The organism is Neobacillus cucumis (assembly GCF_002860255.1).
GTDB classification, from domain to species: Bacteria; Bacillota; Bacilli; order Bacillales; family Cytobacillaceae; genus Neobacillus; species Neobacillus cucumis_A.
The window spans coordinates 1-115,343 of record NZ_PGVE01000035.1 but is presented as its reverse complement, the minus strand read 5'-3'; the positions used below and the strand labels follow the sequence as shown (position 1 = coordinate 115,343).

At 37.4% G+C, this 115,343-nt stretch carries 124 protein-coding genes and 1 pseudogene (1 of these 125 running past the window's edge); 28 read left to right on the top strand and 97 right to left on the bottom strand.

Translation table 11 applies throughout. From position 1 onward, the window contains the following. The 27 genes from sigG to CVD27_RS07840 form a co-directional block, all read right to left on the bottom strand. Positions 1-600, bottom strand: the 5' portion of a protein-coding gene (gene sigG, locus CVD27_RS07970) for an RNA polymerase sporulation sigma factor SigG (RefSeq protein ID WP_040204876.1). The gene continues 180 nt to the left of window position 1, outside the view; the window shows 600 of its 780 coding nt (coding positions 1-600); the start codon lies at positions 598-600; its stop codon lies off the left edge, out of view. Positions 601-824: 224 nt separating this feature from the next. After that, positions 825-1,544, bottom strand: coding sequence for an RNA polymerase sporulation sigma factor SigE (gene sigE, locus CVD27_RS07965; protein ID WP_101647365.1), 720 nt, complete (start codon positions 1,542-1,544; stop codon positions 825-827). 45 nt (positions 1,545-1,589) lie between these two features. Continuing rightward, positions 1,590-2,531: a sigma-E processing peptidase SpoIIGA gene (gene spoIIGA, locus CVD27_RS07960; protein ID WP_101647364.1), complete on the bottom strand. Its 942-nt coding sequence runs from the start codon at positions 2,529-2,531 to the stop codon at positions 1,590-1,592. A 216-nt stretch (positions 2,532-2,747) separates the two neighbouring features. Then, complete coding sequence (gene ftsZ, locus CVD27_RS07955; RefSeq protein WP_101647363.1) at positions 2,748-3,890, bottom strand: cell division protein FtsZ; 1,143 nt, start codon at positions 3,888-3,890, stop codon at positions 2,748-2,750. A gap of 36 nt (positions 3,891-3,926) precedes the next feature. Continuing rightward, positions 3,927-5,231 (bottom strand): cell division protein FtsA, encoded by a 1,305-nt coding sequence (ftsA, locus tag CVD27_RS07950; RefSeq protein ID WP_101647362.1) that lies wholly within the window; start codon positions 5,229-5,231, stop codon positions 3,927-3,929. A gap of 196 nt (positions 5,232-5,427) precedes the next feature. Beyond that, positions 5,428-5,790 carry a small basic family protein gene (locus CVD27_RS07945; RefSeq protein ID WP_101647361.1) on the bottom strand — a complete coding sequence of 121 codons (363 nt, stop codon included), beginning with the start codon at positions 5,788-5,790 and terminating at the stop codon, positions 5,428-5,430. Continuing rightward, positions 5,790-6,521 (bottom strand): DUF881 domain-containing protein, encoded by a 732-nt coding sequence (locus tag CVD27_RS07940; protein ID WP_101647472.1) that lies wholly within the window; start codon positions 6,519-6,521, stop codon positions 5,790-5,792. The genes CVD27_RS07945 and CVD27_RS07940 overlap by 1 nt, the downstream gene beginning before the upstream one ends. Before the next feature lie 42 nt (positions 6,522-6,563). Next, a complete protein-coding gene (locus CVD27_RS07935) occupies positions 6,564-7,292 on the bottom strand; it encodes a DUF881 domain-containing protein (RefSeq protein WP_101647360.1) in 729 nt (242 codons plus the stop codon). Continuing rightward, on the bottom strand, positions 7,267-8,040 hold the full coding sequence (locus CVD27_RS07930) for a cell division protein FtsQ/DivIB (RefSeq protein ID WP_101647359.1): 774 nt from the start codon (positions 8,038-8,040) through the stop codon (positions 7,267-7,269). Before CVD27_RS07930 ends, CVD27_RS07935 begins: the two co-directional genes overlap by 26 nt. A 261-nt stretch (positions 8,041-8,301) precedes the next feature. Then, positions 8,302-9,207: a UDP-N-acetylmuramate dehydrogenase gene (murB, locus tag CVD27_RS07925; RefSeq protein ID WP_101647358.1), complete on the bottom strand. Its 906-nt coding sequence runs from the start codon at positions 9,205-9,207 to the stop codon at positions 8,302-8,304. Positions 9,208-9,267: 60 nt separating this feature from the next. Continuing rightward, positions 9,268-10,371, bottom strand: a complete 1,104-nt coding sequence (gene murG, locus CVD27_RS07920; RefSeq protein WP_101647357.1) for an undecaprenyldiphospho-muramoylpentapeptide beta-N-acetylglucosaminyltransferase — start codon at positions 10,369-10,371, stop codon at positions 9,268-9,270. Positions 10,372-10,537: 166 nt separating this feature from the next. After that, the gene (gene spoVE, locus CVD27_RS07915; RefSeq protein ID WP_374703055.1) at positions 10,538-11,602 is read right to left on the bottom strand and encodes a stage V sporulation protein E; all 1,065 of its coding nucleotides are present in this window, start codon (positions 11,600-11,602) and stop codon (positions 10,538-10,540) included. Between the two features lie 147 nt (positions 11,603-11,749). Beyond that, a complete protein-coding gene (gene murD / locus CVD27_RS07910; RefSeq protein WP_101647355.1) occupies positions 11,750-13,102 on the bottom strand; it encodes a UDP-N-acetylmuramoyl-L-alanine--D-glutamate ligase in 1,353 nt (450 codons plus the stop codon). Beyond that, entirely contained in the window at positions 13,103-14,080 is a 978-nt protein-coding gene (gene mraY, locus CVD27_RS07905; RefSeq protein WP_101647354.1) for a phospho-N-acetylmuramoyl-pentapeptide-transferase, read from the bottom strand. Position 14,081: 1 nt separating this feature from the next. Continuing rightward, positions 14,082-14,525: a hypothetical protein gene (locus tag CVD27_RS07900; protein ID WP_101647353.1), complete on the bottom strand. Its 444-nt coding sequence runs from the start codon at positions 14,523-14,525 to the stop codon at positions 14,082-14,084. Between the two features lie 2 nt (positions 14,526-14,527). Continuing rightward, positions 14,528-15,988: a UDP-N-acetylmuramoyl-L-alanyl-D-glutamate--2,6-diaminopimelate ligase gene (locus CVD27_RS07895; RefSeq protein WP_101647352.1), complete on the bottom strand. Its 1,461-nt coding sequence runs from the start codon at positions 15,986-15,988 to the stop codon at positions 14,528-14,530. Between the two features lie 188 nt (positions 15,989-16,176). Further along, entirely contained in the window at positions 16,177-18,096 is a 1,920-nt protein-coding gene (locus CVD27_RS07890) for a stage V sporulation protein D (protein WP_101647351.1), read from the bottom strand. A gap of 253 nt (positions 18,097-18,349) precedes the next feature. Further along, the gene (locus CVD27_RS07885) at positions 18,350-20,581 is read right to left on the bottom strand and encodes a penicillin-binding protein (protein WP_101647350.1); all 2,232 of its coding nucleotides are present in this window, start codon (positions 20,579-20,581) and stop codon (positions 18,350-18,352) included. Continuing rightward, the gene (ftsL, locus tag CVD27_RS07880; RefSeq protein ID WP_101647349.1) at positions 20,578-20,937 is read right to left on the bottom strand and encodes a cell division protein FtsL; all 360 of its coding nucleotides are present in this window, start codon (positions 20,935-20,937) and stop codon (positions 20,578-20,580) included. The genes CVD27_RS07885 and ftsL overlap by 4 nt, the downstream gene beginning before the upstream one ends. Positions 20,938-21,031: 94 nt before the next feature. Next, positions 21,032-21,964: a 16S rRNA (cytosine(1402)-N(4))-methyltransferase RsmH gene (rsmH, locus tag CVD27_RS07875; RefSeq protein WP_101647348.1), complete on the bottom strand. Its 933-nt coding sequence runs from the start codon at positions 21,962-21,964 to the stop codon at positions 21,032-21,034. A gap of 64 nt (positions 21,965-22,028) precedes the next feature. Next, a complete protein-coding gene (gene mraZ, locus CVD27_RS07870; protein WP_101647347.1) occupies positions 22,029-22,460 on the bottom strand; it encodes a division/cell wall cluster transcriptional repressor MraZ in 432 nt (143 codons plus the stop codon). 157 nt (positions 22,461-22,617) lie between these two features. After that, positions 22,618-24,252, bottom strand: a complete 1,635-nt coding sequence (gene bshC / locus CVD27_RS07865) for a bacillithiol biosynthesis cysteine-adding enzyme BshC (RefSeq protein WP_101647346.1) — start codon at positions 24,250-24,252, stop codon at positions 22,618-22,620. Between the two features lie 86 nt (positions 24,253-24,338). Next, entirely contained in the window at positions 24,339-24,734 is a 396-nt protein-coding gene (locus CVD27_RS07860) for a DUF3397 domain-containing protein (protein WP_101647345.1), read from the bottom strand. Further along, positions 24,731-25,633, bottom strand: coding sequence for a 2-dehydropantoate 2-reductase (locus CVD27_RS07855; protein WP_101647344.1), 903 nt, complete (start codon positions 25,631-25,633; stop codon positions 24,731-24,733). The genes CVD27_RS07860 and CVD27_RS07855 overlap by 4 nt, the downstream gene beginning before the upstream one ends. Before the next feature lie 136 nt (positions 25,634-25,769). Beyond that, positions 25,770-27,311 (bottom strand): acyl-CoA carboxylase subunit beta, encoded by a 1,542-nt coding sequence (locus CVD27_RS07850; protein ID WP_101647343.1) that lies wholly within the window; start codon positions 27,309-27,311, stop codon positions 25,770-25,772. A gap of 19 nt (positions 27,312-27,330) precedes the next feature. After that, the gene (locus CVD27_RS07845) at positions 27,331-27,543 is read right to left on the bottom strand and encodes an acetyl-CoA carboxylase biotin carboxyl carrier protein subunit (protein ID WP_101647342.1); all 213 of its coding nucleotides are present in this window, start codon (positions 27,541-27,543) and stop codon (positions 27,331-27,333) included. A gap of 16 nt (positions 27,544-27,559) precedes the next feature. Further along, the gene (locus CVD27_RS07840; RefSeq protein ID WP_101647341.1) at positions 27,560-28,897 is read right to left on the bottom strand and encodes an acetyl-CoA carboxylase biotin carboxylase subunit; all 1,338 of its coding nucleotides are present in this window, start codon (positions 28,895-28,897) and stop codon (positions 27,560-27,562) included. Positions 28,898-29,131: 234 nt separating this feature from the next. Here CVD27_RS07840 and CVD27_RS07835 point away from each other — a divergent pair, with 234 nt between their 5' ends. Further along, positions 29,132-29,611 carry an N-acetyltransferase gene (locus tag CVD27_RS07835; RefSeq protein WP_101647340.1) on the top strand — a complete coding sequence of 160 codons (480 nt, stop codon included), beginning with the start codon at positions 29,132-29,134 and terminating at the stop codon, positions 29,609-29,611. A 48-nt stretch (positions 29,612-29,659) separates the two neighbouring features. Here the strand turns inward: CVD27_RS07835 and CVD27_RS07830 are convergent, their stop codons facing one another. The 4 genes from CVD27_RS07830 to CVD27_RS07815 form a co-directional block, all read right to left on the bottom strand. Next, positions 29,660-30,289 (bottom strand): RsfA family transcriptional regulator, encoded by a 630-nt coding sequence (locus CVD27_RS07830; RefSeq protein ID WP_101647339.1) that lies wholly within the window; start codon positions 30,287-30,289, stop codon positions 29,660-29,662. Between the two features lie 81 nt (positions 30,290-30,370). Then, positions 30,371-31,132, bottom strand: coding sequence for an enoyl-CoA hydratase/isomerase family protein (locus tag CVD27_RS07825; RefSeq protein WP_101647338.1), 762 nt, complete (start codon positions 31,130-31,132; stop codon positions 30,371-30,373). A 124-nt stretch (positions 31,133-31,256) separates the two neighbouring features. Further along, complete coding sequence (gene rpmF, locus CVD27_RS07820) at positions 31,257-31,430, bottom strand: 50S ribosomal protein L32 (RefSeq protein WP_024029176.1); 174 nt, start codon at positions 31,428-31,430, stop codon at positions 31,257-31,259. An 84-nt stretch (positions 31,431-31,514) separates the two neighbouring features. Continuing rightward, on the bottom strand, positions 31,515-32,042 hold the full coding sequence (locus CVD27_RS07815) for a YceD family protein (protein WP_101647337.1): 528 nt from the start codon (positions 32,040-32,042) through the stop codon (positions 31,515-31,517). Positions 32,043-32,307: 265 nt separating this feature from the next. Here CVD27_RS07815 and CVD27_RS07810 point away from each other — a divergent pair, with 265 nt between their 5' ends. After that, positions 32,308-33,528, top strand: a complete 1,221-nt coding sequence (locus tag CVD27_RS07810) for a nucleotidyltransferase (protein WP_101647336.1) — start codon at positions 32,308-32,310, stop codon at positions 33,526-33,528. Between the two features lie 18 nt (positions 33,529-33,546). On the opposite strand, the gene CVD27_RS07805 is transcribed toward CVD27_RS07810, so the two are convergent. Continuing rightward, positions 33,547-34,566 carry a SepM family pheromone-processing serine protease gene (locus tag CVD27_RS07805; RefSeq protein ID WP_101647335.1) on the bottom strand — a complete coding sequence of 340 codons (1,020 nt, stop codon included), beginning with the start codon at positions 34,564-34,566 and terminating at the stop codon, positions 33,547-33,549. Between the two features lie 8 nt (positions 34,567-34,574). Beyond that, entirely contained in the window at positions 34,575-35,354 is a 780-nt protein-coding gene (locus CVD27_RS07800) for a patatin-like phospholipase family protein (protein ID WP_101647334.1), read from the bottom strand. Between the two features lie 208 nt (positions 35,355-35,562). Here CVD27_RS07800 and ylbJ point away from each other — a divergent pair, with 208 nt between their 5' ends. After that, positions 35,563-36,771 (top strand): sporulation integral membrane protein YlbJ, encoded by a 1,209-nt coding sequence (gene ylbJ / locus CVD27_RS07795; protein WP_101647333.1) that lies wholly within the window; start codon positions 35,563-35,565, stop codon positions 36,769-36,771. Between the two features lie 72 nt (positions 36,772-36,843). Here ylbJ and coaD read toward each other — a convergent pair whose 3' ends face one another. Together coaD and rsmD are read right to left on the bottom strand one after the other, a co-directional pair. Further along, complete coding sequence (gene coaD, locus CVD27_RS07790) at positions 36,844-37,326, bottom strand: pantetheine-phosphate adenylyltransferase (protein WP_101647332.1); 483 nt, start codon at positions 37,324-37,326, stop codon at positions 36,844-36,846. 12 nt (positions 37,327-37,338) lie between these two features. Further along, entirely contained in the window at positions 37,339-37,899 is a 561-nt protein-coding gene (gene rsmD, locus CVD27_RS07785) for a 16S rRNA (guanine(966)-N(2))-methyltransferase RsmD (protein WP_101647331.1), read from the bottom strand. Positions 37,900-38,288: 389 nt separating this feature from the next. On the opposite strand from rsmD, the gene CVD27_RS07780 reads away from it, so the two are divergent. Next, positions 38,289-38,678 (top strand): DUF7147 family protein, encoded by a 390-nt coding sequence (locus CVD27_RS07780; protein WP_101647330.1) that lies wholly within the window; start codon positions 38,289-38,291, stop codon positions 38,676-38,678. Between the two features lie 30 nt (positions 38,679-38,708). Here the strand turns inward: CVD27_RS07780 and CVD27_RS07775 are convergent, their stop codons facing one another. The 5 genes from CVD27_RS07775 to CVD27_RS07755 form a co-directional block, all read right to left on the bottom strand. Then, the gene (locus CVD27_RS07775) at positions 38,709-38,984 is read right to left on the bottom strand and encodes a YlbG family protein (RefSeq protein ID WP_101647329.1); all 276 of its coding nucleotides are present in this window, start codon (positions 38,982-38,984) and stop codon (positions 38,709-38,711) included. Between the two features lie 143 nt (positions 38,985-39,127). Next, on the bottom strand, positions 39,128-39,559 hold the full coding sequence (locus tag CVD27_RS07770) for a YlbF family regulator (RefSeq protein WP_101647328.1): 432 nt from the start codon (positions 39,557-39,559) through the stop codon (positions 39,128-39,130). Positions 39,560-39,618: 59 nt separating this feature from the next. Beyond that, a complete protein-coding gene (locus CVD27_RS07765) occupies positions 39,619-40,047 on the bottom strand; it encodes a hypothetical protein (protein WP_101647327.1) in 429 nt (142 codons plus the stop codon). 103 nt (positions 40,048-40,150) lie between these two features. Then, a complete protein-coding gene (locus tag CVD27_RS07760; RefSeq protein ID WP_101647326.1) occupies positions 40,151-40,390 on the bottom strand; it encodes a YlbE-like family protein in 240 nt (79 codons plus the stop codon). A gap of 23 nt (positions 40,391-40,413) precedes the next feature. Next, positions 40,414-40,827, bottom strand: a complete 414-nt coding sequence (locus CVD27_RS07755; RefSeq protein ID WP_101647325.1) for a YlbD family protein — start codon at positions 40,825-40,827, stop codon at positions 40,414-40,416. Between the two features lie 147 nt (positions 40,828-40,974). Here CVD27_RS07755 and CVD27_RS07750 point away from each other — a divergent pair, with 147 nt between their 5' ends. Further along, entirely contained in the window at positions 40,975-41,460 is a 486-nt protein-coding gene (locus tag CVD27_RS07750; RefSeq protein WP_101647324.1) for a PaaI family thioesterase, read from the top strand. Positions 41,461-41,476: 16 nt separating this feature from the next. Next, positions 41,477-41,836, top strand: a complete 360-nt coding sequence (locus CVD27_RS07745; RefSeq protein ID WP_101647323.1) for a hypothetical protein — start codon at positions 41,477-41,479, stop codon at positions 41,834-41,836. Between the two features lie 369 nt (positions 41,837-42,205). Here CVD27_RS07745 and CVD27_RS07740 read toward each other — a convergent pair whose 3' ends face one another. Continuing rightward, positions 42,206-43,288 (bottom strand): CAP domain-containing protein, encoded by a 1,083-nt coding sequence (locus CVD27_RS07740; RefSeq protein ID WP_101647322.1) that lies wholly within the window; start codon positions 43,286-43,288, stop codon positions 42,206-42,208. 177 nt (positions 43,289-43,465) lie between these two features. Then, on the bottom strand, positions 43,466-43,900 hold the full coding sequence (locus CVD27_RS07735) for a CBS domain-containing protein (protein WP_101647321.1): 435 nt from the start codon (positions 43,898-43,900) through the stop codon (positions 43,466-43,468). Positions 43,901-44,094: 194 nt separating this feature from the next. On the opposite strand from CVD27_RS07735, the gene CVD27_RS07730 reads away from it, so the two are divergent. Beyond that, positions 44,095-44,454 (top strand): YugN family protein, encoded by a 360-nt coding sequence (locus CVD27_RS07730; RefSeq protein WP_101647320.1) that lies wholly within the window; start codon positions 44,095-44,097, stop codon positions 44,452-44,454. 50 nt (positions 44,455-44,504) lie between these two features. Here CVD27_RS07730 and CVD27_RS07725 read toward each other — a convergent pair whose 3' ends face one another. The 8 genes from CVD27_RS07725 to cyoE form a co-directional block, all read right to left on the bottom strand. Beyond that, complete coding sequence (locus CVD27_RS07725) at positions 44,505-45,680, bottom strand: GNAT family N-acetyltransferase (protein ID WP_101647319.1); 1,176 nt, start codon at positions 45,678-45,680, stop codon at positions 44,505-44,507. A 149-nt stretch (positions 45,681-45,829) separates the two neighbouring features. After that, entirely contained in the window at positions 45,830-46,291 is a 462-nt protein-coding gene (locus CVD27_RS07720; protein WP_101647318.1) for a DUF420 domain-containing protein, read from the bottom strand. Positions 46,292-46,395: 104 nt separating this feature from the next. Further along, positions 46,396-47,298 (bottom strand): cytochrome c oxidase assembly factor CtaG, encoded by a 903-nt coding sequence (ctaG, locus tag CVD27_RS07715; protein ID WP_101647317.1) that lies wholly within the window; start codon positions 47,296-47,298, stop codon positions 46,396-46,398. 133 nt (positions 47,299-47,431) lie between these two features. Beyond that, positions 47,432-47,767 (bottom strand): cytochrome c oxidase subunit IVB, encoded by a 336-nt coding sequence (gene ctaF / locus CVD27_RS07710; RefSeq protein ID WP_101647316.1) that lies wholly within the window; start codon positions 47,765-47,767, stop codon positions 47,432-47,434. Position 47,768: 1 nt separating this feature from the next. Continuing rightward, entirely contained in the window at positions 47,769-48,395 is a 627-nt protein-coding gene (locus CVD27_RS07705) for a cytochrome (ubi)quinol oxidase subunit III (RefSeq protein ID WP_101647315.1), read from the bottom strand. Further along, positions 48,395-50,260: a cytochrome c oxidase subunit I gene (gene ctaD / locus CVD27_RS07700; protein WP_101647314.1), complete on the bottom strand. Its 1,866-nt coding sequence runs from the start codon at positions 50,258-50,260 to the stop codon at positions 48,395-48,397. Before ctaD ends, CVD27_RS07705 begins: the two co-directional genes overlap by 1 nt. 34 nt (positions 50,261-50,294) lie before the next feature. Continuing rightward, positions 50,295-51,356, bottom strand: coding sequence for a cytochrome c oxidase subunit II (coxB, locus tag CVD27_RS07695; RefSeq protein ID WP_101647313.1), 1,062 nt, complete (start codon positions 51,354-51,356; stop codon positions 50,295-50,297). Between the two features lie 193 nt (positions 51,357-51,549). Further along, positions 51,550-52,488: a heme o synthase gene (gene cyoE / locus CVD27_RS07690; protein ID WP_101647312.1), complete on the bottom strand. Its 939-nt coding sequence runs from the start codon at positions 52,486-52,488 to the stop codon at positions 51,550-51,552. Positions 52,489-53,120: 632 nt separating this feature from the next. Here cyoE and CVD27_RS07685 point away from each other — a divergent pair. Continuing rightward, entirely contained in the window at positions 53,121-54,029 is a 909-nt protein-coding gene (locus tag CVD27_RS07685; RefSeq protein WP_101647311.1) for a COX15/CtaA family protein, read from the top strand. Positions 54,030-54,072: 43 nt separating this feature from the next. Here the strand turns inward: CVD27_RS07685 and pyc are convergent, their stop codons facing one another. The 3 genes from pyc to CVD27_RS07670 form a co-directional block, all read right to left on the bottom strand. After that, on the bottom strand, positions 54,073-57,516 hold the full coding sequence (pyc, locus tag CVD27_RS07680; RefSeq protein ID WP_101647310.1) for a pyruvate carboxylase: 3,444 nt from the start codon (positions 57,514-57,516) through the stop codon (positions 54,073-54,075). A gap of 65 nt (positions 57,517-57,581) precedes the next feature. Beyond that, positions 57,582-58,790 (bottom strand): FtsW/RodA/SpoVE family cell cycle protein, encoded by a 1,209-nt coding sequence (locus CVD27_RS07675; protein WP_101647309.1) that lies wholly within the window; start codon positions 58,788-58,790, stop codon positions 57,582-57,584. Between the two features lie 189 nt (positions 58,791-58,979). After that, a complete protein-coding gene (locus CVD27_RS07670) occupies positions 58,980-59,261 on the bottom strand; it encodes a YlaN family protein (RefSeq protein ID WP_101647471.1) in 282 nt (93 codons plus the stop codon). Between the two features lie 242 nt (positions 59,262-59,503). Here CVD27_RS07670 and CVD27_RS07665 point away from each other — a divergent pair, with 242 nt between their 5' ends. Further along, positions 59,504-60,001 carry a hypothetical protein gene (locus CVD27_RS07665; protein ID WP_101647308.1) on the top strand — a complete coding sequence of 166 codons (498 nt, stop codon included), beginning with the start codon at positions 59,504-59,506 and terminating at the stop codon, positions 59,999-60,001. Positions 60,002-60,116: 115 nt separating this feature from the next. Here the strand turns inward: CVD27_RS07665 and CVD27_RS07660 are convergent, their stop codons facing one another. Next, the gene (locus CVD27_RS07660) at positions 60,117-61,445 is read right to left on the bottom strand and encodes a PhoH family protein (RefSeq protein WP_098526982.1); all 1,329 of its coding nucleotides are present in this window, start codon (positions 61,443-61,445) and stop codon (positions 60,117-60,119) included. 208 nt (positions 61,446-61,653) lie between these two features. Here CVD27_RS07660 and CVD27_RS07655 point away from each other — a divergent pair, with 208 nt between their 5' ends. Continuing rightward, positions 61,654-62,247: a YhcN/YlaJ family sporulation lipoprotein gene (locus CVD27_RS07655; protein ID WP_101647307.1), complete on the top strand. Its 594-nt coding sequence runs from the start codon at positions 61,654-61,656 to the stop codon at positions 62,245-62,247. Positions 62,248-62,275: 28 nt separating this feature from the next. Here the strand turns inward: CVD27_RS07655 and CVD27_RS07650 are convergent, their stop codons facing one another. Then, positions 62,276-62,731: a pyridoxamine 5'-phosphate oxidase family protein gene (locus CVD27_RS07650; RefSeq protein WP_101647306.1), complete on the bottom strand. Its 456-nt coding sequence runs from the start codon at positions 62,729-62,731 to the stop codon at positions 62,276-62,278. 168 nt (positions 62,732-62,899) lie between these two features. Here CVD27_RS07650 and CVD27_RS07645 point away from each other — a divergent pair, with 168 nt between their 5' ends. After that, the gene (locus CVD27_RS07645; protein ID WP_101647305.1) at positions 62,900-63,100 is read left to right on the top strand and encodes a YlaI family protein; all 201 of its coding nucleotides are present in this window, start codon (positions 62,900-62,902) and stop codon (positions 63,098-63,100) included. Between the two features lie 38 nt (positions 63,101-63,138). Here the strand turns inward: CVD27_RS07645 and CVD27_RS07640 are convergent, their stop codons facing one another. Genes CVD27_RS07640 through typA form a run of 3 tightly spaced genes read right to left on the bottom strand, consistent with a single transcriptional unit; the run spans position 63,139 to position 65,617 of the window. Beyond that, positions 63,139-63,429 carry a hypothetical protein gene (locus CVD27_RS07640; protein ID WP_101647304.1) on the bottom strand — a complete coding sequence of 97 codons (291 nt, stop codon included), beginning with the start codon at positions 63,427-63,429 and terminating at the stop codon, positions 63,139-63,141. Next, entirely contained in the window at positions 63,430-63,759 is a 330-nt protein-coding gene (locus CVD27_RS07635) for a YlaH-like family protein (protein WP_180960197.1), read from the bottom strand. It lies immediately after the preceding gene. Positions 63,760-63,778: 19 nt separating this feature from the next. Further along, on the bottom strand, positions 63,779-65,617 hold the full coding sequence (typA, locus tag CVD27_RS07630; RefSeq protein ID WP_101647303.1) for a translational GTPase TypA: 1,839 nt from the start codon (positions 65,615-65,617) through the stop codon (positions 63,779-63,781). A 171-nt stretch (positions 65,618-65,788) separates the two neighbouring features. On the opposite strand from typA, the gene CVD27_RS07625 reads away from it, so the two are divergent. Next, positions 65,789-65,974 (top strand): YlaF family protein, encoded by a 186-nt coding sequence (locus tag CVD27_RS07625; RefSeq protein ID WP_101647302.1) that lies wholly within the window; start codon positions 65,789-65,791, stop codon positions 65,972-65,974. A 53-nt stretch (positions 65,975-66,027) separates the two neighbouring features. Here the strand turns inward: CVD27_RS07625 and CVD27_RS07620 are convergent, their stop codons facing one another. After that, positions 66,028-66,828: an inositol monophosphatase family protein gene (locus tag CVD27_RS07620; RefSeq protein WP_101647469.1), complete on the bottom strand. Its 801-nt coding sequence runs from the start codon at positions 66,826-66,828 to the stop codon at positions 66,028-66,030. A 251-nt stretch (positions 66,829-67,079) separates the two neighbouring features. Then, positions 67,080-67,274 carry a hypothetical protein gene (locus tag CVD27_RS07615; RefSeq protein WP_101647301.1) on the bottom strand — a complete coding sequence of 65 codons (195 nt, stop codon included), beginning with the start codon at positions 67,272-67,274 and terminating at the stop codon, positions 67,080-67,082. 177 nt (positions 67,275-67,451) lie between these two features. Between CVD27_RS07615 and CVD27_RS07610 the strand changes: the two genes are divergently transcribed. Then, positions 67,452-68,084, top strand: a complete 633-nt coding sequence (locus CVD27_RS07610) for a YktB family protein (RefSeq protein ID WP_101647300.1) — start codon at positions 67,452-67,454, stop codon at positions 68,082-68,084. Between the two features lie 46 nt (positions 68,085-68,130). Here CVD27_RS07610 and CVD27_RS07605 read toward each other — a convergent pair whose 3' ends face one another. Together CVD27_RS07605 and CVD27_RS07600 are read right to left on the bottom strand one after the other, a co-directional pair. Next, positions 68,131-68,403: a UPF0223 family protein gene (locus CVD27_RS07605; RefSeq protein WP_101647299.1), complete on the bottom strand. Its 273-nt coding sequence runs from the start codon at positions 68,401-68,403 to the stop codon at positions 68,131-68,133. Between the two features lie 39 nt (positions 68,404-68,442). Continuing rightward, the gene (locus tag CVD27_RS07600) at positions 68,443-69,402 is read right to left on the bottom strand and encodes an NAD(P)H-dependent flavin oxidoreductase (RefSeq protein WP_101647298.1); all 960 of its coding nucleotides are present in this window, start codon (positions 69,400-69,402) and stop codon (positions 68,443-68,445) included. A 211-nt stretch (positions 69,403-69,613) separates the two neighbouring features. On the opposite strand from CVD27_RS07600, the gene CVD27_RS07595 reads away from it, so the two are divergent. After that, on the top strand, positions 69,614-71,086 hold the full coding sequence (locus tag CVD27_RS07595) for an aminotransferase class I/II-fold pyridoxal phosphate-dependent enzyme (RefSeq protein WP_101647297.1): 1,473 nt from the start codon (positions 69,614-69,616) through the stop codon (positions 71,084-71,086). A gap of 50 nt (positions 71,087-71,136) precedes the next feature. On the opposite strand, the gene CVD27_RS07590 is transcribed toward CVD27_RS07595, so the two are convergent. After that, positions 71,137-71,259, bottom strand: a complete 123-nt coding sequence (locus tag CVD27_RS07590) for a GapA-binding peptide SR1P (protein WP_101647296.1) — start codon at positions 71,257-71,259, stop codon at positions 71,137-71,139. 280 nt (positions 71,260-71,539) lie between these two features. Here CVD27_RS07590 and CVD27_RS07585 point away from each other — a divergent pair, with 280 nt between their 5' ends. Continuing rightward, positions 71,540-71,974: a DUF1885 family protein gene (locus tag CVD27_RS07585; protein ID WP_180960196.1), complete on the top strand. Its 435-nt coding sequence runs from the start codon at positions 71,540-71,542 to the stop codon at positions 71,972-71,974. Positions 71,975-72,009: 35 nt separating this feature from the next. Here the strand turns inward: CVD27_RS07585 and CVD27_RS07580 are convergent, their stop codons facing one another. From CVD27_RS07580 to CVD27_RS07555, 6 genes are all read right to left on the bottom strand, one after another. Then, positions 72,010-72,252, bottom strand: coding sequence for a hypothetical protein (locus CVD27_RS07580; protein WP_101647294.1), 243 nt, complete (start codon positions 72,250-72,252; stop codon positions 72,010-72,012). A gap of 214 nt (positions 72,253-72,466) precedes the next feature. Beyond that, positions 72,467-73,882 (bottom strand): dihydrolipoyl dehydrogenase, encoded by a 1,416-nt coding sequence (gene lpdA / locus CVD27_RS07575; RefSeq protein WP_101647293.1) that lies wholly within the window; start codon positions 73,880-73,882, stop codon positions 72,467-72,469. 4 nt (positions 73,883-73,886) lie between these two features. Beyond that, positions 73,887-75,188, bottom strand: coding sequence for a dihydrolipoamide acetyltransferase family protein (locus CVD27_RS07570; RefSeq protein WP_101647292.1), 1,302 nt, complete (start codon positions 75,186-75,188; stop codon positions 73,887-73,889). A gap of 118 nt (positions 75,189-75,306) precedes the next feature. Beyond that, a complete protein-coding gene (locus CVD27_RS07565; protein ID WP_101647291.1) occupies positions 75,307-76,284 on the bottom strand; it encodes an alpha-ketoacid dehydrogenase subunit beta in 978 nt (325 codons plus the stop codon). Positions 76,285-76,287: 3 nt separating this feature from the next. Continuing rightward, a complete protein-coding gene (pdhA, locus tag CVD27_RS07560) occupies positions 76,288-77,403 on the bottom strand; it encodes a pyruvate dehydrogenase (acetyl-transferring) E1 component subunit alpha (RefSeq protein WP_101647290.1) in 1,116 nt (371 codons plus the stop codon). 484 nt (positions 77,404-77,887) lie between these two features. Further along, positions 77,888-78,547, bottom strand: a complete 660-nt coding sequence (locus CVD27_RS07555; protein WP_101647289.1) for a YkyA family protein — start codon at positions 78,545-78,547, stop codon at positions 77,888-77,890. A gap of 174 nt (positions 78,548-78,721) precedes the next feature. Here CVD27_RS07555 and def point away from each other — a divergent pair, with 174 nt between their 5' ends. From def to rnjA, 3 genes are all read left to right on the top strand, one after another. Further along, on the top strand, positions 78,722-79,276 hold the full coding sequence (gene def / locus CVD27_RS07550; RefSeq protein WP_101647288.1) for a peptide deformylase: 555 nt from the start codon (positions 78,722-78,724) through the stop codon (positions 79,274-79,276). A 448-nt stretch (positions 79,277-79,724) separates the two neighbouring features. Continuing rightward, positions 79,725-79,937 carry a DNA-dependent RNA polymerase subunit epsilon gene (locus CVD27_RS07545; RefSeq protein WP_101647287.1) on the top strand — a complete coding sequence of 71 codons (213 nt, stop codon included), beginning with the start codon at positions 79,725-79,727 and terminating at the stop codon, positions 79,935-79,937. A 3-nt stretch (positions 79,938-79,940) separates the two neighbouring features. Then, positions 79,941-81,608: a ribonuclease J1 gene (rnjA, locus tag CVD27_RS07540; RefSeq protein WP_101647286.1), complete on the top strand. Its 1,668-nt coding sequence runs from the start codon at positions 79,941-79,943 to the stop codon at positions 81,606-81,608. A 74-nt stretch (positions 81,609-81,682) separates the two neighbouring features. On the opposite strand, the gene CVD27_RS07535 is transcribed toward rnjA, so the two are convergent. The 12 genes and pseudogenes from CVD27_RS07535 to CVD27_RS07480 form a co-directional block, all read right to left on the bottom strand. Further along, complete coding sequence (locus CVD27_RS07535) at positions 81,683-82,342, bottom strand: potassium channel family protein (protein WP_101647285.1); 660 nt, start codon at positions 82,340-82,342, stop codon at positions 81,683-81,685. A 48-nt stretch (positions 82,343-82,390) separates the two neighbouring features. Then, positions 82,391-83,302, bottom strand: a complete 912-nt coding sequence (locus tag CVD27_RS07530) for a DUF4349 domain-containing protein (protein ID WP_101647284.1) — start codon at positions 83,300-83,302, stop codon at positions 82,391-82,393. A 114-nt stretch (positions 83,303-83,416) separates the two neighbouring features. Beyond that, positions 83,417-83,872, bottom strand: a complete 456-nt coding sequence (locus tag CVD27_RS07525; protein ID WP_101647283.1) for a TlpA family protein disulfide reductase — start codon at positions 83,870-83,872, stop codon at positions 83,417-83,419. A gap of 58 nt (positions 83,873-83,930) precedes the next feature. Further along, entirely contained in the window at positions 83,931-84,479 is a 549-nt protein-coding gene (locus CVD27_RS07520; protein ID WP_101647282.1) for a peroxiredoxin, read from the bottom strand. Positions 84,480-84,729: 250 nt separating this feature from the next. Further along, positions 84,730-85,848, bottom strand: a complete 1,119-nt coding sequence (locus tag CVD27_RS07515) for an N-acetyldiaminopimelate deacetylase (protein ID WP_101647281.1) — start codon at positions 85,846-85,848, stop codon at positions 84,730-84,732. Between the two features lie 103 nt (positions 85,849-85,951). After that, a complete protein-coding gene (dapD, locus tag CVD27_RS07510) occupies positions 85,952-86,653 on the bottom strand; it encodes a 2,3,4,5-tetrahydropyridine-2,6-dicarboxylate N-acetyltransferase (protein WP_101647280.1) in 702 nt (233 codons plus the stop codon). Positions 86,654-86,731: 78 nt separating this feature from the next. Beyond that, positions 86,732-87,619 carry a LysR family transcriptional regulator gene (locus CVD27_RS07505; protein WP_101647279.1) on the bottom strand — a complete coding sequence of 296 codons (888 nt, stop codon included), beginning with the start codon at positions 87,617-87,619 and terminating at the stop codon, positions 86,732-86,734. A 59-nt stretch (positions 87,620-87,678) separates the two neighbouring features. Continuing rightward, a pseudogene (locus CVD27_RS07500) lies at positions 87,679-89,180 on the bottom strand (MDR family MFS transporter). Between the two features lie 58 nt (positions 89,181-89,238). After that, positions 89,239-89,682: a cyclic-di-AMP-binding protein CbpB gene (gene cbpB / locus CVD27_RS07495; protein ID WP_101647278.1), complete on the bottom strand. Its 444-nt coding sequence runs from the start codon at positions 89,680-89,682 to the stop codon at positions 89,239-89,241. A 117-nt stretch (positions 89,683-89,799) separates the two neighbouring features. Continuing rightward, positions 89,800-90,036: a YkuJ family protein gene (locus tag CVD27_RS07490; RefSeq protein ID WP_098526949.1), complete on the bottom strand. Its 237-nt coding sequence runs from the start codon at positions 90,034-90,036 to the stop codon at positions 89,800-89,802. Between the two features lie 218 nt (positions 90,037-90,254). After that, entirely contained in the window at positions 90,255-90,491 is a 237-nt protein-coding gene (locus tag CVD27_RS07485) for a hypothetical protein (RefSeq protein WP_101647277.1), read from the bottom strand. A gap of 71 nt (positions 90,492-90,562) precedes the next feature. Next, complete coding sequence (locus CVD27_RS07480) at positions 90,563-91,774, bottom strand: EAL-associated domain-containing protein (RefSeq protein WP_101647276.1); 1,212 nt, start codon at positions 91,772-91,774, stop codon at positions 90,563-90,565. A 139-nt stretch (positions 91,775-91,913) separates the two neighbouring features. Here CVD27_RS07480 and CVD27_RS07475 point away from each other — a divergent pair, with 139 nt between their 5' ends. The 5 genes from CVD27_RS07475 (at position 91,914) to CVD27_RS07455 (ending at position 96,273) form a co-directional block, all read left to right on the top strand. Further along, a complete protein-coding gene (locus CVD27_RS07475) occupies positions 91,914-92,768 on the top strand; it encodes a C39 family peptidase (RefSeq protein ID WP_101647275.1) in 855 nt (284 codons plus the stop codon). Between the two features lie 101 nt (positions 92,769-92,869). Further along, complete coding sequence (locus CVD27_RS07470) at positions 92,870-93,736, top strand: metallophosphoesterase (RefSeq protein WP_101647274.1); 867 nt, start codon at positions 92,870-92,872, stop codon at positions 93,734-93,736. A 137-nt stretch (positions 93,737-93,873) separates the two neighbouring features. Then, positions 93,874-94,353: a YkyB family protein gene (locus CVD27_RS07465; RefSeq protein ID WP_101647273.1), complete on the top strand. Its 480-nt coding sequence runs from the start codon at positions 93,874-93,876 to the stop codon at positions 94,351-94,353. A gap of 161 nt (positions 94,354-94,514) precedes the next feature. Further along, the gene (locus tag CVD27_RS07460; RefSeq protein WP_257984299.1) at positions 94,515-94,784 is read left to right on the top strand and encodes a hypothetical protein; all 270 of its coding nucleotides are present in this window, start codon (positions 94,515-94,517) and stop codon (positions 94,782-94,784) included. Between the two features lie 334 nt (positions 94,785-95,118). Next, a complete protein-coding gene (locus CVD27_RS07455; protein ID WP_101647271.1) occupies positions 95,119-96,273 on the top strand; it encodes an aminotransferase A in 1,155 nt (384 codons plus the stop codon). Positions 96,274-96,316: 43 nt separating this feature from the next. Here the strand turns inward: CVD27_RS07455 and CVD27_RS07450 are convergent, their stop codons facing one another. The 8 genes from CVD27_RS07450 to CVD27_RS07415 form a co-directional block, all read right to left on the bottom strand. After that, on the bottom strand, positions 96,317-96,496 hold the full coding sequence (locus CVD27_RS07450) for a hypothetical protein (protein ID WP_101647270.1): 180 nt from the start codon (positions 96,494-96,496) through the stop codon (positions 96,317-96,319). 82 nt (positions 96,497-96,578) lie between these two features. After that, positions 96,579-97,460: an NAD(P)-dependent oxidoreductase gene (locus tag CVD27_RS07445; RefSeq protein WP_374703054.1), complete on the bottom strand. Its 882-nt coding sequence runs from the start codon at positions 97,458-97,460 to the stop codon at positions 96,579-96,581. A 162-nt stretch (positions 97,461-97,622) separates the two neighbouring features. After that, positions 97,623-98,096 carry a hypothetical protein gene (locus CVD27_RS07440; protein ID WP_101647269.1) on the bottom strand — a complete coding sequence of 158 codons (474 nt, stop codon included), beginning with the start codon at positions 98,094-98,096 and terminating at the stop codon, positions 97,623-97,625. Between the two features lie 84 nt (positions 98,097-98,180). Then, the gene (locus CVD27_RS07435) at positions 98,181-98,966 is read right to left on the bottom strand and encodes an SDR family oxidoreductase (RefSeq protein WP_101647268.1); all 786 of its coding nucleotides are present in this window, start codon (positions 98,964-98,966) and stop codon (positions 98,181-98,183) included. Between the two features lie 115 nt (positions 98,967-99,081). Continuing rightward, entirely contained in the window at positions 99,082-99,717 is a 636-nt protein-coding gene (locus tag CVD27_RS07430) for an FMN-dependent NADH-azoreductase (RefSeq protein ID WP_101647267.1), read from the bottom strand. 159 nt (positions 99,718-99,876) lie between these two features. Then, positions 99,877-101,589 (bottom strand): phosphoenolpyruvate--protein phosphotransferase, encoded by a 1,713-nt coding sequence (gene ptsP, locus CVD27_RS07425; RefSeq protein ID WP_101647266.1) that lies wholly within the window; start codon positions 101,587-101,589, stop codon positions 99,877-99,879. Then, a complete protein-coding gene (locus tag CVD27_RS07420; protein ID WP_101647265.1) occupies positions 101,589-101,855 on the bottom strand; it encodes a phosphocarrier protein HPr in 267 nt (88 codons plus the stop codon). The genes ptsP and CVD27_RS07420 overlap by 1 nt, the downstream gene beginning before the upstream one ends. Positions 101,856-102,182: 327 nt before the next feature. Continuing rightward, positions 102,183-102,377 (bottom strand): hypothetical protein, encoded by a 195-nt coding sequence (locus CVD27_RS07415; protein ID WP_101647264.1) that lies wholly within the window; start codon positions 102,375-102,377, stop codon positions 102,183-102,185. Positions 102,378-102,607: 230 nt separating this feature from the next. On the opposite strand from CVD27_RS07415, the gene CVD27_RS07410 reads away from it, so the two are divergent. Beyond that, a complete protein-coding gene (locus CVD27_RS07410; RefSeq protein ID WP_101647263.1) occupies positions 102,608-102,796 on the top strand; it encodes a YkvS family protein in 189 nt (62 codons plus the stop codon). A 91-nt stretch (positions 102,797-102,887) separates the two neighbouring features. Here the strand turns inward: CVD27_RS07410 and CVD27_RS28480 are convergent, their stop codons facing one another. After that, positions 102,888-103,007 carry a DUF6254 family protein gene (locus tag CVD27_RS28480; RefSeq protein ID WP_219621288.1) on the bottom strand — a complete coding sequence of 40 codons (120 nt, stop codon included), beginning with the start codon at positions 103,005-103,007 and terminating at the stop codon, positions 102,888-102,890. 148 nt (positions 103,008-103,155) lie between these two features. Here CVD27_RS28480 and CVD27_RS07405 point away from each other — a divergent pair, with 148 nt between their 5' ends. After that, entirely contained in the window at positions 103,156-103,767 is a 612-nt protein-coding gene (locus tag CVD27_RS07405) for a CPBP family intramembrane glutamic endopeptidase (RefSeq protein ID WP_101647262.1), read from the top strand. 24 nt (positions 103,768-103,791) lie between these two features. Here CVD27_RS07405 and CVD27_RS07400 read toward each other — a convergent pair whose 3' ends face one another. Beyond that, on the bottom strand, positions 103,792-104,841 hold the full coding sequence (locus CVD27_RS07400; protein WP_101647261.1) for a YkvI family membrane protein: 1,050 nt from the start codon (positions 104,839-104,841) through the stop codon (positions 103,792-103,794). 184 nt (positions 104,842-105,025) lie between these two features. Between CVD27_RS07400 and CVD27_RS07395 the strand changes: the two genes are divergently transcribed. Continuing rightward, entirely contained in the window at positions 105,026-107,182 is a 2,157-nt protein-coding gene (locus tag CVD27_RS07395) for an ATP-dependent Clp protease ATP-binding subunit (protein ID WP_101647260.1), read from the top strand. A gap of 31 nt (positions 107,183-107,213) precedes the next feature. Here the strand turns inward: CVD27_RS07395 and CVD27_RS07390 are convergent, their stop codons facing one another. The 3 genes from CVD27_RS07390 to CVD27_RS07380 all read right to left on the bottom strand — a co-directional run bounded on the left by CVD27_RS07390 (position 107,214) and on the right by CVD27_RS07380 (position 110,548). Beyond that, a complete protein-coding gene (locus CVD27_RS07390; RefSeq protein ID WP_101647259.1) occupies positions 107,214-108,908 on the bottom strand; it encodes a M3 family oligoendopeptidase in 1,695 nt (564 codons plus the stop codon). A 93-nt stretch (positions 108,909-109,001) separates the two neighbouring features. Next, on the bottom strand, positions 109,002-109,442 hold the full coding sequence (locus tag CVD27_RS07385; protein WP_101647258.1) for a MarR family winged helix-turn-helix transcriptional regulator: 441 nt from the start codon (positions 109,440-109,442) through the stop codon (positions 109,002-109,004). Positions 109,443-109,555: 113 nt separating this feature from the next. Beyond that, positions 109,556-110,548: a phosphotransferase enzyme family protein gene (locus tag CVD27_RS07380; RefSeq protein ID WP_101647257.1), complete on the bottom strand. Its 993-nt coding sequence runs from the start codon at positions 110,546-110,548 to the stop codon at positions 109,556-109,558. 122 nt (positions 110,549-110,670) lie between these two features. Between CVD27_RS07380 and CVD27_RS07375 the strand changes: the two genes are divergently transcribed. Beyond that, positions 110,671-111,906, top strand: coding sequence for an MFS transporter (locus CVD27_RS07375; RefSeq protein WP_101647256.1), 1,236 nt, complete (start codon positions 110,671-110,673; stop codon positions 111,904-111,906). Between the two features lie 114 nt (positions 111,907-112,020). Here CVD27_RS07375 and CVD27_RS07370 read toward each other — a convergent pair whose 3' ends face one another. After that, entirely contained in the window at positions 112,021-112,545 is a 525-nt protein-coding gene (locus CVD27_RS07370; protein ID WP_257984298.1) for a hemerythrin domain-containing protein, read from the bottom strand. Between the two features lie 226 nt (positions 112,546-112,771). Between CVD27_RS07370 and CVD27_RS07365 the strand changes: the two genes are divergently transcribed. Continuing rightward, positions 112,772-113,119, top strand: a complete 348-nt coding sequence (locus CVD27_RS07365) for a hypothetical protein (RefSeq protein ID WP_101647255.1) — start codon at positions 112,772-112,774, stop codon at positions 113,117-113,119. Positions 113,120-113,345: 226 nt separating this feature from the next. On the opposite strand, the gene CVD27_RS07360 is transcribed toward CVD27_RS07365, so the two are convergent. Continuing rightward, positions 113,346-113,663 (bottom strand): hypothetical protein, encoded by a 318-nt coding sequence (locus tag CVD27_RS07360; protein WP_101647254.1) that lies wholly within the window; start codon positions 113,661-113,663, stop codon positions 113,346-113,348. A gap of 69 nt (positions 113,664-113,732) precedes the next feature. Next, a complete protein-coding gene (locus tag CVD27_RS07355; RefSeq protein WP_101647253.1) occupies positions 113,733-114,983 on the bottom strand; it encodes an ATP-binding protein in 1,251 nt (416 codons plus the stop codon). Between the last annotated feature and the right edge of the window lie 360 nt (positions 114,984-115,343).

Below are 115,343 nucleotides of genomic sequence, written 5' to 3'. Positions count from 1 at the left end.
CTCTTCAATCCAATGAATATCTTTATTTTTTTCATCACTTAACTGGTCCATTACATAAATTGGGTCACCGCCATCATTATAGATGGGCTCAAATAAGGATACCGGATCTTGAATTGCGTCAAGAGCGAAGACGATTTCCTCATGTGGTACCTCTAAGACCTTGGCGATTTCCTCTGCAGTCGGTTCACGTGAAGTCTCGCTCATCAATCGTTCTCTCACTTGAAGGGCCTTATAGGCAATATCTCTTAAGGAACGCGACACACGAATTGGATTATTATCACGTAAATACCTTCGAATTTCTCCTATGATCATTGGTACGGCATAAGTGGAAAACTTTACGTTTTGACCTAGATCAAAGTTATCAATTGATTTCATGAGTCCAATACAGCCAACCTGAAATAAGTCATCAACAAACTCGCCACGATTATTAAAGCGCTGAATAACGCTAAGGACTAGGCGTAAATTACCGTTGACAAGCTTTTCGCGAGCACTTATATCGCCCTCTTGCATTTGCTTGAAGAGTATTCTCATTTCTTCGTTCTTTAAAACAGGAAGTTTTGATGTGTCTACACCGCAAATTTCAACTTTATTTCGAGTCAATCCTTTTCCCTCCTCACAGGAGCTGCTGTACAAAAAACAGTATCTCCCCGAGAAGGAAAAATATGCACCTGTCCTTGGTCAAGGAGAGGTGCATAAATGTCGAAAGATGCAATAACCTCATGAATTGATTAGGTTTTTTGAGGTGGAAAAATTTTTCTTTTCACCAAAAACCTTGTTTGATTAAATCTTGATTTCAGACTAAGTTATTCGATCATGATCCTATTTTAAACCATTTTATTGAATTCCTTGCGCAGCCTTTTAATAATGCGTTTTTCCAATCTAGATATATAGGATTGGGATATCCCAAGCATATCGGCAACATCCTTTTGCGTTTTTTCTTCTCCATTGGTCAGACCAAATCTTAACTCCATGATTTGCTTTTCACGGTCTGTCAGCTGGTGTAAGGCCTTTGTCAGCAGCTTTCGATCTACACTTGCCTCTAAATCCTTTGTAATTATATCATCGTCTGTTCCCAAAACATCTGATAATAATAACTCATTTCCATCCCAATCAATGTTTAGGGGTTCATCAAACGATACCTCTGATCTTATTTTATTATTACGTCTTAAGTACATAAGAATTTCATTTTCAATACACCTTGAAGCATATGTAGCAAGTTTTATTTTCTTCTCCGGATTAAACGTATTAACGGCTTTAATTAGTCCAATGGTTCCAATACTAATAAGGTCTTCAATGTTTATGCCAGTATTCTCAAATTTTCTGGCAATGTACACTACTAGACGAAGATTTCGTTCAATCAGGATGGATCTTGCTGCTTTATCCCCTCCTGGAAGCTTTTTTAATAAAATCTCTTCTTCGTCCTTACTTAAAGGAGGTGGTAATGCTTCGCTTCCACCAATATAATAAACTTCATCCGTTTTTAATCCTAGTTTTATTAATAATTTATACCAGTAGTAAGATAAGCGAAATCTCCAATTTTTCATGTATGTTCCTCCTTCTAAAAAATGTTTTTTCTGAGTATAGTGATATTAACTTACCTTCACAGCCCCTCCTTGCTGCTTTGGTCCCGTCAGCATTTTAGGATGAACGATACATTGAAAGGCATCATCCGCTGAGAGTTGTTGCATCGTAAAAGATACAAGACCCTTTTCACACAAATATTGAACCCCATTATGCTCGATTAGAATCAAATCAGGTTTAATCGCGACTATCAGTTGATGCTCTTGTCCAACAACCTTGCACGGAATGATTCTTAGTCTATGCTGCCATTCATCCGGAACCTTTTGATTTCCCATGATGAATTGTTCTGGATCCGCTGCTGCGATTTTGCCAATAGACTCAGGAACAGATTCGCTTTGGTTTTTAACTGAGACAAACATAACAGGCAATTTAGACAAAGGGTCATACAGTTGATTCCCGCTGTCGACCAGTCCCTTGAAATGTAATGTCTCATTCTCGATTTGTAGTTGGACATTGACAATTTGATCAAATTGAATCTTCGTCATTTCCATACCTTCCACATTTTTCCTTGCAAAGTGCCAGGCTAATGGAAAACCGATAAGAACAAAAAGCCAGCTTATGGGGTCACCAAACCCCTTTACACTTGACGCTAGTACCTTTACTGAAAGTTCTAAATCAGATTGAATAAAATAATGGGCCCCCATTAAGCCTCCGCCAATTAAAAAAGTAGATACATATAGCGTCATTAAGGCTTTAAAGAAAAAAGAAAGCCGCTTAAATCCAAAAGCTATTAGTATCATGAACATCGAACAAATAAGTTTTGCAATGGGATGACTGGTATAGGCATGAAGAGGTGTAAACGATAATAAAATGATCAATGACCCTATAAAACCACCGGCAAGTAATCTCCAGATTTGTATTCTTCTTTTAAGAAAAATAGCTGTTAAGTATAGGAGAAGGCTATCAAATAACAAATTAAGAGCCCAAATTACATCAAGATATACCGTCAAGCGAGCTTCCTCCTTAATTCAGCTATTGGCTACTCCAAATTTCTATTCTTCTGTTTACGAAAAAGTATAACGTACTTTCCTAGCGGAAGTGTGTCACTTTCTGTAATCAAAATATCAGAAATTTTCACAAAACCCACCGGAATTTGTCATATTAATATGGTTGAAAATATTAAAAAAAGCGCAGTGCCTAGCACTGCGCTTTTTTTAATATAAAAATTATCTTCTTCTATTTCTGTTTCGTAAGAAAGTAGGGATATCAAGTGCATCCTCTTGTGAAACATTAGTATGACGGACTGGTTCTGATTGAGGAGTTTCTTCTCGTTTATGCTCTCTCTTGACAGGGTTGACGGAAGATTTGTTTACTTGTTGTCCAAAAGAAGGACGCGTTACTTTTGGCTGTGTTACTTCTTCACTAAAACCAGTTGCAATAACTGTAACTATAATTTCATCTTTTAAGTTTTCGTTAATTACAGAACCGAAGATCATATTAACTTCTTGGTCTGTAGCCGTTGCCACGATATCAGCAGCTTCTTGAACCTCGTATAGACTCAAATTAGAGCCACCAGTAATATTCATTAACACACCTTGAGCACCATCAATGGATGTCTCAAGCAATGGTGAATTAATTGCCTTTTTAGCTGCTTCTGTTGCACGATTTTCACCTGCTGCAACCCCAATACCCATTAAAGCTGATCCCTTATTGGACATAATGGTTTTTACGTCGGCAAAATCCAAGTTAATTAATCCTGGTGTAGCAATTAAATCGGAAATACCCTGAACACCTTGACGCAATACATTATCTGCCTCGCGGAAAGCTTCAAGCATTGGTGTACTTTTATCAACAATTTCAAGAAGACGGTCGTTTGGAATAACGATAAGAGTATCAACAGCTTCTTTCATTGCTCCAATTCCGCCTGATGCTTGGTTTGAACGTTTTTTACCTTCAAAGGTAAAAGGACGAGTGACCACACCAACAGTTAAGGCACCTAAATCACGAGCAATTTGCGCAATAACAGGTGCTGCACCAGTACCGGTACCTCCACCCATTCCAGCCGTAACAAATACCATATCAGCACCTCTCAGTGCCTCTTCAATTTGTTCTTTACTTTCTTCTGCAGCTTTTTTACCTACTTCTGGATTCGCACCTGCTCCAAGTCCACGGGTAAGCTTAGCACCAATCTGCATTTTCACTTCAGCTTTTGATAGATTTAAAGCTTGCGCATCTGTATTTACGGCGATAAATTCTACACCTTGTACACCATGTTCAATCATACGGTTTACTGCGTTATTGCCTCCGCCGCCAACTCCGATTACCTTTATTGTTGCAAGAGAATCTAAATTTGTATCAAATTCTAACATGACAAATCCTCCTAATTCGTCGATTTACTTCTTTAACTATTCGAAGAAGTAACCAAGGAATTTTTTTACTTTCGATGACATTTTTTCTTCCGGATGTTTTTCTACCTTAGCTTTAGGTTGATGTTGTTTAGGTACTCTTTTTTCGATTGGCTCAGGAACCGACACCGCTGATGTAGACGACCCTATTGTTCCACCAGGTAATCTAGCATTCTTGTAAGCATACTTAATCAAGCCAACCGCTGTTGTATATTGAGGTTCTCTTACACCTATATAGTCAGGTGAGGCAATACGGACTGGATTTTGGAACATATCCTGAGCAAGTTCCAATACACCTTGCATTTTAGCTGTTCCGCCTGTCAAGACAAAACCACCTGGCAAATCCATAACACCAAGACGTTTCAATTCATGTGCAATCAGTTCAAAAACTTCTTCCATTCTAGCTTCGATAATTTCAGATACATAGAGCTGGTTAAATTGCTGATGCTGGTCACTTCCGATGATTGGTACGCTGAAGAACTCATCTTCTGAGGCATTATCATAGAAGGCATGTCCATATCTCACCTTAATATTTTCAGCATCCTCTGTTGAGGTGTGCAAAACTTTAGAAAGGTCATTAGTAAGTAGGTCTCCGCCAACCGGAATGACACTGGTTGCTTTTAAGAAACCTTCCTCAAAGACAGCAATCGTCGTTGACCCTCCGCCAATATCAATAAGAGCCACACCAAGATTCTTCTCATCTTTTGATAAAGCAAAATCTCCTGCTGCTAATGGCTGCAGGATAATATCTAAAATTTGGAGACCTGCACGTTCCACACAGCGCAATGTGTTAATGATGATTGATTTTGAACCAGTGATTAGGGTTCCATCCATTTCTAACCGGACGCCAATCATCCCGCGAGGGTCATTGATTTCATCCTTGCCATCAAGAATAAATTGTTTTCGAATTACACCAATGTTTTCCCTTTCGGGTGGTATGGAACCAACATGAGATGCCTCAATTACACGTATGACATCTTCATTTGTTATTTCCCGGTTTTGGCTTGAAACGGCTACAATACCGTGGCAATTGTGAAGCATAATGTCTCTTCCTGAAATGCCGACCACTACTTCTCTGATCTCCATTCCAATCATTCTTTCTGCCTGCTCAATTGCTCTTTTAATAGAATGAACGGTATCATCCATGTCGACAATTGACCCTTTACGCAAACCTTCTGATTTTACATTACCAACACCAATTATATTTAACGTATCTTTTCCAGAGTCATTGACCATTTCACCAATGATAACTTTTACACTGGATGTACCGATGTCAAGACTAACATATATTTCATTGCTGTTCATTCTATGGCACCTCCTTTTAATCTCCTTGGATAGAACAACAATTTCATCTTTTGTTCCCAAATAGGTAAGTATAACTTTCCTTTGAAAGCATAAGTGCAACTACGCCTCTTCAACGGCGGGGTTTCTTTAAATACTAGTTTCATAGTCATATCTTATAAAATTATTCGTCACAACTACATATTTCCCTTTAAAAATTTCAACTTTTTTCTATTTTTTCTTTGTTTGTTGACCATTTCGTCAATAATATTCTCCGTATAACGGCTATATTTTGAAACAATCTGACACCAAACGCAAATACTGCTGCTAAATACAAGTCTACACCAAGATGAACACCGAGAAAAGCTAAACTTGCTGCAAGTACAATATTAAAAAAGAAACCTGAAACAAACACCTTTTCGTCATAAATATTTTGCATGTATGCCCTAATTCCTCCGAAAAGTGTGTCAAAAGCTGCAAGCACAGCAATCGACAAATAATTGGAGTATTCCTCGGGAATTCGAATTTCAGTCAAAAGGCCAAGGATGATGCCAATTACCAGTCCCATAAATGGAAGCCACATCAGGAACCTCCTCCTTCTTTGATCGGCTCCATGTATTGAACTCGAATGGAATTATCATAGGCAGGTATCGTTATATTGGGATTTGATGCCGAGACAGTAAGTCTTAAGCTCTCTGTAAAAAATTCATCCCTGGCTTTTGATACTTTCATCTGGTTTGATAATTTTTCCGCAGTACCCATATCATCGACGCCTACTTTTATCTCAATCGGCAGCCCTTTTATGGAATGCCCATCAATTTTTGTTTCTCCATTTATATCTCTGATGACCGTGGTGTTAATGATCCTTTGACCATCTATCGCTATGTATTTAGCATCGTACATATTCAGTTCGTTTAATAATCTTTTTAGAAGCTCCGGTGAAATAGAATCGTTAACCGGAGTTCCTAGCTGAACATCCTCAATCACCGGTTCAATTAAGAGCTTGATCCCAGGGCCTGTTATATTGGTTAAACCCGCCTCAACTTTTAATTCTTGCAGTGTATCCTTTAACGCTTGTTCTTTACTTTGTTTTCGTTTAGATTCATAGGCTGATAGTTTTTCTTCGTTCGAACGAATCTCACTTAATAAATTAGATTGAAGTTCTTTTTCTTTTAACAGTGCTTCTCGAAGCTGCCAAATATCTCGTGTATCCCGTTCCACTGGTTTCTTTACTGTTTGGAATTGAATGGCAATCATAAATCCAACCAATGTTGCTATTAAAGTAAAGCTTAAATTTAATTTCGGCTTGTCCACTTCATTCACCTAACCTTCTCCATCTTTTAAACCGTGGACTAATTAGCTGCCTAAGATTGGATTTAGGACGATTTCATCTTCCTTTTCCAGTGTAAAAACTACATTATCGTTTACTAACTGATCCTTTACTCCTCCTGTAAGGTTTAATGAAGAAGAAAGGACGTCTGGGTCACCTATTGCAGTAATGACAAATGGTGCAGGATATGGCACCCCATCCACTGTAATAACTGGCCCGTTACAAACAATATAGGAGTGGCTTGTCAGCCTCTGCCCATTTATTGCTACAACTGCTGCACCTGAGATATACAGTTCGTTCACTACTTTAAATACATGCTGTTCATGCACAAGATAATTATTTACATTATCCTCTTTTGGGTCATAGGCACCGTCTGAAAGGGTAACCTTTACCCCTTTTCCTTTAACCTTTACTTTTCCAAGGAACATCCGGTATTTTTCGGCATCCTCAGCCAGATTAAGGAAAACTTGAGTTTCCTTCGAAAGATTTTTTTCAATTTGAAGGACTTTATCCTGTGTTTGATTTAATTCTTTTTCCAGCTTTCGATTGGTTTCCTCTTGAGCAATTAATTCATTTCGAAGTCCCAAGTTTTTTTCGTATTGACTGCTAGAAAGATCCTGTTTTTCGTTTTGATGTTTCAATTGTGTTAGGTGATACGAGAATGCAACTATAAACCCCAGAACTAAACAGACAATGGACAAGATAAGATGCCTACCCTTCACCTTTATCTTATTCAACGTCTTTTTCCTCCACATCCGGTCCAAAAGCCTTAAAATACGAACCTACTTCCAAATCAATTAAACCTTTTTTATTAGGGTCTAATTGGCTAATAATAGAAGGATAATGAACCATCTTTTCTGAAAAACTTCTAAGCGTCGCGCTAACCTCAAAGCCATCATTCATAAATAAGGAAATGTGATACTGATCAGTTTTTTTTGGAGAATAATGTATTTCAGAAATGGAGTTTGTAATTTCACTAGGAAGTTTCCCTAACTCTTTGACCATTAAGTTAAGAACAGCACCTTCCTTGAATTTGAAAAGAATCGGAGAACTAACTGGGATTATTTCCGTTTTTCTATCCTTTAAAATCTTACCGTTTTCCATAATAGGAAGGTAGTTTTTACCGCTTTTAAGGTATGCTACTCTACTATGTTCTTTTACTTGAATATCAATCGTATTAGGCCATTTAATCTGAACATTTGTCTTATTTATTTCTGATAAATGGCTTAGTTTTGAGGCAATCGTACCTTCTTTGACTTTCCAAATATTTGTTTGCTTTGTAATACCACTCGCCTTAATTATTTCATTATCAGAATAAGCTTCATTCCCATTCACATTAATATGTTTTACATGGCTTAATGGAGATTGGGAATAGGCCACAACGACTATCATTGCAAAAAACAAAATAAGCAGGAGTACAAGACGTCTGTTTGCCTTCCGTCTTCTTTGCTCCTTTAGTTTTGGAATACGATCCTCAAGAGCAACGATTTTACCATTTTCCATCCATAACTCTCCTCCAAAAGAAAAGCGTGAGCGCACTTATGCGCTTAAGTTATAGTTTTCAAAGTATGTATGAAACTTTAAAACTATAAGCAGTTGCTCCAAAGCTAGTCCATATTACATAACTATCACAATAAAGAGAAACAACGGCACGAAAATTCATGCCGTCACTGATTTTCTTGCTCAAATCCACGTATTATTATTATCTGTAATTATAACACAATATTTGTCATTCGTAAGGAATTTCTTACAGGAAAAGTAAGGTTATCGACCGATAATCTCCACTTCTGTCTCTATATTAACCTGATAACGATTAAAAATAGTATCCTTAACATACTGTATTAAAGATAGGACATCTTCAGCTGTTGCATTTCCGGCGTTAACTATAAAATTCCCGTGCATTTCCGATATTTTTGCACCGCCAATGCTGTAGCCTTTTAAACCCGCATCTTCAATTAATTTTCCAGCATAATTTGGAAGAGGATTACGGAATATACTTCCTGCACATGGAAAATTCCATGGCTGTGTTTCTTTACGATAATCCTTGTTTTTTTGCATTTGAGCTACAATTGCTGTGCGGTCCCCAAGAGCAAGCCTGAAAACAGCTTCTATTACGATCCCAGGGCGTTTTTTCTGAAGAATGGAAGTTCGATAAGAAAACTCCATTTCTTCATTTGTGAGCCATTCCATCGATCCGTCATCGAATAGGATATGAGCTTTCGTTAAGATTTTGCTAATATCCGATCCATGTGCACCGGCATTCATATATACTGCCCCGCCAACTGAACCAGGGATACCGCTGGCAAATTCAAGTCCAGACAGCCCTTTCTTGCTTATAGAGGTAGCTAAACTAACAAGAGAATAACCCCCGCCGACAGTGATTTCGGTTTCGTTTATTTCGAGGTGATCCAAACCCGAACCAAGCTTAATCACTGCCCCTTCAATACCTTTATCTGAGACTAACAAATTAGAGCCTCTTCCAATTGCCCGCCATTTAATCCCGTACTTTTCTATCACTGACATAACCTTTTTTAAGTTATCGACAGATGAAGGTTCAATAAAAATATCAGCAGGGCCGCCAATCTTAATGGTCGTATGATTTAACAAAGGTTCATTTGATTTTACTTTTCCAATATTCAGGTTTTGCAATTCTTTTACAATTGCGTCCATCCATTCCACCTAACTTTCCTAGATGCGTTTTTTTCAGTTTATGCATAAAAATAATTTGGGCTACTTTTGATTTGTTTTAACTAGCTGTTTCATTACAGCATAAAGTCTCTCGGCTGAATCAGGAACGCCCATTTTTTTAGCCTTAGCTTTCATATCCTTTAAATGCTCGTTATCTAATAGAATGCGGTCAATATGGCTGACAAGACTTTTATTATTTAAATCCTTTTCTAACAGCAACTCTGCCGCACCATGATCACTTAAAGACCTGGCATTCTTTTCTTGATGATTATTCGTTACATACGGACTTGGAACTAAGATGCTTGGAATGCCTAATGAAGTTAATTCAGCAAGTGTGGTTGCTCCTGCTCTTGACACAACCAAATCAATTCCAGCAAGAACTTCAGGCATGTTATGAATAAATGGTTTTATCACCACATTTTTCGGATTGCCCACTAGCTCTACTTCCTTTTGAACATTCTCGTAATGAACGTCACCAGTGATATAGAGAATTTGGTATGGTTTTTCAGCTAATTTTGCCAAAGCCTTTACAACTGCTTCATTAATCGGCCTTGCCCCCCTGCTGCCGCCAAAGATTAGCACGGCCGGCTTAGTGGCACTGAGTCCAGCTGACAGACGACCTTTAATTCCATCCTTTCCAAGTACCTCTGAAGCTCTTGGATTCCCTGTAAAGACCACTTTTTCACTTGGAAAATATTCCTTTGCTTCTTCAAAACAAATAGCGATCTTATTAACATATCGACTTAAAAATTTATTAGTTAAGCCTGGGACACTATTTTGTTCGTGGATAATAGTTGGTATCCCAAGCCTCTTTGCAGCATAAACGACAGGCCCGCACACATAGCCGCCTGTACCAATCACAACATCAGGTTGAAACTCTTTTAGTATTCTCTTACTATCCTGAACACCTTTTAAAAATCTCATAATTGTCTTTACATTTTCAAAAGATAGCTTTCTTTTAAAGCCAGTAATATGAATAGATTTAAAAGCAATATTTTCCCTTGGGACAAGTTTGCTTTCTAAACCATTTGTCGTTCCCATATATAAAAATTCTGCTTCTTTGTTTTCCTTTTGAATTTCTCTAATGAGCGCAAGAGCTGGATAGATATGTCCGCCAGTCCCGCCGCCGCTTACTACTACTTTCATTTTCTCACCTCTAAAAAGTTGCTAAACACATTCTACTATAAAAACAAAAGAAAATATGCTTGAAAAAAGAATGTTAATTAATTGTAATAAAGAAAAACCAACGTGCCAACATCCATTTTATCCATTAAACATAAAAAGAACCCTGCCTCGTGAACAGGGTATCATTTTAAAATCTTGAGTATCGGCTGATATTAAGGAGAACACCAATTGCCATTAACATCAATGTTAACGAAGAGCCTCCGTAACTTAAGAATGGCAGCGTAATACCCGTAACCGGCATTAGTCCTGTGACCACACCAATATTAATCATTACTTGAATGGCCACCATGGCAATAATACCCACCGCAAGAAAACTTCCATATAAATCAGGCGCACCTAGGGCGATACGAATGCCCCGCCATAACAATAGGGCAAATAAAAGCAAAATGAATGAACCGCCAATAAAGCCTAATTCCTCGGAGAGAATCGCAAAGATAAAGTCTGTTTGTGGTTCGGGCAAGTAAAAAAACTTCTGACGGCTCTCGCCAAGCCCTAAACCAAATAACCCGCCTGGACCGATTGCATAAAGGGATTGAATAATTTGAAATCCACTCCCCAGCGGGTCCGACCATGGATCAAGGAAAGAGGTAATCCGCTTAATTCTATATGGTGCGGAAGCAATCAAACCTACAAATCCGGCTACACCCATCAGTCCTAAAAAAGCAAAATGACTGATCCGGGCCCCTGCAATAAAGATCATTACAACACAAGTCCCCATCATAACGGTACCGGTCCCTAAGTCCGGCTGCAGCATGATCATTGCAAAGGCAATAAAGGCTAGACCTAGAGATGGAATCAGACCTTTTTTAAAGGAGGTAATGACTTTCTGCCGCTCAGATAAATATTTTGCTAAAAAGGCAATCATTGCAAGTTTCATAAATTCTGATGGCTGAATGGAGAATGCGCCTACCCCAATCCAGCTTCTTGAACCATTTCGAACATTCCCGATTCCTGGAATCAAAACGAGCACTAATAAAACAAAACAAACGATAAGAATCGTTTTGGCATAAGTTCGCCAGGTCCAGTAATTTACGTTCATAATAAAAAACATAGCAACGATTCCCACCCCGGCAAATAGGGTTTGCCTTTTTGCAAAGAAAAAGGAATCTTGAAATTTATATTCGGCCCAGATCGCACTGGCACTGTACACCATTATGAGCCCTATTGCCAGGAGTGTGAAGGTTACAATCATTAAAATAAAGTCGGGAGTTGCTCTCTTTGTCGGCACCGCTATCCACCTCGAAACACGTGTTTTAGGGCCGCTAGTAGTTAATAAGCTGAACTTAGATGAGTGTCTAGCTCCAGCGCCCAAAGCGCTTTTAGCTTTTCGGACAAGCCCTTACTTAAGCTTATGCACCGCTTCGATAAAAATGTCTCCCCTGACTTCAAAACTTTTATATTGATCCCAGCTTGCACAAGCGGGTGATAAAAGAATGACGTCACCAGGTTCTGAATATCGATAAGCTTCCGGCACTGCCTTTTCAACATTATCGACACGGCTGATCGTTTTTATTCCAGCAAGCTTCCCAACACGTTCCAGCTTAGGAGCTGTTTGACCAAAGGTGATTAACGACTTAACATTTTTAAGGTACGGAATTAAATCATCAAACTCATTTCCTCGATCAAGTCCGCCCGCAAGCAAAATCGTTGGACCATTGAAGGCAGACAAAGCCTTAACAGTTGCTAAGATATTCGTCGCTTTCGAATCATTATAAATCTTTCTACCATTGACATCAGCAACATACTGCAAACGGTGCCTGACACCCGTAAAGGTTTTGAGAACCACTTGGATAGCACTGTTTTCTACACCTGATAGTTTGGCGGCGGCCATGGCTGATAAGATGTTTTCGAGGTTATGGACCCCTGGTAAAGCTATTTCACTGATTTCCATTACTGGCTCACCGTTAAAGAGCAGCCAGCCTTCTTTGATATACGCACCTTCTGCAAGTTCCTTCTTTGTGGAGAAAGGGATAATCTTCGCTTTTGAATGCTTCGCAATTTCCATTGTTTCCTCTTGATCGGCATTAATGACTAAATATTCAAGCTCGGTCTGGTTTTCCGTAATCTTAGCTTTTGCCTGAATATACTCTTTTCTGGTCCCATGGTAATCCAAGTGGGCATCATAAAGGTTAGTGATAATAGCAATCTTAGGGTTAAATGTTTTAATCCCCATTAATTGAAATGATGAAAGCTCAATGACAATCGTATCATCCTTTTCAGCCTTCTGGGCCACACCTGAAGCCACGGTGCCGATATTCCCAGCGATTAACGGCTGCTTGTTACCTTCTTTTAACATTTCGTAGACAAGCGTAGTCGTTGTTGTTTTTCCATTTGTTCCTGTAATGCCAATAAAAGGGGCTTCCGAAATTTCATAGGCAAGCTCCACCTCTGTAATAACCGGAATTCCTTTTTCAATAGCCCCTTCAATCATGGGGTTGAAGTACGGAATCCCAGGGTTTTTCACAATCAGTTCAAAACCCTCATCTAATAGTTCAATTGGATGCTCCCCACAAATGACTTTAATCCCTTGCTCTAGTAACCCTTGAGCCTCAGGATTTTCAGATAATGGCTTTTTATCATTCACTGTAACAAATGCACCAAGCTTATGTAACAAAGAGGCTGCCGTTACACCACTTTTAGCTAAACCAAGTACGAGAATTTTTTTATGACAATAAGATTCAATCTGTTTCAATTACAACCACACCTCAATATAGATACCTAGTATCGCAAATATTAAACCAACACTCCAAAACGTAACAACAACCCGCCATTCAGACCAGCCAACAAGTTCATAATGATGGTGGAGCGGGCTCATTCTGAAAATCCGCTTGCCGGTAGTTTTAAAAGAAGCTACCTGAAGAATAACTGACAATGTTTCGATAACAAAGACACCGCCAATGATAATAAGCAGGATTTCAAGCTTTGTTAAAATAGCAATTGCTGCAATCGCCCCTCCAAGAGCCAGCGATCCCGTATCCCCCATAAATACTTTTGCTGGATGAGCGTTAAACACCAAAAATCCTAGAACAGCTCCTACCACAGCTACAGAGAAGACAGCAATCTCAAATTGATTTTGATTCCAAGCCAGGACAGCAAACGCTCCAAATGCAATGGCTGCGGTTCCAGATACTAAACCGTCAAGACCATCGGTAAGATTGACAGCATTTGAAAAGCCAACTAACCAAAAAATAATTAATAACACATACCCCCAGCCTAAATCAATGCTAAAATCCCCAAAAGGAAACTTAATTTCAGTTGACTGTCCAGTATGCTTATAAATTAGATAAAAAATAACAGAAATGATAATTTGCCCTAATAATTTCTGCCTTGATGTTAACCCTAAGTTCCGTTTTAAAACCACCTTGATAAAATCATCCAAAAACCCCAGCAGTCCAAATCCAAAGGTCACAAACAAGAGTAAAAAAGCATTTACCGGTGTATGATCCGAATATTTTCCAATCATGACCAGTGTGGTTATGATAATGGAAAATAAAATCATGACACCGCCCATTGTTGGCGTGCCTGATTTTTTCTGGTGTGATTTAGGTCCTTCCTCGCGGATGCTTTGTCCAAATTTCAATCTTCGCAAGAAGGGAATAAAAATGGGAGAAAGTAAAACTGAAATTAAAAAGCCCATTATTATTGTGAAAAAAATAACTTGCTCCGTCATTTTATCCCCTCCTTTCCTGATTATTTTGTGTCAATAGCTTCGCTAATTGCCCAGCTATATCATATGTCTGATTATTTTTATTAAGAAGTGTATTGTTTGAAATTTTAAAGTTTGTTCTATCCATATTCTTATTCGTTTCTCCATCTAATTTTTCAATATAAAGATTTATAATTTCTCTCATCGCTTCCACAAGATCATTTGTAAAAAAGATTGGAAACTGGGTCGGCGTGTAGCGTGGAAGTGTTTTTTCTTTGTCCCAAACAGCCGCAATTGCCCCATGGGATATGGCCTCTAATAGTTCCCCTGCCTCAGAATTCACCGGAACAAATAATCCCATAGGCTGTTCCTCAGCAGCTTTATCTGATATTGTGCGGAACAGCACATCATCTTGGATTCCTTGTTTATCGTTAAACAAATTTACCAAGTCCTTCAAAGCTAAAAACATAGCTATCTCCCCTTAATTGCTTCCCTTGCTACAAGCCGGTCATCAAAATCATGGACTTCTTTACCAATTATTTGATAGGTTTCATGACCTTTTCCAGCGATTAAAATGACATCTCCAGGTGATGCTTGATTCACTGCAGTAAAGATGGCTGTTCTTCGATCAGGGATTACTTGATAGTTTTCCCCTTTCACCCCTGCTTCCATGTCCTTCAAAATGGCTAATGGATCTTCACTTCTTGGATTATCTGATGTCAAGATAGGATCAGTCGCAAAACGGCAGGCAATTTGCGCCATCAAAGGCCGTTTTGTACGATCTCGGTCTCCCCCGCAGCCTACAATAACAAAAACTTTCTTCTCAGCAAAATGCTGTATGGTTTTTAATACATTTTCTAAGCTGTCAGGTGTGTGGGCATAATCAACAATGACCGTAAAATCTTGGCCTGCATTTACTAGTTCAAACCTTCCTGAAACCCCTTCGACGCTTTCAATGGATTGAATAATCTGCTCAATCCCTAGTCCGGAAACTAATGAAGCAGTAATACTTGCTAGTACATTGTACACACTGAACTTACCAATTAACTGCATTTTAATTGGATAAGACACATTCTTAATTTCAAGGTCAAAGGTCGTACCCTTTGGTGTCATTTGAATATTTTTTGCCTGAATATCTGCTTTTTGATCGATACCATATGTAACAACATGTGCAGCAGTTGAACGGCTGTACATTTCAGTTGCAGCGTCATCTGCGTTTAAACACGCGAATTTCGGTTTGTTTAGGTCAAACGTATTTCCGAGCTGCGCAAATAATAAACTTTTTGCCCGCTTATATTCATCCATTGTCTGATGATAATCAAGGTGATCTTGTGTCAGGTTAGTAAAAACCGCCACATCATAATCACAACCATGAACCCTTCCTAAGTCAAGGGCATGGGATGAAACCTCCATTACCGCTGTACTAACACCGGAATCAACCATTTGTTTAAACGTTTTTTGGAGTGTTAGACTTTCAGGAGTGGTATTTTTGGTTTCAATTGTTTGGTCAGCAATTTTTGTATACATCGTGCCAATCAGGCCTGTCTTCGTCCCAGCGTCAGCGAAAATTTTTTCTATTAAATGACTGGTGGTTGTCTTCCCGTTAGTTCCTGTGATTCCAATTAAGTGAAGGCTTTTCGTTGGCTGTCCGTAAAAAGCGTCTGCCAGTACAGCCATTGCTCTCATAGTATCATTCACAACAACAACCGGAACATCTAAATCTAACAGCTTTTCAGCAAGTATAGCTGCTGCACCATTTTTAACTGCAGATGTCGCGAAATCATGTCCATCAACGGTGTAACCTTTAATGCAAATAAATAAGCTCCCTTTTTGCACCTTTCTGTTATCATTCTCAATTGATGTAATTTCTGGATCTTCCCCACTATAGGGAACAATAGGATGCAAATTCTTTAGCAGCTTTTGTAACTTCATTATCTCAAATCCTCTCATTACTGCACATAGCTAATTACCAGTTTATGCCTAAAAGTGAATCCTTACGAAAGTTCCATCTTATTTTACATTAAAATATTTTATTTTACCATTTAGTAATGAATCCGTAATAAAATTTTTAGGCGGCGGAAAATATTCCGGCCGCCTGCTCATGAATGCTGTTAACTTTTTTAGTCCCCTTTACCGAAGTAAAGTCTTACTTTTGAGCCTTCCTTCACTTTGGTACCCGGTTCCGGAGATTGTCTCACAACAACATCCCCTTCACCGCTAGCATCAATTGATAGATTGATGAGCTGCTCTTGAAGTTCACTTTTTGACATACCTACAAAATCCGGTAATTTGACTAACGGTACATCAGGCCATTTAATCTCTTTCTCGATTTGACCGTTCCGTGGTTTTACTCCCATAGCACTTAAACTGTCTTTCATAATCGCACCGACGATTGGGGCACTAACCGTACCACCAAAGGCAGTAACTCCTTTAGGGTTATCAACAGCGACATAAATAACGATTTGCGGATCATCCGCGGGTGCAAAGCCCATAAAAGAAACAATAAAGTTATTTTCGAGGTATCTTCCATTCTGTGCTTTTTGCGCTGTTCCTGTCTTACCGCCGACTCGATAACCTTCAATAAATGCCCTTCCACCAGATCCTTTTGCAACAACACTTTCTAAGGCGTTGCGAATTTCTTTCGACGTTTCCTCTGTTATTACCCGTCTCTTTTCCACAGGGGTATTCCTCATAACCACTTCTTTGGTTACAGGATCAATTAGCTCTTTGGCGATATATGGTTTGTAAAGGATCCCGCCATTAATAGCCGCAGATACGGCAGTAATCTGTTGGATAGGTGTAACAGATACCCCCTGTCCGAAAGCCGTTGTGGCTTGTTCCACAGGACCTACCCGGTTCAAATTAAATAAAATCCCTGTTCCTTCACCTTGCAAATCAATTCCTGTCTTTTGACCGAACCCAAAATCCTTAATATACTTAAACAATTTATCCTTACCTAAGCGCTCACCTAACTCTACAAAACCTGGATTACAAGAGTTTTCAACCACCTCAAGGAACGTTTGGTCACCGTGACCGCCTCTTTTCCAGCATTTTAACCTAGCACCTGCTACTTGGACGGATCCCGAATCATGAAAATGTTCTTTTTCTAAATTAACCTTTCCTTCATTCAGGGCAGCCGCAAGAGTGATAATCTTAAAAGTGGAACCAGGCTCATACGTCGACCAGACTGGGAGATTTCGATTATATACTTCTTGAGAAACATTTCTAAAATTAGCTGGATCAAATGTGGGTCTGCTCGACATCGCCAGAATTTCTCCGTTATTCGGATTCATTGCGATAGCTATGATCCCATCCGGATTATATTTTGCCTCCGCAATGTCCAGTTCTCTTTCAACGATGGTTTGTATTTTTGAATCAATCGTTAGTTTTAGATCAAGACCTTTAGTGGGGCTTTCATAATCATCTGCCATGTCATTCATTCTTTCTCCTTTGGCATTGGCATAGAATTTAACCGCTCCTCTCTGTCCACTTAACTCTTTATCATAATACTGTTCCAGGCCCATTAACCCTTGGTTATCCACCCCGGTAAAACCAAGGACATGGGATAGGTAGCTGCCATTTGGATAATGCCGTTTGGAGTCTTCACCAATATATACCCCTTCAAGCCCGAGCGCTCTAATTTCCTTTGCTTTTTCATGGGAAATTTTGCGGCCCTCTTTTAACCGGACGGATGATGCTTTTTTAGTAATTTCTCGATAGGCTGTTTCTTTTGACATATTTAAGACTGATGCTAATTTCTCTGCTGTAGTCGCCGGGTCTTTAATTTGTCGTGGAATGACATAGACTGTTGGAGCACTAATATTTGTCGCTAATGCCACACCATTGCGGTCAACAATTTTCCCACGCTCCGGTTCAAACGGGATATTCCTGCTCCAAGAACCTTTTGCCTTATCAGTCAGCATATCACCGAGAACAAACTGGACATATCCAAGACGAACATCAATAATCAAGAAGGTTAGGAATCCAACGAATAGTGCAATCATTAGACGTTTTCGAACAGTTACATTAGAAACACGCATATAATGAATGATCCTCCTTTATTCCACTTTCATTATCGTTCATTTATATGCTTGTACTTATTTGATTAGAACGGACAAAATTTAAAGCGGAAGCGACTTGAACAGGGGCGACAGGCATAAGAGAGTCGTCGAGAAGGCTGCACTTTAGCCTTCTTGGCGGCTCGGCTTATGACCCCGAGCCCCTAGGCGCTGGAGCTGGACTTGGCAAATCGGTACCTACCACATGAAAAATCCCGCTTATGGCGGGATTTTATTAGTCTTGGACGGTTTTCCCATCCGAATTATCACTTTGATTAGTGTTCTCAGTTCCAGTAAATTGTTCTTCTGGGGTCTTTAAATCAACAATAAGGAAATCTCCGCTTTTTAACGGTTCCTTTGGTTTAATACTTTGGTCGGTGACAAATCCTTTTCCCTTTGAATTTAATTTTAAATTAGCTAGGTTGGCAACTTTCATGACATCACGGAGTGACCAGCCCGTCATATCGGGAGCAGTTAATTCTCCGTCCGTTTGGATAATTACCTTTTCACCTTCCATGATGGTGGTCCCTGCCTTAGGCAGTTGTCCAATAACTTTTTCCCCTTTTCCAAGTACGACTGGTTCAAATCCATCTCCTTTTAAACTTTTAACGGTATCCAAGGCAGAATCTCCTAAGAATTTTGGCAGTTTATTAATTGTTGCAGATTCTAGTTTGGAAGGTTCAACATTTAAATATTGAAGACTATTTTTCATAACAGGGTTAAAAATAGCCGATACCGGTATTGCCCCTTGTCCTGCTTCCATCCCTTCCAATTGAGGCTGTTGAACGGCTACATAAACAATTAATTTCGGATTGTCTTTTGGTGCCATTCCTAAAAAGGAAAACATGTAATTGTTTACTCCAGCCAAATATTTCCCATTAGGTCCTGGAATATTAGCCGTACCTGTTTTACCAGCCACACTATAACCATCAATTTTGTAACGTCCCCCTGTACCTTTTGGAGAGGTTACAACTGTCTCTAAAATATCACGTACCTCCTTCGCAGTTTCAGCCGATATCGGTGTTGAAACTACTTCTGGTTTTGTTTCTTCAATCACCTTACCTGTATCATGATTCACAATTTTTTCTACTACATGCGGCTTTAACATTTTCCCATCATTTGCAATAGCGGTGGCTGCTTGGATTTGCTGGATCGCTGTAATCGCCGTACCTTGTCCATAGGCAGTCGTAATTTTTTCAATCGGGTAATGAAATTGAATTTTACCGGATGTCTCATCAGGAAGTTCAATTCCAGTAGGTTTATCAAAACCAAATTTACTTAAGTACTCCCTAAACTTTTCGAATCCTAATTTCTCTTTGGCAATTTTAGCAAACGCCACATTGGATGAACGCTGCACACCTTCTAAATAGGTAATCGGTCCCCAGCCTGAGTAATTGTGGTCATGAATGGTTTGACTTTTGTCCGTTACTTTGTAAGAACCTGATTGATAGATTTCATTCGGATTAAATACCCCTTCCTGCACCGCCGCTGCAAGGGTAAAGATTTTCATAGTTGAACCTGGTTCGTATGATGTTTCAATCGCCTCATTATGCCAGCTTTTATCAATACCATCTCGTGTTTTCGGTTCAAAAGACGGGCGCTGACCCATGGCCAAAATTTCACCGGTTTTCGGGTCAGCCACAATCGCAATGATTTTTTTTGGTTTGTACTCCTTAACGACTGTATCCATTGCATCCTCTAAGAAAGTTTGGATCTTTTGGTCGATCGTTAAGTAAACATCATCACCATTTTTTGCTGGAGTGATACTTTCTTTCCCATCGGGAAGGATGTACCCCCATAGATCACTTTCATAGGTGAGTTTTCCATTTTTACCAGTTAGTTCTGTATTTAAAGTCTTTTCGATACCCATTTTCCCGACAGACTTATAGGTTCCATCTTTTTGCTCAATCCGGTCTGCGTACCCTACAACATGGGAAGCGAAAATTCCATTTGGATAGAAACGTTTAGAATCACGAGTAAAAGTGATTCCAGGAAGTTTTAAATTTTCGATTTTTTTCTTTGTATTGTAATCAATATCCCTTCCTGCCTTCCCGAATTCTACTTGAAACCGTTTATTTTTTTTACCATTTGATAAAATACTATAAATCTCAGATTCATCTAATTTAATATATTTTGACAACTCATTAGCCGTTTTATTCAGATTCGTTACATGCTGGGGCTTTTTAGGATTCGTTGTCATCTTTTTATCCAATATCGCAATGAGTGTGTAGGCGGCTGTATCCTCAGCAACAACTACTCCGGTCCGGTCATAAATAATACCCCTTGAAGCCTGCAAGGTTCCCACGCGATTGTATTTTTGCTGGGCTTTGGCCGCAAGAGGTTGTCCATTTACTTCCCCTGAAATTTCAATCGAAAAATACCTGAAAATCAATACAAAAAAGAGCAGGCCGAATATCCCAAATAATATCGCTGCTCCCACATTCATATATGGCTGTTTCTTATTCATTTCTTCTGCACAACCTTGACGTTATTTTCATCTTTGATTAAACCCATTTCCTTAGCCTTTGCAAATATCCGGTCATAAGAACTTAATTCACTCACCTGAACCTTAAGATCCCCATTAACCTTTTCCTGTTCATTAATTTTCTCCTGAACAGTTTGAAGTTCTTTGTTTGCTTCGTATATCTTGGACTGATTTGAAATCAGATGGATCGCTCCAAAACATACCATTCCGGCAAACGCCACTCCAATGATTTTTTCACCCGGAGTCAGCCAGGATTTTTTAATTTTTACTTGACGCTTAATTTGTACTGATTGCTCGGCTTGTTGTTGTTCTAAAACTTTCCTGGCAAGATTACTCAAATACTTCCCCTCCAGATTCTATAATCTAATAGTTTTTCCTCTTCCTTAAAAAAAGAAAGTAGTGGCCAGCACACGAAACGTGTGCTGGAAGACTTTATAACTTTTCGGCTATCCGAAGCTTGGCCGAACGTGCCCGATTATTTTGCTCCAATTCTTCTTCAGATGGAAGAATGGGCTTTCGCGAAACGAGCTTTAAAATAGGTTTATACTCATCTGGAATAATGGGTAAACCCGGTGGTAATGGCGGTGTCTCACTTGCCTTTTTAAAGGCAGCTTTACAGATTCGATCCTCAAGAGAATGGAAGGTAATCACACTTATTCTTCCCTCGGGATTTAGCAAATCAATAGCTTGATTTAGAGACTGTTCAAACACAGATAATTCATCATTAACAGCGATTCTGACTGCTTGAAAAATTCGCTTGGCAGGGTGTCCACCCTTTCGTCTTGCAGGTGCTGGGATGGCGTCCTTTATTAACTCAACAAGTTCCCCGGTCGTATCGATCGACTTAACCGCTCTTGCACTTTCAATTTTTCGGGCGATTTGCTTTGAAAATTTCTCTTCTCCATACCGAAAAAAAATACGGACTAAGTCTTCATATGCCCAGTGGTTAATGACGTCGAATGCGGAAATATCCGCATCGTTATCCATCCTCATATCTAATGGGGCATCATGGTGATAACTAAACCCCCGCTCAGGTGTATCCAGCTGAGGTGAGGATACCCCCAAGTCATATAAAATCCCATCTACTTTATAGATCCCACGTTTTTCAAGCTCTTCTTTCAAATATAAAAAATTACTTTTAATAATGACTAATTGTTCACCGTAATCGGCTAACTTCTCTTTCGCATTAGCAATGGCTGTTTCGTCCTGATCAAACGCAAAGAGTCTCCCGCCTGCACCAAGTCTTGAAAGAATGAGAGAGCTATGCCCTGCCCCTCCCATCGTACAATCCACATAGATGCCATCTGACTTAATGTTTAATCCGTCCACAGCTTCATTTAATAACACAGTTGTATGTTCAAACATTTACGTACCTTCCTTTTCCAATCGAACGATATATACGAGAAATATATTAATATAACTTTTCCCATTATATATCAAAGCCAATCATATTTTCTGCTATTTCAGCAAAAGATTCTTCAGATTCTGCAAAATAATCCTCCCAAATCTGTTTGCTCCAGATTTCAATTCGATTGGAAACACCCAAAATAACACATTCTTTCTCTAATTTTGCATATTGCAATAGTGGCGTCGGGATATTAATTCTTCCTTGTTTATCCAGTTCACTTTCTGTTGCTCCGGAAAAGAAGAATCTAGTAAAAGCACGGGCATCTTTCTTTGTCAGCGGCAGACCTTTTAATTTTTCTTCAATGAGGCTCCACTCAGACATTGGGTAACCAAACAAACATTGATCCAATCCGCGAGTAATGATGAACATGTCGCCAAGTTCTTCACGGAATTTGGAGGGCACGATTAGCCGGCCTTTGCTATCAATGCTGTGATGGTACTCACCCATGAACATACCCATTACCCCCACTTTCTATTAAAAATGTACCACATTCCCCCACTTTCCACCACCTATTTTTTAACTATTCGCCCCACTTTCATAAAAATCCTTTTTTAGCAGTAAGTTTTTAGAAAAAAAAAGAAAAACTCCACGGCTAAAGGTGGAGTTTTTCCTAAATTTTTATTACTTTATGTCGGCCATCGAACTCATAACTGCCCGTCATAATACTCTCTAAAAAGTTTAGACCATATTGATTTAGATAATAAAAGATATTCCAAACCCGTTCTTGAGGGAAACCATCTGGACGTAAGGCAAGGTCAACGCGTGCATATTTTTTTAAAAAGATATCATGTCTAAGCTTTACCGATTCTTCCAATTTTGATTGCATGAATCCAATTTCTTTTAATAAATAACCTTCATTTTTCTTCAGCATTGGTAAAAGGCCGCGATCTAACTGCTCTGTTTTCATTTCAACTAATTTGTATTGTTCCAATAATTGATTAATTGTACTCGTAAATAACTGTTCAAGTTCCTGGTCTTTTATGGCTTCTAAAAATCTTTCCTTTTCCCGCTTTGTACCGTTACTTAATACTTCAGCTAGATTTAGTTTCAATTCAGAAAGATCTGTTTCAACCGAACGGTCTAAGAAAGTTATATTTAGTCGAGGAACTATTGGCGGCATTTTTATTTGAAAATGCTCAAACACCATTTTAAGTTCTGCCCAATAAGCAATTTCACCCGGCCCTGCTATAAAGGCTATAGTCGGGAAAAGCCATTCTTGCATAAGGGGACGTGTTACCACATTATTACTTAAAACGCCTGGATTTTCATTAGCAAGTGATAGTAACTCCTCTTTAGAAAAAGAAATTGCTCCACTTTTCCCCACAAAGCAATCGTTTTCATGATCGAATTCAAGCAATAATCTCTCATTTAATCTTTGATCATAATAAAACAGATTAGCTGCATTCTCTGAGGTATCAATCGTATTAGGAAAACCTTTCTTTTCGATTTGTTTTTGCTGTTCTAATAAAGAGAAAGTAATTACGTCATGATTCTCAATTTGCTGTTTAAAAAATTCTTTCTGCAACTGACGGAATTCTTTATTGCCAGAGTCAACAATGAGGAGCCCATAATCCTTAAACAGTTCCATTACAATGTTCGCAAAGAAATCAACAAAAGTGTTTGATTTTTCTATTTGCGCTTCTGCAAATGCTAATAGTGTATTGGAATAATCCGTTTCACCGAAATTTTTAATTATATTTTGTACCCATGAGAGACAAATATCTTTATCCAACTCAATATCAGATACCATTTTCTTCTGAAGAATCTTCTCGGGATATATCCATTTATCCACATTCAGCTTATTTTGAACAAACACATGATTGACCTCTTGGAAATCATGGTCTTCCCCAGCTATCCAGAAAACAGGAATTACCGGAACACCCAGATGTCTTTCTTTTTGTTCTGCCAGCTTTATAATTGAAATAACTTTATGTATGGAATAAAGCGGTCCTGTAAGAATCCCTGCCTGTTGACCTCCAATTACTACCAGACTATCAGCTTGTTTTAATTTTTCAATTGATTTCTTTACAGCTTCTGAAGTGGGAAACCCCTTCATAAAGCTCTCAATATGCCGAGCAACCTCCATTCGAGGAAACGGTCTATCGTTTAATTCAGCGATTCTTTTCATATCTTCTTGCAAGTCATTATATCGATAATGAAAAAAAGGCTGTATCTCAACAGATTGTTCCAAATAATTTGATGCAAAACGATTGGTTGCTGGCAAAGAGAGATTTAAAATCTCCATTCATGTACTTCCTTTCTGTAACCGTGATTCATTCTTTAACGAGTATATCATTATCCACCCCATTTAAAGAAAACTTTTGCTCTAATTTAGGATGAAAAACTAAAGGTTATGGCTCGAGAAACTAAACCATAAAGGGTAAGGGCGAAATAGACGAAAAAAAATAAAATAAAATTAACACGCCAAAAGCCTTTCCACACACGTTTTACGATGATTTCCTCCTTAACCTTCCAGTGGACGAAAACAAACACCATCGCGATACCAAGCATTACTAGTATTATTAACCAAAATAGCGATTTTCCCCATAAAGTAATAATTAAAAAATGAACAGAGATGATATATAAAATTGTAGTATAATCAAGAGCTCGATGAAGTGCTTTTTTTGTAGTTTTTAAGCTTACCTTAATAACAGTATAGACAAGAATGGTTCCTAAAATGGGGATTCCAAAGAAAACTGTTAAAACGGAAGAAAAAATAGTGCTCATTTAAGGACCTCCACTTGCTTCTCTTTTCCTTTAATTAGATAATAAAGCATTTCTAATTGAGGAGATTTCTTGTCTTGCCTCTGTGCTTCTTGTAGTATATAGCCTAAAATAGCATCTACCTCTGTTAATCTTTTAGCTTCAAGATCTTTTAACATGGAAGAATGATTATCAGCTGTTTTTTTACAAATATTAATTACTTGTGCCCAATATTCTTCTGGTTTTCTGAGATTGAGAATTGTCGTAATTTCACTAAATAGGTTTTGAAATAGCTTAAAATAAAACGGGTTTTCAACAAGAACTCCATTCTTCACTTGAAGAATGGCCGTAAGTGGATTAATCATGGCGTTAGCTATTAACTTTTTTTCCAGCATGGTAAAATATTCTTCTTGGTAGTTCATTGGGAACACGCGAGAAACAGCAGCTGTAAAACTGAAAAGGAATCTAGAATCTCCTCTAAATACAGCTACGTTTGTCGTACCTAAACCATTTAGTCTTACTGTAAATAAATTCTCTTTTAGAGCTCCATGCTCAACCGAACCAACAAACAAATTGTTTACCTTTAGTTGTTCTAGCAGCTTCAAATGCCCCATCCCATTTTGTAAAAATAATAGGTTACAAGGCTTATCTGTGAATTGATTTATTCTTTCAATAATCGGGACAAGCTGATATTGTTTCACAGCTATAATGGTTAGATCCTCTAACCCCTCCCAGTCTGTAATTGGCAGTGCTTCAACCTTCGACACCGTTTCTTCAGACCCGCTAAGAAGCACAATTCCATTTTTATTAATAGCAGCTGCTTGTTCAGATGTTCTTGTATAAACAGTTACATTAAAAACACGGCTTAGGCAGGCAGCAAATAATAATCCTATTGATCCCGCACCAATAATTCCAACCCTCATGCTGTTAACCCCTCTTTATAATAAAAAAATAACATACAGATACTTCTTGCTAATATTCTACCAAATGAAGGCTGTTTGTTGATAGATACTAAAAATAAAAACCCTTTTCGGATTTTTCTCGAAAAGGGCTAAAGCATTAAACTGGATAAACTGGGTGTTTTCTTACGCTAAAGGTTACTTCCTTAGACTCATAATAGGCAAAACGTTGAATCAGCACATCTCTAAGTTCAGAAGGGGCAACAATTTCGTCTACAATTAGCTCAGAAGCTAATTTATAAATATCAATATGTTCTTTATACTCTTTATGCTTTTCTTGAACAAAAGCAATCCTTTCTTGTGGATCGGCAATTTCGTTTATTTTGTTGGAATAAACCGCATTTACGGCTGCTTCAGGACCCATAACCGCAATTTGAGCTGTTGGGAGAGCTATACAGCAGTCAGGTTCAAAGGCAGGACCTGCCATTGCATAAAGTCCGGCACCATAAGCTTTTCTCACAATAACAGAAATCTTCGGTACTGTAGCAGAACTCATGGCAGCGATTAATTTGGCACCATGTCGGATAATTCCAGCCCGTTCTACTTTTGTACCAATCATAAATCCTGGTACATCAGCTAAAAACAACAATGGAATATGGAAGGCATCGCAAAGCTGGATGAATCTAGCTGCTTTATCAGCAGAATCTACAAATAACACCCCGCCTTTTACCTTTGGCTGATTGGCAATAATCCCAACCGCTCTACCATCTATTCGAGCTAAACCGGTTATAATCTCAGGTGCAAATAACTTCTTCATTTCATAAAAACTATGATTGTCAACTAATCGGTCAATACATTCAAACATATCAAAAGGGGCATTTTGATTTTCGGGGATAATTACTTCTAATTCCCGACCTTCCTTTGCCCCGACACCTGCGGTTTTTTTTGGCTTTTCTTCAAAACTGGAAGGAAAAAAGCCAATATATTTTTTCGCTGATTCAATCGCCTCTTTCTCACTATAAGCGAGGACATCTCCACAACCGCTGACTGAACAATGCATCCGTGCACCGCCCATTTCCTCGAGCGTTACCTTTTCACCAATTACCTTTTCAGCCATTCTAGGAGAGCCTAAATACATAGATGCATTTTGGTCGACCATTATGACAATATCACAAAATGCTGGAATATAGGCTCCGCCAGCAGCAGAAGGTCCAAACAGGATACAAACTTGAGGAATCATTCCGGAAAGCTTCACTTGGTTAAAAAATATTCGTCCTGCTCCACGCCGATTTGGAAACATTTCTATTTGGTCGGTGATTCTTGCTCCCGCTGAGTCCACCAGATAAAATAACGGAACCTTCAGCTTTTCTGCTGTTTCTTGGATCCGAATGATCTTTTCAACGGTGCGTGCTCCCCAAGAGCCAGCTTTGATAGTCGAGTCATTTGCCATTACACATACGGTCTGACCATTAATTTTACCTATTGCGGTTATAACGCCATCTGCAGGAAGGTCACCTGCTTTAAAATTAGCAAATTTTCCATCTTCCTCATACTTACCATCATCAAATAATAACGATAATCGCTCACGCACAAAAAGTTTATTCTGCTCCTTAGCCTTCTCATGGTATTTAAGCTGGCCTCCTGCTTCAATTTTTCTGCGATTATCGTTTAATTGATCCACTGACGTATTAATTGTTGCCATCATGCTCCCCCTTTACTTGCTATTCTACTACCAGCAATACATCGCCCTCATTTACAAAATCACCAATACCCACTTTTACTTCACGGACAACTCCCTCCGTTCCGCTTTCGATTGGAATTTCCATTTTCATTGATTCTAACATGACTACTTCCTGACCCGGATTTACTTGATTCCCTGCAGATACGAAAACATTTAAGACAGTTCCTGCCATCGATGCTGTAATTTCCTTCATAAGAATTCTCCTCCTTCTATTTCACATAGTTTGTATTTAAAAAATTAGTAGTGTATTCTCCCTTTTGGAAAGATTCACTTTTTAAAATGTTTAAGAAAAGCGGTACATTTGTTTTTATACCTTCAATTTTTATGTCCTTAAAGAATTTCGCTGCCTCTGCTAATGCCTTCTCTCGTGAATCACCATAAAATATACATTTTGCGATCATAGGATCATAGAATGGAGTTACTGTTCCCCCTTCTACATAGCCAGAATCAATCCTGGTCCCTTCTTTCTCGCTCCATTTAAGAGCGGTAATTTTTCCTGGTGAAGGTAAAAAGCGGATAGGGTCCTCCGCATAGAGGCGGAATTCAACAGCATTTCCATTAGAAACTATTTCATCCTGCATAAGCGGCAGCTTTTCTCCGCGGGCAACAAGTATTTGCCATTTTACCAAATCGAGCCCCGTAATCATTTCTGTTACTGGATGCTCGACTTGAAGACGTGTGTTCATTTCAAGGAAATAAAAGTTCTCCTCTTCGTCTACAATAAATTCAATCGTACCTGCATTTGTATATTGGACGGCATGAGCCGCTTTAATAGCTATTTCAAACATTTTTTGCCGTACCTTATCAGATAAAAAGGGTGATGGTGATTCTTCAACAACCTTTTGATGTCTTCTTTGGATGGAACAATCCCTTTCAAAAAGGTGAACCATATTTCCGTATTGGTCCCCAAAGACTTGTATTTCAATGTGCCTGCTATCCGCTATATATTTTTCGATAAATACTTCATCAGATCCGAAATAAGTCATAGCCCTTTTCTTTGTGGAATCATAAAACTTAACGAGCGCTTGCTCATTCTCACAAAGCACCATACCAATTCCTCCCCCGCCGCCACTTGCCTTTAGCATAATTGGGTACCCTATGGTTTCGGCTAAATAACATGCCTCTTCAATCGTTTTTAAACCATGTCTGCTTCCAGGGACAACTGGGACACCAGCCTTTTCCATTGTTAGACGTGAAGCAATCTTATCGCCCATCAACTCAATTGTTTTAGGCTCTGGACCAATAAAAATAATTCCTGCATTTTTCGCTTGTTGAGCAAATGCAGCATTCTCAGAAAGAAAGCCGTATCCTGGATGAATGGCATCAACCTGTTCCTTCTGTGCGATTTGCAGGATCTTATCAATTTGTAAATAGGATTTGCTGACATGGGGTTCTCCAACACAAATAGCCTTAGTTGCAGCTTTTACAAACGGCATTTCTTTATCAGCTTCGGAATAAATGGCAATCGTTTCAATCCCCATCCTTTGACAGGTTTTAATAATCCTAAGGGCAATTTCTCCCCGATTGGCAATTAGAATTTTTTGCACTTTTCTACCCCTTTCATACCCTTTTACCCCTACCCTAATTGTTTCTACACAGTCCAAGAATTTTCCTGCAAACTTTGAAAACGCTTTCTAAACTTATTTAAAGAATTTTTTATCTATTTGTTATATAATGAAAGTAATCGATTTCAAAATATGCAAAAATTATTTCTCTTCATGTTATTCAAAAGCATATAAATATATACAACAACATGAAATTATGATTTTAGGAGGCAGACTATGGTGTATAAGGTGGAGAAACTAAAAATAAATTTTAAAACTCTTGAAGAGTTTAAAAAGTTTAAAGAATACGGCCTTCAAGAATTATCTATGCTTGAAGATTTAGAAGCAAATATGGTAGATAATAATAGTGAATCACCTTTTTATGGAGTCTACTTCGGGGACAAACTAGTAGCAAGAATGAGTTTATACCAAATTGACGCTAAATTTGACCGCTATTTCTTACCACCACAAAATTATTTAGAAATATGGAAGCTTGAAGTTTTACCTGGTTATCAAGGTAAAGGCTTTGGTAAGGCACTGGTTGATTTCGCTAAAAGCTTTGGTCTGCCAATTAAAACAAATCCAAGGGTACAATCTAGCGGCTTTTTTGAAAAGTTAGGTTTTACCAATGTAGAGTACAAAATGGAACGTGATCGCGGCGAAAATCCACTTGTCTGGTATCCAGAAGGAGTAGAAGCCCAGCATCTTGAAAAATAACAAATAAGCTAAATAAATAATGAAAAGCGGACGTGAAGTCCGCTTTTTCTATTTTTCTACTCTCTCGAGATTTCCATTTTTATCCATTTGGAATTTTACTTTTTGCTGCCGATCCTCATCCTGGAGGACAACCATTTTTCGTGCTCTTTCCATAATCTCAATTAAAGAGCGGTAATCTTCTTCAATCGCTTTGAGATTTTTTGACAATCTTTCATTTTCCGCGGCTAAATAGTAAGTTTTCTTTTCTAATTCTTTAATTTTTTCACTTGATTTAATCCTTTCCTCTTCAAATCCAGAAGAGGCTTCTGCTTTTTTATGAAGACCCTCTAAAAAATGGATAACAGCCGGAAATGTTACCTTACCACTTTGTTCCACGTTAGTAGAAGACTGAACGCTTTCTACATTGACCGGCTCATTTTGAATTACATCATCAGCAGGGGCATCTTGTTTTTTTAATTCTTTACGCTGTTTCTTAGCAAGTTCTATCCCTGTTTTATATTGCTTTCTTACATATGAATTCCAACGGAACCCACATGCTGCCGAGGTACGCGATAATTGTTTTCCAACCTCCTCAAATGCCTGAAGCTGTGTTCCGCCTTCACGGATATGCCTTAAAACCACTTCAGCAAGCAACAAATCCTCATCTTGGGACCATGCATCTTGTCGAGTTGGTGACATTTGTTCATCCCTCCTAGTGTTTTTATAATACATATGCATCTACTAGAAAAGATAGACTTAATCAGAAGTTGTCTTTTATCTTTATTGACTCTTTTTTCTCATAAAGTTTTTAACATATTGAATGTGGGCATCACTTTCCCAGAGGATGGAACAATTTCGGACTTCCTCCTCTATTCTTTCTCGGAGTTTCGTTTCTTCCCATTTTCGAATCCACACTCTTTTATAGGACCCAAGGACGCTCAAATCAATCCCTAGCATTTTTTCAATAAACTCTTCGCCTGCTTGAAGAGGGCTGTCATCATATAACGAGTTTATAAAGCCAGTCTCTTTCAATTGTTCTGCTGTTTGCAGTTCCGCTTCCATTAAAAGCTTCATGGCACTAGGACCAGAAAGTTTTTCAGCTAGGATGGAACCACCGCCCCAGCCAGTTGTGATCGCTTGCTTTCCTTGTATAAACCCCGCTTTTATCCCTTTTTGTGCCAAACGGAAATCACAGGCTGCAGCCAGTTCACAACCACCGCCGATAGCGGTTCCATTTAAAAGAGCAAGGGTAGGAATCGGTAAAGTGAGGAGTTCATAAAGTATGTTCGCCATTTTTGAGAGCATAGGATATGCTTCTTCCTTTGTGTGAAGCGCATGAAAAACTGACAAATCTCCCCCAGAACAGAATGCTCTATCCCCCGTTCCTGTAATCATAAGCGCCTTTATATCCGGTTCAGCCGCTCTTTTTACAGCCTCGGTCAAACCTTCCATCACTGCATAATTAATGGCATTTCTCTTCTCACTTCTTGAAATAGTGAAGATAAGATAACCCTTTTCTGATTTTTCTATTATGTATGCCAACGCCTACCCAAACCCTTTCCATGTGCCATATTCTTTTTTTTGATCTATGTATACTAAATTATTTTTCAAAACGACAAAAGCACAAGGGCCATGAAGCTCCTTGTGCTTTTTATCCTAATGGAAATTAGTCGTTAACAACGTCTTTTCCTTTGTATGTTCCGCAAGCTTTACATACGCGGTGTGCAAGTTTCATTTCACCACAGTTTGGGCAACTTACCATACCAGGTACGTTTAATTTGAAATGAGTACGACGCTTTCTTTTTGCAGTTTTAGAAGTTCTTCTAAAAGGTACAGCCATTCTTCCCACCTCCTTAAAGAGTATTAAGAAAGTAATGAAGGCCAGGAATGCTGGTTCTTCACTTTGCTTCTTAGATTTTGCCGATTATGATTCGGAAGAAGATTTGTTTTCGTCAAAAAACTTTGCAAGTCCTGCTAGTCGCGGATCAATCTTTTTTGATTGTTCTTCTTCAGAAACAACTTCCCAATCTTTTCCAGATTGAGGGGCTCCTTCATCAGACACGACATCATCACAAAATACTTGCATTGGAACCTCAAGTAAAAGAATTTCACGTATGATTGGCATTAGATCAATCACGTCACCTTTTACCTGATGTGTCTCCTCTTCAGTTTCATAGACTGATCCTTGTAAGAGGAAAGTTTCAGTTGTGTCGACATTAATTGGAAGTTTTACATCCACTAAAGTACGAGAACAAGGAAGAATTAAGTGACCTTCAATTTTAATATGAAACGTCACTTTTGTTGAATCGATATCCCCCCGACCAGTAATATGCATCGGAGAAACTTCTCGAATGGAAGTATCAACTTGTTTGATCTCATCCACACGAATCATCTCATCAATAATAAAATCCTTGTTTCGATATTTTTGTAATTGATTTAATGTCCATTTCAATTGAATCACCCCAAGGCAACAAAGGTAATTATAGCCTTCGATAATATTTTTGTCAATGTTTTTTCTTTACACCTAGTTAGTCGATTTCCTTTTAAAAATTGATTGACGGTAAACAGGTTTCCACTAAATAGTGTATCCAGTTGTATTCTTTACAAACATCTACAACATCTTATCATAATATCTGATTGGTTTCCTTAAAATTTTGCTATAATGTTAAAAAATAATCATTCCTATATTAGGAACTGGAAATTTAAAGGAGAATGAGATGAACGCAGTTGGATTAATTGTTGAGTATAATCCTTTTCATAACGGACATGCCTTCCATTTAAATGCTTCAAAGGAAGCAGCAAACGCTGATGTTGTTATTGCAGTAATGAGCGGGAATTTTCTCCAGAGAGGTGAACCCGCACTTGTGTCAAAATGGTATCGCACAAGGATGGCTTTATTGAATGGAGTAGATATTGTCTTTGAACTTCCTTACAGGTTTGCTGTACAAAAAGCTGAAATCTTTGCTAATGGGGCTGTATCTATTCTAGATGCAGCGGGATGCAACGCTGTTTGTTTCGGAAGTGAGAGCGGAGATCTAGCTTCTTTTTTAAAAACCATTGATTTTTTAACAGAGCAGCAGGAGCAATTAGAAGAAAATATCCATCGTTTTATAGAAACAGGAGTAAGTTATCCAAAAGCTGTATCATTAGCTTATCATCAATTGTCCGATTCCAATTCTTATTTAGATTTAGCCAAACCAAACAATATCTTAGGAATCGAATACATAAAGGCAATAAAAAATCAAAGGAGCTCTCTCCATCCTTTGACTGTAGCGCGGAAAAATGCAGACTATCACGATGAACATTTTGCCTCTGAAACCATTGCGAGTGCAACTAGTATCCGAAAAGCAATCTTTTCTAAAGAATGCGATACTTTTTCTATTGAGCAGTATGTGCCTGGTCCTACAAAACAATTGTTATTAGACTATTACAACGAATACCAAGTATTTCATCAGTGGGAAAATTACTGGAATTACCTGCACTTCCGACTTATTCAGTCCAGTACAGAAGAATTAAAGGAAATCTATGAAGTAGAAGAAGGTCTTGAAAATAGATTATTACAAGCTGCTTTCATCTCGGACAGCTTCCAAGAATTTATGGAAAAGATTAAAACAAAACGGTATACATGGACAAGGCTTCGACGATTGTGTGTTCATATACTAACAAATACTAAAAAAGAACAAATGGCAGGTCCTGAAGATAAAGCATCCTATTTAAGACTTTTAGGCATGACAGATACCGGGAAAGAATACTTAAACAAACGAAAAAAGGACTTCGCCCTGCCTCTTGTTTCCAAGCTTTCCTCTTATAAAGAAAAAGATATTCTACTTGATTTAAAAGCTGCCCGAATCTATTCCCTAGGTGTGGCTCATCATAAAACAAAAGAGTTAATGAACCAGGAATTTAAGCAGCAGCCGATTTGGATAGAAAAAAGATGATGGAGACCATCATCTTTTTTACTTTTCATGTAATTTTTTTAGATATTGTACAGCTTCATCAAAGGAATCAACGGGTACGATTTTCATTTTTGTTTTTATATCTCGAGCGGTTTTTAATGCATCCTGATAATTGGATGTTTTTGAACCATTTTCGTTTGGAGCAAAAAAGATTTCTGCCCCTGCCTTATCAGCCGCCACAATCTTTTGTTCAATCCCGCCAATCGGACCAACATTTCCTTTTTCATCGATGGTCCCTGTTCCGGCTATTTGGTAACCTTTAGTTAAATCTTCACTGGTTAACTGGTTATAGATTTCTAAAGAAAACATCAGACCCGCAGAAGGCCCCCCTATTTCATCTGTCTTTACTTTAACTTTAGGGTCGACAATGATGGACTTATCGTCTACAAGCGAAATTCCCACTCCAATCTTTTCAGGAGCCTCCTTAAAACGCTTAAGACTAACCGTAACCGTATTAGTTTTCTTATTTCTTAAAAACGTTAAGGTAATTTGATCTCCAACTTGTTTTTTGCTGACATATTCAATAAATTTTTCTGAGGAAGGAAACGTGTGTCCATCCACTTTAAAAATTCGGTCACCAGCCTGAAGTTTCCCCTCTGCAGGCATCCCAGGTACAACTTGAACCACATAGATTCCCTTATATTTGTATTGAACAGGAAGCCCTGCTTTTCGGTAGGCAACCTCGACAGCATTTAGTTTGGAGCCTGCCATCATTTGGAGCTGTCTTGCATTATACTCATCTTCCGTTTCTTTATCGGACAAAATCATATCTATTGGATAAATCTCTTCATATTTCCGCATTTTAGCTTCAAGGTATGAATAAATATTTGCCCTTCCCATTCTAACCGTTGTCAGCATAAAGCTACCTTCTTCTTTGTAGCCGTCATCAACTGTAATGATTGGTTCCAGTTCTTTGGCCATTCCCGGTTTTGAAACATAATAAGGCATTGGATAATACATTCCGCCTATTAAAATGAAAGCCGCTAAAAATAGCGACCCTATATAAAATTTTCTATGCATTGCTCGTGTTACCCCTTCCACTTCTCGATAACAGTTTCTATTTGTTTAATATGTTTTCTGGTTTCATCTTTGCCAATATTAATGATGTCTTCTGTATTAGTGAAGGCACGTGAGCTATACATTTCAACAGGTGGGCGGATCATGATATCTGCGGATAATTCCCGAGTATTGATAATTTCCGCTTGCATGATATCAATGCTTTGCATAATAACATCATAAATCGTCGTTATTTCTGCGTTTCTTTTTACCCTTGACACATCTACAGCTATAACAATATCTGCTCCCATTTCTTTTGCTACTGAAATGGGTACCCGATCGGCCACACCGCCATCAACTAGAATTCTACCGTTATATTTCTCAGGTACAAAAATACCTGGGATGGAAATGCTTGCCCTAACAGCCTCAGCAACTGGCCCTTTTTGAAAGACTACCTTTTCACCTGTTAATAAATCCGTTGTAACAATTCCAATTGGGAGTGAAAGGTCCTCAATGTTTTTCCCATGGGTGAAAACTTTGATAAATTCTTTAATTTTCTTCCCTGATATGAACCCCATTTTAGGAACTGTAAAATCCAAAAAATACTTTCTTTTAAAAGCAGTCGATAACTTATACAATCGATCCAAATCTAATCCAGCACCATAGAAACTGGCAACAAGTGCCCCCATACTGCTCCCTGCAATTAAATGGATCGGTATTCCGGCTTCTGTCAATGCCATGATCACACCTAAATGAGCAAACCCGCGGGCACCGCCCGAACCAAGTGCCAAACCAATTTTTGGGTGCTCCATACCAACTGACCTCCCATTAATAATGCTTTCAAAATAAAAGCTAAAGAGAAACTCGTTCAATCTTATGGTCTAAATTACGTTTCTATGAGTATATTTGATGTATATGGGGACAAGGGTCAATTAACATATCATAAGTTTAATCTATATTTTAGCATTGATATTATTGATTTGCACGATTTGAGCAATTGTTTGGGAGGAGGTACCATAATTGGTTCTGTCAAAACTAAAAACCGTTTTTCTATCCATAGCGGTCACCATTTTAGCTGCATCTTTAATCTCCTTTCCAAGGGAGTCATTTGAAGCATCCATTCGAGGTCTAAATATGTGGTGGGAAATTGTCTTTCCTTCCCTTTTGCCCTTTTTTATTATTTCTGAGATGTTAATAGGTTTTGGAGTGGTTAAGTTTATAGGTGTATTGCTAGAACCCCTAATGAGACCACTATTTAAGGTTCCAGGTGTAGGAGGGTTTGTATGGGCAATGGGAATGGCTTCTGGACAACCGGCAGGAGCAAAATTCACTTCCCGATTACGTCAGGAAGGGCACATTACAAAAATTGAAGCAGAAAGACTTGTATCCTTCACCAATTCCTCTAATCCATTATTTATTTTTAGTGCAGTGGCGGTTGGCTTCTTTAATAATCCTAAAATCGGATTACTCTTGGCTGCTTCACATTACTTAGGGAATATATGTGTAGGAGTAATCATGCGTTTTTACGGAAATGAAACACCTGATGTATCTAGGGATGTTAGAAAAAAATTCAAAATAAGAGCAGCCCTGTCTGTACTCCATCAAACAAGAATAAAAGATAATCGGCCCATCGGTAAACTTTTGGGTGATGCTGTAAATTCATCTATTCAAACCCTGCTAATGATTGGCGGCTTTATTATTTTATTCTCCGTGATTAACAAATTACTTTATTTACTACATATAACAGCAATACTGGCGAAAACAGTTGAATTGCTGATGTCGTCTCTATCCTTCCCAGATATGTTAAGTATTCCATTTATTTCTGGATTATTTGAAATCACCATGGGGAGCCAATTAATCAGCCAAGTTCAAGATGCTACCCTTTTACAAAAAGCAATCATTACGAGTTTTATCCTAGCTTTTAGTGGTTTTAGTATACAAGCACAGGTTGCAAGCATCCTTGCCCAAACTGATATACGATTTAAACCCTTTTTTATTGCAAGAATTCTCCAAGGTATTTTTGCAGCCCTTTTTGCCCTAATTCTCTGGAAACCACTATATGTACACTTTAATAAGCACGAACAACCTTCCAATGCTTGGCCAGTCTTTGGAGATGGTTCATTGGCTAATCATTTTTATCATAAGATGGTTGAGATCGGACCGCTTATTACAATTCTTTCACTTTGCGTCTACATCTTGATTTTATTTACTCGATTAAAAAAGAGCTAGGCTTGGGCCAGCTCTTTTTATGTATTCTTAGAAGATTGAGTTCATCATTAGCAGAAGGCGCTTACGCTATTTTTAACGCCCGAACTTTTTGTGCAGTTCTTTCTCTACAATGGGTGGAACTAATGAAGAAATATCGCCATTATACTTTGCTACTTCTTTTACAATACTCGAACTTAAAAAAGAGTATTGGCTGTTAGTCATAATAAAAAAGGTTTCAATATCCTCATCTAATACTCGGTTCATCGAAGTAATTTGCATTTCGTACTCAAAATCTGAAACAGCGCGCAAACCCCGAATGATGGCATGAGCTTTCACGGTCTTCGCATAATCAACAAGTAAACCTGAGTGAACATCAACCCTTACATTTGGAAGATCCTTCGTTACCGTTTTAATCAAATTCATCCGCTCCTCAAGGCTGAATAACGGATTTTTTGCTGAGTTATTCAATACACTTACATAAACAATATCGAATACCTTAGCACCTCTTTTTATGATATCTAAATGACCATATGTAATGGGGTCAAAACTTCCTGGACAAACCGCAATTCTCACCAACTGGACTCCTCCTTACTTATTGCTGCTATTGGAATAAATCGTTACAGCAATAATCCCATACTTTTCATGTTTTATCTGATTAAAACGGCCTACTGTTTGAGGTAATTCCACATCAAAGCTATGTTCACAAACAATAATGCCATTCTCTTTTACTAATTCCTGTTGGTCCATTTTTTCCATCAGGCTGACTAGCTGCTGTTTTTTATAAGGCGGATCTAAAAATATGTAATCAAACGTAATACCTCTTTTTATAAGGGCCTTTACCGCTCTATCTGCATCATTACGATAGACTTCTGTTTTCTCTTCAAATTTACATGCCTTTAAATTTTCTTGGATGACATGAATTGCCTTGGACTCTCGGTCTACAAAAATAACCTTTTCTAAACCTCGGCTAAGTCCCTCAATACCTAATCCTCCGCTGCCTGCAAATAGATCTAGACCGGTCCCGCCATCGAAATAAGGCCCAATCATATTAAACAAGGCTTCCTTCACTTTATCCGTTGTCGGACGTGTAGTATTTCCTGGGACAGCTTTAAGCGGTCTTCCCTTACATACACCTGAAACCACTCTCATCGACAGATCACCACATTTTTCGAAAATCATTTTTCTTAATACATCCTATCATAATTTGTAAAAAAGACAATCTGTTATGAGTATCTTTTCACTTTTAATCCACATTGTTCATCTAATAGGAAAATTTATAAAAAAGACGTATAAGCTTTTTCATTGTGGGGATAATATTATTAACAACATCAATTCGAGGATGTTGTTGCCAACCGCGGAGAAGACTTACGTTTCCCCATAAGTTCTTCCTCCGGTTTCTCCTCTCCCTTTGCCTTCTATCCTAAGCTTTAGGATATAGAAGGACCCTGCAGATTATGTCTGCAGGGTTTTTTTTATTTATCAAAATTTAAATAAATGATAAAGTAGGATTGAATTAAGTTTTTAAAGGAGAATGTTAATTGATACAGCGTTTTATAGAATTAGGTGAAGGCTATTCCGATATTTATGAACTAATTGAACTTGCCAATGCAAATCAACACCGGCTTCAGCATATGATAGCACTGCACACCAAAATCGGTAATAAGGATATGACTTCTTTAGTTGTCGTTTTAAAACCAACTGACCCAGGTAAATTCCAAGCACTTTATATTTGCCGTGAAGGTATTCCTAATCCAAATATGATGTCAAATAAAAGGTTCGATCTGTTTACCCAAACCGCTGAATCCCTTGGAAAACAAATAATTGAACTCTCGGTAAAACCATCAGTTATTTTTAATGAAAAGGAACTGTATTACCAGTACCTCATTGGTATTTTAAGGTTAAACCATTATATTTTACCGTTGCAATAAAAAGAAGGTGAGGGACTGTTCCCCCACCTTTTATATTCCCATCTTATAATCATATTCCTTGGCTTTATCTGGGGCAGAATTCTCATATTCCATTCTCAAAAATGGTTTATACGATGGTTCTACTTTCTTCACAAATGAAAATGAATTTAACTTTTCCGTAATGCCTTCTACTTCATCTTGATTACAATATAACACAACATATTTTAGTTTTTTCGAAACATAATGAACATTTCCGAAACGTCTTAGCATTTTTGCCTGTTTTAAAGAGTAAAGCCAAACAACAAGTCCCTGTCTTTGAACAAACATTCTTATTCCCCTTCAGCAAAACCATCATTTTAAATAAGTCTAGCACATCAAAACGTTGTTTTTCAATTCAAACTTTTTATCATAATATGCTATTAATAAGAAAAAATAAAAAATCAGCTTTTTAAAAAGCTGATTTTTTATGCTTAACTGCATCCGCAGCTTCCGCCACTGCCACATCCATGACCAGTTTCAAAGAAGGGATTTCCAGTAGGTACCTTGACATGTTCGGAAACTGCTCCCCCAATTAATTTACTAATCTCATCCAAAAGAGTCTGCAAATCATTTTCAGCCAGCTTGAACTCTGCTACAAGCAGATCTAAATCCATATCCCGTTTTGCTTCACGAATTTGCATCATTACTCTTTTATAGTCTGGATGGTATTTGCCAAAGCGCTGTACCTCCTCATAAAGATCCTTCAGGCTCGCAAATCGTTTTATTTTACGCTGTGTTTCTTTGTTGCTTTGCATTTTATATAAACAAATTTGATATTGTTCGACTATTTCAGACTTTAAGACCATGTTCGCTAGATCTTCAGCGTATTCCAACAGCTCAATTCTTTCTAAAGTAGCAAGCATCTATCGCCCACCTCCAAGGATATTTTAACATATATGTTAAGAGAAAGCGAAAAATCCTGTTACCTAGGGATATTTACCATAATTTCTTTTGATAATCCATATGGCTCATTATTTAGCTTCACAATTTCAAGCTTAAGCTTGTGCTTACCTGGTGAGAGACCTTTAATAATAAAAGCAGCGGAGGTAATCTCTCTACTTTTTTTCCCATCCACCCAGACCTGCATTTTACCAATCTTTTGCTTCGAACGCTCTCGATTTCGAAAGCTGATTCCGGTAACTAGGCACTCAATGTAGATTTGATTTCCTTTAATTTCATGTTTTACAAATAGTGAAGGAATTTCGTTATCGTCTTGATGAAACACCGACACCGAGGATTGATATATATTAATAAATTTTGGTTTTATCTCAGGTTTCGTGATTTCCCTCTGACAGCCCGAAGCTAAAAGGATGAAAAATATCAGAACATACAGTTGTTTGATTCCTTTCAATACTATCACTCCTTTTGGTGTATTGTTTGCCTCCTTTTCCTTTTTTAGTCGATTCATAAAAAAGCATAAAAAAGGCCACAAATTAAAAAATGTGGTCTTTTCGCTAACCTTGTGTTTTCATAGCCTGAAACATATGATACATCATTGAAGCCATTTGTACGCTATTAGAAAATTTCTCGACTTGGTGTGGAATAGTCTTTTTATAATGGTGTAACGAAGCAATTTCTAGCGATTGTAAATCATAAGGGTTTCTTGTAAGCTTTCTATACCATAAAGGCTGTTCTCGAATAAATTGTTTTAAATCCTTTTGACGTTCTAAATAATCTAGTACATCTCTTCGCATGGTTTAATGGTCCCTTTCCCTTTTTAATCTTTTCGAAAAACAAATGGATGCTTTGGCCCTTCTTGCGGCTTTAATGGTCCAGAAACAGAGTTAACATTTCCACCTTGAAATTGGGAGATAACGCCTTGGATCGCCCCTAATGCTTGACTTAAGTTATTGATATGACCTTGCATTTGATTAGGATCCATTTTTTTTACCATCCCCATGATATTGGATAGCCAATCGCCTTTGGAATCTTGTTCAGTTTTCGATGAATCTGATTCCTTATCAGACCCCATCGCTTCCCAGCGTTTATCCTCTTCCCCTAACAAATACCAATCCTCATATAATTCCTGCCAGGTCGCCTTTCCACTTCGAACTTCTTTAATGATTTTAGGATTATTTTTTACAAATTCTTTAAATTGGAGCACGGAAGGATGCAATTTTTTTTGCGTCATTTTCTTCTCACCTCTGCCCATAGTAATCGCCAATAATACAATATGTATAAGAGGATGAAATGTGAAACGAAATCGCACTTAAATAATTTATTAATCTCCCACTTAGTGGTAAGATGGCTACAGATAAGTAATGAAAGAGGTAAAAATATGAATGAAGAATTACGTCATTTATTAGAAAACTGTCTTGCAAATGGATCTGAAGAAGACCTCCTTGTCATTAAACAGCTGCTTGAAGGTGTTCAAAATAAGATTCATCTAAACAGGCGCACTTATATTGATGGAATCCTCCATATGGAACCAAGGTTTGAACAAGATTCCTGCGAAATTACAATCCCTATAAGCCCAATGATTCATAATAATTTAGATATTGTTCACGGTGGGATTACCGCAACTGTGTTAGATACTAGTATGGGTGTATTGGCAAATCGTTTACTGCCAGAAGGTTATGGTGCAGTAACCAATCAATTAAATATTCATTATATTGCTCCTGGAATCGGGGATACACTCCGGTGTAGAGCTGAGGTGATTCATCAAGGTACTAAGACAATGGTTATTTCTGGTGAGGCTTACCGCAGTGATGGAAAAAAGATCGCCCATGCCACAGGGACCTTCTTTATGATAAAGAAACCATAGGGGGCGTTTAATCTGTATGGTTACCGCCATAGTCGTTCCAATCATTTGCCTTTATTTTTTTTGGTTGACGAGAAAAGAAAGGAAAGAGCAAGAAAGAAAATGGCTGGAAGTTGGGGAGGTGCGTCAAGAAGCGGTTGTATCCGGGGAAATTAAAGGTATTGTAGAAGAAACACAGAAATTCTATTACCATCGCTACATATATGTTCAAACCATTAAGCTTCAAACCAGCACCAAAGTAATCAATGCCATAAAAAGAACTCCTCTTACCCAAGACAGAAAAAAAGACACTTTTACCATTGGTGAAACCATTCACTTATACGGCAGCTGGGAAGGGAACAATTTTTTATTTAATCAATGGGTAAATGAGAAAAGGTGACCAAATATCACCTCAGGCTGTCGAAGTACTTTCGGTAGCCTTTTTAATGTTTAGGGCTTTGCAACAAGTCTGTTGATTTGCGCTCCAAGCGCTTCGCTTTCCGCGGGCGTGACGGGGAGCCTCCTCGTCGCTTACGCTCCTGCGGGGTCTCCCCTGCCCCGTACTCCCGCTGGAGTCTTCGCGCCTTCCGCTCCAATCAACAGAGAGTATTAATAAAGACTGTCAACTCAATAAATAGTTAAAATAAGGTAAAAGTGCCAGTTAGCAGAAACAACAAATAATCGTAATTTAAAAGACAAAATAAAAAATTGCCGAGAAAATTCCCTTTCTCAGCAATCTGAGGTGACCAAATGTCACCTTTTCTTTGTTTTAATGATCTGCTTTACGGATAAAGTTTTGTGTATAGTACTTATCGTAAACCCCTACCCCAAGATGAGAGTACTCTTTACTTAATAGAGAATCTCGATGTCCTTTACTATTTAGCCAGCCTTCTACTACGGCAGGTCCATCTGTATAGTTTGCTGCAATATTTTCTCCGGCTGTTTGGTATGCAACTTTTGCTGTTTTTAAGCGATTAGCCAAATCACCGAATTTTTTTGAGGTATGAGAAAAATCATTGTTTTCAGCCATATCTCTGCTATGTTCAAAAGCGGCCTCGGCCGTTTTATCATCCCATATTAATGGTTTTACTTTATGCCTAATCCTTAGGGCATTGGTGATATCAAAAATTTGCTGTCCCGTACTTCGTTCAACCAAATTCAGCGTATCCTCACTTAGTACAGGTGGTTTGATCAGCTGCCCTCGATAAACTAGTTCATATGGACGTTGTTTAACCAAGGTCTCAGCATCTAGAAAACGCACACTTGAAAGATTACCAGTAAATTTATCAATATATAGCTGGACGTAAATATCCCCCATACGAACCATTGGCCGAAGATTTAGATCCGTATCATTTAGCTCAAAACGATAGGTGCTCCCATTTAATTCGAGGTTTATGTTGGTATCAAAAAATTGCGTATTAAATATTTCTTCAACTGGCTGGCCAATTTCAAATGGAGCAACATCTAAGCTTTCTCCTAGTGCAAATATTGTGACCACTCGCTTATTTTCGACGCCTACTTGAAAGTAGCGGTTATAGTTCTGATTGTAAATATACCATTGATAGCCAAACATAGATTCATCAATTCTTATCGGTGTTCCAAACTCTTTTTCAAGACTAGAAGCATCTTGTCCAATGAACAATGCCAGGCCTTCCTTTGGCTTTTCCAATGGTGTTTGACTTCCAGTTGGTTTGCCGGATTCCTGCGGCATGGATGGTTGCATTTCTGACGTATGATCTTCCTTTATCAGTACCTTACTATCATCATTTTTATCATTTATACTAACGTAAAAACCAATTGTTAGAAAAACAACTGAGAGTATTAAGATTCTGCTTAGAGTACGCAGCGGCACTCACCCTCTCTATAACAATTTCTATCATTATATGTATTGATAAAATAATTATATCATTTAAATCCTGATAAGTAAGAGACATTATCAAAAATGTCTGATTTATTAACACTTTAAAAATAAAACAGGCACATGATGTACCTGTTTTAACTGAGAAATCTTAATATTTATATAATAATTTTAATGCTGAACATTATTTTGGTTTTGTTCAGAAATCTCAGTAAGTGCGACTTTAGCCTGATCATCTGTTAGTTCACGAATAGCAAAATCCCCAAGGGAAACAATTCCTACTAATTTTCCATCTTCTACTACTGGTAATCGGCGAATCTGGTGATCTGCCATTAATTTTACTGCTTCCCTGGATGAAGTGTCTGGACTTACCGTTACCATTTCTTTACTCATAATATCTTCTACCTTTGTGGAACCGGGATGCTTCTCAGCAACCCCTCTAATCACAATATCACGATCCGTAATCATGCCCACTAATTTTTCCTGATCAACAATGGGTATAGCTCCAACATTAAGTTCTTTCATCTTAACAGCCACTTCAAAGATATTATCTAATAAAGTACAACACTCAATTTCGTCTGTCATAATATCACGGATTTTTTCCATAATTTTTTTCCTCCAAAGTATTTTTATTCCCCTTTTCAATAGTATAGGCTTTACCATTGCAAACGGTTTTATTCCAACAAATCTATTCATTGCAAGTTGCTGTAATTTCAACTATTATTAAAATGAATTCTTTTTTGCTTTAACCAATTTAAGGAACAAAGGCGCAGGGCAACTGTTTTTAGGAGGGATTTAGAATGAAATTCGAGAATACTGGAATTGAGAAGCTAAAAGCGGACTTAAACCGTTTAGATGACGTAATGGATGAATATGGTTTAGTTCGGGCTGGTCAATGGGATTATGACCGGGTTACATATGACCGTAAATTTGAACTAAAAGAAGGTGTCTTTTATCTTCGCGTTCAAGGTTTTGCAGTTGAGGGTGATGTGGATACATTTAAAGCAACGATTCAATTGCTCACTCCGCTTTTAGGAAAACATTATTACCCACATGGTGTGGAATATGGCGAAGGTGAAAATTTCCCTGCCTCTCTTGTAAATCAATGCAAAAGCATCATTGAAAAAATAAAGGAAGAAGTTAGTCAGTTCGCACTTTAATGTTTGATAGGCGCATGAAATTTTTCATGCGCCCTCCTTATATATCTTAATTAGAAGAAATCATAGAAAGCTGATTTCATTTGTGGAATCATTGTTTCGAATTGGTCAACATCTTGTTTTGACCCCTTTATTAACCCCATATTATAAAGCTCACATGGCCTTTTATAGCCAAATAGAATCGTTGATAACTCATTAATGGACAATCGTATCCCTCTTTTTGGCGGATTAACGCACTGACTTCCCTGTTTTGCTTTATATTCCTTGACTTCATCATTACCTACTAAGTAAGTTCCATTATTCCAAAGAGCAAAATGGTCTTCAATATGAAGAAAAATAGGCTCTGACCCCCTATTAAATGAGAATCTCTCTAGACACTCTTTGACATTAACAATTCTACACATAAAGTAGGGCATTATTTCTGTTTTTAATTTCGGCTGATTTAAGTAATATGGAAAAGGATCATGAACGGATGTTGTGACAGTAACATTTTCCACCATCGAATCATGCTGACATATAAAATTCCACAGCCCTTCTCGTGCTTCCTGATTTAAAGCTGCCATTTCCTGAATATCCATTTTTCTATCTTTGATATTATATAAAATATATCCAATTGCTTCTTTTAAAGTATTATAATAGACAGCCATTTGCGAATTATCATCATACACGTGTTCCTTCCACCACTTGGTATCACGGAATAGCAAACCTGTATAATTTTCACAATATTTTTGATAAATATCTTCTATTTCGCTTTGATGGGCAGCTTTAGAATAACGTCTAATTATACCGGGCTGTGGACTAAGGAATTTAAGATTCATTTTTTCTATGATGACTTTCTTTCTATCACTTAAAATTTCCCAGCCAAATTTCCGATAAAAAACAAAGTCAAAAGGAGCTAATAAAGAAACGATTTGTCCATCCTCCTGCATTTGAGATAAGGCTGCAATAATTAATGATTTAACATATCCACTGCGTCTATACTCAGGATAGGCAGCTACACCTGCAATTCCACCCATTCTCCAAACTGCTCCATTCATCGATACGGCTAGAGGTATGATATGTAATTTTGCTGCAAGCGAGCTTCCGTTTCGTATACCTAATAATTTATGAGATTTTAAATTTTCTAATCTAGCAGGAATCTTGTCCTCTGGCACATTGTATTGGAACGCATACTCAGAAAGTCTCAATGAATCCAAGTAATCATCCTCTTTAAGTAATTTAATATCCATAATTCCTCCTCCAAAAGTACAGTTTTAGGCTGCATTGTTTTATAAGTATTCAGAAAACTAAAAATGATGTAATAAAAGGTGCTAAAAACAGCACCTTTCTATTGCATAAAATTCAAATGTCCAATTAGCCCTGTTAACTAAGATTTATTTTAAAATCCAAGAATTGCCTTAATCATAGATGTTGTCTCTCCACCCTTATAAAAAACATATAACAAAAGGTAAACAGCAACTCCTGTAATGGCTGTGAAAAACCAGATAAAACTAGTAATAGGTCCGAGTTTGCGATGAATTGGCAGGTTATTCTTATATCCTGTTACTAAAGAAACAATCCCAAAGATCGCTCCAATCGTTGCTAAAGTAATGTGGAAAACTAAAAAGATCGTGTAATAAATTTTTATATCTGCTGGTCCGCCAAAAGAAGTGTTTCCAATAAATATGGTCCTAGTGGCGTATATGATAAAAAAGATAAGCGCAAAAATAGCAGCAACAAACATTGTTCTTTTATGAGCTTCAATTTTTCTTTGTTTTATTTGCCCCCAGCCTATCGCCACAGTGATGGCACTTAAAACTATAAAGGAAGTACTAATGGTAGGTAAGATCGGTAAATTCATATATATCCTCACTCTCAAATATTCTAACCCCATTGTAGTTTAGTTCTCTTTTCTTTTCAAATAATACTAGTAATTTCATAAAAAAAACTCCCTTTGTTGGGAGTTTATTCTAGAGTGGGATTTAATACATGTTTTTTCATTTCACGTTCAGATTCTTCCTGATCATTACGGTACCATTCAAAGAAAACTTGGCCTAAAACTACTGCAAAAATTACCTCTTGGATGATTTTCATTACCACACCGCCAAGTCTTTGATCTTCTACTGCTGACATGGAGCTAAATAGTTCTGGCCCTGTTAAATTTAAATTATCAAACATGGGACCTACACATAAACTCATTACCTGTGACCAAACCTTTGGATCATGGTAAGTTGCATATAATGAGTTATCCGAAAAAATAATCAGCGCACAAGCAGGAGTAATTAAGATACTGTTCACAAAAATATAAGCAACCTTTTTAATCCCTGTTAAATTTTTAAATTCGGGCAGCGGGCAAATCAGTGACCACCACATACCGATTGCAAATACAAACAAAATGATCGAATAACCCGCATGGAGGTATCTATTTTGCATGACGTGATCAAATACTATTGGGATATGATAGAAAGAAAAAAAAGCATTAAATAAAAGCAGTGCAACGATCGGTTTTGAAAACAATATAAATAAAGGTTTAATACCCTTTAGATTGAGAATTGTCCTCCATAGCCAATTTGGAATGGATAAAATAAACAATGGCGGAACTAAGAAAACTAACAAAACCATCGTAATTCCATGTATATAGAACATTAGATGTCCCATTAAATCCAGTGGTGATCCTTTTATGGCATATAACAAGACCATCGCTGTTAAAAATAAGCTAGCTTGTTTAGTTGTTAATGGTTCGCTATTCTGAAATTTTGTTCTAAATTTAGTAGTAATAAGAAAGAAAGCTAAAGTAAATACAAGCAATATAATTAAAAAGTACGGGCTCCAAAGGGCGTTAAAACCAAAAATATCTAAAGAAAGCACCCTGATCTCACCTCATTTAAGTTAAAGAATCTTGTCTTTATTATACATTTCATTAAGAGAGCACGCAAAAGATTAAATTTTCAAATCCTTAAAAAGAAAAATCGGCTTAAAGCCGATTTTTCTTTTTATATGATTACCACCAGATAATAGTTGTAAATGCCAATATGGCTGTTAAGGCTACAAATATGCCTGAAAAAAGAAATAGTTTTGGCGCTTCATGTCCTTTATGGCTCATATGCATGAAATAAAACAACTGAAATACAACTTGAACCACTGCTAACAAAAGAATAAATGGAACGGTAAACCAAGCAGTAAATCCTTTTACAGCTACCGCAGCAAATGCTACTAATGTTAAGAAAATCATTAATGTAAATGAAATGACTTGATAACGCATCTCTTCAGCGCTTTTTTTTCGACGGTATTCGAGATCAACTCTTGGGTTGCCTGAGCTTAATGGCTGATTTGTCATTTTATCCCACCATCCCCATTAAATATACTACAGTAAAGATAAATACCCAAACTACGTCAATAAAGTGCCAATATAGACTAGCAACATAGAATTTGGGTGCGTTGTAAAGACTCAAGCCTCGTTTTGAGTTTCGAATCATCAATGTTAAAATCCAGCACAAACCAAATGCTACGTGTCCTCCGTGGAAGCCTACAAGTGTATAGAAAGCTGAACCAAAGGCACTGCTAGTAAATTTATGACCCTCATGAACATAATTTGTAAACTCATATACCTCACTGCCAAGGAACCCTAAACCTAATAGAACAGTCACGCCAAGCCAAAGCATCATCTTCTTAAAAGCAAAATTTTTCATATGATACATAGCATATACACTTGTGATAGAGCTAACTAATAACAGCATCGTAGCCACAAATGTAAGCGGGAGCTCAAATAATTCTTTTGCTAAAGGCTGGCTTGTATTAGGCACCTTATCTTTTAACGCAAGATAAGTCGCAAACAGAGAGGCAAATAAAACAGTCTCTCCGCCTAAGAATAACCAAAAACCAACAAATTTATTTTTTGCTTCAAGGGTAGATCTTTCCGGCTCTGCAGGCCATGTTTCAAATGTCATTTTTTCTTCAGCGTGCATTATGCCTTAGCCCCCTTTTCTTCTTGTAATTCCTCTTTATGGATATGGAATCCATGATCGTCTTTGACAGAACGAGTAAACAATGAAGCAAATGTTATTAATAATCCGATTATCATAACAGGTAATGACCATGCCACTTTATCAGGATGATGCATTGCGCCAAAGGCAGCAATAAACAATCCTAAAGCAATAACAAACGGGATAAATGAAGAGTTAGGCATATGAATATCACCAAGCGGCTCAGCCGGTGTCATTCCCTTTTTACCTTCCATTTTTTCAATCCAATAAGCATCCAATCCACGAACTAATGGCAGCTGCTTAAAGTTATAGAATGGAGGCGGTGAAGAAATCGCCCATTCAAGTGTTCTTCCGTCACCCCATGGATCATTACCAACTTTAACATTTTTCACAGAAGTTAAAATAACATTATAAAGCAAGACAAGAACGCCAATCGACATAAATGCTGCTCCAACAGAGCTGATCATATTGGCTGTTTCAAAACCTTGACCTGGAAGGTAGGTGAATACACGTCGAGGCATTCCCCATAGACCTAAGAAATGTTGAATAAAGAAAGTTAAATGGAAACCGATAAAGAAGAACCAGAAAGTAATTTTTCCTAACGCTTCATTTAACATTGTTCCAAACATCTTTGGCCACCATAGATGTATGCCGGCGAAAATACCGAACACTACCCCACCAACAATAACATAGTGGAAGTGCGCAACAACAAAGTAAGTATCATGGTACTGATAGTCAGCGGAAGCAGCAGCAAGCATTACGCCTGTAACCCCTCCCATAAGAAAGGTAGGGATAAAAGCAAAAGCCCAGTACATTGGAGTAGTGAATTTGACACTTCCCCCCCACATCGTAAACAACCAGTTAAAAATCTTGATACCAGTTGGTACACCAATTGCCATTGTTGCAACAGCAAAAATAGCATTGGCAACAGGACCTAAACCAGTTGTGAACATGTGGTGTGCCCATACCATAAAGCCTAAGAAACCGATTAACACAGTTGCAAATACCATGGATGAATAACCGAATAGACGCTTCCTTGAGAAAATCGGAATGACCTCTGAAAAAATACCAAATGCAGGAAGAATTAAAATATACACTTCTGGGTGCCCAAAAATCCAGAAAAGATGTTCCCAAATGACCGTATTACCACCCATTGTAACATCAAAGAAATTACCTCCAAAAAGGCGGTCAAACATCATTAATGTTAAACCAACTGTTAACGGAGGGAATGCGAATAAAATTAACGCAGACGCAACAAATGTTGTCCAAGTAAACAGAGGCATTCTCATATATGTCATACCTGGAGCCCGCATATTGATAATTGTAACTAGGAAGTTTATCCCCCCAATTAATGTACCTATACCAGAAATCTGTAGACCCAAAACATAAAAATCAATCCCATGTCCTTTTGAGTGTAAAGCAAGTGATGCATAAGAAGTCCAGCCGGCATCAGGTGCACCGCCAAGGAACCATGAAAGATTTAGGAAGATTCCCCCGAAGAAAAACAACCAAAATCCTAAAGCATTTACAAAAGGAAAGGCAACGTCACGAGCCCCTATTTGCAAAGGCATAACTGCGTTCATAAATCCAATCAAAAGCGGCATCGCTGCTAAGAAAATCATCGTAGTTCCGTGCATGGTTAGAATTTCATTATATGCACCAGCACTTACAAAATCATTATTTGGTACTGCAAGCTGGATACGGATAAATACTGCTTCTAGTCCACCGACTAGGAAGAAAAATCCACCAGCGATAAAGTATAGGATGGCAATTTTTTTATGGTCGACTGTTGTTAGATAGTCCCACAATGTTGCGCCAAATCCCTTTTTTTGAGCAATGGTACTCACAATTTTACCTCCCTTTCAACCAATTCCCCTTTTATTACTGAACCTTTAAGCTCATTAAATAATCTGCTAAGTTATTGAGATCTTCATCGGTTAGTTTTTCTACGTTATACTTACCTGTCATCATATTACCTGGCTTATAGGTCTCAGGATTTTTAATCCAATTTTTTAGTTCTTCTTTATTATGATCTAAAATACCAGCAACACGTGATCTGTCACCAAAGTTTGTTAAGTTAGGTGCAACACGAGCAGTCTCAGGCATTTTGTTAGCAGGTGTTACAGCATGACAGCCGATACAGCTTTGATTAAATATTTCTTGCCCTTTTTGTGCTGAAGCAGTAGTGGCTTTTTGTGGTGCCTTTACATTCTGCATTGCAGTAACCCAGGCATCAAATTTATCCCGGCTCATAGCTTTTACTTTAAAATCCATCAAAGCATGTGATGGTCCGCAAAGCTCAGCACACTTTCCATAGAAAAGATTACCTGCTTCGTTTGAACGCTTATCATCAAACTCTAACCAGAACTTATTGGCGTTATCTGTATTGGTATCAATCTTACCACCTACAGCCGGAATCCAGAATGAGTGCTTAACATCCATAGACTTTAAGTTAAAATAAACCTTTTCATTTGTAGGAACAACTAATTCCTGACTAGTTACAATTTTTTGACCAGGATATTCAAAATCCCACCAATATAAATGCGATCTTACATTTACAATAAGTGCTTTTGTATTCTTTTTATCCATCTGATCTACATCAGCAAGCTTAAATGTTGACGCGACAGTCGGAACAGCCAAAATGAGTAGTAATAAAATTGGAATCGTTGTCCAAATAATTTCTAAGCGATGGCTTCCTTCAACTTGCTTTGGTATTTTGTCGTCTTTTCTTCTAAAACGAAGAAATACCAAAACAAAGATTACCACTACCACTAGGATGACTCCTACCATGACATAGGTACTTAACTTCATTAAATCAAATTGTGTGTCTGCAACTTCTCCAGCTGGTTTTAACGCTGATAAATATGGTTTACCACACCCGGAAAGTACGAGCGCTAACATCGCAAACAACGAAATCAGACGCCACCTTGCAAGCCTTTTCATGCTTAATCAAACCCCTCTTTCGCTAATGAATTCTAAAAAAATATTGCTTGGTCAAAGAAGTATGTAGAATGGTTCTCCCCTTCATTTGTGATGGAAGGCTGCTGTTTTACCCCTAAATATATAACAGACAACCATCATCTAATTAGGAAAAAGAAAAAAGTGTCTCTTTTTCCTGGTTTGAACCTAGGCAAAACTAAATTAATGTAACTATAACCATCGCCACAAAGATAATCGTTAAATATTGCAAAGAATAGACAAACATTAGTTTCGCCCACTTAATGTCATCTTTGACCCTATATCCATAAATCCCTAATACCAGCCAGCCTATATTTAATACGGTAGCCAGAATTAAGAATAGGATTCCTAACTTAGCAAGGAAAAATGGGATTGGCAGAAGCGCCGCCACCCAAACTAAAATATGGATCTTGGTTGTTTTAAATCCCTTAACTACTGGCAGCATAGGAACGCCTGCCGCTCTATACTCATTAACTCTCCTCATAGCAAGAGCGTAAAAATGAGGAGGCTGCCATACAAACATTAGTACAAACAATGCCCATGCCATAATATCAAGATTAGCATCAACAGCTGCCCACCCAATTAGAGGGGGTACCGCCCCTGAAATACTTCCAATTATAGTATTGGATACCAATTGGCGCTTGGACCAGAGTGTATAAAGGAAAACATAACTAAAAACTCCAAGCAGTCCAATTACTGTTGCAGTTATCGTAGTAAAGAATAAACACAGTGTTCCCAGTCCAATAAGCAAAATACCAAGAGCTAAAACTTTTACAGGCACTACTTTCCCTGTAACCGTTGGTCTTGATTTCGTTCTCTCCATTAAGTGATCAATATCTCTGTCAACATAGTTATTAATCGCACATGATCCAGCTATAATCAGAGAGGAACCAGCGACTGTAAAAAATACAATATCTAAATTATCTAAAAAACTTTGTCCGGAAAAATGAAGGGCCAGCCATAGACCAGTAAAGGTGGTAATTAAATTAGAATTAACAATTCCAATTTTTATAAGCGCCATAAAGTCTTTCCATGCTGTCGTTTTTCCGATTGTTCCATGCAGACTTGCAGCACCATTTTCAATGGCCGAATCTCCATATGCCTTAGAGTTGGACATATCATTTCCTCCTAATCCTACTAACAAATATTCACCAAATAAAGAACATAAATACTTGCTGATTTTTTTAATATATAGTGCTGACGGTTATCAAAAGGGGAGACCCTTTTATTTCTATAAAATCTACTACCAAAAAGTCGTTTAGCTTCTTAAAAAGCGTGATTTCTAAAACACTTTCTCTGTATATTAAATCACACTTTTGGCTATTTTTGTGAACTTTTTTTGAATAATTTTTGATCAAATTATGACAAAACGTTTAACAAACTAGAAAATCCTTACATTTTTTATACTTCATAAGATTCTTTAAACCTTTTTAGAAAATCAATGAAAATATCCGTATGTTTTATATTACTTTATATTCTTTTAAACGTACTTTTAGCATGCCTCTATATCTAATTTTACAGACTTAAAATGAAGATTCAACCCTTTTAACTGTTTTCACTATAATAATAGTGAAATATAGTTATTATACAGACTCCACTTTTTATTTAATAATTGTCATCTAAAATTCTGTTCTTTTTTGGATAATTTGGTTATGATTAATAAGGATTTTAAATCTAGTTACTTTTGCATTTATTATACTGTCAGGTTTATCCAATGACAAATCATTGAACTTTTAAGAGGTGAATTTTTTGCGGCGTTCGTTGAAATGGTTAGCGGTTGCAACTACAATCGCAATGATATTTATTTTAATAGGCGGTGCCTTGGTAACGAAGACTGGTTCTGGAATGGGTTGTGGCCGATCTTGGCCTTTATGTAATGGCAAATTTGTTCCCTCGGAAATAACCCCTGAATTGATGATCGAGCTTGCTCATCGGCTAGTATCAGGAGTCGGAGGATTTATGGTGCTTGCGCTCTCGGTTTGGTCATGGAAAGCCATTGGACATATTCGGGAAACAAAATTTTTATCATTACTCTCCTTTTTCTTTTTGCTTTTACAAGGATTAATTGGTGCAGCCGCAGTATTATGGGGGCAATCAAGCTTTGTCCTTGCTTTGCATTTTGGTATCTCTCTTGTTTCTTTTGCAGCTGTGTTCTTACTTACACTGCTTATATTTGAAATTGATAAGAAATTTAATGCAGAAAAACTTTATATTGATAAGCGGATGGGGTTTCATATTGTAGGTGTTTCTATTTATAGTTATATAGTCATCTATACTGGTGCCCTGGTACGACATATGAAGGCAAGCCTTGTATGTCTGGATTGGCCATTCTGCTCCAATAACACACTTTCGTTACCATCGGACATTTACCAATGGGTGCAAATGGGTCATCGAACGGCAGCGGGTCTTATTTTTATCTGGATTGCTTATATTTTTTACCTTGCGGCTCGTTTCTATAAGGAACAGAAGGTGATTTATTGGGGATGGATGATTGCTTTCATTCTGGTTACCTTACAGGTCATTGCAGGTGCACTTATTATATTCAGTCTATTAAACCTCTACATTGCACTCCTTCATGCCTTTTTTATCACCTGTTTGTTTGGAGTATTAAGTTATTTTCTTCTCTTATATTCGCGGTCACGGAGGAATCATCATTAAAAAAAGTTGCTGAATTACCAGCAACTTTTTTATTTCCTATTATTTATGCTTTTGACAGTTCAAGCAATAAATCTCCTGTAAGAATAGCATCTCCGCTTTTAACGTATATATCTTTTACAACACCTGAAAATGGAGCTTGAACCGTTGTTTCCATTTTCATGGCTTCAGTAATTAGTAAATGATCTCCTCGTTCTACTTTTTCTCCTTTTTCTACTAAGACCTTGATAACTGTCCCCGGCATGGAAGCAGATAGATGTTCTTCGTTCTTGACATCTGCCTTTAATCTGGAAACAACCGTTGCTTTAATGCTCTCATCCTTTATAGATACCTCGCGCGGCTGTCCATTCAGCTCAAAATAAACCACCCTTGTTCCGTCTGCCTGCGGCTGACCAATAGAGACAAGCTTAACAATCAGGGTTTTACCTTTTTCAATCTCCACCTCAATTTCTTCACCCAATCTCATACCGTAAAGAAAAGTTGGTGTATCCATCATTGAAATATTTCCATATCGTTCAACTGCTTTGGTATATTCTAAAAACACCTTAGGATAGAGTGCATAAGATAAAATTTCAAAATCTGTTACTTGCCGGCCAAGTTCTTCAAACAATTCTTTCCTCAACTTGCCGAAATTAACTTCCTCAAGGAGTTCACCTGGTCTGACTTCTAATGGCTTCTTCCCTTTCAAGATGACCTTTTGAAGTTCTTCAGGGAAGCCTCCATATGGCTGTCCCAAATACCCTTCAAATAATTCAACCACCGAGTCAGGAAAATCCAGACTGTTCCCTTTCAATAAAACATCTTCCTCGGTTAATTCATTTTGAACCATAAATAAGGCCATATCCCCTACAACCTTTGAGGAAGGAGTTACCTTGACAATGTCCCCAAACATCCTGTTTACACGAGAATACATTTCTTTTACTTCATCCCATTGCTCGCCAAGCCCTACTGCTTTAGCTTGCTGTTGAAGATTGCTATACTGTCCTCCAGGCATTTCATGCTGATACACTTCCGAATGCGGCGAGATCATTCCGCTTTCAAAATCCTGATAATACTTTCGTATATCTTCCCAATAATAGGATAGCTTTTCTAATGATTCAATATTTACGTTTGGCTTTCTCTTATTTCCCTCGAGTGCATAGTATAAAGAATTAGCACTCGGCTGTGATGTTAATCCTGCCATTGTACTTAGAGCAGTATCAACAATATCAACCCCGCCTTCAATTGCACGAGCATAAGTAAAAATTCCATTTCCGCTTGTATCGTGTGTATGAAGGTGAATAGGGATATCAACTGCTTCTTTTAATTCAGATACTAACCGATAGGCTGCTTCAGGCTTTAAAAGACCGGCCATATCCTTTATGGCTAGAATATGTGCCCCTTGGTTCTCTAACTCTTTTGCCAAAGTCCGGTAATAATCGAGATTATACTTTACTCTTGAAGGATCTAAAATATCTCCTGTATAACAAATAGCTGCTTCAGCAATTTTTCCAGATTGACGGACTGCATCAATAGCTACTTCCATCCCCTTCACCCAGTTCAAACTGTCAAATATACGGAAAACATCAATACCGGCCGCAGCAGAATGATTGATAAACTCTCGAATTAAGTTGTCCGGATAATTCTTATATCCAACAGCATTGGCACCCCGTAATAACATTTGAAACAGAACATTGGGAATCTTTTCGCGTAATGTTAGTAAACGATCCCAAGGATCTTCCTTTAAGAACCTGTACGCAACATCAAAAGTTGCCCCGCCCCACATCTCAAAAGAAAATAAATTCGGCAATAATTTAGCAGTTTCTTCTGCAATATGAAGAATATCCGTAGTCCGCATCCTTGTCGCTAATAATGACTGATGGGCATCCCGGTAAGTTGTATCTGTTAGTAAAACTTGCTTTTGGTTTTTTACCCATTGAACAAGCCCGTCAGGACCATACTTATCTAAAATTTGTTTCGTTCCATCCTGATAAGGGACATCATATTTTAAAGTTGGAATTCTAGGCTTTGAGAATACAGGTCTCTTTTTCTTCTCAATTCCAGGAAAACCATTTACAGTTACTGTCCCAATATAGCTTAATAATTTGGTTCCCCTGTCTTTACTTACAGGAAAGATAAATAATTCCGGTGTTGTATCAATAAACGATGTGTCATATTCACCATTTCTAAATTTCTCATGTTTAACAACATTTTCAAGGAAAGGAATGTTCGTCTTAATCCCTCTAATTCTAAATTCCTGTAAATTCCTTACCATTTTTGCCGCAGCCTGTTCAAAGGTCAATGCCCATGTAGAAAGTTTCACAAGCAACGAATCGTAATATGGTGTGATAACAGCCCCCTGAAAACCATTCCCGGCATCAAGACGTACCCCAAATCCTCCGCCTGAACGATACGCCATTATTTTTCCTGTATCAGGCATAAAATTATTTAACGGGTCTTCCGTTGTGACCCTAGATTGGATAGCAAAACCATTCAATTGAATTTCCTCTTGGTCAGGAATTCCAATAATCGGGCCATGCAGTTCATGACCTTCAGATACTAAAATTTGCGTCTGAACGATATCAATACCAGTAACTAATTCAGTTATTGTATGTTCCACCTGCACTCGCGGATTGACTTCAATGAAATAAAAATCATTGCCGGCTACAAGAAACTCAACTGTACCTGCATTTAAATATCGAACATTTTCCATTAATTTTACAGCTGCTAGACAAATGGAGTTCCGCAGTTCATTTGAAATGGACACACTCGGAGCCACCTCAACCACTTTTTGATGACGCCTTTGAACAGAACAATCCCGGTCAAAGAGATGAACAATTGTACCATGCTGGTCACCAATAATTTGGACCTCAATATGTTTTGGATTTTGAATTAGTTTTTCCACATACACTTCATCATTTCCAAAAGCAGCTTTTGCTTCTGATTTTGCCCGCTCAAAGGCTCCGCGTACTTCATCAGCATCTTTCACAATTCTCATCCCACGTCCGCCCCCGCCTAATGAGGCCTTGATGATAATTGGGTATCCGTGGGAAGCGGCAAATTCTTCCACCTCTTTAATATCATTTACTGGTCCATTACTGCCAGGAATTACCGGGATATTGGCTAATTCGGCTTGACTTCTCGCTTTGACTTTATCACCAAACATATCTAAGTGTTTGGAAGTTGGCCCAATAAAGATAATTCCCTCTTCTTCACAGCGTTTTGCAAAATGGATGTTTTCCGACAGAAATCCATAACCAGGATGTATCGCATCTACACCGCTTTTTTTAGCAATATCGATAATCCCATCAATATCTAAATAGGCATCTATCGGTTTTTTCCCTTCTCCTACTAAATAAGCCTCATCTGCTTTATATCGATGATAAGATCCTGAATCTTCTTTCGAATAAATCGCAACAGTCCGAATATTCAGTTCAGTACAAGCTCGGAAAACCCTGATTGCAATCTCACCACGATTAGCAACCAATACTTTATTTATCTGTCTTGCCACGTAGAGCACCTCTTATTCCTAAGTATTTTTAAAAACGCAAGGGAACTTAATCCCCCGCGTTTTTATTAAAGATAATACACCTTACCATCTTCAGTTTTTAGCTTTTTGTCAACTTGTCCTTGTTGATTTTTATATTTACTATCATATTTCACAAACATTGAAACATTTACAAGAATACCTGAGGCAGCAGCCAGCATTAAAAGTGATGAACCCCCATAACTTATGAATGGCAGTGGTACACCAGTAAGAGGAATAACACCAGATACCCCGGCCAAGTTTATAAAAGACTGAATGCCAATCATACTTGATATACCAAACGCTAATAAACTCCCGAACGGATCTTTACATTTAATACCTGTATAAATCCCCCGCAGCACAATATAGGCTAGGAGAAGTATGACAAAACCAACTCCCCAGATCCCTAACTCTTCTGCAATAACTGCCATAATAAAGTCCGTATGGGATTCTGGAAGATATCCTAGTTTTTGAATACTTTTCCCTAAACCGAGCCCGTTTACCCCGCCAGAACCGATTGCAATATAAGAATTTGCTAAATGGAAACCTGCATCATTCACATATTTTTCATCAAACGGATTACCCATAACTTCAAAACGGCTCATTTGTTCATGAGAAAATATTTTCCCCCAAGAAACGAGAACAAGCGGAAGGAGTACGATTAGCACCATTACAACTAATTTTGAAATGGTTTTAAAGTTCATCCCGGAAGCGATTATAATGGTTCCAGCAATGGCTGCAATAATCACTGCCGTTCCAAAGTCAGGCTGGACAGCAATAAGTACACAGACGATAAATAGATAGACTAAAGGAGGAAGGACCCCCTTATTAAATTGGTTAATATACGGTTGTTTTTTTGCATATACAGACGCCAAATAAATAATGATTGCCAATTTTACAAATTCCGAAGGCTGCAAGAGAAACGATCCAATTTGGTACCAGCTTTGAGCATTATTCTTTACCTGACCAAAAACAAAAAGTCCTAGTAAAGAGGCAATGGTACCTATAACCATCGGAGCCTGAAACCATTTAGTAATAGTCATTATCTTATAAGGAAAAATGGCTGTAAATAAAAATATTACAGCAAATACTAACAAAAATATTTTTTGCCTTTGGTAGAAAAAATCAGGTTGCACTTGATACCTTTGAACTGCATAGGCCATGCTGGCACTGTAAATCATGACAAGACCAAACGCACACAAAAGAGTAATGGCAATAATCAAGGTATAATCATATGATTTTAATATTTTTTTCAGCATTAAAGACGTCCTCATTTTTTAAAAATTGATAGTTTACCATTCTATTATAATAGAAAAACGGTTATCTTACTTGAGGAAATCCTCATTTGTTACAAGATTTTAATAAAGAACTTTCGTACAAAATACCCCACTTATGTATAATAAAAAACTCAAACATTACGCCGTATTGTTTGAGTTCTTATTTATGCATTATTTTTTTAAGGATGCATCATGAAGAGCAGATAGTTCTCTCTCTAATTGGTCTAAAATTGCTTTTCCATCCTTAGCATCTATTAAGCCTAATCGCACAGCAAAGTCTATTTCTCTTGAAAGGCCAAACATTTGTGTATCCAATACCTCTTCATAAAGAGGGCATTGAGGCATCGTGAGATTGTCCATTTGCACTTTGATAAGCTTTAATATCTTTTCAGCGTCAGCCTGGAGTAAGGCATAGGCTTTTTCATGGTGATTCACGATCATTTCAGACGCCAACATTGATCCCCCCATTTCAGAGCGATAATTCAACTTATCTATAAATTTTACCGTTTACACCTCAAAATTGCAAGAACAATGAAGGATATTAACGAACATGAGTTACTTTTATGACAACGTTGAAAAAAAGAGATATACTAAGAAAGCGATATCCATTAATAATGGTACGGATAATTTAGTGATGTTATGCGGAATTCTAGTGAACTCGAGTGATTTCATCTAGATTTGAGGGGGATGGGACAATGGAAAATATTATGACGATAGCAGGGAAAGTAAAATATACAATTACTCTTGATCCAAGTGTTTGGATCTTTGATGACCGCCGGGTTGATTTAACAACTTACTTCTCTCAAACAGCAGAGTCCTCTGATTCTTTGGAGAACTATACAAAAGCTGTCTCTAAACATTGGGACCGAGAAATAATGGAGGGGGCAATTTATCCTCCAACCTTAAAAACTGAAAAAAAATTTGAAAAAGAAAAAGTTTTAACAGGTACCTTCGGTATTCCATTTAAACCATTTTTATTAAATTCGGAGCCGGCCGTTGATGCAAAAAGTTTGGTTGTTCATACCTTAACCGATGAAATCGAAATTCCACTCGAAACGGCCTATAATTTTATTTTAGGTTATTCAAAAGATGGAAAACCATTAACCTCTGACGGCCCAATCCATATTTATTACGGTGATGGTTCTAATAAGGATAACCCTATTAAAAATATTACAGGCTTTATAATTAAGTGAGAATAAACGGGCGCCATATGTTGGCACCCGTTTTTTTGCTGCGTCCAGCTCCAACGCCTAGGAGCTTAGGGTCATATGCCTGTCGCCCCTGATCAATGCGATTCCGCTTTTGGTTTTAAAGAAGATCGGCTGCCAGTCTTGCCAGACCTGAGCGTTCCCCTTTTAAAAGCTTAACATGTCCGGAAATCTCTTGGTCTTTAAATTTCTCTACTACATAGGTAAGGCCATTGTTATAGGCATCAAGATATGGATGGTCTATCTGTTCAGGATCACCCATTAGCACAATCTTACTGCCCTCTCCAACACGTGTTAAGATGGTTTTTACTTCATGCTTGGTTAAATTTTGCGCCTCATCAATAATAATAAATTGCTTTGGCAGGCTTCTTCCGCGAATATACGTTAAAGCCTCTACCTCAATCGACCCCATGCCAGCAAGAATTGCATCTAATTCACCTGGTTTTTTTGTATTAAATAAATATTCTAAATTATCATATATCGGCTGCATCCAAGGTCTTAGTTTTTCTTGTTTTTCACCTGGTAAAAATCCAAGATCCTTTCCTACCGGAACAATCGGTCTTGCTACCAAAAGCTTTTTATACTCTCTAAAATCCTCCGTTTGCATTAATCCAGAAGCAAGTGCCAGCAGTGTCTTCCCTGTTCCAGCCTTACCGGTTAATGTAACAAGCGGAATATCTTTACGTAACAATAATTCAATTGCCATGGTTTGCTGCACATTTCGAGAATGAATTCCCCATACATGCTCTTGATTTAATGTTAATTTTTTTACTTTCTTACTGGTTTTATCGACCATCCCGATTGCGGAAGCTGAACTGCCTAATACATCCTTCATGATAAGGAATTGATTTGGATAAAACGGATGGTTTGCTACCTCAGAAAGTGATAATTCACCCTTTTCATAAAAACGGCCTAACAGTTCAATCGGAAGGAGTAATTCAAAAAAACCGGTATATATATGTTCTACTTCAACAACTCGATCGTTTAAAAAATCCTCTGCCGTAAGTCCAATCGCATCTGCCTTTACTCGTACCAATGCATCTTTACTAACAATTATTACTGGCTTACCATTTTCTTTCGCTTGTTCCTCTAGGTATAAATTTTTTGCCACAGCCAAGATGCGATTATCATTGGTTTTTTCTACAAAGATGTCTTGAAGCTCATGAAATGATCGATGGTTTAATTCAATCCTAATGGTTCCTCCATTTTCAAGAGGAATTTTTTCATGAAGTTTCCCGGCTGCCCTTAGCCCATCAATTAATCGAGATACCTGCCTTGCATTTCTTCCTACTTCATCCATATATCTTTTTTTCGAGTCCACTTCTTCAAGAACTACTGCTGGAATCACAACTTCATTGTCTTCAAACGAATAAATGGAATACGGGTCTTGGAGCAAGACATTTGTATCTAACACGTATATTTTACTCAAAGCAACGCCTCCTGCTTCACTGGTGTGTGGCTTGTTAAATCAATTTCAACAACCCTTTGCTAGATTGGACTTTGGTAAAATATATGTTTATTGGAATAAAGATAGAAGGCGTTCCGCACAATAAATGTTATTAAGACTATTTAAATTTATTTGAGAGACTAAGGTTCAAGCCCATTTAACCATTATTTATTATTTGGAGGTGGTTTTAATGAAAAAAATCCTGTTAACAACAGCCATAAGTTTATTTTTAACAGGGTGCAGCATTACTGATCATAAGGAAAATGCCAAAAGTGGCAGCCAATCACTAGTAAACGTTAAAAACAGTTATATTGAAAACGTAGACCGTAAATCTGGCCAAGAGATTTCAAAGCGTTTAGTGGAGCTCGCAACTAGCATTCCAAATGTGTCAGATGCCACAGCGGTAGTTTTAGGAAGGTATGCCATTGTGGGGATTGACGTTAATGCAAAGATTGATCGTTCGCAGGTTGGCTCCATTAAGTATTCTGTTGCAGAAAGTTTAAGAAAAGATCCCTATGGTGCTAAAGCTATCGTGGTAGCAGATGCGGACACAAATCAGCGTCTAAAGGAAATACAAGCAGATATAAAAAAGGGCAGACCGATTCAAGGAGTTATGGAGGAACTGGCAGATATAGCGGGCCGGTTAATGCCAGAAATCCCTGGAGATCTAATCACTCCAACCCCTAAAAATGCAACGGAAAAACCTGATCAAAGTCTGAAGGGTAAGGAAGAAAAGAAACTAAACAAAGAACAAAATGACCAATCTAATCACCATAAAGAGTAAGATAAAAATAAAAAAGCTTAGTTTTTCACTAAGCTTTTTTCATTGCTTCCATAACTTGATTGTCCAGCCGCTCAGCTGCTTTCTTATCATAGGTTTTATCGTACTGAACTTCTGTTACAATTTTTGAACCATAGAACATGACATCTCTGACTTCAGTGATCGCTACTTCTACCAATGCCAGTTTTAATGGTACTTCCGGTAAACGCTCTTCTTTTAAAGATGCTTCCCCTTGAATGGAGTATGTAGATTCATTCGCAATTAAATTGATAACAACTTTATTATTTTTATTGATATTTTCTAAAATACGAGAACGATTATCTACAGCAAAATAGATTGTACTTTCATCTTTAGCAAGCACCCAAGATATGGCACTGACATTTGGCCCGCCCGTTTCATAATCAACTGTTGCCAAAGTTACAAAACGTTCTTTTTGCAGTTCATCAAACAATGGCTGGATTAGTTTTGGTTCTACTTGATTTGCCATTTTATTCAACCCCTTTATTCATTCCTTAAAAAACAGATATTTTCATATTACTACTATCCCTATTTTTCATCAACTCTAACCAATTGATTTACCAGTCGATGTAAGGAGTGTGATATACTATATTACAAACATTCTGTTTTTCGAATGAAGAATTAAAGAGGTGCTTGAATGAGAGTAAAATGTGTGATTTGCGATAAAATAGAAAACATAGACGATGAATCATTAATTGCTAAACGACTTCGAAACCGTCCTATCCATACATATATGTGCAATAACTGCAGTACTAGAATTACTGAAAAAACCAATGCACGGTTTGAATCTGGTAATTTCCGTTTATACCGTCCAAAATCGGATAACGATGAATGGTAAAAAAGCTTCAGCGCCTTAACAGCGCTGAAGCTTTTCTTTTAATCCATCGGATAGTCCCTATACTTCTCAGGCTCTTGATTTATTTGGTTAATCATAATTTCAATTAACTCACGAGGATAACGTACTTTTTTTGTTCCATCTCCCTGTTGGTATGAAACATAATACATCACATCATCTTGGGTTATTTCAATATTTGAGACATGATGCTGGGTGCTGAGTATCTCTTCGAAGAACTCCCGTGTTTCAATCGCCGCTGCGTCATCAGGGCGGGCATCACATACGACTTTAATGGTTAACCAATTATAAAGTGCATCCTGCAATGATTGCATTTATTTCCCCCCTGAGACTTCGCTATTTACCTGTCTTTTTGATTGGTGAAGACGGATCTTATAAATAATTAATAATAACGCCGCGACACCTAACCCTTCTGCAATTGGTAATGCGTAGGAGAAAAACAGCATCAAAATGCATCCAATACAAAGGCTGAAATAAATAACAATATTTTTACCAAGGGGCAGCTTTTTGGCAAAACCTAACCGATATACAATAACTGATAAAATTACAATAAAAATATATTGCAGGATTACACCTGTTTGTATATCATTCGTAAGTTGAATAAAGAATCTTAAACTTGGGGAGAAGGATCTTAATTCTTCCACGGTTTGCACCTCTCAATAATTAACTCAATTCAGCATATTTTTTCTTTTTAGCCATTCTTTCACGTTCATTTTTATCAAGTATTTTCTTTCTTAAACGAATTGACTGTGGTGTAACTTCACAATATTCGTCTTCATTTAGGTATTCTAATGATTCTTCGAGTGTCATAATTCTTGGTTTTTTAATTACTGACGTTTGATCTTTGTTAGCAGAACGGATATTTGTTGCGTGTTTCACCTTCGTGATATTTACGGTAATGTCGTTTTCACGAGTGTGCTCTCCAACAATCATCCCCTCATAAATTTCAGTACCAGGTTCAACGAAAATAGTACCACGGTCTTCAACTTGCATAATTCCATAAGTAGACGCCTTACCGGATTCCATAGAAACAAGAACACCTTGGCGTCTTCCGCCTACTTGACCTGGAAGCATTGGCTGATAGCTGTCAAACGTGTGATTAATAATTCCATATCCACGGGTCATCGTTAAAAATTCTGTTGTATAACCAATTAACCCACGTGCTGGAACGTTAAAAATTAAGCGGACTTGACCAGATCCATTATTAATCATATCAAGCATTTCACCTTTACGTGCTCCAATTGATTCCATTACTGCCCCTGTATGTTCTTCAGGAACATCGATTTGTACGCGCTCAACCGGCTCACAACGGACTCCATCAATTTCTCTTACAATTACTTCTGGTTTAGATACTTGAAGCTCATAACCTTCACGACGCATATTCTCAATTAAGATAGATAAATGGAGCTCACCACGACCCGAAACAATCCATGCATCAGGAGAATCAGTGTTATCAACCCGCAAGCTTACATCTGTCTGCAATTGCGCACGAAGTCTTTCTTCAATCTTTCTAGAAGTCAGGTATTTTCCTTCTCTACCGGCAAATGGACTGTTATTCACAACAAAGGTCATTTGTAAGGTAGGTTCATCGATTCTCAAAATTGGTAAAGCTTCTTGATGTTCAAACGGACATACAGTTTCACCAACATTAATATCCTCCATACCAGAAACAGCAATAAGGTCTCCTGCTTTTGCCTCTTCAACTTCTAGACGTTTTAGTCCAAAGAAACCAAAAATCTTAGTAACCCGGAACTGCTTGACAGTACCGTCGATTTTCATTAGGGCTACTTGCTGCCCCACCTTCATCGTACCGCGGAAAACACGGCCAATTCCGATACGGCCAACATAATCATTGTAATCAAGCAGAGCTACTTGGAATTGCAGGGGCTCCTCGCTATTATCTACTGGTGCTGGGATGTTTTCCACAATGGCATCGTATAATGACTGCATGTTTTCATCTTGTTTCTCTGGATCAATACTAGCTGTACCATTAATCGCAGAAGCATAAATAACTGGGAATTCAAGCTGATCCTCATTTGCTCCAAGCTCAATGAACAGGTCAAGAACTTCATCTATTACTTCTAAAGGGCGGGCAAAATCTCTGTCAATTTTATTTACCACAACAATTGGAGTTAAGTTTTGTTCCAAAGCCTTTTTTAGTACAAAACGTGTTTGAGGCATACAGCCTTCATAAGCATCAACAACAAGAAGCACGCCATCAACCATCTTCATAATCCGCTCTACTTCACCGCCAAAATCGGCGTGTCCTGGAGTATCCAAGATGTTGATTCGAGTATCTTTGTATTGGATTGCCGTATTTTTTGCAAGAATTGTGATTCCACGCTCTCTCTCTAAATCATTGGAATCCATAGCACGTTCTTCCACATGCTCATTTGTACGAAATGTTCCTGATTGTTTAAGCAGTTGGTCCACCAACGTCGTTTTACCATGGTCAACGTGGGCAATAATCGCTATATTACGTATATCATTTCTTAGATTCAAAAAATTCCACTCCTACCTTTATCATAAAAATTGTTTTTTATTATAGTTTTTCATATACAACTAAAACATTATACCACAATTAAAGTGGAAACCTAAAATGAATTTGTGTAATATTAAAATAAGCATGTTAAAGGAACAAACATTTAATAAAACACAAAGGGGGATGTACGGATGAACAATGTGAAGTGGCCTTTACTTTTTTATGCCATTCTTGCAGCTGCTAGTATTGTAGGAATCGGAATTGCTATTAGTGAACAGTCCCTGCTTGCTGCAACTGGTTGTATTATGGCTGTTATAATCATTATGGGAATGGGTTTTAAAACAAAAAGAAAAATGATAGAAAACGGAGAATTATAAAAGAAGCCTTAGGAATGACCCTAGGCTTCTTTTTATATATTTAAACTTTACTTCTACCATTGCCCGCCCTTTAAATAGTCCTTTAAAATTGATTGATGAAGCCCTGGCTTTGCCGCTAATAATGAATTTCTTGAAAGAAAATCAAGTTTTTCCCCTCTTAAGTTGGTTACCACTCCACCAAGTTCTTCTAAAATAACCGCGCCTGCTGCAACATCCCACGGGGCAAGCCGCATGGAGAAATAAGCGTCTACCCTGCCAGTCGCTAAAAATACAAGTTCAAGCGCGGCAGTGCCATATGATCTTGTTCCCCTGGCATCTTTCACTAAAGGAATCAACAAATTATGGTCAATCCTTCTATTTTCTACAACCCATGTAGCATTAAGAGCAAGAATCGCTTCATTAATTGGAGTTTCTTTAAGAACAGGTATCGGTTTTCCGTTTATGTATGCACCCTCTCCACGTATGGCGTGGTATAGCTCATCATGGACCACATCATAAATAAGGCCAATTTTCCCTACTCCATTCTCATAGATCCCGATTGAAATAGCAAAATTTCTTTGCTGATGAATAAAATTCATTGTTCCATCGATAGGATCAATTATCCATACGACTCCATCAAGGGTTTGAAGCTCGTCACCAAAACCCTCTTCTCCCATGATTTTATGCTCCGGGTAGACCTCTTTGATGTGTTGAATAAAAAACTGCTCAATTTCCTTATCAATATTTGTGACTAAATCATTAGGATTTGATTTCGTTTCAATATTTAACTTGGACTTAAAAGACGAACGGATTCTCTCTCCTGCTTCTTTTACCCACTGCTTTGCATGGGTATCGATGATTTCCCAATTCATAATCTTCCTCCCTTTTTTTCCAATATTCCAATGTATGTAGTATGGGGCACCTTTTATTATTTGATGTACTTTAAGCTTAATCAAATTAACTTAACACAGCAACTTTTTACTTATGTTAAGTTCACCTTATCACACACCTATGCACAATAATAAACGAACTCCCCACATTCTCATTTTGGAGTTCGTTCAAATCAAGCGATAAATTGTTTCTCCATGGTTCATTCCATCTTTATACTCCTTAGATTATAAGTCGATCAAAAAGCCTTTAACCGTAATAATTCCAGGCGGATTTTTTCTAATTTTTGCTTGCACTCTTTTATCTTCTTTTCATTCTTATCCTCAATTGCCTCAAATAATGTAGCTAATTCATAATCCATTTCTAATCTTAACACGGCTGCTCTTTCCTTTTCAGTTGCTTTTTTTAGAGATGTATTCATTAATTGCTTCATTAATATTTCCCCCTTTCGGTTTTTGACTAATTTTTCTGATTATTAGTTTTACTGTATAATATGAACCGCCTAGAATTGTTGCAACAAATATGTGCTCTAACCCATACGAGCAACACACTTCTTGGTTTTTCTATCTTATGCTACAATAATTGACAAACAGTTGTTGGAGGTAAAAAGATGGAGTTCTCGGGATTTACAAATGAGGATTTTGATGTTTTTTTAATAGATGGATTAGAAGCAAGGATGGAAGCTTTAAAAAATACCATCCGGCCAAAATTAGAGCAACTCGGAGAGTACTTTGCACCAACTTTATCAGCTCTATCGGGAGATGAAATGTTTGTTCATGTGGCCAAACATGCTAGACGGACCATTAACCCGCCTAAGGATACATGGGTAGCATTTGCCTCAAATCCTCGTGGTTATAAAATGCTCCCTCATTTCCAAATAGGTCTATGGAATACCCATTTATTTGTTTGGTTTGCTGTCATTTATGAAGCACCACAAAAAGAGTTGATGGCTGAGCGCTTTATAAAAAAAGCGGCAAAAATTCATAAGGAAATACCAAAAGAGTTTTCTTGGTCTTTAGACCATACCAAACCGGAAACCATTAAACATGAGCAGTTATCAAAAACAGATTTACTTGCTCAATTCGAACGATTGAAAACCATTAAAAAGGCTGAATTATTATGTGGTTTTACGATGGATCGAAATAAAGTCATTGAATTAGGTTCACAAGGACTACTAACAGAAATTGAGAGTGTATTCAATACAGTTACTCCGTTGTATAAAATAGCTCAAAATATTAAATAAAGCAGAAAACCTCCCAAATTGTAAGAGAATCGGGAGGTTTCTGCTTTTATTTCATGATAATCCTATCCCCAGAAGAGGACTCTTTTGCTTTTTTAATTGTCCGATATGATGAATAACCGCTAATTTCTTCAAATTCCCCGCAAATGGTCTTTTCTTCTGCTTTGCTAGGAACAATTTCTTTGAACCGTCGATAGGCATTCATAACTTCATCACGTTCAATTCCTTTTTCATATGCCCTCTCAATGGCTTCAAAAAATTTAATCACATCAACAATTTCTTCTGTTGTCCAATTATAATCAATGGGATATTGATATTCCATACAATCACCTGCTTCTCTATGCTAATGTGTATGATACCTCTATTTTCCCCATTTTGCACGAATTTCTTCCGCTTCATTAATCATTCTGCTAAAGAGACCTTGTACTGTAGGAACATCCTTAATAATCCCCATTACCTGTCCTGCCCAAGCAAACCCTTCTGAAGTTTGGCCATCATATATGTATCTTTTATTGGCTGTTCCGCTAATAAAATCTCTTAGTTGTTCGTAATCTCCATTTTTTCTTTCGATCTCAAGAATCTTTTCTGTCCAGTTGTTAGCAATGGCTCTGCCTGGAGCTCCCAATGTTCTTTTAATGACAACCGTTTCACTTTCCGTTCCCTCAACTAACCTTTGTTTATATACGTCATGAGCATGTACACATTCTTTGGTTGCAATAAATCTGGTGCCCATTTCAATCCCTTCAGCTCCTAAACTTAGAGCCGCCATTAATCCTCTGCCATCACCTATTCCACCAGAGGCAATCACAGGGATGGACACAGCATCAACAACTTGCGGAATTAAGACCATGGTTCCAATATCATCTCTGCCTAAATGTCCCCCTCCTTCCTGTCCAACCACCATGACTGCATCTGCACCTAACTCCTCTGCTTTAACCGCTTGTCTCCTAGCTGCAACAAGAACTAATGTTTTAATGTTTGTCCCCTTTAGTTGTTCAAATATAGGGGCTGGGTTTCCACCTGTCATGGAAACAACAGGTACTCGTTCTTCGATTGCAACCTGAAGATACTCAGCAAAGGGTCTTCCTTGCTGCCCGATAGCAAAGTTTACTCCAAAAGGTTTTTCCGTTAACTGTCTTACTTTACAGATTTCATCTCTTAGTAATTCAGGATGTGAAAGAGACATAGCTGTAATTTGACCGAGGCCTCCTGCGTTTGATACAGCAGCAGCTAATTCTGAATAGGCTAAATAGGCTAAGCCGCCTTGAATGATTGGAAATTGAATATTTAAAAGCTCTGTCACACGGGTATTCCACTTCAATTTGAAACCCTCCTTTTTTATTTTTAATTGTTAATTCGTCTTAAAAGGTTAAATTTCCTTTAATTAAGGGAAACTAACTTTAATCAAAATATATATGTAAAAGTTTAATTTAAATCCTTTTAAATACAGTGGAATAATGCTATAATTCCTTTGTTTTGATGTCGAATATAGACGAATAATATGAGTTTTTTATAAAGAGGTGTATTTACCATTGTCACAAGAACAAACACCGTTATTTAGCGGTTTAGTAGAACATGCGAAAAAAAACCCCGTTCAGTTTCATATACCCGGTCATAAAAAGGGCGCTGGAATGGATACAGAATTCCGCCAATTTATTGGTGATAATGCCTTGTCAATTGATTTAATTAATATTGGTCCTCTTGATGATTTACATTCACCTAAGGGGATGATTAAAAAAGCGCAAGATTTAGCAGCGGAAGCTTTTGGAGCTGACCGAACCTTTTTTTCCGTACAGGGAACTAGTGGCGCTATTATTGCTATGATTATGGCGGTTTGCGGACCCGGCGATAAGATCATTGTTCCACGAAATGTCCATAAGTCCATCATGTCAGCGATCGTGTTTTCAGGAGCCATTCCTGTTTTTATCCACCCTGAAATTGATAAAGATTTAGGAATCTCACATGGCATTACAACTGATTCTGTTGAAAAAGCCTTAAAGCAGCACCCTGATGCAAAAGCAATTTTAGTGATTAACCCAACTTATTTCGGAATTTCTGCAGACCTTAAGAAAATCGTTGAAATAGCCCACTCCTACCATATTCCTGTTCTTGTCGATGAAGCCCATGGTGTTCATATTCATTTCCATGATCAGCTGCCACTCTCAGCTATGCAGGCAGGAGCTGATATGGCAGCAACAAGTGTTCATAAACTTGGCGGTTCCATGACCCAGAGCTCGATTCTGAATGTAAGAGAAGGACTAGTATCGGCAAAGCACGTTCAAAGTATCTTAAGCATGCTTACAACTACGTCTACATCGTATTTGCTGCTCGCTTCTTTAGATGTGGCGCGTAAACAGCTTGCAACAAAAGGAAAAGAATTAATTGATAAAACCATTAAGTTAGCTCAATCCCTTCGAAAGAGAATTAATGAAATGGATCATATTCATTGCGTTGGTGAAGAAATACTCGGTTCCAAAGCAACTTTTGATTATGACCCGACAAAACTTATTATTTCTGTAAAAGATCTAGGTTTAACTGGATATGAAGTTGAGAAGTGGCTGCGGGAAAAACATAATATCGAGGTTGAATTATCTGACCTATATAATATCCTCTGCATAATCTCACTAGGAGATACAGAAGCAGAAGCAGACATCTTAGTAAATGCTTTAAAAGAGCTTGAAAACGAATGTGAGCATCGTGTTGGGAAGATTGAACCACTTGAAGTTCTACTTCCTGAAATTCCAGTCCTCGCCCTCACACCAAGAGATGCATTTTACTCAGAAACAGAGGTTGTTCCACTTGAAGAATCGGAAGGCCGAATTATTGCAGAGTTTGTAATGGTATACCCTCCTGGAATTCCAATTTTTATACCAGGGGAAATTATCACGAAAGAAAATTTACATTATATACGTAAAAATCTTGAAGTGGGACTCCCTGTTCAAGGACCTGAAGATGATGAAATTAAAACTCTTCGAGTGATAAAGGAATACAAAGCTATTCAATAATAAGCAAAAAAATAGGATTCCGGCAACGGAATCCTTTTTATTATATTTTATTATACTTCTTCGGCATGCTTGTTCTCATCACAGCAGCTGCATTTAGCATAAAGCACTGTTACTTTTTCATCTTCAAAATGATCAATAGTAGAATTACATGTTTGGCATACAAGAGTACCCATTTTTTCAATCCCCTTTTCTTAATGAATGATCATATTTTTGAAACGCTTTCTAACATCCCTGATTTAATAATAATATATCACATTTAACTTTTCAAGCCTAATTTGTATGTCACATTAATAAATTTTTAAATAAAAAATGACCCTTTTTAGGTCTATTTTCTAACATGATAAAATATAAAGAATAGTTGATAATTTATTTTATTGTTTATTGTTGTCAGTACTTTTTAATCAGTGCTAGAATAGAATTGCACAAATCATGGATGAAAAAGGGGGAATGGTGATGGCTGTTAATGCATTTATTAAGCTCGTGCCCTCATCTGTTAAACAAACAATCACGATTGAAGAAGTAAAAGAATTATTTCATTACTATAAAAATATAACTGCAAAAACAGGCGACCAATTAAATTGGCAGTATGGAGAAACTGCATTTCCTTATGAAATAAAAGAAACAGAAGGAAGTAAGGGAAAGGCGTTTTATTTACATTCTGAACATGAGCGATACAATGCCATATTAATTGGTGTTGATAAGGAAACAATTAAAGAGGAAGACGGAACAGAAAGAGAGCAACAATACATACAAGTTACATTGCCAGAACAGTCAACCCATGGGGATAAAGGGAAAGCAAATGAATTTTGCAAATTCCTTGCCAAGAAACTCCAAGGAGAGCTGCACCTTTTTAACGATAGAATCATGTATTATTATCCAAGAAAATAACACAGTAAAAGGCTCCTATTAAATCGGGGCTTTTTTTAATGTACAAAAAGAGCGAGAGTATAATGAATGGAAGTATACATCACCAAGCTTAGGGCTGTAATAAATAATGTTTTTTTACGAGATTTGGTTACATGGTTTCCAAGCATAAATGCCAAGTAGAAAAAGACGAAAAACATAATCACCTTATAAATGAGTTGATCATGCTTTGAAAGCCATTCAATCAACGTATACCCGCTCCAAATTATAAATTGTAATATGACGACAAGATAGACCTTCATCCTTTATCACCACGCAAAATACATTGATCTTCTATATAAGAACAGAACAAAGACATTAGCTAGTGTTTTAAATATATGTTCCTTCATGAGCAGTTAGATATAATTTTAGGAATCTTTTAGCGTCCAATTTCTTTATAAAGCTTTTTCTACTAGATAAATTCGCGCTTAATAAATAAAGTCCTTTCCCGTTTCGGGAAAGGACTTTAAAGTTCCATTATTTAATAATATGAATTGGAGTTCCAAGAACTACTTCAGCAGCTTCCATGGTAATTTCTCCAAGAGTTGGGTGAGCATGGATAGTAAGTGCTAAATCCTCTGCTGTCATACCCGTTTCAATGGCTAAGCCTAACTCAGCAATCATATCTGAAGCACTAGCCCCAGCAATTTGAGCGCCAATTACTACGCCATCTTCTGCGCGAGTGATTAATTTCATGAATCCGTCACTGCTGTCTAATGATAAGGCACGGCCATTTGCAGCAAATGGGAATTTCGCTGCTTTCACCTTAATGCCCTCTTCTTTCGCTTGTGCCTCTGTGTAACCCACAGAAGCCAACTCTGGGTCAGAGAATACAACCGCAGGAATTCCTAAGTAATCAATTTCAGATGGATGTCCAGCGATTGCTTCCGCAGCGATTTTAGCTTCATAGGAAGCTTTATGCGCTAATTGAGGACCTGCAACAACATCACCAATTGCATAAATATTGCTGATATTTGTACGGCATTGCTTGTCAATTTCAATTAATCCGCGTTCGCTTAATTTGATTCCAACCTGCTCTAAGCCCATTTCGTCAGTGTTTGGACGACGGCCAACCATGACGAATACATAGTCCGCTTCAACTTTCTTTTCTTCACCTTTTACTTCAAAAGATACTACTACACCATTTTCAGTTTCTTCTACACCCTTAGCAAATGCATTTGTATAGAATTCTGCGCCTCTTTTTTGCATGGTGCGCTTTACTAGCGAAGCCATTTGCTTATCAAATACTCCAAGACCTAAAATCTCGTCAGCACCTTCTAAGATGGTTACTTGGCTGCCAAAGTTTGCATAAGCACCACCAAGTTCAATCCCAATAACACCGCCGCCGATTACGACGATTTTTTCAGGAACTTCATTTAAATTCAAGGCACCTGTAGAATTTAAAACACGTTTTGTATATTTAAAAGTTGGCAATTCAATTGGACGAGAACCAGTTGCAATAATTGCATTTTTAAATGTATAAGTTTGTGCAGAATTTTCATCCATTACACGAAGTGTATTGGCATCAACAAAGTATGCTTCACCACGAACAATGTTTACTTTATTTCCTTTTAAAAGGCCTTCTACACCGCCAGTTAATTTTTTAACGATACCGCCTTTGAATTCTTGAACTTTAGAAAAATCTACTTTTACGTTTTCAGCTGTGATACCAAATGATTCAGAGTGAACAGCTGTTTCATAACGATGTCCTGCAGCAATTAACGCTTTAGAAGGAATACAGCCCACATTTAAACATACGCCGCCAACATATTCCTTTTCTACAATCGTTACTTTTTGACCTAACTGAGCGGCACGGATAGCTGCAACATATCCTCCAGGACCCGCACCGATAACTATAGTATCTGTTTCAATTGGGAAATCTCCGACTACCATTTTCTTACGCCTCCATTAACAATAGTTCTGGATCGTTTAATAAACGTTTAATATGATTCATAGCATTTTGAGCAGTCGCACCATCGATCATGCGGTGGTCAAAGCTTAAAGATAAAGCCAATACTGGAGCAGCGACAATTTCACCGTTTAGAACGATTGGCTTTTCAGCAATACGGCCAACACCTAAAATCGCAACTTCTGGATGGTTAATAACTGGCGTAAACCATTGTCCGCCTGCAGAACCAATGTTTGAAATTGTGCAAGATGCACCTTTCATTTCATTTGGAGCAAGTTTACCATCACGAGCTTTACCAGCTAATTCGTTAATTTCATTAGAAATCGTAAATACAGATTTACGGTCAGCATCTTTTACAACTGGAACTAAAAGACCTTTTTCAGTATCAGCAGCGATACCAATGTTGTAATAATGCTTATGGATAATTTCACTTGTTGCATCGTCAAGAGAAGTATTTAATACAGGGAATTCTCTTAATGCGCTAGTTAATGCTTTTACGATATATGGTAAGAATGTAAGCTTAATGCCTTTAGCAGCAGCCACTTCTTTAAATTTCTTACGGTGTGCAACTAGCTTAGTTACATCAATTTCATCCATTAATGTAACGTGTGGAGCAGTGTGCTTAGAGTTAACCATTGCTTTAGCAATTGCCTTACGGATACCGCTCATCTTCTCACGTGTTTCTGGGTATTCACCTTGTGGGATTGGAGCTGCAGCTTTTGGAGCTTCTGCTTTAGCTTCTTCAGCAGCTGGTGCAGATACTTCTGGAGCTGGTGCAGCTCCGCCGCCGTTTAAGAACGCATCAATATCTGTTTTAAGTACACGGCCGTTATCTCCAGAACCAGCTACTTGAAGAATATTAACACCTTTTTCACGAGCATATTTACGGACAGAAGGCATAGCAATCACACGACGATTTGGATCTGCTTCAGCTTGCGGCTGAGCCTGAGCAGCAGGTGCAGCAGCTTCTTGCGCTGGAGCTGCTGGTGCTTCAGCTTGTTTCGGAGCTTCCTCAGCATGATCATCGCCTTTAAATTGTAGGTTTTCGTATCCTGGTGCATCAAAAGTGACCAAAACTTGACCAACTGTTGCAACAGTTCCTTCTCCAACTAGTACTTCTTGAACAGTACCTTCTACTGGCGATGGAATTTCAACTACAGCTTTATCATTTTGAATTTCACAAAGGACATCATCTTCTTGGACTTTATCCCCTGGCTTTACAAACCATTTGACGATTTCACCTTCGTGAATACCTTCACCGATATCAGGCATTTTAAATTGAAATGACACAGAGATTCATCTCCTATTTTTCATGTATTTTTTAATCAAACTTTAAGTATGGATGGGGAAAGAAAATCTTTTCCCCTCCAATATGTTAAAATCTTAAACACTGCCTAGCAGCAGTTAATTAGAAAGTTAATACTTTTTTTGCAGTTTCAAGAACATCTTTGTAGTTAGGAAGCCATACTGATTCCGCTTGTGGGAAAGGGAATACAGTATCAGGAGCAGCCACACGTAATACAGGAGCTTCTAGGCTTAAAATAGCGCGATCGTTAATTTCAGCTACCACGTTTGCTGCAATACCTGCTTGTTTCTGTGCTTCTTGAACAACAATTGCACGGCCAGTTTTTTCAACAGAAGCAATAATAGTCTCAATATCAATTGGGCTTACAGTACGTAAGTCAATAACTTCTGCAGAATAACCCTCTTTTTCAAGTTCTTCCGCAGCCTTTAATGACTCATGAACCATAGCACCGTAAGTAATGATTGATACATCAGTTCCTTCACGTTTTACATCAGCTTTACCTAGTGGAATGGTATATTCCTCTTCAGGGACTTCTTGACGGAATGAACGATATAATTTCATATGCTCTAAGAAAATAACAGGATCATTGTCACGAATGGCAGAAATTAGCAACCCTTTTGCATCATAAGGAGTTGCTGGGATAACTACCTTTACACCAGGAGTTTGCGCCATAAGTCCTTCTAAGCTGTCCGCGTGCATATCTGGAGTATGTACGCCTCCTCCAAATGGTGAGCGAATTGTTACAGGAGCACTGTATCTTCCACCTGAACGATAACGTTGACGGGCTAATTGGCCAGCAATGGAGTCAAATACTTCAAACACAAAACCGAAAAATTGAATTTCTGGAACTGGACGGAAGCCTTGTAAACTTAGACCTACTGCTAAACCGCCAATTCCTGATTCAGCAAGAGGCGTGTCAAATACGCGATCTTCGCCAAATTCTTGGTGCAATCCTTCTGTTGCACGGAATACACCACCATTTACGCCTACGTCTTCACCGAAAACTAACACATTCGGATCGTTACGTAGTTCCGTACGTAATGCATCTGTTATCGCTTGAATCATTGTCATTTGAGCCATGGCTTACTTCGACTCCTTTTCTTTATATAATTCATATTGTTCTTTTAGAGTTTGCGGCATTTCTTCATACATAATAGACATTAAATCAGTTACCTTTTGTTTAGGTGCCGCATCCGCTTGTTTAAGCGCTTCTTTAATATCTTCTTTTGCTTGTTCAATTACTTCTGTTTCTTTTTCTTCACTCCATAGTCCTTTGTTCTCTAAGAACTTACGGAAACGTACAAGCGGATCTTTCTTTTCCCACTCATTATCAAGGTCTGCTGTACGGTAACGAGTTGGGTCATCCCCAGCCATTGTATGTGGACCATAACGGTAAGTTAATGTTTCGATCAGTGTAGGACCTTCGCCATTAATTGCACGCTCACGAGCTTCACGAGTTGCAGCATAAACTGCTAACGGATCCATACCGTCAACTACGATACCAGGAATACCAGCAGCAACGGCTTTTTGTGCTAAGGTTTTTGCAGCAGTTTGCTTCTCACGTGGTGTTGAAATCGCAAACTGGTTATTTTGAATAACAAAGATCGCTGGAGCTTTGTAAGCACCTGCAAAGTTGATTCCTTCATAGAAATCCCCTTGTGATGTTCCACCGTCACCTGTATAGGTAATTGCTACAGCTTTAGTTCCGCGTTTCTTCATTCCAAGTGCCACACCAGCAGTTTGAACATACTGAGCACCGATGATAATTTGCGGGTGAAGAACATTAACACCTTCAGGAATATTCATTCCTTCAAAATGTCCACGAGACCATAAAAACGCTTGTGATAATGGTAATCCGTGCCAAACGATTTGAGGTACATCACGATATCCAGGTAAGATAAAGTCTTCAGTTTCAAGCGCAAATTGAGATGCAAGCTGGGACGCTTCTTGTCCTGCTGTTGGTGCATAGAAACCTAATCGTCCTTGACGGTTTAAAGAAATGGAGCGCTGATCAAGAATTCGAGTGTAAACCATACGGCGCATTAATTCTTGTAGCTGTTCATCAGTCAAGTTAGGCATTGCTGCTTCGTTAACAACCTCACCTTGTTCATTAAGGATTTGAAGTGTTTGGAATTGTTCTTCTACAGCTTCGAGTGCTTTCTTGGCATCAAGCTGGGCATTCTTAAGTTTAGAAGCCATTGTGTCATCTCTTCCTTTCTATTTAGGGCCTATTTTTAAAAATAAAATCCACTATTTTAGATTACCCAAAAATTGCGAATAAACTTTAGTTGTAAGCAACTTGTCATTGGTTCATCTATTTTGATATTACATAACTTTTGAGGCCTGAATATGGATGGATACATACTATGAACTAGTGTCTCACAGAAAAGATAAGATAAAACGAAAAGTTCTGTTTCTAATATATTTTATTCTGTATCACTATTTTATGTAACATCATTAGTACAACATTTATCACACTAATGAGTTTACAACTTTTATTAAATGCCGTCAAATACTAAGTTTTATTATTTGTTACCAAATGTCATGTAAGAAATAACATTTATAATCTCCAACTGTATTACTCAATTCATCAAACTGTTATATATAATGTCACATTTTAGACACTTGTTATAATATAGAAAAAATCGGCTGAGAATCAGCCGACTTAGAAATGAATGATATTTTACTTAGTTTTTATTCCTGCTTTTTTATAAAATGAAAGTTTTTTTTCATTATATTGTACTGTGTATTGATTAAATTGTTCATTTGATGCATATACCTTTTTATATACTTCATTGAGCTTATTAATTTGATTCTCCAGCTCTTCTAAGGGAAGATTTTTATTTTTAAACATTTGATATAGTTCTTTATCATATTGAAGTGCCTTAGAATATTGCTTGTATAGCTCTCTATGTGCTTCGTATCTTTTCATCATTATCCCATAAAGATCGTTTGCCTTTTTCTTGAGTGCAGGATCTTCTAATTTTCCCTTTAGATCTGCAACTTTTGCAAATTCTTGCTCTGATTCTTTAATACTTGCTGTTTCTTTATCCAAGTGTTCTTTTCTTTGATCGGCTAAACCAAGGGCTTCATCAGAAAGTTTTAGTATCTGGTCATATTCCTTCATTCCTTGTTTTATAATTTGATCATATACCTCTTTTTCTTGTTTTTCCAAATTAACAAGAGGTTCTTGTTGTTCCTCAAATACTTTTTCCTTGGCAGCTACCTTTTCTAATACAGTATACATTTTATCAACGGGGGTCTTTTTTTCTGTACATCCTGATAATATAAAGATAATGGCGATGAATATGATTAGGATGTTGTTTCTCCTTTTGAATAACAATTTCTAACCTCCTAACTATTGCACTACCTACTATATCTATATAAAGTTTGTTTGACAATATGTAACTGTAATAGACAGACGAATTTCAAAAAGTAAAGAATTATTAACATTTTGCTTTTTGTTTGATAGACTAATGCTTGTGACTAACTTTATGGAACACAGGAGTGAATGTTCATGTTAACGATGGAAAATATCATTCGAGACGGGCATCCCACCCTTCGAAAGGTAGCAGAAGAAGTAGTCTTGCCGCCTTCCGAAGAAGATAAACAAATTTTAGCCAGTCTTTTAGAATACGTAAAAAACAGCCAAAACAGTGAAATCGCTGCTAAATACAGCCTGCGTCCAGGGATTGGTTTGGCTGCTCCGCAAATAAATGTTTCAAAAAGAATGATTGCTGTTCACCTAACAGACGATAAAGGTACTTTATATAGCTACGCTTTGTATAATCCCAAAATCATCAGTCATTCAGTCGAGAAGGCTTACCTTCAATCTGGTGAAGGTTGTCTGTCTGTTGATGAAGCGATCCCAGGTTATGTTCCGAGATATGCCAGAATCACAATAAAAGGTGTTACTCTTGAGGGAGAAGAAGTCAAACTTCGTCTAAAAGGTCTTCCTGCGATCTGCTTCCAGCATGAGATTGATCATTTAAATGGAGTTATGTTTTATGATTATATCGATAAAAACGATCCTTTTAAACCGATTGAAGGAGCAATTGCTATCGAGAGATAAGACACTGGCCTTAGGAGAGGCCAGTGTTTTTTTATTGTTCACTTTTATTCCAACTTTATCCATGAAAGAATAAGTCATTTCTCCATATAATAATAGTAAAAAAATATTAATAAAAAAAAAATTTCAATTATCTGCCATAGCTTGCTTTACTTTGGACAAGGTTCGTATAAAATAAAGGTAAGGAGATGATCCACTATGTTAAAGAAGCTAAGGAAAAAGCTCTTAAAACAGTGGAACGATTTACTTAGAAAAAAAACTATTGCCTAACTTTTAGAGGGCCCTTCTAAACTTGCGAAGGGCTCCTTCATTATTGTAAATTGTAGTAATATGATTCAAATTTACATACTTTTCATTATGGTCAATGGGGAAACCTAAGAAAATAAATGAAAAAGATGAAAATATTTTATATAATATAAAAAGCTATGATTTATTAAGGAGCGAATTTGTCATGATTTTTAAAGTGTATTATCAAGAAAGAGCTACAGAAGTTCCCGTTAGAGAAAACACTAAAACCATTTTTGTTGAAGGTGAATCAGTAGTAGATGTACGAAAAAAAATTGCTGACCGCGGTTTTAATGTAGAGCATGTACAAGAAGTTAAAGGAGCTTATTTAGAATACGAACAACAAAATGAAGACTTTAAAGTATTGGAGATTGGATAATTTATGAAATTTGTAAAAAATGATCAAACTGCAGTTTTTGCCTTGGGTGGTTTAGGGGAAATTGGCAAAAACACATATGCAGTTCAGTTCCAAGATGAAATAATATTAATCGATGCCGGTATAAAATTTCCAGAAGATGAATTACTAGGAATCGATTATGTTATCCCGGATTACACCTATTTGGTGAAAAATGAAGATAAAATTAAAGGATTATTTGTAACCCACGGACATGAAGATCACATTGGCGGAATCCCCTATTTACTTCGTGAAATAAATATTCCGATATATGGCGGCAAGCTTGCCCTTGGGTTAATTAAAAATAAACTAGAAGAGCACGGTTTATTACGAAATGCAAAGCTTATTGAAATTAAAGAAGATGATGTCATTAAGTTCCGCAAAACATCCGTTACTTTTTTCCGGACCACCCACAGTATTCCTGATTCCTATGGTATTGTCGTAAAAACCCCTCCAGGACAAATCGTCCATACAGGTGATTTTAAATTTGATTTTACCCCCGTAGGTGAACCTGCTAATTTAACGAAAATGGCTGAGATCGGTAAGGAAGGGGTTTTATGTTTACTTTCGGATAGTACAAATAGTGAAATCCCTGATTTTACAATGTCTGAGCGCCGCGTTGGCGAAAGTATCCATGATATTTTTAGAAAAGTAGACGGAAGAATTATTTTTGCAACCTTTGCATCGAACATCCACAGACTTCAACAAGTCGTAGAAGCTGCGGTTGTGAACGGAAGAAAGGTAGCTGTGTTTGGACGGAGCATGGAAGCAGCGATCAATATTGGGCTCGATTTAGGCTATATTACAGCCCCAAAAGAAACGTTTATAGAAGCAAATCAAATTAACAGATTGCCTGCGGATAAAGTAACCATTCTTTGTACTGGTAGTCAAGGCGAACCAATGGCTGCTTTATCAAGGATTGCAAATGGTACCCATAGACAAATTCAAATTATACCTGGAGACACAGTGGTCTTCTCTTCCTCACCTATTCCTGGAAATACGATTAGCGTTAGTAGAACCATTAATATGTTGTATCGTGCCGGGGCTGAGGTTATCCATGGTAAGCTAAGTAATATCCACACTTCAGGACATGGTGGACAAGAAGAACAAAAATTAATGTTGCGCTTAATCAAGCCAAAATTCTTTATGCCTATTCACGGTGAATATCGAATGCAAAAAATGCACGCCAAACTCGCTGTTGACTGCGGCGTTGAAGAAGAAAATTGCTTTATTATGGACAACGGCGAAGTCCTTGCACTTTCTGACAGTACAGCACAGGTGGCCGGCAAAATACCATCAGGTTCAGTATACATTGATGGAAGCGGTGTAGGAGACATCGGAAATATCGTCTTAAGAGACCGTCGTATCCTTTCTGAAGAAGGATTAGTGGTAGTTGTCGTGAGTATTAATATGAAAGAATTTAAAATAGCATCAGGTCCGGACCTTATTTCCAGGGGATTTGTATACATGAGGGAATCTGGCGATTTAATCAATGATGCCCAGAACCTTATTACAAAACATCTAAATAAAGTAATGGAAAGAAAAACGAGCCAATGGTCTGAAATTAAAAATGAAATTACAGACACACTTGCACCTTTCCTATACGAAAAAACCAAACGGAGACCAATGATATTACCAATAATCATGGAAGTATAAAAAAACGGAAGTGCCCTGAGGCGCTTCCGTTTTATTTATTATCTAGCTTCAACACCTAGACGCTTCCACTTTTCCTATTCCAGGACTTTCTTCTCAAACCGGTCAATATCCTGATCATTACCGATGACGATTAAAACATCATTGCTTTGAATCGTTTCTTTTGCTTGTGGAGAAACGATAATCTCTTCTCCTCTTTTTATAGCAACAATATTTAAACCATATTTCTTACGAATATCCAAATCCATAATGGTGTTGCCGCTAAGTTTTTTATTTGCTGCAATTTCCACTATACTATGTTCAGCAGAAAGTTCCAGATAATCAAGTACGCTATTAGAAGCCATATTGTTTGCAATCCGCCTGCCCATGTCTCTTTCAGGATGAACAACCTGATCTGCCCCGATTTTCTTTAGTACCTTTCCATGATAATCATTTTGCGCTTTGGCAGTAATCCGTGCGACCCCCAGCTCTTTTAATATAAGGGTAGTTAATATACTCGCCTGTATGTCATCACCAATTGCAACAATTACATGGTCAAAGTTTCGAATCCCCAAGCTTTTCAAGACATTCTCATCGGTAGTATCGCCAACTACTGCATGGGAAGCAATCATACTATACTCATTTACTCGTTCTTCATTGACATCAATTCCAAGTACTTCCATTCCTTCTTCAGTTAATGTACGGCAAATACTTCCGCCAAACCGTCCGAGTCCAATTACTGCAAAACTCTTCTTCATGTATAAAACTCCCTCGTTAATAAGTATCTGTAGAAATTATAATATACCCTACTCCCGTTTGCTCCGTTTTTTTTTCTTATTATAATTTAGAACAACAAGAAAGCCCAATAGGACAAAAATAATAAGAATTGGCAGATTTCCGATAATGAATACTACTACACCAGATATGGCAGCTAATAATAAGTTAGTACTCTTCATAAATTGCTTTTTTGTTTTTTCCCATGTGTTAAGTTGATCGTTATCGAGATTAGGAACAACCACTTTTGTTTCATATAGGGTGATATTCACTGTGGAGTAAGATGTTTGATTTTTTAAGTATTTCATCTTTCCTTCAATGACTTCAATTTCCTCTTGTACAGAAGCTAGATCTGAAGAAATCTTTAGTAAATCCTCTGTTTTGCTTGCATTTTTCATAAAGCTCAAGAGACGCTCTTCAACGGCCTTTTTAGATTTCAACCGGGATTCTAAATCGACATACTCCTCAGTAACATCCTGCCCATTAATATTCCTTTGCAGAACCTCAGCCGCCTGCCCTTCAGCATCTGTTAAAAAGTCTTGGAAATGTCCTTGAGGGATCCTCATTTTCAAACTGCCGCTAACTTGTTCATCCCCATTTCTGCTTACATTTGACTCCGCTATATAGCCACCGTAGTTTTCAACTTTTTTTTCTAAGCTTTGCACGGTTTGCTCAAAGTTCTTAACCCGCAGCTCTAGATTAGCCTGATAAATGACCATCTGATTGTTTGTTTGCCCTTTGGTAGTCTCAATCGAGGGTTCTCTTTTGGCATTTTCAGTGGCGGATAAGGATTCTTCACTTTTTCCAGACTGAACTGAGTCCCTAACTTCTTTATTTTCTGTACTCATTTTTGCACTATCCATTTTACTATCCGAGCTGCAACCAGATAAAGACATTAACATAACTATGAACAAAATCGATATTGCCTTTTTAGACCATCTCATTTGCTTGGCCCCCTCTTTTTCTATTTAAACATATCGACGTATATTTAGAAGGAAGGTTTCAGGGTTTTTCCATTAAAAAAAAGCTGTTCGTTATGAACAGCTTTTCTTCAAAAATTATTCATTTGTTTCCATTTCATCAAGTACACGATTGACGCGCTTTTCAAGCATGTTCATTCCGCTTCCTCCAGCTTGGAAATGACGGAGGTTACCTTCACGATCAAAAACATAATAGGCAGGAACATATTGATTTTCAAAGGCTTCTGTTAGTTTGTGTTCACCATCAATAAAGATAGGTTGAATAATTCCATGCTCTTCTGCCACTTTTTTAATTTCTTCAATATTTAAATCGTTTTCTGAACGAGGCATGTGAACAGCAACCACATTTAATTTTTCTTTATAATCATCACGGAATTGATTTACCTGCTGCATCGCTTCTTTACATAAATGGCAGCTAATAGACCAAAAATGAATTAAAGTCGGTTTCTCTCCCACTAACTCTTTTTTAGTAACTTGCCCGTTTAACCATTCTGTTGCCCCAGTTAATTCCGGCATTTGTTCGCGTAATTTCATGGTAGGCCCCCTATTTTAAAAAGACCTAACGCATCCGGTTAGGTCTACCCTTGATAAATTAAACATTCAATGTAGCTTGGCCGGGCTTCCAGTTTGCCGGGCAAAGTCCACCAGTTTGTAGTGCCTGAAGAACACGTAATGTTTCATCTACATCACGGCCGATATTGTTGTGGTTAACAACAGAGTACATCAATTCCCCTTCAGGGCTGATGATGAATAATCCGCGAAGAGCCACTCCATCCTCTTCAATAAGAACACCATAATCACGAGCTACTACGTGATTTGTATCGGCAGCTAATGGATAATTAATATCTCCAAGACCGTTCTCTTTTCGGTCCGTTTTAATCCACGCAAGATGAGTATGAATTGTATCCGTTGATGCACCAATCACTACGGCATCTAGGTCTTCAAACTCTTCATATCGGTCAGATAATGCAGTGATCTCAGTTGGACAGACAAATGTGAAATCCATTGGATAGAAGAATAATACTGTCCACTTATCGTTTTTCATGTTTTCTTCAAGACTTACTTTACCAAATTCTTTGTTTGGCAAAACAGCTTCCATTTCAAAGCGTGGTGCTTGTTTGCCTACCATACGTTCTGGCATTAAAATCCCTCCAAAAAATATTTAAATGAGTAATAATATTTCTCTTTAGTATTCTTGTTTTTACCCATCCTGCAAGGTCCAAGCTAATCTAGAGCCGCTCCCAAAATTATTATTATAATGTAAAATTCCCCTTAGTCAGTTTTTCCTGTTTGCATAAGGTTAATCGACAATATGTAACAATATATTCCTTGTTATTTTAACATAATTAACCAATAGAACAAAGTGGAATGACTTTCCTTTGCCCTTTTTGCTAATTGCCTTTATAGGAAATAAAGCTTGTCATAACCTTTATTGCAACATCAATTGCTCTCTCATCAGGATTAAGTTTAGCATGATGTAGTCCGAATGGAGAGTCCACACCTAACCAAAACATTAACCCAGGGACTTCCTTAAGCATATAGCCAAAATCTTCTCCTGTCATTGCTTCCCTGCATTCAACAACTGTCACATCCGTTTTGTTTCTAATATAATCAATAAATTCCCTAGTAACCGATTCTGTGTTGTAGACTTGATGATACATGGAACCATAATCTATTACGGCTTCACACTCATATCCCGTCTCAATCCCGCTTACAAGGGCCTCAATCCGATGTTTCACCCTTTTCATCGCTTCAGGTGACAAGGTCCTGATGGTGCCTTCGAGTCTTGCCTTCTCTGCAATAATATTTTGTACCGTCCCGCCGGTTATTTTTCCTATGGTTATTACTGCACTATCTAATGGATCGATATTTCTAGAAATAACCGTTTGAAGTTGATTCACAAGAGTACAAGCAGCAATAATCATATCATTCGTTTGATGCGGATAGGCAGCATGACCTCCTTTCCCCTTTAGATCTATAAACAATTCGGACGTATTAGCAAATAATAAGCCTTCTTTAAGAGCGATGGTTCCAACAGGATATTCTGGCGCTATATGTAAAGCAAAGATTAAATTAGGCATCCATTCCTGCATTTCGTCGGATTTAAGCATTGGTTCCGCTCCGCCAGGCCCTTCCTCCGCAGGCTGAAACACAAACACAAGATCATCATTAATGGGGTTATTAATGAAATGTGACAGTACACCTAAAGCAATGGTCATATGAAAATCATGACCACAAGCATGCATCTTTGCTTCGTGTGAGGAAGAAAAGTCTAAACCAGTTTCCTCGGGAATAGGAAGCCCATCAATGTCTGTTCGATACCCTATTGTTTTTGAGGGGTTTAGTCCATGAACTTTTACGAGTAATCCAGTTTTCCACTTTTTAATAGAAACTCGGTCTTGCGGGAATGTCTTTATCGCGGACAAAAGATAAGCTTGAGTTTTAAATTCTTGAAAACCTAATTCCGGTATTTGATGTAGATCCCTTCGTATTTCGATTAATGATTTCATATATAAAACCTGCCTTTCTATCCCTATAAAACAAGCGTGGATTTAGGTCCACGCTTGTTTAAAGCTATTTACAATTTCTAAACCATTCTAGAGCTTGTCCGCCTTATAATTGACGCAGCTCTTGCATGATTTCTGTTTTTGATTTTGTTTTTTCATCAATATCTTTAATTTTCTTTGCTGGTGTGCCTGCAACCACAGTGTATGGCTCTACATCTTTGGTTACCACCGCTCCTGCAGCAACAACCGATCCCTTACCAACTCTCACACCTTCAAGAACAACTGCGTTGGCACCAATTAGAACATCGTCTTCAATGATAACAGGTTGTGCGGAAGGCGGCTCAATTACCCCTGCTAATACCGTTCCTGCCCCAATATGACAGTTTTTGCCGACGGTTGCTCTTCCTCCAAGAACTACCCCCATATCAATCATTGTTTTCTCACCAATAACGGCACCAATATTAATTACTGATCCCATCATAATAACAGCATTATCACCAATTTCTACTTGGTCACGAATCGTAACACCTGGCTCAATTCTTGCGTTAATGTGTTTAGTATCCAATAATGGGATAGCTGAATTCCGGCGGTCATTTTCGACTACGAAATCTTCAATTTTTGCTGTGTTTGCTTCTAACGCTGCATTAATTTCAGACCATTCACCAAAGACAACGCCTGTGTTTCCATTAATAAAAGCTTTAGCTTCGTTTCCGAAATCAATACCTTCTAGGTCACCCTTTAAATAAACCTTAACAGGTGTAGATTTTTTACTATTTGCAATAAACGCGATAATTTCATGTGCATCCATTTTTCAAACTTGCCCCCTATAATCGTGTACTAAAAAATACTTTAACAAACAAAAGCAATGAAAACAAGAAAAACAAACTTATTCTTCAGAAGATTCATCAATATATTCCTTAATCAATTCCATAAACGCATGAACTTGTTTAAGTTGAAAAGCAGATTCATACCCTAATAACCAAGTATCCCTTTTAAGCGGTTCATTATTCTCATTAACTAAAGGAATTTTAAAAATTCCTCGATCTGCTTTCCTAAGTGTAATTGATGGTAATATAGCATAACCTATACCATTAAATGCCATTTGCCTACATGTTTCAATTTGATCGACCACCACTGTTCTTTTTGGGGATGTTTTATAGTTACGCATCCACCAATCTTGTATCTCTTGATAATAATTTGAATCACTTTTAAATTGAATAAACGGCCGGTCAGTCTTCAAGACTTGCTCTGGTTTTGTTATTTCCCGATCGACAAGATATAAAGGATCATCAAATAGATGAACTTTGACCCCTTTCCAATCAGGAGTACCGCGGATAATACCAATATGTACTTGATCATCATACAAACATTTGAGAATTTCACTGCTCCAGCCTGTTACAAGAGAGATTTTTACTTGTGGATATTTATCAATAAATTTCTTTAGGACCTCTGGCAGCCAATTCTGTCCTACTATTGATGCTACAGCGATTTTTAATGTACCAGACACCCCTTCTTGAAGAGAATCAATGGTTTCACGAACCTTTTCCTGTTTTGTTAAAATGTCATTAACAAAATCAATGACATGCTCTCCGGCAGGTGTTAAGGATAACCCCTTTTGAGAACGTATGAATAATTTAGTCCCCCATTCTTTTTCAATGGATTGTAACCTTTGTGAAAGAGCTGGCTGCGAGACAAATAGTCGTTCTGAGGCTTTTCTCATATTCATTTCCTGAGCTAAAACCGATAATAACTGAAATTCTGATAGGGAAGACAAAGGCAAAACCTCTTTAAAAAATTTTTTCACTTTTTGGTACTACTAAGTTTACATATTTCTCATGTTTCTCTTGTCTTTTTAGGGATAAATAAGATAAGCAGCAAACTAATCACTGCAAAGGTCAATACAACATAATAAACGGAGTGCAAAGAGAAAGTCAGACCTTCCTGCAAAATACTTTTAACAGAGTCCACTAATTGCTTGCGCTCCTCTAGCTTTAAAAGTTTATTAGCATCTTCCACCGTTAACGACTGGTTATTTTCACTAAAGTAATGAACCAGACGGTTATTAAGAATTCCACCCAGCAAAGCTGCACCAATGGTATTACCCAAATTTCTCATAAACATATTAGCTGCGGTTGCAATTCCTCTTTGCTGCCACACAACTGTACTTTGAATGGAAACAATAAAGGCAGTTGATGTAAAGCCCATTCCCGCCCCTACAACAAACGAGCCGACAGCTGCCCAAATAGGGCCTGATGAAGCCGACATAGTTATGAAGGCAAAACTGCCTAGTACCAAAAAAGCTCCCCCAATAATTGAAGTTTTTCGATAACCGATGCTAATCAGCATTTTGCCTGAGAGGGTAGAGGCAATCGGCCAGCCAATAGACATGGTTGTTAGTGTAAAACCTGCCACAATTGTGTTTGTTCCATAACCCCTTGGACAAAGGCAGGGAGGAAACTAGAAATCCCTATTAATATAATCCCAGACGTTAAGGATGTGATATTTGCAATAAAAATAGATCGTTCCTTCCAGATGGAGAACGGCATGACCGGTTCAATTGCTCTGTTCTCTTGAAAGACAAAAGCAATTAAAGCTAAAATTGATATAGACAGTAATCCTATTAGCTGCCATGATCCCCATGACCAACGGCTTTCCCCTTCAACAAGTATAAACATTAGCGTTGAAATCGTAATGGTAAGAAGGACGGCACCTAAATAATCAATATTATGCTTTTTCTTCGCCACATCTTCATGTAGAAATAGCCACAGACCGACTAAAGATAAAAGTCCAAGCGGGATATTAATCCAAAACACATAATGCCAGCTGACATATTGAACAAGCAGACCCCCGACAGCAGGACCTGTAATGGCTGAAATTCCCCATACACTTGATAGATAGCCCTGAACTTTAGCCCTTTCCTCTGTTGTATATATGTCTCCTACTATAGTTGTTGCAATAGGTGTCACTGCCCCTGCCCCGAAACCCTGAATCAATCGAAAAATAATCAGTGTTTTCATGGAACCGGCAAACCCACAAAGGATAGACCCAATTAGAAAGATTATAATACCAATAGTTAAAATCGGTTTTCGACCAAATAAGTCTGAAAGTTTCCCATAGATAAGGACCGTTACAGAGTTCATTAGCAAATAGGCAGAAAAGACCCAGCTATATAGGGTAAAACCACCCAAATCAGCAACAATTGCCGGCATAGCTGTAGAAACAATGGTTGCTTCAATGGCTCCCATAAACATCGCGAGCATAACAGATGCGAGTACAAGTGATTTTTTGGTTTGTTTTCTTTTCGGAGTTCCAAACGCTTCCATATCGATACCCATTACACACCTCTTATCGTAAAAAAATAGAGCCCCCAAATGGGAGCATGGCCGTGAACGGCTATTTCTTTATTCTTTTTACCACTTTATTTAATTGGTTTAGTACCGTACTTCTAGGTAAGATCCCTTCAAAAAAACCATCTTCATTTTCAATACAAAGAAATGGGTGATTCACCAGTAAATCCAAACACTGACTAATAGATGCTGAAATTCCGATCCTAGGGATGGAACTCTTCATTATCTCTTCTACTCGTTTGTTTTCAAGCTGTTCAAATTCTATCCTCTCAAGCCCCAAAATAGAGTCCATTATTATTGGGGTACTTATAAGTCCATGGAGCTTATAATGTGGGTCTAAGACAGGTATAGCGGTATATCCGCTTTTAGTTAATACCAATAAGGCATGTTCAAGATTGTTTCCAATTTGTACATGAGCCACGCGCTCGGAAGGCACCATTAATTGTTTAATTGTTAATTCTAAAAATTCCCCGCTAGGAAGACTAATCATAAGTCGAAAACTCCTCAATGTATGTTTTTCTACAGACTTATTCTATCACAGTTTCCAAGGGTCCGGGTTAATTTTAAAACCGTTTTCCATAGAAAAAAAAGGAACCACGATTGGCTCCTACTGAATAAGGTCAAAGATTTCAATTGTAATCATATCAATATTATCAAATTGATATCTTTTAGGTTTTTCCTTCTCATTATATATTTCTAATTCAAATGTTTCAGTCTTTGGATGAAATGTCACCTGACATTTTCTTTCACCATTTACTTCAAAATAACGTTGGGCAGGCTCCCCGCTAGTAGATTGCTCCTGAAGGTTTTTTAATCTTGTTAATATACCTTGTAACTGTGACATTAATATTATCCTCCTTTTAACACAAAACAAACTGTTTACAGTTATATTTCTCATTTGGCATTTTTCTATCCTAATTCAAAAATTTCAAAATTTGACAGCCTAAATTTTATGCCAATATTAAAAGAATAAAATAAGAGACTCCATTTGTCCAAGTAAAAATGATGAAATTATGATTTTTTTAATTTGAAAGAAAAAAATAGATCCCTTTTGGAGACCTATCAATAAAAAGTAATGGCAAAAAAAAGGACTATAAACAAAAGTAATGCAAAAAAGATTCCATATGCCAAAAAGATTGGATTTCTTGTATAAACGTTTTTTTGAACCGGTTTAGAAATTTTAGCATCTAAATTCCCTTCGACAGCTTTATGCTGTCTGGCAACTGAAAATGTATAAAGGAGGGAAAATGCAAGGACAGCAATAATCACAATGGAAAGGATATTGACAAAAAGATTCATGAACAAGACTCCTTCTATTGATTGTTATCATTAAAATTCCACTCCATGAATCTTTCTATACCATCCAACCATTACAATAATTGGTCATGTTCAAATAAATATCGATAGGAAATGTCTATAAAAAGATATTCGTTTTCATTCATTGGAAAGGAGAAAGTACGAATCGTCTCGCCTGTTTCAATATCACAGTATAAATCCGACAATCTCCCCTTTTGTTCATGCCGCATTTTAATGATATTTTCCAAAAAATACGGGCGCCAGCTCCAATTTTTATTTAAGTATACGACTTGTGTTGTCCAGCCATTTTCCCCTTTAAAAATATTAGCTGATTTTTGAAATCCATCCTCATCACATACATACATCCGGAAGGCAATTTGATCCATTTCCTTTATCAACGCTTGAAATAAGGCATCATAACCTGCCTTTTTGTTTTTATGCACTATTTCCTGTACCATTGATTGAAAATACCCAGCAGTGTTATAAACAGCTTCTAATTTCCGCTTTTCATACGTAATAAAATCATGAAATTTCTCCTTCAAGCGAAACTTGAGAAAATCCCGATTAATAAATTCATCTGCGGGCGGATGTAAGTAAAAACCTTGGTAATAATGTCCCCCATTTTTCCATGCAAATTGAAGTTGATAACTCATTTCAATATTCTCAAACAACAGTGTGGCTCCTATTTTCCTCGCCAAGAGCGATAAGGAGAACAACACATCATTAAAATTAACACCAATGGCCGTTGATTTAAGTGCCTGTAAGTTAATTTTAAGAATATCAGGTTCAAGTTGCCCAATCCGCTCAAAATAGTGACTTTCATCTCCAATACTCGCAATGGCTATTTTTATACCGTAGGTCCGATAATATTGGAGAAGATGGTCAAACTGATCTAAATCCCCCTGATAATTCCGATCTGAAATTTCTAATATAATTCGTTTTAAACTCAAACCCTTTTTTTCAAATTCTAACAGTTCTTGCAAAAACGGTTCCCCATGGCCATACATTAATAACTCAGCGTTTCGATTTAAAAATATGAGGATATCCTCATCAAGATCGAGCACCTTCTCGAGGGCTTTTTTTACCAATAATAAATCCACTTCAAATTTATATTCATCCGGAATCTGATCATCATGAAAAAATGGGCCTAAGCTGATGACATTTCCCTTTGATTGATATCGTCCCAAAACTTCATAAGCAATGACACGCTGCTCATCCGCATTAAATATCGGTTGAAAATGAGGAAAGACATTTTCTAGATCCGATAATATCTCCAATGCATCCATCCAAGTTCCTCCATATAATTTTTCTCATTATACCATACGCTTAAATTCCGTATCTCGTTCTTTTCCAAAAGGATACCATTATAGCTTCGATGATACAATCATAACCTATACTCGGGGCTTCCAAAAAGGAGGTTGTTTGATGAAAACCCTATGCTTATTAGCATCTATATTGACAATGATAGGCTGCAGTCACTCTAATGAGGTTTCTAACAAAGATGTAACTAAAGAACATACAACAACTAATTCCACGACGGTTGTAAAAAATAATAGTAACCAAGCTGCAGCACCTAAGCAGATAAATAGTCAATCTTATTCAATAAATGATTTGAAAGCTCAAGTAAATAATGTGGAAGGTCAGAAGACAGCGGAGCGTTCAGCAAGTACTATTCCGAGAAAACAGTCCACATTATTGAATGTAGTTTTAATTAAACAAAATCCGGAATTACGATATGGTTGTGAGGTAACTAGTCTTGCGATGGTCCTAAATTATGCAGGTGTGAAAACAAATAAGATGGATTTATACCGAAGAATACAGAAAGACCCTGACCCGCTTATTAAATCCGCAAGAGGCGATATATTACGCTGGGGGAACCCCGCTGATGGTTTTGTGGGGGACATGACAGGAAGACGTGCTGGCTATGCAGTATTCGATAGGCCTATGATCGCTCTGATCAATCAAAAACTTCCGGGAAGAGCTGTAAATTTAACAAATCAGCCTTTTGATAAGGTACTGGCACATGTATCCGCAGGCTATCCAGTGGTTGTCTGGACTACTGGTGATTACCGCCTGCCAGACCGTTGGGAAGGCTGGTATCACGGAAGTCAATTCATCAAAACACCGCTTGATTTGCACGCTGTCGTCCTTGTAGGATATGATACAAACAATGTATATTTAAATGATCCTTTATCAGGAAGAAAACAAGTAAGAGTAAATAAGCAACAATTTATTAGATCTTGGAAAGCATTGCAATCACGTGCGGTTAGTTATAAATAGGAAGCAGTCCTTTTCGACTGCTTTTTTTAGCATTTTTTCTCCTTTTTTGAATAGGCTGTGTTAAAAGCCCAGTTTGTAGTAAAGGCAGGATGGGAGAAAGTATGGTTAGAAAGCAAACAAGAAGAATATTTTTAAAAAAGATGTTGGGTTCATTCCTGACCGTTCTCGGATTAAGTTCGGGCGGCTATTTTTATGCGAATCAAATTGAGCCTTCACTTTTAGAAATAAGTGATGTCGAAATTAAACACTCCTTAATCCCTACAAGTTTTGATGGATTAAGGATCATCCAATTTAGCGATACTCATCTTGGCTTCCACTACAATCTGACTCAATTCATAACCTTAGTGAACAAAATCAAGGATTTAAATCCCGACATTATTTTATTTACCGGAGACTTAATGGATGAACCAAACAAATATACCAAAATAAAAGAGTTAATTCCTATTTTAGAGAGTTTACACGCCCCTTTGGGTAAATATTGCATTTTTGGCAACCATGACCATGGCGGCTATGGTTCAGAAATATACCGAAATATCATGGAATCTACTGACTTTAAGGTTCTGCTAAACAAGTCAGTTACTTTAAGGAAAAATGGGAGCAATATCTCTCTGCTCGGAATCGATGATGCCATGTTGGGAAATCCTGACTTGCCATTAGCCTTAAAAAACATTCCAAACAATCGCTTTAAAATATTGCTATCCCACGCCCCAGACCTTGCAGAAGCAGCTGCACAGTATCCTATTCAATGGCAAATTAGCGGGCATAGTCATGGTGGACAAGTTAAACTCCCAATTTTAGGGGCCCTTATTATTCCTCCTTTTGCGCAAAAATACCCTGAGGGCCACTATTTCATCCAAGGAAACTATCCATTAAACCTTTATGTAAATAGAGGCATAGGAACGACCCGTCTCCCGTTTCGCTTTATGGCTAAACCAGAACTGACTGTTTTTACACTAAGAACAGCATAGATTACTCATAGAATTAGATTCATTCATTTTTCTTTTACATGAATTGTACGAAAAGCCGGAAAATATCTTCAACTTATTTCTATTTTCCTAAAAAAAAGGTATAATATAGATGTTTTTATAGAATGAAAGGAGCCTATATGTTGAATCACGATCAGAGTTATCCTCGAAATAAATTAAATCTAACGATTGAAAACCTCTCCCAAGCTGTCTTTATCGTGAATCGCCATGCTAAAACGGCACCAAACCCCAAATATTTATACAAATTGAAACAGGAATCATTAAAAAAATTGATAGATGAAGGAAAAGCCAAGAAGGTCGGCCTCCATTTTTCCGATCATCCGCGAAATAGCCAGCAGCAATCAGATGTACTAGTTGAATGCGGAAAATATACGTTTCATATTCCCCCGACTAAATCAGATTTTCATACCCTTCCCCATCTTGGAAAACTAGATGGCAGCGTAAGAAATCCAAAGGCACATATCTCACTTAATGCAGCTAAAGCCTTATTACAATCCTATACAGGAATCCCTGAACTGGAGCATCAGACTTCTTACCACCGAAAAAATCAAAAGACTTATCAAAAACCAATTTTCAAAAAGTTAGGCGAACGCTACTAATAAATGAACTAAAAGTCAGGATTGCCCTGGCTTTTTTATGTGGGAAAAATAAAAAAAATTGCCTTCTAGGTGTAAAGCTTTTAGATTGAAAGCGATTTCTAAATTCTGCAACATCTTCTTGATAATTTTGTGAACAACGGAACAAACTCATAGACTCCTTATTGAAACAGACATACAATAATGACGGAATAAGAATTAAGCAGGAAAAACTATTAAAGAGGTGCTATACAATGAAGGGAACGGCTATCCTTTTTCAGGAGCGGAATATTACGTTTATTGAAGATGTTGAACATTCCTTTTTTGAAGAAATTAAAGAACAATGCGATTGTAAACATTGTAACTGCAGAATTAATAACCATCCAGTTGATTTTGGTTCAGTTTCACCTGTTTTTTGGCATGAAGACGAAATCGATTGGGATTACGGATATTAAATAAATTTCAAATTATTTCCAAAAACGGTATCGAGTAATACTCGGCCGTTTTTTTGTTATGTTAAATACATTTTTGATTATTTACACGTTGATTGCAGCGGAAGGTGCGAGACTCCTGCAGGAGTACGGGGCAGGGGAGACCCCGGAGGCGCAAACGCGCCGAGGAGGCTCCCCGGCACGCCCGCGAACCGCTCGCACCTGGAGCGGAAATCAACATCCTAGTCAACACAAATTATATTATTTAAAAAGAATAATTAAAAATCTCTATGGTAGAAACTCCCCTTTAAATAGACTATAATCATGATAATTATTGTTTGTCGGAAGGATGTACATAATGGAGCACTTAATTAATCAAAGAGTTAAAAACATCGAAATCTCTGGAATCAGAAAATTTTTCAATCTTGTTGCAGATGTGGAGGACCTAATTTCTTTTACTATTGGCCAGCCGGATTTCCCTACTCCTGACCATGTAAAAAAAGCGGGAATACAGGCTATAGAAAAGGATTTTACTTCATATACACATAACGCCGGAACGCTCGAATTAAGAAAAGCGGCATGTCAATTTGTCAATAAAAAATATAGGTTAGACTACAAAGCGGAATCAGAGGTAATTGTTACAATGGGAGCAAGTGAAGCCATTGACATTACTTTTCGGACGATTTTAGAAGAAGGTACAGAGGTTTTATTGCCCGGCCCTATTTATCCAGGCTATGAACCAATTATCCGAATGATGGGGGCTGTTCCTGTCCATGTTGATATTCGGAAGAATCAATTCAGATTTACACTCGAAACGATGAAGCCTTATATCACTGACAAAACACGTTGTATTGTCCTGCCGTATCCTTCTAATCCTACTGGAGTCAGCCTATCAAGTGACGAATTAAGAGAAATTGCAGATTTTATGAAGGATAAGGATATTTTTATACTTGCGGATGAAATATACAGTGAACTTACTTTTGATCAAAAACATACTTCAATCGCCAGCTTTATTAAAGAAAAAACGATAGTAATTAATGGGCTCTCAAAATCACATTCGATGACTGGCTGGAGAATTGGCTTTTTATTTGCGCCTGAGTCCCTTGCCAAACACATTTTAAAAGTTCACCAATATAATGTCTCATGCGCCAATTCCATTGCTCAAAAAGCGGCGTACGAGGCCTTGACTATTGGCATAAATGATGCGGATATCATGAAAGAGGAATATGCTAAAAGAAGAGAATATGTATATAACCGATTAAAGAGCATGGGACTAGAGGTTGTGAAACCGGATGGCGCATTTTATTTCTTTGTAAAAATACCAGAAACCATCTCTCTAAATAGTTTTGATTTTGCCTTGAAACTTGTTCAAGAAACAAGGGTGGCAGTCGTTCCGGGCAGTGCATTTTCGGAATTTGGGGAAGGCTATTTCCGATTATCCTTCGCGTGCTCTATGGCTAATTTAGAACGTGGTCTCAATCAAATGGAAACCTTTTTTCAACAGCAGAAGTAAATATAATAACCCCTCACAAAACCTTGTGAGGGGTTATTACCATTTATTGCCCTTTATATTTACCGTTATTTTTTGGGGCTTTTTCTTTTCTTGCTTTATCTTTGTGGATTTTATTGGTGTCAGCAGAACCCATCTCATGTGCAAACTCTTCATTTAATACCGCTGAATCAAAACCCTTTTTATTCTTTTGCTGTGGGTCATTCTTTTTTGTCCGTTTTGCCATCATAATCCCTCCTATCAAGAATTAGTTTCTTGAAGTCAGGTTTAATTTATTCTACCCAAATTATGGCCTATTGGTACTTCTACTAGTCCCAATATTTATATAGTGCTTGGGTACCACTTTCTTCTTCTCCTGTTTCAGCTAATTGCTCATATAAAGACTTAGCCAGAGACAATCCAGGGACTGGCATGTCCATTCTCTCTGCCTCAGCTAAAGCAATTTTCATATCTTTAATAAAATGTTTTATGTAGAAACCAGGTTCAAAATTCCCTTTTAACATTCTAGGTGCAAGATTGGTTAGAGACCAGCTTCCTGCTGCTCCAGTAGATATACTTTTTAATACATTCTCAGGATTCAAGCCTGCTTTTTCTGCGTAAATGATTGCTTCACAAACGCCAATCATATTGGAAGCAATGGCAATTTGGTTGGACATTTTTGTATGCTGTCCAGCTCCGGCTTTCCCTTGATAGACGATATTATTACCGATTTTCTCAAGAAGTGGTTTAACGGCTTTAAATGCTTCTTGTTCACCACCAACCATAATGGATAGGGTTGCCTCTCGGGCCCCTACATCACCTCCGGAAACCGGAGCATCAATTGTCTGGATTGCTTTCTTTTTGGCTTCTTCATAAATGGTTACTGCAAGAGAAGGTGATGAAGTAGTCATATCTATATAGATACTGCCTGATTTACCATTTGGAATCAAGCCGTTTTGTCCTAAATAAATTTCTTCAACATCATTTGGGTAACCAACTATTGTGAAAATAATATTAGCTTTTTCAGCTACTTCTTTTGGAGTTTCCGCCCAGGCAGCACCGTTTTCTAATAATTCAGTGGCTTTTTCTTTTGTTCTAGAATAGATTACCAAAGGATATCCAGCCTTTAAAAGATGTCCTGCCATACTTTTCCCCATTACACCTGTTCCAATAAAACCTATCACCGTACTTTCAGGTAATACCAAAATCATTCATCCTTCCTTTTTGGGTTCTCTCCATTTTAACATTTTTCCGAAATTTTAGTGATTTTAATGCATAAATAAGACCGGAACGTTGAACGTCCGGCCTTAGTGCTCCATCTCCAAATTTATGCACATTTTAGATTGTCCTATATAAATAATTCTTAAACATTTTTATAACTCAGAAGAGAAATTTGTTAAAAAAGCCCGACCTAGAACTTCCTTATCATTAAATACTTCAATTGAAACGGCCTGGTCTCTTTCAATCATATTTCGCAGTTCCTGTATATGCAGGTCTTCTTTTAAAGGAAGCGGGTCCATAAAGATATATTTTTCTGGATGTCCTTTTGTCTCTAAATAATCCCCGTTTCTAACTTGCTCCTCACCATAAATAATCTCTCTTTTCCCAATAGCCCGAGCTAGTTTGTCATCGTGAATGGTTACTTTCACTTTATATAATTGCTGACCATCGAGTATTTCATTATTAATCCGAAACCGGAACTGCAATTCATTATTTTTGGTAAGTAAGGCGTCTGCATAGCGATTGACAATTAATTCATTGGAATAAAGTAAGCTGCATCCACTTAAATAAACTAAACATACTAATCCTATAATAAAAGTACCAATCAATCGGATTTTCCTGTTCATCAATAACACTCCCTCATATGTTTACCTTAGCCATAATATTTTGGTAATAAACGTTAAGAAAGGTTAATATACGGAAAAAAGTGATTAAATTGACTTTACCAATCCACCATCTACTAGATAAGCATTACCAGTCATATAAGAATTGGCATCAGACAGTAAAAAGACAGCAACATTCGCAAATTCTTCCGGGGTTCCATATCTTTTTAAGGGGATCTCGGCCTTTGCTCTTGATTCAATCGTTTCACGGTCTACACCAAACTTGTCCGCATTTACTTGATCTAAATGGATTATTCGGTCTGTCGCAATGCGCCCCGGTGCAATCGTGTTGATTAAGATATTATAAGGGGCAAATTCAGATGCAAGTGTTTTTGAAAGTCCAACCATTCCAGTACGAAATGTATTTGATAGTATAAGTCCAGGAATCGGCTCTTTAATGGACGAAGAGGCAATATTTAAGATTTTCCCTCCCTGTTTTTTCAGGTAGGGCAGTGACTCTCTAATCAAACGAATGTAGGATAGTAAATTTAATTCGAAAGAAGCTAGCCATGCCTCATCTGACATATCTTCAAAGGAACCTGCCGGTGGTCCCCCTGCGTTATTAACTAACAATTGCATGCCTCCAAATTGTTCAACCGTCGAAGAAACTAGTTGTTTAATGTCTTCAATCTTTGTAATGTCTGCCTTTTGAAAAGCAGCCTTTCCCTTACCAAGTTGTTCAAGTTCCAAAACTTTCAGTTTCAGCTTTTCTTCATCCCGGCCCGAAATCATGACATTGGCGCCTTCAGTAATGAGCCGCTCCGCTATGGCAAATCCTAATCCTTGGCTTGAAGCGGCAACTAGCGCTGTTTTTCCTGTTAAATTCAAATCCATTTATTCCATTCCTCCTTTTTAGTATCTATTTACTATTATACTAAAATTTAAAAGGAAACTCTTGGTAAAGCAAATAAAAAATGAGACAGTTTTCTGTCTCATTTCACTTATTTGATTAGAATGTGTGAGCTAAATCTTTTGCCCTGGCAATGGCATTTTCCTTTATTTCTTGAGCCTTTTCCGGCATGGCATTGTGACCTTCAACAAATAGCCCCTCTAGTGACGGTACTCCAAAAAAGCCCATCATGACATTAAGGTAACGATGTCCCATCTCTAATTGTGCAGCGGGCCCTTCTGAATAGAAACCGCCGCGCGCTTGAATGTGTAAGGCCTTTTTATCCGGTAAAAGACCCACAGGTCCACTTTCCGTATATTTAAATGTTTTTCCTGCCACTGCAACAGAATCAAGATAGGCTTTCATAATAGGAGGAAAAGAAAAGTTCCAAAGCGGGGTAACAAATACATATTTGTCTGCCGCTACAAACTGGTCACTTAATTCATTTAACCTTCCAACCTTTGCTTGTTCCTCAGAAGACAATTGATCAAATCCCTGCCCAGAACGCAGTTTACCCCAGCCGCTGAAAACATCAGCATCGATATGCGGGATATTTTCTTTATAAAGATCGATATGAACGACTTCATCATTTTGGTTAACCTGTTTATATTCTTCAATAAATGCTTTACCTACAGCCATACTATAAGACTGTGTTTCATCATGCGGGTGCGCAGTAATATATAAAACTTTAGCCATTGTCATTCACCTTTCATGTGGATTTTAAAGTCATTTTAGTATGAATCAAACTGGCAGATAATAATCAAAAAAGGAAATTACCAATTTTGACAAATTCCTCTTGTAATCAAATAGAAAAAGACCAACTAAATACTAGTTGGTCCTTCTGAAAAAGTTTAATTATTTTGTAGCATTATTAACAGCTTCAATAACCTGGTCAGTTGTTTGCATGTTTAATACTTCTTGAGCTAGGTTTCCCATATCGGATTTTTTCAAGTTCCGAATAAGTGAACGAGCTTTCAAGATAGAAGTTGCGCTCATGGAGAATTCATCTAGGCCTAAACCAAGAAGAACTGGTATAGCCGTCTCATCCCCCGCCATTTCACCGCACATGCCTGTCCATTTACCTTCAGCGTGTGCCGCATCGATAACCATTTTAACCAATCTTAAGATGGATGGGCTATAAGGCTGGTAAAGGTATGATACACGCTGATTCATACGATCTGCTGCCATAGTATACTGAATTAAATCATTTGTTCCAATGCTAAAGAAATCAACTTCTTTAGCAAATTGGTCCGCTAGAACTGCAGTAGAAGGTATTTCAACCATGATACCAAGTTCAATTTTTTCAGCCACTGTTTGACCTTCTGAAAGAAGCTTTTGCTTTTCTTCCTCAAGAATTGCCTTCGCAGAACGGAATTCATCCAATGTTGCAATCATTGGGAACATAATTTTTAAATTCCCAAAGCTTGAAGCACGCAACAATGCTCGCAGCTGTGTACGGAAAATATCCTGTTCTTCTAAGCATAAGCGAATCGCCCGGAAGCCTAAGAATGGGTTCATTTCTTTTGGAAGATCTAAATATGGAAGTTCTTTATCTCCGCCAATATCCAAAGTACGAACAACCACAGGCTTGCCTTTCATACCTTCTAATACAGCTTTATATGATTCGAATTGTTCTTCCTCAGTTGGAAGTTGGTCGCGTCCCATATAAAGGAATTCTGTACGGTATAGGCCAACACCTTCACCGCCATTTTCGATAACCCCTTTTAAATCGTTAGGAGTACCAATATTGGCAGCTAATTCTACATGGTGATCATCAGCGGAAACTGTTGGTTCATTAACAAGCTTCGCCCATTCTGCTTTTTGAACTTCATATTCTTCATGGACTTTATGATATTCATCCACTAATTCAGGGGTTGGGTTAATATGTACTTCCCCTTTAAGACCATCAACAATTACAAGGTCGCCATTGTTTATTTCCTCAGTCGCAGTTTTTGTACCTACTACTGCTGGAATTTCCATTGATCGAGCCATAATAGCTGAATGAGATGTACGCCCGCCGATATTTGTTGTAAAACCTTTAACAAAATTACGGTTTAATTGGGCTGTATCAGAAGGTGTTAAATCCTCAGCAACAATAATAACTTCTTCCGAAATCATGCTTGGATTAACAAGTTGAACGCCTAACAAATGAGCTAGTACACGCTTTGTTACATCGCGAATATCTGCTGCACGTTCTTTCATATATTCATTATCCATTTGTTCAAACATCATAACGAACATATCTGCTGTTTCTTTTAAGGCAGACTCTGCATTTACTTTTTCTGATTGAATTTTATCTTCAATCGGTGCATTTAATTCAGGGTCGCCCAGAACTAGAAGGTGCGCTTCAAAAATCGCTGCTTTATCTGCGCCAAGGTCTACTTTTGCCTTGTCACGAATGGCTTCGAGTTCAGATTTTGATTTTTCCATTGCCTTTCGGAAACGTCCAACCTCAGCAGTTACATCTTCAACTGTATGTTTTTCAAACGATAAGTCCGGTTCAACAAGTCGGTATGCCTTCGCGATTGCAATACCGTTTGATGCAGCAATACCCTTTAAAAAAGCCATTATTCAGCCAATCCTTCTTTTTTCAATGTATCTTCAAGTGCTTGTAATGCATCATTAGCATCGTTACCTTCAGCTGCAATTTTGATATCTGCGCCTTGGCCTACACCTAAAGACATTACACCCATAATAGATTTAAGATTAACGGTTTTACCTTTATATTCTAAAGTAATTTCAGAATCGAATCTGCTAGCTGTTTGTACTAATAAAGTCGCCGGTCTTGCGTGAATTCCTGTTTCTGCAACTACTTTAAATTGTTTTTCTGCCATGCTAAATCAAACTCCTTTAATAAATAGTAAGAATAAAACTTGCCTAATTAAAAATAAACATTTCTAATCATTTAGTCAACTAAGACGAAACGACTACAAATAAAATTAGTTCATTTTCGCTTATTTTCCCAAAAATAAAAACAATCATACAGCATTTTTATTTTGATAAGCAGTTATTACATACATGATAGGATAACATTTTCGTCTTATTCCGACAACAACAAATTTTCGAATTTTGGAATGTTCACAAATCTGTCAAAAACCACCAAAATATATCATATCCCCCCACAAACAATCGTGATATGTAATTTAAAGGATCAACTCAAATTAACTTCTTGGTTCTTTAAGATATTGATAAAGAACATCCCCTCCTCGCTGACCGATTCCTCGGAAATGTTTAAAATCCTCCCTTTTAACTAATACACTTCTAAACTCCATAAAATCATCATTCTTAACATAATACTCAGACAGTTCACCTGTCATAAGTTTGTCTAAAATTTCTGTTACTAATTCTTCCTTCATTTTGGAACACCCACCTTTTCATCTTTATTTTAAGTCAAACAGTCTATTTTCTCCACTTCGAAATTGTAAGCGCTACCTAGTCTTTTCCTGCTGCATCTTTCATATAATATATTATTTAAAAAGAATTAACATAATTGTCATACAAAAACCTTTACGAAATGAATAAAGTAGTGCAAACTGTTATATAAACAATTAATTAATAGTTTTTGAGGGGCAAAGGAGAGAGGGTAATGAAAAAAGCAGAAGTTGGTAATATCATTGAATTTCGCGGTGGCCTGCAAGGGATAGTTGAAAAAGTAAATGAAAACTCTGTTATAGTCGACCTGACATTTATGGATAATTACCGTGACCTGGAATTAGATCAGCGCACAGTCGTTAATCATAAAAACTATAAAGTGATAAAAGAAAGCGCTTATTAAGTAATAGTTTGGTAGAAATGGCAGTCATTGACTGCCGTTTCTACTTTTATTATAAAGACCCTACTCGCCAAAAAAGGCGAGTTTTTTATGTTTATCTTCCTTGATCAGTTTCTTTTGAAAGCTGCTTTAAGGATTTTACTTTACCATGTGGATTCTGATCCTGTTTACGGACTGTCCATTCACGTTCTTGTTGGCTTTTAGATTTACTCAACACACTCACTCCTTTCCTTTTTATTTTTTTCTTTTACATATGTTCTTATCAGCTGATTTGGTTAAAATGTTAAAAGAAATCATTTCCTTTTAAAAAATATCTTTGTTAAAATAAATTTTATTGATTTTGTAAAAAGGAGCTTGTTAGGATGGATAGACGCTTCCTAGATTATCGACTGATTGTAGGTTTCATTATTGCACATGTACTTATTTATTTTTCTTTCCATGATAAAACAATATTTTGGTATATTTTTTCCGGCTCCATACTCATCCTAATTGCCTATGCCATGCTCCAAGGTGAAGTGGATGATGAAGCATCATTTGCAAAATATATACTTTTTGGAGTTATATCAGGTTTATTATTATATTTGATTTTTTGGTTAGGATTTCATGCCTTCCAATTAGTAGGCCTACCATTTGAAAAATCAGTCAATAAATTGTACCGATGGTATGCACCACAGGCATTTTGGCATTATATTGCGCTTGTTTTAGTCGCTGCACCTGGTGAAGAACTTTACTGGCGTGGATTTATACAAAAAAGTCTCTTAAAGTTTTTCAAACCATTTTGGAGCATATTATTCGGGGCTTTTCTTTTCGCATCAGTCCAGATCTATTCGGGTTCGTTTCTTTTAATGTTTGCAGCATTCATCTCCGGTTTTGCCTGGGGGCTGCTGTATTATTGGAAAAGAAGTATGCCGCTAGTGATTGTGTCACATATCATCTTTGATATTCTGATTTTTATCATATTCCCTTTTAATTAAGAACAGCTGTCGTTTGACAGCTGTTTATTTTTTTATATCTGGGTTAAATGGTTTCATCCACAGTAATATAAAAAAGATCATGCAAATATAGCCAAACAAGGGATATAAATAGGATAATAACGTACCGTAATTCACCAGACTTATTAGATAGGAAACCAAAAAAATGGCCGTAACTGAAGCGATTGTAGGAATGGGTAGATATTGCTTCAACTGCCGATCAAGTCCAAAGACATTCCCAATTACCGAAGTAAAAATTTCGCCATATATCACTAAGACATAAATCCAATAAAGAAAGGGTGCAATGTTCTTCATAACAATTGCCATAGGGATATTATACATTTCCAAATTAGGAAGCATAATTAGGGTGAAATGACTTGCACCTAATATCAGCGTTAAAGCTGCCCCACCAAGAATCCCTCCCCATTTTATCGTCCAATCATCTTTCACTTCAGCTGCAATTGGGACAAGAACAGCTTGGGCTAGACCAAGATTCAATGCAACATACGAGAATGGAGCTACAACACTTTTCCAGCCATCCTCAGCATGTGGGATGAATAATAGCTGATCAATAAAATGAGGCATTCGAACTGAGAAAACCATAAGGATAACACTAAAACTAATCATTAACGGGACAACAAATGTATTTACGGCAAACAGCCCTTTTGTACCAACTAACATTACTAGGACCGAGAGGAAGATCGTCAAAAAAACACCTATACTCTTTGATAGACCTAGTTGTTCTTCAAACACTGCCCCTGCACCAGAGAGCATGACAGCACTAACACCAAGAAGCATAAAAAGCATAAAAATATTGATAATCCGGCTTGGCCATTTTCCAAATAAGTACGCATTAAACTCTTGGTAAGATTTTGCATCTATATAGGCAGCCATCCTCATTAGCTTTGAACCCAGCATGATAAAAAGATAACCGCTCATTATTATACTGATTAGACCAAAGAAACCGAATCGTGAAAAAAACTCAACAATTTCTTTGCCTGTGGCAAATCCGGCCCCAACCACAGTTCCCACATAAACTGCGGCAATTTGAATAGCCTGAGTCCAATTCTTCCTCACATCATCTCCCCCTTATCATCAATATATGAGATAAGGGACAAACAAAGACGAGCTTTTTTCCAATCATTTCATCAAACAAAACACTTGAAAGTCAAAAAACGTCAGAGTATACTATGATCACAAGGTCAAATATAGTCAAAGTCAAACAATGACAAATTTATATATAGTAGGAGGTAATTTACTTATGCTTTGTCAACAATGCCAGCAAAACCAAGCCAATGTACAATTAAGTTTGAATTTCAATGGACAACGTAAGGAAATGAAACTCTGCCACGAATGTTATTCAAAAGAAAAACAATCTCTTGGAGCAGGATTTGGTTCAAACATGAATTCATTACCTAACTTCCCATTTGAGGACTTTTTTATCTCTAAAGGATTTGCTCATGGTGAAGAGATCATAGACCAGTCACCCAAAGCTGGCGACAGAAATAAAGCCCATAACGGTTTTATTGATCAGTTTGGACGAAACCTTAGCACAATGGCAAAGGCAGGTTTAATTGACCCTGTTATTGGTCGTGATGAAGAAATCAAACGTGTAATTGAAATTCTAAATAGAAGAAATAAAAATAATCCAGTGTTAATTGGTGAGCCAGGTGTAGGTAAAACCGCCATCGCAGAAGGTCTGGCCTTGAAAATTGCCAGCGGAGATGTTCCTGGTAAATTGCGAAATAAAGAGGTTTACCTATTAGATGTTGCCTCACTTGTAGCCAATACTGGTATTCGCGGACAATTTGAAGAAAGAATGAAGCAATTAATTTCGGAATTGCAAAATCGTAAAAATATTATTCTCTTCATTGATGAGATTCACTTACTTGTCGGTGCGGGATCTGCCGAAGGTTCTATGGATGCTGGAAATATTCTAAAACCAGCTCTTGCCCGTGGCGAGTTACAGGTAGTCGGTGCAACAACCCTAAAAGAATACCGTCAAATCGAAAAGGACTCTGCATTAGAACGCCGCTTCCAGCCAGTTCATGTTCTAGAGCCAACTACAGAAGCAGCAATTGAGATTTTAAAGGGTATTCAAAAGAAATATGAAGACTATCACGAAGTCAGCTATTCAGATGAAGCTATTCATGCTTGTGTACAGTTATCACAACGATATATACAAGACAGCTTCTTACCGGATAAAGCCATTGATTTACTTGATGAGGCCGGTTCTAAATTAAATCTAACATCTGAATATAAGAGTACAGAGCAAGCTGAAAAACGTTTAAAAGAGATTGCTCGTGAAAAAGAAGAAGCATTAAAAAATGAAAAATATGAAAAGGCAGCTGTCCTCCGTGATGAAGAAACTAGACTGGAAAAAACAATAAATAACAACTCAAGTGAAACTAGACCTGTGGTCACTGTCTCTCATATTCAAAAAATCATCGAAGAAAAAACAAAAATTCCAGTTGGTAAACTGCAACAGGACGAACAGCTTAAGATGCGAGAATTAGAAGCTAATCTTAATAAAAAGGTAATTGGACAGGAAAAAGCAGTGAAAAAAGTTGCGAAGGCAATCAGACGCAGCCGCGCAGGCTTAAAATCAAAACATCGTCCAATTGGTTCCTTCCTATTTGTAGGTCCAACAGGGGTGGGGAAAACTGAGCTGACAAAAACACTGGCCGAGGAATTATTCGGCAGCAAAGATTCAATGATCCGACTTGATATGAGTGAATATATGGAAAAACATAGTGTCTCGAAACTAATTGGTTCACCTCCAGGTTATATTGGCCATGATGAGGCAGGACAATTAACGGAAAAAGTCCGCAGAAACCCATATAGTATCATTTTATTAGATGAAATTGAAAAGGCTCATCCTGACGTCCAGCATATGTTCCTGCAAATTCTTGAAGACGGCCGTCTAACAGACAGTCAAGGTAGAGTGGTAAGTTTTAAAGACACAGTAATTATCATGACAAGTAATGCAGGCGTAGGACACAAAACCATCCATGTAGGTTTTGGAACTAGTGAAGCTATTGAAGAAGCAAGCATTTTAGATTCTCTTGGAAGTTTCTTTAAACCAGAATTCTTAAACCGTTTTGACAGCATTATCGAGTTTAATGCACTTGATAAGAAACATATCTTATCTATTGTTGATTTAATGGTAAAAGAACTTCTGGAAACATTAAAAGAGCAAAACATTGAATTTAACATTTCGGAAGAGGTAAAAGAAAAATTAGCTGAAATTGGATATCATCCATCATTTGGTGCACGTCCGCTCCGCAGGATTATCCAAGAACAATTGGAAGATAAGATTGCTGATTTTATCCTAGAAGAGCCAGATGCAAAAAATTTAGTTTCTATCCTTGAAAATGGTGAACTAAAGGTAGTAGCTGAAAAAATTTCGGTCCATTAACAAAAGCGAAGCCAGGGGGCTTCGCTTCTTTTTATAATTTTTGATCCTCGACAGAATTTAACCATTTCTCAATAGCACCAACAACCGACTCAACACAACCATCTTCAAATGGAGAGATTAAGTTGGCAGCCTCCACAAGCTTTGTAAAAGAAAGGCTGCCGCCAAGATTACAAAGCTTCACATAATCAGCCCAAGCCTCTTCTCTGTTTTCAATTGAACGTTTCCAGAATTGGAAGGCACAAATTTGTGCGAGCGTATAGTCAATATAATAAAAAGGTGAATTATAAATATGGCCTTGACGCTGCCAAAAACCTCCTTTTTCTAAATAACCATTACCATCATAATCTTTATGCGGTAAATACTTCTTTTCAATTTCACGCCACTGACGCTTTCGCTCTACAGGTGTAGCAGTAGGATTTTCATAGACCCAATGCTGAAATTCATCCACTGAAACCCCATATGGGAGGAATAACAAAGCACCGCTTAGATGAGTAAACTTATATTTGTCTGTATCCTCTTTAAAGAATAATTCCATCCATGGCCATGTGAAAAATTCCATACTCATCGAATGGATCTCTGCTGACTCATAAGTTGGCCAATAATATTCGGGAATTTCAAAATGACGGCTCGAATAAACCTGGAACGCATGACCTGCTTCATGAGTTAAGACATCAATATCGCCTGACGTTCCATTAAAATTGGAAAAAATGAACGGTGCTTTATAATTCTCAATAAAGGTACAATAACCTCCGCCAGCTTTTCCCTTCTTGGCAACAAGATCCATTAAATTGTTTTCCTGCATATAGCTAAAGAAAACACCAGTTTCTTTAGAAAGATCTTCGTACATTTTTTGGCCATTTTCAATAATCCATTGTGAATCACCTTTTGGAACTGCATTCCCAGACTGAAAATTAAAGCCTTCATCAAAATATTTTAATTGTTCAACACCAATTCTTTCTTTTTGGCGTTCTTTTAACTTTGTCGCAATCGGGACAATAAAATCCTTTACTTGATTGCGGAAATTCGCCACCATTTCCGCATCATAATCGGTTCTCATCATCCGATAATAAGCCAGTTCAACAAAGTTTTTAAATCCTAATTTTTTGGCAATCTCTGTCCTTACTTTGACCAAATCATCATAAATACGGTCTAACTGCTCTTCATGCTCCGCAAAAAATCCAAATTTCGCTTCACTGGCCCTTTTACGCATGTCACGAGTTTTCGACTCTGTATATGGGTCTAACTGAGCGAGTGTTCTTTCCTCACCTTCAAATTCTATTTTCGCTGAGGCAAGCAATTTAGTATATTCTGTAGACAAGCGGTTTTCCTTTTGCAGTAATGAAACGATTTCAGGTTTAAACGTTTTTAACTGTCCTTCAGCAAGGGCGAATAGTTGTGTACCCCACTTTTTTTCTAACTCAGGCCGAAATTTAGATTCAACTAGTGCTTGATAATATTTGGTTACCAATCCCTCAACTTCAGGCTGAATTTCATCCATGAAATCTTGTTCATCCTTATAAAACTCATCATTTGTATCAATAGAATGACGGATATAACAAAGGTTAAACATCGTACCTAAATCATTTCTGAGTTGATTAATCTCATCCATGAACCTGCTTTGGGACTCAACTGAATCTGCATTTTTAAACCCTGCCAATACTTTATCAAACTTTGTCTTTACTTCCTCTAGATTTGGTCTTACATATGTATAATTTTCAAAACTCATTTAAAAACAACCCCTTTCCATCGTTCCAAGTCTATCATTTCGACACTCTTAATTAATATTCCTCCAATAAAAAAAATACGACCATTGGCCGTATTAAAATTTCCCTGCAGGTATTCCTAATTTCTTCAGCAGGTCTATTGCAGCGGTTTTCTCGGAATCGGACAAGCTTGACATGAGTGCATCAATTTGTTTCGCATGTTCAGGAAAAATCTCTTCAATAAAGGCTTTTCCTTGCTCAGTGATTTGAGCATAGGTTACCCTTCTATCATTCGGACAGGCAATTCTTCTAAGAAGGCCTTTTTGTTCTAACTTGTCGACTACATAGGTAATACTGCCGCTGGCAAGCAGTATCTTCCCGCCAATTTGCTGCATCGGCTGATCACCTTTATGGTAAAGCAGTTCTAAGACTGCAAATTCAGTCGGATTTAAGCCATTAGATTGAATAGCTTTATTTACATGTTCATTAATCGCTTTATATGCTCTTGAAAGGACAATAAATAACTTTAATGACTTCTGTACTGATTCGTTTTCCATGAAACTCATCCTTTTAAGTTTTGATAAGATGTTTGAAACATAATTCAAGAAAATTATCTTGATTTCAAAATTTATTATAAAAAATTTTTTAATCGCTGTCAAATCCCCTAGAATTAAGGCTTTATAAGAACAATAGCTTCTCTTTGGATGATTCTCTTTTTTATTTCGCGTAATATTTGATTTAACCGATCGTTTCTATCTTCAGGTGCTATTTTTTTATGAAAGACAGAATAAAGTGTGATGTCACGCAATCTTAGAAAAAGGGATAACTGATCCTGCCACTTCTCTGGGAGAGGATGGTGAACCTCGTAGCCTCTCGTAAAATGGGATAAGAAAAAATGAGCAAACTCAGTTTTTTCATCCTCATTTGCGTTCGTGTAACAGGAAAAAATGGAATAATATAAAGGGATGGCGATATCTGAAACAAACCAATGATAATTTGAATCATCAAAGTCAAAAACATGAATCTCATTGCCATCATAGAAAAAGTTTCCAGAATGGATGTCAGAATGAATCAGACCGAAGTTATCAACGTTTTGAGGCAGTCTATGTAACTCAGCGATTAACTGATGCGTGTTTTCAATTATTTCAGGTTCATCAGGAAAATACTCTTCCACTCGAAGCAGTTCCTCTTCAAACCACAAAGAGCGTAAACTCGCACCCTTTTCCGGTTGATACTGTTTTGTTACCAGATGCATTTTACCGATTTCTCTCCCCCAAGCATAGAATAAATCCTTGTTAAACTTGTGGGAATTGATTTTAACAGGTTCTCCCTTGACCTTTGAAAACAGGCAGGCATAAAAAGAAGTTCCATCTGCTGCTGGTTCAGTTTGTATCAATTCACCATTAAGTTTTGGTATAATCTCTGGACAATTTACTCCGTTTTTATAAAGAAAATCGAGCCAATGAAGCTCTGCTTCAATTTCTTCTTTTTTACGATGTGAATTATGTGTAATTCTTAAAACTAATGGCGTTCCCTCACGGTAAACTTCAAAGACAAAGTTTTCAAAGTCCCCCAACTTCTGAACCGTTTTTTCCAACTGAAATCTAATTAATATTTCATCTAATATATCCCTAGTAAATAAAACATCAATGTATTTTTCCATATATCCCCCTTAGCCTCTCTTATCCTATATTATAATTTTAAAATTTCGAAAATAGAAATAATTGTTTCTTATTTCGGTAAATTAGTAGTAAGATAGGAAAAAACAAATAAAGAAGGGATTATATGAATCAGCCAGCTGCTTTATCCACTAAATCATCAAAGACAGCGGAATCAACTATGTTTAAAATTTTGTTTATTATCAGCCTCTGCCACTTATTAAATGATGCCATTCAAGCTGTAATACCTGCCATGTTTCCCATCTTAGAAAAGTCAATGGGGTTAAGCTTTACCCAATTAGGAATTATAGCTTTCTCGCTAAATATGGTTTCATCCGTTATGCAGCCGGTCGTGGGATATTTTACAGACAAAAAACCTATGCCCTTTGCTCTGCCCATTGGTCTAACTTTTACTCTTTTTGGAATCTTTGGATTAGGATTCGCTGGCAATTTTGCTTTGATTGTTCTTTCCGTCCTATTCATTGGACTTGGCTCAGCTGTGTTCCATCCTGAAGGCTCCCGAGTTGCTTATATGGCAGCAGGAAGCAGACGAGGGCTCGCACAATCGATCTACCAAGTAGGGGGAAATAGCGGTCAAGCATTAGCACCGGTGATAACTGCACTCATATTGGTACCACTAGGACAAATTGGCGCTTCATGGTTTACGATTGTCGCAGCTATAGCGGTTATTTTACTCATTTATATCGCTAACTGGTATCAACATAGATTGTTAGTTTCTCCTCAAGTAAAGAAAAAGGATTTAACAAAAGAAAAAAGCAGGGGGTTGTCAAAAGAAGTTAAAAATGCATTGGCATTAATTTTGTTATTAATCTTTGCAAGGACTTGGTATACATCCGGAATCACCAACTTTTATACATTCTATGCCATTAAAGAATATGCCTTGTCTATCAAAGAATCCCAGGTGTTTTTATTTGCTTTTTTAGTTGCAGGCGCGATTGGTACCTTTTTTGGAGGACCGCTGGCAGACCGATTTGGTAAGAAAAATATTATTTCCTTTTCAATGTTAGCGACCGTCCCTTTTTCAATTTTGATTCCGCACGTTCCGCCCGCGTTGGCATTTATCTTTTTGATTTTTACAGGGTTTATCTTAATGACAAGTTTTTCGGTTACAGTTGTATATGCCCAAGAGTTAGTTCCAGGAAAGATTGGAACCATGTCCGGTTTAACAGTAGGGCTTGCGTTCGGGATGGGAGCAATTGGTTCCGTCGGACTCGGTTCACTTGCCGACTGGATAGGATTGCAATCAATGATCACCTGGCTGGGTATCCTCCCCATTCTAGGTCTAATCGCCTTCCTGCTTCCAAGTGATCAGAAGGTCTGGGAATGGAATCAGCGAGGTTAATTTAGTTAGTATCGAAGTACGCACTTAGACTGTCGATTTAAAAAGTCCCATTTAGGGCATGGTTTGCATTCTAATGTCCTAAACAATTAAAGGATGGGCTTAGCCCATCCTTACCTAATGAATCTCTTGTATCTTACGTAATAACTCCGCCTTCTCCTCATCTGAAAGCATTCTTTCAGCCATTGGAAACAAGACGTTTTCCTCTTTTAAGAAGTGGTCAGTTAAGATAAAATATGCATTTTGAATTAATTCAGCTAATTTTTTCTTTTCATCCGTTGTAAATTCTCCAGCTTCTGCTTGATTCAGGAAGGCACTAATATTGGCTTTTGCCTGATCGTGTTCATATTCCATGACGGCAATTGGCCCAGAAGTGGTACCGATGTATACACCCATCATCGGAAATAAAACTCCCTCTTCTCTCTCAGAATGAGGATCTAGGTCATTCTTAAACTCTTTTACCTTTATGATTAACTCATTAAAATTTTCAACCAAATTGATTTCTTGATCAATTTTTTGTGTTAAAGAATACAAATCTTCCATTTGTGCTCTTAATGCAGGATGTTCGCTTTTTAACCTGGCAATCCCTTCACTTAATTGCCCTTGGCCCATACTGCCTAAACCACTCATACATCTGCTCATGTTCCATTCACCTCTATATTGTTTCTGTGATTTAAGTATATAAACAACTGTTAGATCATGTAGTGATAGAGGTCACTTTTTTACCTACCTTTATTTACTGAAGAACTAATTTGTGATAATTTTATGAAATCGTTCAATTTTTTTGAAAACTTTTAACAATTATCACACAAATATGAGGGCATTGTTTCATATAATAAAAATAAACCTATAAGGGAGGGTAATATAGATGAAAACTCCAAATTATCATGATTTTTATGAAAAGGCATTAGTACCAATCGGCCTAAATGACCTAAAGTCCCTGCAAAAATCCGATGCTTATTGTCCCGACCAGCCCTTTACCCATTGGCTAATCGCAGTTGAAGGAGTGCAGCTGCCTCAGCCCAAAATTTATTATCATTGGAAAGTTAGTATCTATCCAGCCACCATCGACGGTGATTTTAATTGGAAAGCTCCGTATTATTGTTCAACGAATATGGAATTAATTGATTATGCAAATACATTAGCTTCCTCATTAGTTCAGTCAAGTAAAAAGGATGAACTATCCTCAGCTACCTTATTAGAGAAAATAAGCTAAATCCTCTTCAAAGTAATCCTCAGCTTCACCTTCTTTTTAAACCCATTTGTGAAAAAACTTACATATCGTAATAACATTGTTAATGCTATTTTTCTATCTAATAGCGTAGATATGCTCATTACATACAAAGTGCTGATTGTAAAACAACCAGCACTTTTGTTTTTTATAACATTCCTCTTTAATAACCAAAAATTAAGTACTATGATTAATATATTCATAACAGATATTATTTAAATTTAGTCCAGTCATACATTCTTTGTTTTTGTTTCCTTGCGCGTTCTTCCTTCCAGCTTTCAACTCTTTTTTCTTTGTTGAAATTCATGATAAATCCGCAATCTTCACAAACATAGGTATAGTATTTTGAGTAATGTTTTATTTTAAAATCTTTTTCTTCAGAATTTAATATTAAGTTTACTTCTGCTTCGGAATTTTCACTAATGTTATATACCTCATCATATTTTTCATACTCAGCACCAAAATAACCTTTTCGAAAATGTGTGCCATTACATACCAGACACTCGATTTCACTTGTTTTATTATTCAATATCGCCACCTCCAATAAAGTTTATGAAGGCAGCCTATTCTTCAAAACTTGAATTCTAAAAAAAGCAACTTAAGCAAATGAACTTAGTGGAAACATAAGTGAAATTTTGGTTCCTTTCCCCAGTTCACTCTCGATATTAATAGATCCATTCATGCTCTCGATAACACGAAACACAACCATCATACCAAGTCCAGTACCTTTAATTTCTTTTGTTGAAAAGTATGGCTCGCCAAGACGCTGTAGCTGCCATTTATTCATCCCTAATCCCTCATCTGTTATGGTTACTTTTGCAACTGTTTTCTCAACAGTGCCTGTAATTGATAGTGTTCCGCCTGAAGGCATTGCCTCAATTGCATTTTTCAAGAGATTAACGAGCACTTGTTGAACTAATCCAGTATTTCCTTTAATGTAGCATGTTTCAGATTCTGAAAATAATTTAACTATGTTCATGTTTGCTAGGGGCTCAATTATATTTATTGATTTCTCAATTTCCTTTTTTAAATTAAGCACTTCAATTTCTTCTGGTACTGGTTTTGCAAAAGTTAGGTAATCTCGAATAATGCTTTCGGCTCGATCAAGTTCCTGCAATGCTACCTCTAAGTATCCTTTTTGCACTGCCGGAATACCTTCAGATTCATTAGCTAATTGAAGAAAACCTCTAGTTGTTGTCAATGGATTTCGTACTTCATGAGAAATACTTGCTGCCAAATGACTAACCACCTCTACTTTTTCCATTCTGATAATTTCGTCGAGAAGAGCTTGTTTTTCCTTATTAGATTCCATAATATATACAATTAAAAGAATTCCAAATGATTGAATTAAACTATAAGATAAAAATAAATCAATTGTAATAGGGACATGGAATAAATATTTAACTCCTACCATTATCCAAATAGACATAAACAATAACAAAAAACCTGAAAAGATTATCTTTTTTACTATTGTCAAATTATTATATAAAGGTTTGAGGTTCGTAATTATTAGGAAAAAAATAATAAGACTAATACAGGTAAACCACGAAGTTCCTAATCCATATGTAAGTCTTAAACAGATAATTAAAATGGTAAGCCAAATGCTCGTTATCTTATGTGAATATAAGCAACCTATTACAAATGGAATAAATCGTAAGTTAAAAATCACCCCGCCATTCACATGAAATGGAAACAACATACACAGGACAACAGTTACAGAAAGAGAAAAACCCATAATTATTTCTGTAACTACTGGATTCTGGTTAAGCCTATTTAACCAAAATTGAAGAACAAGAATTAAAATAAGAATGCCTATTAGGTTTATAAGAAAATGTGAAGTACTAGTCATTTGGAATCCACCACAATTAATTTGGTAAGAATAATATTTATAATAGCAATATTAACAAGAAATAAGTAGTCTATAATTTGCGAAAATTGACAAAAAATCAAGACTAATCAGCCGACTAACGTAATAATATTTTTAAAAATGTAAATTTTTTGTAATCGTCCATGCTATTTCATATTCTTTTTATATTATGGTATTGTCGACATTCACTTTTTTAACTCCTAATATGAAGTGTCTAAATGATACTTCTTTTTTTATGTTATAGGGTGCCTGTAGATGTCGAAATAAAAAAGACGGTGCTTTTATTCAGCATCGTCAATTAGATAATATATAAGAATCCTATTTTATGCTAGCCGGAAAACA

What these genes read in the sequence shown, in the direction of transcription:
- sigE (WP_101647365.1), bottom strand. Translation starts at nt 1,544, where the DNA reads ATGAAAAATTGGAGATTTCGCTTATCTTACTACTGGTATAAATTATTA.
- ftsZ (WP_101647363.1), bottom strand. Translation starts at nt 3,890, where the DNA reads ATGTTAGAATTTGATACAAATTTAGATTCTCTTGCAACAATAAAGGTA.
- ftsA (WP_101647362.1), bottom strand. Translation starts at nt 5,231, where the DNA reads ATGAACAGCAATGAAATATATGTTAGTCTTGACATCGGTACATCCAGT.
- CVD27_RS07945 (WP_101647361.1), bottom strand. Translation starts at nt 5,790, where the DNA reads ATGTGGCTTCCATTTATGGGACTGGTAATTGGCATCATCCTTGGCCTT.
- CVD27_RS07935 (WP_101647360.1), bottom strand. Translation starts at nt 7,292, where the DNA reads ATGTGGAGGAAAAAGACGTTGAATAAGATAAAGGTGAAGGGTAGGCAT.
- CVD27_RS07930 (WP_101647359.1), bottom strand. Translation starts at nt 8,040, where the DNA reads ATGGAAAATGGTAAAATCGTTGCTCTTGAGGATCGTATTCCAAAACTA.
- murB (WP_101647358.1), bottom strand. Translation starts at nt 9,207, where the DNA reads ATGGACGCAATTGTAAAAGAATTGCAAAACCTGAATATTGGAAAAGTA.
- murG (WP_101647357.1), bottom strand. Translation starts at nt 10,371, where the DNA reads ATGAAAGTAGTAGTAAGCGGCGGCGGGACTGGCGGACATATCTATCCA.
- spoVE (WP_374703055.1), bottom strand. Translation starts at nt 11,602, where the DNA reads ATGATTGTAACCTTCACACTCCTGGCAATAGGGCTCATAATGGTGTAC.
- mraY (WP_101647354.1), bottom strand. Translation starts at nt 14,080, where the DNA reads ATGACGGAGCAAGTTATTTTTTTCACAATAATAATGGGCTTTTTAATT.
- CVD27_RS07900 (WP_101647353.1), bottom strand. Translation starts at nt 14,525, where the DNA reads ATGTTTTTAGCTTTGAAGGACTTGGTAAATTTGTTTAACGATAAACAA.
- CVD27_RS07895 (WP_101647352.1), bottom strand. Translation starts at nt 15,988, where the DNA reads ATGAAGTTACAAAAGCTGCTAAAGAATTTGCATCCTATTGTTCCCTAT.
- CVD27_RS07890 (WP_101647351.1), bottom strand. Translation starts at nt 18,096, where the DNA reads ATGCGTGTTTCTAATGTAACTGTTCGAAAACGTCTAATGATTGCACTA.
- CVD27_RS07885 (WP_101647350.1), bottom strand. Translation starts at nt 20,581, where the DNA reads ATGAATAAGAAACAGCCATATATGAATGTGGGAGCAGCGATATTATTT.
- rsmH (WP_101647348.1), bottom strand. Translation starts at nt 21,964, where the DNA reads ATGTTTGAACATACAACTGTGTTATTAAATGAAGCTGTGGACGGATTA.
- mraZ (WP_101647347.1), bottom strand. Translation starts at nt 22,460, where the DNA reads ATGTTCATGGGTGAGTACCATCACAGCATTGATAGCAAAGGCCGGCTA.
- bshC (WP_101647346.1), bottom strand. Translation starts at nt 24,252, where the DNA reads ATGGAGATTTTAAATCTCTCTTTGCCAGCAACCAATCGTTTTGCATCA.
- CVD27_RS07860 (WP_101647345.1), bottom strand. Translation starts at nt 24,734, where the DNA reads ATGAGCACTATTTTTTCTTCCGTTTTAACAGTTTTCTTTGGAATCCCC.
- CVD27_RS07855 (WP_101647344.1), bottom strand. Translation starts at nt 25,633, where the DNA reads ATGAGGGTTGGAATTATTGGTGCGGGATCAATAGGATTATTATTTGCT.
- CVD27_RS07850 (WP_101647343.1), bottom strand. Translation starts at nt 27,311, where the DNA reads ATGGCAACAATTAATACGTCAGTGGATCAATTAAACGATAATCGCAGA.
- CVD27_RS07845 (WP_101647342.1), bottom strand. Translation starts at nt 27,543, where the DNA reads ATGAAGGAAATTACAGCATCGATGGCAGGAACTGTCTTAAATGTTTTC.
- CVD27_RS07835 (WP_101647340.1), top strand. Translation starts at nt 29,132, where the DNA reads ATGGTGTATAAGGTGGAGAAACTAAAAATAAATTTTAAAACTCTTGAA.
- CVD27_RS07830 (WP_101647339.1), bottom strand. Translation starts at nt 30,289, where the DNA reads ATGTCACCAACTCGACAAGATGCATGGTCCCAAGATGAGGATTTGTTG.
- rpmF (WP_024029176.1), bottom strand. Translation starts at nt 31,430, where the DNA reads ATGGCTGTACCTTTTAGAAGAACTTCTAAAACTGCAAAAAGAAAGCGT.
- CVD27_RS07810 (WP_101647336.1), top strand. Translation starts at nt 32,308, where the DNA reads ATGAACGCAGTTGGATTAATTGTTGAGTATAATCCTTTTCATAACGGA.
- CVD27_RS07805 (WP_101647335.1), bottom strand. Translation starts at nt 34,566, where the DNA reads ATGCATAGAAAATTTTATATAGGGTCGCTATTTTTAGCGGCTTTCATT.
- CVD27_RS07800 (WP_101647334.1), bottom strand. Translation starts at nt 35,354, where the DNA reads ATGGAGCACCCAAAAATTGGTTTGGCACTTGGTTCGGGCGGTGCCCGC.
- rsmD (WP_101647331.1), bottom strand. Translation starts at nt 37,899, where the DNA reads ATGAGAGTGGTTTCAGGTGTATGTAAGGGAAGACCGCTTAAAGCTGTC.
- CVD27_RS07775 (WP_101647329.1), bottom strand. Translation starts at nt 38,984, where the DNA reads ATGTTTGTTCAAAGACAGGGACTTGTTGTTTGGCTTTACTCTTTAAAA.
- CVD27_RS07770 (WP_101647328.1), bottom strand. Translation starts at nt 39,559, where the DNA reads ATGCTTGCTACTTTAGAAAGAATTGAGCTGTTGGAATACGCTGAAGAT.
- CVD27_RS07760 (WP_101647326.1), bottom strand. Translation starts at nt 40,390, where the DNA reads ATGCGAAGAGATGTACTAGATTATTTAGAACGTCAAAAGGATTTAAAA.
- CVD27_RS07755 (WP_101647325.1), bottom strand. Translation starts at nt 40,827, where the DNA reads ATGACGCAAAAAAAATTGCATCCTTCCGTGCTCCAATTTAAAGAATTT.
- CVD27_RS07750 (WP_101647324.1), top strand. Translation starts at nt 40,975, where the DNA reads ATGAATGAAGAATTACGTCATTTATTAGAAAACTGTCTTGCAAATGGA.
- CVD27_RS07745 (WP_101647323.1), top strand. Translation starts at nt 41,477, where the DNA reads ATGGTTACCGCCATAGTCGTTCCAATCATTTGCCTTTATTTTTTTTGG.
- CVD27_RS07735 (WP_101647321.1), bottom strand. Translation starts at nt 43,900, where the DNA reads ATGGAAAAAATCCGTGATATTATGACAGACGAAATTGAGTGTTGTACT.
- CVD27_RS07730 (WP_101647320.1), top strand. Translation starts at nt 44,095, where the DNA reads ATGAAATTCGAGAATACTGGAATTGAGAAGCTAAAAGCGGACTTAAAC.
- CVD27_RS07725 (WP_101647319.1), bottom strand. Translation starts at nt 45,680, where the DNA reads ATGGATATTAAATTACTTAAAGAGGATGATTACTTGGATTCATTGAGA.
- CVD27_RS07720 (WP_101647318.1), bottom strand. Translation starts at nt 46,291, where the DNA reads ATGAATTTACCGATCTTACCTACCATTAGTACTTCCTTTATAGTTTTA.
- ctaF (WP_101647316.1), bottom strand. Translation starts at nt 47,767, where the DNA reads ATGACAAATCAGCCATTAAGCTCAGGCAACCCAAGAGTTGATCTCGAA.
- CVD27_RS07705 (WP_101647315.1), bottom strand. Translation starts at nt 48,395, where the DNA reads ATGCACGCTGAAGAAAAAATGACATTTGAAACATGGCCTGCAGAGCCG.
- coxB (WP_101647313.1), bottom strand. Translation starts at nt 51,356, where the DNA reads ATGAAAAGGCTTGCAAGGTGGCGTCTGATTTCGTTGTTTGCGATGTTA.
- cyoE (WP_101647312.1), bottom strand. Translation starts at nt 52,488, where the DNA reads ATGTCCAACTCTAAGGCATATGGAGATTCGGCCATTGAAAATGGTGCT.
- CVD27_RS07675 (WP_101647309.1), bottom strand. Translation starts at nt 58,790, where the DNA reads ATGCTGAAAAAAATATTAAAATCATATGATTATACCTTGATTATTGCC.
- CVD27_RS07665 (WP_101647308.1), top strand. Translation starts at nt 59,504, where the DNA reads ATGGAAAATATTATGACGATAGCAGGGAAAGTAAAATATACAATTACT.
- CVD27_RS07655 (WP_101647307.1), top strand. Translation starts at nt 61,654, where the DNA reads ATGAAAAAAATCCTGTTAACAACAGCCATAAGTTTATTTTTAACAGGG.
- CVD27_RS07650 (WP_101647306.1), bottom strand. Translation starts at nt 62,731, where the DNA reads ATGGCAAATCAAGTAGAACCAAAACTAATCCAGCCATTGTTTGATGAA.
- CVD27_RS07645 (WP_101647305.1), top strand. Translation starts at nt 62,900, where the DNA reads ATGAGAGTAAAATGTGTGATTTGCGATAAAATAGAAAACATAGACGAT.
- CVD27_RS07640 (WP_101647304.1), bottom strand. Translation starts at nt 63,429, where the DNA reads ATGCAATCATTGCAGGATGCACTTTATAATTGGTTAACCATTAAAGTC.
- CVD27_RS07625 (WP_101647302.1), top strand. Translation starts at nt 65,789, where the DNA reads ATGAACAATGTGAAGTGGCCTTTACTTTTTTATGCCATTCTTGCAGCT.
- CVD27_RS07615 (WP_101647301.1), bottom strand. Translation starts at nt 67,274, where the DNA reads ATGAAGCAATTAATGAATACATCTCTAAAAAAAGCAACTGAAAAGGAA.
- CVD27_RS07610 (WP_101647300.1), top strand. Translation starts at nt 67,452, where the DNA reads ATGGAGTTCTCGGGATTTACAAATGAGGATTTTGATGTTTTTTTAATA.
- CVD27_RS07605 (WP_101647299.1), bottom strand. Translation starts at nt 68,403, where the DNA reads ATGGAATATCAATATCCCATTGATTATAATTGGACAACAGAAGAAATT.
- CVD27_RS07590 (WP_101647296.1), bottom strand. Translation starts at nt 71,259, where the DNA reads ATGGGTACTCTTGTATGCCAAACATGTAATTCTACTATTGATCATTTT.
- CVD27_RS07585 (WP_180960196.1), top strand. Translation starts at nt 71,540, where the DNA reads ATGGCTGTTAATGCATTTATTAAGCTCGTGCCCTCATCTGTTAAACAA.
- CVD27_RS07580 (WP_101647294.1), bottom strand. Translation starts at nt 72,252, where the DNA reads ATGAAGGTCTATCTTGTCGTCATATTACAATTTATAATTTGGAGCGGG.
- lpdA (WP_101647293.1), bottom strand. Translation starts at nt 73,882, where the DNA reads ATGGTAGTCGGAGATTTCCCAATTGAAACAGATACTATAGTTATCGGT.
- CVD27_RS07565 (WP_101647291.1), bottom strand. Translation starts at nt 76,284, where the DNA reads ATGGCTCAAATGACAATGATTCAAGCGATAACAGATGCATTACGTACG.
- pdhA (WP_101647290.1), bottom strand. Translation starts at nt 77,403, where the DNA reads ATGGCTTCTAAACTTAAGAATGCCCAGCTTGATGCCAAGAAAGCACTC.
- def (WP_101647288.1), top strand. Translation starts at nt 78,722, where the DNA reads ATGTTAACGATGGAAAATATCATTCGAGACGGGCATCCCACCCTTCGA.
- CVD27_RS07545 (WP_101647287.1), top strand. Translation starts at nt 79,725, where the DNA reads ATGATTTTTAAAGTGTATTATCAAGAAAGAGCTACAGAAGTTCCCGTT.
- rnjA (WP_101647286.1), top strand. Translation starts at nt 79,941, where the DNA reads ATGAAATTTGTAAAAAATGATCAAACTGCAGTTTTTGCCTTGGGTGGT.
- CVD27_RS07535 (WP_101647285.1), bottom strand. Translation starts at nt 82,342, where the DNA reads ATGAAGAAGAGTTTTGCAGTAATTGGACTCGGACGGTTTGGCGGAAGT.
- CVD27_RS07530 (WP_101647284.1), bottom strand. Translation starts at nt 83,302, where the DNA reads ATGAGATGGTCTAAAAAGGCAATATCGATTTTGTTCATAGTTATGTTA.
- CVD27_RS07525 (WP_101647283.1), bottom strand. Translation starts at nt 83,872, where the DNA reads ATGAAATTACGCGAACAAATGCCGGAATTAACTGGGGCAACAGAATGG.
- CVD27_RS07520 (WP_101647282.1), bottom strand. Translation starts at nt 84,479, where the DNA reads ATGCCAGAACGTATGGTAGGCAAACAAGCACCACGCTTTGAAATGGAA.
- CVD27_RS07515 (WP_101647281.1), bottom strand. Translation starts at nt 85,848, where the DNA reads ATGAAATCATTAATCGAAATACGAAGGGATCTACATCAAATACCGGAA.
- dapD (WP_101647280.1), bottom strand. Translation starts at nt 86,653, where the DNA reads ATGGATGCACATGAAATTATCGCGTTTATTGCAAATAGTAAAAAATCT.
- cbpB (WP_101647278.1), bottom strand. Translation starts at nt 89,682, where the DNA reads ATGATTAGTCTTCCTAGCGGGGAATTTTTAGAATTAACAATTAAACAA.
- CVD27_RS07490 (WP_098526949.1), bottom strand. Translation starts at nt 90,036, where the DNA reads ATGTCACAGTTACAAGGTATATTAACAAGATTAAAAAACCTTCAGGAG.
- CVD27_RS07485 (WP_101647277.1), bottom strand. Translation starts at nt 90,491, where the DNA reads ATGAATCTTTTTGTCAATATCCTTTCCATTGTGATTATTGCTGTCCTT.
- CVD27_RS07480 (WP_101647276.1), bottom strand. Translation starts at nt 91,774, where the DNA reads ATGGATGCATTGGAGATATTATCGGATCTAGAAAATGTCTTTCCTCAT.
- CVD27_RS07475 (WP_101647275.1), top strand. Translation starts at nt 91,914, where the DNA reads ATGAAAACCCTATGCTTATTAGCATCTATATTGACAATGATAGGCTGC.
- CVD27_RS07470 (WP_101647274.1), top strand. Translation starts at nt 92,870, where the DNA reads ATGGTTAGAAAGCAAACAAGAAGAATATTTTTAAAAAAGATGTTGGGT.
- CVD27_RS07465 (WP_101647273.1), top strand. Translation starts at nt 93,874, where the DNA reads ATGTTGAATCACGATCAGAGTTATCCTCGAAATAAATTAAATCTAACG.
- CVD27_RS07455 (WP_101647271.1), top strand. Translation starts at nt 95,119, where the DNA reads ATGGAGCACTTAATTAATCAAAGAGTTAAAAACATCGAAATCTCTGGA.
- CVD27_RS07450 (WP_101647270.1), bottom strand. Translation starts at nt 96,496, where the DNA reads ATGGCAAAACGGACAAAAAAGAATGACCCACAGCAAAAGAATAAAAAG.
- CVD27_RS07445 (WP_374703054.1), bottom strand. Translation starts at nt 97,460, where the DNA reads ATGATTTTGGTATTACCTGAAAGTACGGTGATAGGTTTTATTGGAACA.
- CVD27_RS07440 (WP_101647269.1), bottom strand. Translation starts at nt 98,096, where the DNA reads ATGAACAGGAAAATCCGATTGATTGGTACTTTTATTATAGGATTAGTA.
- CVD27_RS07435 (WP_101647268.1), bottom strand. Translation starts at nt 98,966, where the DNA reads ATGGATTTGAATTTAACAGGAAAAACAGCGCTAGTTGCCGCTTCAAGC.
- CVD27_RS07430 (WP_101647267.1), bottom strand. Translation starts at nt 99,717, where the DNA reads ATGGCTAAAGTTTTATATATTACTGCGCACCCGCATGATGAAACACAG.
- ptsP (WP_101647266.1), bottom strand. Translation starts at nt 101,589, where the DNA reads ATGGCTTTTTTAAAGGGTATTGCTGCATCAAACGGTATTGCAATCGCG.
- CVD27_RS07420 (WP_101647265.1), bottom strand. Translation starts at nt 101,855, where the DNA reads ATGGCAGAAAAACAATTTAAAGTAGTTGCAGAAACAGGAATTCACGCA.
- CVD27_RS07415 (WP_101647264.1), bottom strand. Translation starts at nt 102,377, where the DNA reads ATGAAGGAAGAATTAGTAACAGAAATTTTAGACAAACTTATGACAGGT.
- CVD27_RS07410 (WP_101647263.1), top strand. Translation starts at nt 102,608, where the DNA reads ATGAAAAAAGCAGAAGTTGGTAATATCATTGAATTTCGCGGTGGCCTG.
- CVD27_RS07405 (WP_101647262.1), top strand. Translation starts at nt 103,156, where the DNA reads ATGGATAGACGCTTCCTAGATTATCGACTGATTGTAGGTTTCATTATT.
- CVD27_RS07395 (WP_101647260.1), top strand. Translation starts at nt 105,026, where the DNA reads ATGCTTTGTCAACAATGCCAGCAAAACCAAGCCAATGTACAATTAAGT.
- CVD27_RS07390 (WP_101647259.1), bottom strand. Translation starts at nt 108,908, where the DNA reads ATGAGTTTTGAAAATTATACATATGTAAGACCAAATCTAGAGGAAGTA.
- CVD27_RS07385 (WP_101647258.1), bottom strand. Translation starts at nt 109,442, where the DNA reads ATGGAAAACGAATCAGTACAGAAGTCATTAAAGTTATTTATTGTCCTT.
- CVD27_RS07380 (WP_101647257.1), bottom strand. Translation starts at nt 110,548, where the DNA reads ATGGAAAAATACATTGATGTTTTATTTACTAGGGATATATTAGATGAA.
- CVD27_RS07375 (WP_101647256.1), top strand. Translation starts at nt 110,671, where the DNA reads ATGAATCAGCCAGCTGCTTTATCCACTAAATCATCAAAGACAGCGGAA.
- CVD27_RS07370 (WP_257984298.1), bottom strand. Translation starts at nt 112,545, where the DNA reads ATGAGCAGATGTATGAGTGGTTTAGGCAGTATGGGCCAAGGGCAATTA.
- CVD27_RS07365 (WP_101647255.1), top strand. Translation starts at nt 112,772, where the DNA reads ATGAAAACTCCAAATTATCATGATTTTTATGAAAAGGCATTAGTACCA.
- CVD27_RS07355 (WP_101647253.1), bottom strand. Translation starts at nt 114,983, where the DNA reads ATGACTAGTACTTCACATTTTCTTATAAACCTAATAGGCATTCTTATT.